Below are 115343 nucleotides of genomic sequence, written 5' to 3' on the forward strand. Positions count from 1 at the left end.
TCGTGTCCTATCTGATTTACCCTATGGGATTACGGTTGAATTTTGGGCGTTCCCAATCTATGGCTCGGTTACCCTTCCCATTTGAGCCTTATATCAGATTTCTGTTCGTTAGAACATCGACTTTGCTAATGGCTTCCTTCAGATTTGTAGTCACCTACAACACCCTTGCCAATCGCTAGTACTTCCTATCAACTCGGCGTACACAGGAACTTACATCCTGCTAGTATATCACCATGCCCGACATACCAAAAAAAAGGAAGCCATTGGCTCCCTTTTTATATATTATATGATTAACGAATTAATCTCTTCTTCTACGATCAGATGATCTTGAACCTTCAGGTTTACTTCTTCTATCTCTAGAATCATCACTTCTGAAACGAGATCTGTCACCGCTACCCGATCCTCCACGAGATCTACCAGCTCCAGATCCACCACGAGATCCACCTCCTGAATAACCACCGCGAGATCCGCCTCCTGAATAACCACCACGAGATCTGTCTCCACCGCGAGATCTATCACCGCCACCACGAGGTCTTCTCTCTTCAGTATCTGTAGTTTCTGGACGATCGCCTGAAACTTCAATACGAATTGCTCTTCCGCCTACTTCAGCGCCAGCAAATCCTTTGATAATTTCCTCAGTGAAAGCTTTATCAACATCGAAGAAAGAAAATACACCCTTAAGGTCAACTCTTCCAACGTTTTTACCTCGAACACCACATTGCTTATGAATCAAAGTCAATAGGCTAGGAACATCAACGCCGTCTTTTCTACCAATATTGATAAACAAACGATCCTCAGTACTAACCTCACCATCATTCTGACGAACGCGCTTCTGAGTAGAAGATCTCATATTGAGATCTTGAGCATCCTTATAGTAATCCCAGAATCTATTAAATTCTAATGAAACCATACGTTTTACTAACTCATCACGATCAAGATCTTTTAACTCTTCATGAATAGCTGGTAAAAATTGCTCAATTGCTTCTTCTTCAACATTTACTTCAATAACACGATGCATGAAATTTAAAAGTTGACGCTCACAAACTTCTGCTCCTCCAGGAATCTTCACCTGAGCAAATTCCATCTTTAAACGACGAGAAAGATCTTTTATTTTTCTCTCATCACGTGGGGTAACTAAAGCAATTGAAATTCCTTTTCTACCTGCACGAGCAGTACGCCCCGAACGGTGAGTATAATATTCTAACTCATCAGGAAGATTATAATGCAATACGTGTGTTAAATCGTCAACATCGATACCACGAGCAGCAACATCAGTCGCTACAAGTAATTGCAATGATTTGCTTTTGAAACTACGCATCACTCTATCGCGCTGCACCTGTGATAAATCACCATGTAAAGCATCGGCATTATATCCGTCTTTCATCAATAATTCAGCAACTTCTTGTGTTTCCTTACGAGTACGACAGAACACAATACCATAGATATCAGGATAGAAATCGACAATACGTTTTAACACATTGTAACGATCTCTATTGTTCATTAAATAATACTGATGCTCGATATTCTTATTGGTTGTATTCGCTGTACCAACTGTCACCTCAATAGGATCAGTCATATAGTTTTTAGAGATTCTACGAACCTCAGCAGACATCGTAGCAGAAAATAACCATGTTAGTTTGTTTTCAGATGTTGTTGATAAAATATCATCAATATCTTCCTTAAAACCCATGTTCAACATCTCATCAGCCTCATCTAAAATCACATACTCAACCTTAGAAAGGTTGATCGCTTTACGACGAATAAGGTCTAACAAACGTCCTGGAGTAGCAACAACTACATGTGCACCTCTTTTAATTTTTCTGATTTGATCGTCAATACTTGCACCACCATAAACATTAACAACGTTTAGGTTCAAAATCTTTTTAGAGAAGACTTTTAAGTCATCAGCAATCTGAATACCTAATTCTCTGGTTGGAGATAGGATCAAAGCTTGAGGGATATTTACATCCGGCTCGATTAGTTCTAACAATGGTAAACCAAAAGCAGCAGTTTTACCTGTTCCTGTTTGGGCCAGCCCAACAAAGTCGCTTCTTCCCTCTAATAATACTGGAATAGCTTTTGCCTGAATTTCTGTTGGTGTTACGAAGCCTAATTCTGTAATGGCTTCCAAAATTGGTCTGGATAGACCTAAGTTTTCAAATGAATTCATTCGAATAATTTAATTGTGACATGGCATGATGCCCCCTGTCACACTAAAATTTTCAATTCAAACAATGAATGAAACCCCTGACAAAAGAACGTCTACCAAATAATTTATGAAGCCGCAAAGGTAACCATTAATAACTTAAAACATCATTTTTTTGAATTTTAGTTCACTAAAGGCATGCAGCACCGACTAATGTACTCTTTTTTAAGAGAATATCTAAATTCAGATTTGATATTTAAACCTGATAAAGAAAGAACAATCGATTGAAGTCGATTTATAAATATATTAATGAAGGCAGAAAATTTATTTCACTAGCATGAAAACCACTTCTGACTTTATGATTGAGGGAAGAATAATATGTCTCAGTTCAAGACTTTTTAACCAAGGCTCAATCTCTTTTTCTTTTAAGCTATATAAGATTTCACGGAACTCATCAATTTGATCGTCGTTAAAGTCGTTCTCCTCGAAATTCCTATAAGCATCCAATTCTTCATCCTCATAATAGATGATTTCTTCAGACATCTTATTTAATAAATCTGTTTCACATACTTCGTGAGCCCCACAACATTCTTCAAGAGGTTCGCTAGCTGTTTCCTCTCCCCCATTTTTCTTAGGAAACAATAACTTGCCTATATAAGTTAGAAGCAAAGTCAAAACGGCTCCAGCCAATAGAACTAATAGTAATACATTCATGTTGCAAAACTAGATATTACATATCAATTAATCAAGATATACAGATCAGTTATTTTTAGTCTTCATGTAATTTTAGAATTAGTGTCATTTAAAACCTGAGCCCCGCTAACCAAAATAACAAAGTACACTATTGCTACAACAAACGTTTTCAATGAATTAAAACTTGATTTTTACTAAAAACAATACGTTCACTATTTGTTTTCCTCCATTTTTTCACCATATTTGTTTCACCAAAAGAGAAATTATGAACTCAGCATTGACCACATATATGGATCAAACGACAGGCACATCTATTATGATGCCATGCTCCTCGTGTGGAATAATGTGAAGCTTTTAAATACAAAATTTATAAACGAAGCCTGCAGATTATTCTGCAGGCTTTTTTTATACTCTTAAAACCCATTCAATATTATAATCATATGAGAATCTTAAAATTTGGAGGAAGTTCAGTTGCCCAAGCCGAAAGCCTCAAAAAAGTTCAGCAAATAGTTAGTGATATCTGCAGAAATGAACCTGCAATTATTGTGGTTTCAGCTCTGGGCGGTGTTACCGATTTACTTGCTAATTGTTTAAATCAGGCTTGTCTTCAAGACCAAACCTATAAGAGGAGCCTTGAAAAATTATATAACCGACACTTAAATCTATCACAAGAACTAAAGCTAGATACGATAACTCAAAGCTGGCTGAAAGAGAAATTTAAAGACCTTTCAAATCTATTAGAAGGTGTTTTTATTCTTCAAGATGTTCCCGAAAAGGTAAAATGCCGTGTACTCGGACTAGGAGAAGAACTTTCATCAGAACTTATTACTCATTATTTTCAAAAATCAGATCTGAATGCTAGACATTACGATTCAAGAGAATATATAAAAACAATAGACAATAAGGGGATACTTCTTAATAGAGAGGATAGTTACAGAAGAATAAATGCAATAAAAGATGAAATCAATCTGGCAATATTCCCAGGTTTCATTGCTTCAAACGAAAAAGGTGAGCCCACTTTATTGGGACGTGGAGGCTCTGACTATACAGCCTCTATTTTAGCTGCTGCTTTGGATGCAAAACAATTGGAAATATGGACTGATGTAAGTGGTATGTACACAGCTGATCCACGACTGGTTACTCAAGCTATTCCTATCGATCAAATGTCTTTTCAGGAAGCTATGGAATTGTCTCACTTTGGAGCCAAAGTGATGTACCCTCCTGCCCTGACCCCAGTTCTACAAAAGAAAATCGACATACTGATTAAAAACACATTTGAACCTGAAGCGCAAGGCACTTTAATAAGTTCTGAACCAAAAGCTGAACGAACTACAGTAAGGGGGCTTTCTTCAATCAATCACATCAACCTTATTACTCTTTCGGGAAGTGGAATGGTCGGAATAAGTGGTTTTGCAGCCCGCCTATTTGCTTGCTTAGCTAACCAGAAAATTAACGTTAGCCTCATCACTCAATCTTCATCGGAGCACAGTATGAGTGTTGCTGTTCATGAAGATGATTGTCCCAAAGCTTGTAATATAATCGAGGACGAATTTGCTGTAGAGATTGCCATGAATCATGTCGATAAACCAAAACTTGAACTTGATTTGTCGATAATCGCTGTTGTTGGTGAAGATATGGGTTATACACCAGGCATCTCAGGTAAAGTTTTTGGTATTCTTGGCAAAAATGGCTTGAATATTCGAGCCATGGCTCAAGGTGGGAATGAACTAAATATCACCTTTATGGTTCGCACTACTGATGTTAAAAAGGCACTAAATGTCATACACGAAAAATTCTTTCTTTCTACCTCAAAAAAGGTTAACCTTTATATAGCTGGTGTTGGAAACGTGGGTAGTAAACTATTGGAACACATCAAAAGTCAGCATAAACATTTAATTGAGGAGAAAGGGATTGACCTTATCATTAGAGCTGTAAGCAATAGTCGAAAAATGTTTTTTACTGAAGATGAAAAATTAATTGAAGATTGGCAAAAGAAGTTGAACGAAGAAGGTCAGACTGCTGATATCAAAAAGTTTATCAAGAACATCGAAGATTCAAATTTACGAAATTCAATTTTTGTAGATATAACTGCAAGTCAGGAAGTCAGCGAAGTGTACGATCAAATATTAGACTCGACGACTTCAATAGTTGCTTGTAACAAAATTGCGGCTTCATCAGAATACGCAAACTATAAACGATTAAAACAGGTTTCGAAGAAGAATAATGTCGATTTTAGATTTGAGAGTAATGTTGGTGCAGGTTTGCCAGTCATCAGTACTATCAATTATTTAAAAAATACAGGAGATCAAATCACAAGTATCGAAGCGGTGGTTTCAGGTAGCCTTAACTACATTATCAATAAATTTATTGAAGGATATGGTTTTGATGAAGCATTAAAGCTTGCGATATCTGAAGGTTTTACCGAACCAGATCCTAAACTTGATTTGAATGGTGTTGATGTTTTACGAAAGTTATTAATACTCGCTCGAGAATCAGGTTATACCTTAGAAGCCAATGATGTTGATCTAGAGGCTATGGTGCCAGAATATTGTTTAAAGTCGAAAACAACTGGTGAGCTAATTGAAAGACTCGTTAAAAAGAAAGAATTCTTTGAGAACTGGCGAAAACAAATGAATGAGCAAAACGTTCGTTTTAGATATATCGCTAGTTTTAAAGATGGGAAAGCAAGTGTTGGCATGAAGACAGTTGGTCCTGAACACCCATTCTATAATATAGATGGCAAAGACAGTATTGTATCTTTAAATACGCTTTGGTATAAAGATCAACCTATGATTATTAAAGGGGCTGGTGCCGGTGCTGAGGTTACTGCTTCAGGAATATTCGGTGATATCATTAGTATTTCTTCAAAATAAAACCCTAATAAGAGATCCCCCAAAGTCTCTACTTATATAAAAAAAATGAATAAGAGTATAAAAGTATTTGCACCAGGAAGTGTTTCAAATGTAGGATGTGGTTTCGATATCCTGGGATTTGCCATTGATGGAATTGGTGATGAAATGATTCTTAGAAAAAATGATTCGAATAAAATTCATATTAAGCCCATTGAAGGCTACGAGAATTTATCCACAGTTCCAACAAAAAATGTTGCTGGTGTAGCCATTCAAGCTTTATTAGATGATTTAGGTAGCCAACAAGGTTTCGATATTGAGATTAAAAAAAACATCAAACCTGGTAGTGGAATTGGGTCGAGTTCGGCAAGTGCTTCAGGAGCTGTTGTTGCGGTAAACGAATTGCTAGGAAAACCATACAGTCGAATGCAATTGGTTGATTTTGCCATGCAAGGTGAAGTGGCTGCATCAGGAGACGCGCATGCTGATAATGCAGCCCCAACTGTATTAGGCGGTTTTTGCATTGTTCGCGCCTACGATCCGCTTGATATCATTCAAATTGAATCTCCTATAAATTTATGGTGCGTTGTTATTCATCCTCAAATTGAAATTAAAACCAAAGAAGCTAGAGAATTACTATCAACTCAAGTTGACCTAAAGAAAGCAATCCGTCAGTGGGGAAATGTAGCAGGTCTAATCTCAGGTCTACACAGCTCAGACTACAATTTAATTGGTCGATCATTAGAAGATCATATTGTAGAAAAACAGCGCAAAGTTCTTATACCAGAGTTTGACAACTTAAAAAATGCTGTGATGAACGCAGGTGCATTAGGCTGTAGCATTTCTGGTTCAGGGCCATCTGTTTTTGCTTTATGTGAAGGTGAGAATAAAGCTAAAGATGTAAATTTAGCTATGAATGATGTGTTCTCTAAAACAAATATTCCATTCTATATTTACTCCTCTCAAGTTAGTAATAATGGTGTCAGAATTATAGAGGAGATCTAAAAAACAAACTATTAATCAGATTAACCACCCAATAAAATGAAATATTATAGTACTAAAAATAAAGATCTCAAGTTTAGCTTTAAAGATGCCGTAATAAAAGGGCTTGCTCCAGATGGAGGCTTGTTCTACCCTAAACATCTTCCTCAGCTTAATAAATCATTTATAGATAATCTCCATAATTTATCTTTAGCCGAAATTGGTTTTGAAGTGGCTAAACACTTTATGGGAGGCGATATTCCAACCAACAAACTCAAAGAGATTTGTGATGATTCACTTAACTTCCCTACTCCACTAGTTTCTTTTGAGCCCAGTGTCTACTCTATGGAGCTATTCCATGGCCCTAGCTGTGCTTTTAAAGATGTGGGAGCACGATTTATGTCGAGATGCCTTAGCCATTTTGCTCAAGAGAGTGACGAGAAGATAACTATCCTAGCTGCGACTTCAGGAGATACAGGTAGTGCTGTTGCAAACGGATTTCTAGGGATAGAAAACATTGAGGTTGTCATTCTATACCCATCTGGTAAAGTCAGTCAAATTCAAGAACAACAATTAACCACACTTGGCAATAATATTACAGCACTTGAAATTGATGGCAGTTTCGACGATTGCCAAGCTCTTGTAAAACAAGCATTTCAGGATAAAGACTTGAATAAGAAAATGAAATTAAGCTCAGCTAATTCCATTAATATAGCTCGCTTAATTCCTCAAAGCTTCTACTATTTCTATGCTTATGGACAACTTAAAAATCAGAATAAGAATCTAGTCATCTCAGTTCCAAGTGGTAACTATGGTAACCTAACTGCAGGTTTAATAGCAAAACAGATGGGCCTTCCCATAAAAAGATTTATCGCCTCAACCAATGTAAACAAGGTTGTGCCTGACTATTTAAATACAGGAAAATATGAAAGTAAAGCATCAATCCCTAGTATCTCAAACGCAATGGATGTAGGGGCACCAAGCAATTTTGATAGAATGATGACTCTATACCAAGAAAATCATCCGAAAATATGTGAAGATTTAAAAGGAGCTTCATTCAACGATGAACAAACCAAAGAGATTATGAGGAAAGTTTACAAAGACTTTGGGTATATTCTCGATCCTCATGGTGCAGTAGCCTATTTAGGCTTGCAAGAGGAACTCGACACCACAAATGAACTAGGTGTATTCATAGAAACAGCTCATCCCGCCAAGTTTATCGACATTGTTGAAGAAGTTATTGAAACGCAAATAGATATACCAAACTATCTTAAATCTTGTTTGACAAAAGAAAAAATCAGTATTCAGATGCCAAATGATTATCAGGATTTTAAGACTTTCTTAGAAAGTTAAAATCAAACAAAAGCTCCCTGATTAGGGAGCCTTTTTGTTCTATTTCGGAAAGACTATTTCTTTGAAATTGCTTTTTCGTATTCCTTTTTATAGAGATTCATTTGATTGGTCAAACGCTCAATTTCAGCATCGTTTTGTTTTTTAACCTTACGTAACCAAGTAATCTTTTCATTAATCACTTCCATCTCTTTATTAACTTTAGAAATTTGGTTGTCCTTTTGGGCAATCTTCTCCTCAAGCTTCGATTTCTCGCTAGCCACCTTTTTGCTTTCCCACTCTTTATCTTTTAAACTTGCACTCAAGTCCTTTGTCAAACGAGATGATTCAGCTTTCAAATCCTTAACCTGCTCATTCAGCTTACTGATAATCACTTCATTCTCAGCATTTCGTTCCTGAGCAAACTTATAGTTACCTAGAGTTTCATGCAACTTCAGCTTCAAACTAGTGGTATCGGAAGCTATAGAAAACAATTCTGTACTCAACTGATCAATCTCAACATTTTTTTGAGCATTGCTTTCAGCCATACTATTTTTCATCTCGTTATACTCAGCTAATGTTTGTTTCAGTTTCGAGTCTAAACTTGTATTCTCGTTTCCTAACTTACGAACCTGAGCATCACTTTTACGTTTAGCGTAATCAAGTTCTTCGTATTTACGTTTCGAAACCACACAGGATACAAGTATCAGTGGCATAATTGATAAAATCAGTATTTTCTTATTCATAATGTGAAATATTTTCAGAGCCTAGGATTCCTAATATTTGAATACTGCAATTTACAATTTATATGTATAAAATAACAAGTTAAATAAACTTAATAAAGATAAGCACAGAGATTTCTTTCGATAATTTACTCTTGCATATTTTATAAAATAACTAATTTAGCTTCTCGAATACTTTTGGCAAAATACTTGTAGAGCCTTATCCTTTAATTATTCAAAAGTTAATACTTCAGACTCATCCTTCGATTTAAACTATATGATTAAAAAATTCATTTTCGCACTATTCATCCTACCCCTTTTGTTTGGAACCATTCAAGCACAAGAAGAGCAACAAACTAAAACAATCCGAATCATTGGCCAACTCACCAATGCAGATAACCAGCAAGCCATTCCTTTTGCAAACATTGGTGTAATGGATACTTATATTGGAGCGGCCACTAATTTCGATGGCTACTTTGAACTAAAAGTTCCAGGGAAATATGCCGATAAAAGCTTTCAGATATCTGCCGTAGGATTCACTACTTATAATTCGAGCTTAAAAGATTGTAACGAGCTTGATACACTTCGTATTCAATTAAAACCGGTGAATTATAAAATAGCCGAGGTTGAAGTGACTGCTCAGTCATTGGTTTTAATCAAGATGCTAAAAAATGCCATCGATCATATCCCTGACAACTATTTACAAACCCCATTCAATTACGATATATACTACCGCTCTGAAAAATCAGAAAATCAAAAATTAGAGCGTAAACGTGAAGCTGCAATTCGTATTTACGATGATAAAGGCTACATTCGAGAGAATGCTTATCAAGTATTCAAAGAGCGCACCTATCGTTTTCTACAAGTAAGAAAAAACTTTGAAAACAATTCCTTAGCTGATGGGTCAACTTACTTAGATGAACTATTGGAAATGGATATTGTAAGAAGTCGTGGTAATATTCTGAATAAGAATCATCTTAATTTCTACGATCTAAGTTTGGAGCGTATAACGGAATATGAAAATGATTCAATTTGGGTCATTGCCTACAAAAGCAAAAGACCCATATTGAGTAATACTAGTGATTACTACGCAACCTCTTACTCTGGAAGAATCTATATCAAGCTAAAAGATTTTTCCGTCATCAAGAATGAGACACATGTCGTTGCAAGTAATTATTCTCCGCAGGGACGCAGTTTCTATGTAAATCCTGAGAGACAGGAGTGGAAACCTATTAAGATTGAATACGATTTCAGTTCTACTTATAAAGAACACTTTGGCTATTATTATTTAAGTTACGTCGACTACAAGCGTTATCATGAACTCGAAAACAAAACCAGTGGTGAAAAGAAAGAATTAAATATCAATGCAGAAATGTTGATTACAAAAATCATAACAACCAATCCTGAGGTTATTGAAAATCGTGCCTATTATGAGAACATGGACTATAATGAAAAGTTCTGGAATAATTATAATATCATTTTTGATGGTGCAGAATAGCATTTAAATTGATTTTAACTTAAGACATAATCCTGATCGATTTATAAAATGGATCAGGATTTTTTGTGTAAGCATTAAACATCTAATTTTATTTACCGATATTTATCTGTCAAAGAAAAATCATTAAAGATTTTAAGGAAACATGCAACATTTCAATTATCAACTCGTCATTAGATTAGAAAATAATTAATGAGCTCCAATTACCAAAACATACATCAGGATTTAATCAATGCTTGTTGCCAAGGCAATACCAAGGCACAATTTGAGATTTACAAATTATACTATAAAGCTATGTATAATTCATGTCTGCGTATTTTAAACCATACTCAGGAGGCGGAAGATGTTATGCAGGAAGCATTTTTGTCAGCATTCGATAAAATAAATTCATATAAAGGAGAGGTTAGTTTTGGAGCTTGGTTAAAAAGAATCGTAGTAAACAAAGCCTTAGATTATTTAAAGAAAAATAAGATTGATAGTCTTCCTCTTGATGAGAAAATAAATCAACTTAGCGAAGAGGAAGATCAAAATAAAACAATTGAAATTGAAAACAGTGTAGAGGATATAAAAAAAGCCATTGAGCAATTACCATCTGGCTACCGAATCGTTTTGAATCTTTATTTAATAGAAGCATACGATCACGAAGAGATAGGCGAAATATTAAACATATCAGCATCAACCTCACGATCACAGTACAACAGGGCAAAAAAGAAATTGATTCAGATATTACAAAATAGCATGAATAAGCCATTAAAAAGAAGAATCAAATGAACGATATAGAAAAAATAATTAAACAACACCAAGGTCGCTTTGATAGTGAAGAACCTCGAGACGATCATTTCGATCGGTTTAATCAAAAAATGCAATTACATCACCAAGCAAAAGCAAGATGGCAATGGAAAGATCTGATGAAAATTGCAGCTATGATTGCTATAGTGGCAATTGCAGGTTTGACAACTTATCAGCTTCGCGAGATAAAGTCACCACATTTAGGCTTAGGTCAACTTTCTCCTGAATATCAGGAGGTGGAAAACTATTTTAAAGCAAGTATTGACAAGCAACTCGACATCATCAGTCAATTGACGAAATCAACTGATATTCAAGAACAAAACACCATAAAAGAAGAGCTTGCAGATATGGATAAGCTATACAAGCAGCTCGAAGATGAGTTAAAATCCAATCCTAAAGACGAACGTATCATTCAAGCCATGATCGAACACTTTCAGGTCAAGAACAACATTTTAAATAGAATTGTACAACAACTATATCTGATAAGCCAACAGGACATTCCTCTTGCAGATATCCTCAGTATTTAGAAAATATAACTATAAAAATATATTAGCATGAAAACAAATAGATTGAAACTCACCACACTATTGCTATTTCTTTCGATAGGAATAAGTAGTCAGGTATTTGCTTCGGATGATTACATTAAATCATTCAATGGGAAATATGCTGTTAAAGATGGAGCTCTATTAACCATAGAAAATAAATATGGCGATATTGAAATCAAAAACTGGGAAGTTGATTCTGTCGTTATCAAAGCAACCATTACGGCTCATGCTTCAAGCGAAGCTAAAGCAGAAACATTATTCAAGGGTATTGAAATTAATATGGACCAGATTGGAAAAACCATTATGGCATTTACTGAAATGGAAAAATCCTTCAAAACAGGAAATAAATTCAGTATCGACTATGAAGTGTTTATGCCTGAGTACATGCAAATTTCTTTAAATAATAAGTTTGGAAATATCTACATCAACACAGTTAGAGCAAAAACAAATATCAATTTAAGTTATGGCAATTTACTTGCAGAAAAATTTCTCTATCCAAACGAGAAACCATTAAGCAGCATCAACCTTTCATATGCAAAGGCAACCATTACTGAATGTAATCGAACTAAATTGACTTTGAAGTACTCAAAAATGAATATTGGAACTAGCGAAACGCTTGTTGTTGTGAGTCGATTTTCTAAACTTCATTTAGATAATAACGTCTCTCTGATTGCAGATTCTAAATATGATGCAATAAACCTTACAAATACCGAATCGGTATTGGTTAGCCAAGGTCAATATTCTGATATCAAGATTGGAAATGTAAGTCGCAACCTTAATCTGACCCTAAGATATGGAAACTGTAAAGTTGATAATGTATCTTCAGATTTTGAAAATATTAGTATAGATAATCAATATGTACCTTGTCGCATATCAATTGCAGAAGGCACATCCTATATGCTAGATGCAGAAACTAAATATTGTGGTATTAGCTACCCAAGCGATTCTCAAGTTATAGAAAATATTAAAAATAATTCTGAAACTAAAATCAAGGTACTAGTGGGTCATACCGATTCTCCTAAAGCAAATGTTCACGTCATTAGTAAATATGGCAATGTGAGTCTTCAATAGACTTCTTCACATATACATAATCCCTCTTTCAGTTTTGAAAGAGGGATTATTTTTGTTCGAAACTTTAACGTTTTTCATAATTACAATAAAAAGTTCATTCTCACTTCAAACTTTCTTCTGATTATTAGTGTCAAACATCACTTTAATCGTATTTTTATCGAATAAATAATAACGAAACTTAATTATGACCATTTTTGAAAAAGTGAATGCATTGCGCTCACTGATGGAAGAAAAAGAAATCCACGCTTACATCATCACCAGTTCAGATCCTCATATGAGTGAATATGTTCCAGAATACTGGACTGCTCGTCAATGGATATCTGGCTTTACAGGGTCTGCAGGAACTGTAGTCGTTACTCGTAAAAAGGCAGGTTTATGGACAGATTCACGTTATTTTTTACAAGCTGAAAAAGAACTAGAAGGAAGTGGTATTACTCTTTTTAAAATGGGAATACCTGGTGTACCAAACCAATACCAATGGTTACTTTCCGAGCTAGAATCTGAAGCAAATATTGGCTTCGATGGAACTTGTTTTTCAATTGCTCAAAGCAAAGAATTAAAAAATAGTCTTGCCGATATATCTATTCATATAAATGAAGAAGGTGATTTGATAAATGAGATTTGGAGTAATAGACCTAGTCTACCTAATCACAAAATATTTGAACATCCTGTTGAATTTGCTGGCAAGTCTCGCAAAGAAAAGCTAGCTATCATTCGCAATGAAATGCATCAGCTTGATGCCAAGCATCACTTCGTAGGAAGTCTTGATGATATTGCCTGGATCTTTAATCTTAGAGGGCAGGATGTTGACTTCAACCCAGTTGCTATTGCTTACGCTTTAATCAACGAAGATTCATGCACTCTCTATCTGGATCAGTCAAAACTAGATGATGAACTTATTTTTAGCCTTAATAAAGATGGAATTCTTACTTCTGACTATAACCAAATCTGCAATGACTTAGAAGAGCTTCGAGGCTCTGAAAATGTACTTCTTGATAGTAACCGTAGTAATTTAAAAATATACCGTTCCATTACTGCCAATATTATAGAAAAAGAGAACCCATCTCAACTACTAAAAAGTCAGAAAAATCTGACTGAAATCAAAGGCATGAAGCAAGCAATGCTTCAAGATGGATTAGCTTTAACTCAATTTTTCTGTTGGCTTGAAGAAAACTTGGGCAAAACGATTATAACCGAATTCACCTTAATTGATAAACTAAGAGAATTCAGATCTCGACAAAAACATTTCATGGGTGAAAGTTTCGGTAGTATTGTTGCTTATAAGGCACATGGTGCTTCCCCACATTATTCTACAACAACTGAAACCGATTGTGAAATTAAAGCCGAAGGAATTCTGCTTATCGATTCTGGCGGACAATATATGAATGGTACCACAGATATTACACGTACCACGGCTCTTGGAGAACTAAGCCCAGAAGATAAAATGGATTTCACCTTGGTTCTAAAAGGTATGATTCAAATGACTTTGGCCGTTTTTCCTAAGGGAACTCGAGGTTGTAATATTGATATTTTGGCTCGTCAGGCACTTTGGATGTATGGTAAAAACTATGGACATGGAACCGGACACGGTGTTGGCTGTTTCTTAAACGTTCACGAAGGGCCACAAAGTATACGTCAGGAACTAAAAGATCAAGCCATTTTACCAGGAATGATAAGCTCAAACGAACCAGGTTTCTATAAGGAAGGTGCCTATGGTATACGTCATGAGAATTTAATTCTTTGCAAAGAGAAGCTTACTACCAAGTATGGTGAATTCTTGGAGTTCGATACATTAACTCTATTTCCATTTGATACAAAAGCTTTAGATATTAATCTACTAAGTGAAATCGAAAAGAGTTGGTTAAATCATTACCACCAAAAAGTATACGACAGCTTAGCTCCGCAACTAGATGAAAAACACAAAGCTTGGCTTAAAAATAAAACTCAAGCTATTTAAATTCTGACTATTTCAATACAAACAGAATTGTAATAAGTTAAAAAAACAAGGGCAGTTAGAATAGCGTATTCGCTACTAACTGCCCTCCTTTTTTATATATCAAAATGATTTTTAGATCACTTATCTTTCTTTTCTTCTGCCACAGGAATAAAACTCAGAGAAATAGAATTTACGCAATGACGCGTATTCTTTTCAGTGAAACCTTCATTCTTAAACACATGCCCCAAATGCCCCTTGCAATTAGCACAAACAATCTCTGTGCGTCTTCCATCAGCATCAGGTAAATGCAAAACAGCTCCCTCAATTTCATCATCGAAACTTGGCCAGCCACAATGTGAATCAAATTTATCACCCGATCGATACAAAGGCAGATTACACTGCTTGCATACATAAACACCTTCCTCTTTGTGATTAACGTATTCCCCCGTATGTGGATATTCTGTTCCCTTATTAAGTATCACTCGTTTTTCAAGCTCATTCAATTTATTATAGTTTCCCTTCTTCATCACCGTCTGTCCGTTTGTTATTACTGATACCATCAATAATAAAGATATAATTATTAGTCGTCTCATAGCCCTTATTTTAAATTGATCTAAAATAAAACAAGTTCATTAATTTTCAAAATATTAGAGGCTCTTTAAGAACTTCTTAACATCTGTTTATCATACTTTCACACAATTACGAGCACTTAAATAGCAGATGTAATAGTCGTAAAAACGAAACTTTTTGACGCTACTAGTTGTCTATTTGTAAAGTTTAATTTACATTTGAATTGAAATTAATGAAATATATAATCACAGACCTTATAATTTATGAAAACTTATTTACCTCACTACTTTAAAAGAATTGGAATTCTATTTGTATCTATTGCATTTATCTTATCGTGTATCTCCGGAGTAGATGACTTTAGAAAAGGTTTTATGAAAGGCTACACTGAACAACAAGGTCTAGATGAAGAATCAGCTAAAGTAGATCAGAGTATTACACCATATTTTACTAAAGAAGAATCTGATATGTATGCTAATATTAGTTTATTCTTCTCCATTACAGGTTTTTTCTTATATCTGTTCTCGAAAGAAAAAATCGATGATGAATTCATGCAACACCTTAGATTAAAATCGATGCTTCAAGCCTTTATCGTTTCCTGGATAATTTATGGCACAGCTAAAGTCTTTTCAAGTATAATTCCAATGGATGGGATTTACATTCTACAAATGCAACTAATTGTTTATGTTATCCTTTTCCAACGTAATAAGAACAAGGAGCTTTCAGAAGAAGAAGAAATAGCATTGAGAAATTAAACGATATGAAAAACTACATAAAAGTTGAACGTGCAAAAAAGGATGTTACGCAAGCAACTTTAGCTGAAAAAATTGGAGTTTCTCGTCAAACTATTAATGCTATAGAAAAAGGGAAATTTACCCCTTCAACTCTTTTGGCCTTAAAAATGGCTCGCTATTTTGAAACACCTGTTGGTGATATCTTTGAATTAGAAGAAGGAGAGTGATTCTCTCTCATTGGTCTTAAATAAAATAACTCAATAGCACTTTCCCGATACGGAAGGTGCTTTTATTTTTGTAAAGAGCTATACCTTTCTCCCATAAATACGTTGGCTACAAACTTCGCCATCTATATTGGCGATATCGGGTAAGCGTCCCCATAACTGAAAATCGAACTTCTCAAGAAGCTTTATACTTGCAGTATTAGGTTCCAATAGAATGGCAAACAGATTAATGAAACCTAGTTCAGGAGCCTTTTCAATTGCAAAATTCATCAATTGCTTAGCATATCCTTTTCGAAAATGTTTATCGTGAATATAATAGCTCACCTCAGCAGACATCTCAAGAGCTCGTCTACCCAAACGCCAAGCTGAAAATGAAAACCAAGCTACAACGACATCATTCTCTAATCCTACATAAACAGGATATTTATCTTCTGAATGTGTATCAAACCACTTTTCACGTTCTGATATGCTAATCGGATCAAGATCAGCAGTGCAGTATCGAGCTGCGACAGCTTGATTATAGATGGTATTGATTGATTTTAGATCGGTATGTTGGGCTAAGCGAATATTCATTATTGGGTTGTTGAGCTTTGAGTTAGGATTTAAAAATAAGAAATTCTCTATGAATAGATGGTATCAAGAAAGTTTTCAATTGTTAATCAAGCTTAATATTTAACAATCGAAGTAAATGTATGGTAAAATACAATTTCAGAACATTATATTTGATTCCAATATAATATAAAGCAATGATAGAATTCCATACATTTCAGTCTGAAATGATAAACAAATACATCCACAAAATTTATTCTTCAATTCAGAATGAAATCAGCTTAACTCATTACAATTGCTTACCATCAGTTTATCCAATTCTCACTTTTCTATTCCACTCTGAAGCAGAATTCGATACCAATAAGGTAACTATTAAACATTCTAAAAATGGAATACAATGCATTCTTATTCTCCCCTATTCTAAAACATTAAACATTTGTAATTCTAACCCATCAAAAGAGATTTCGATTGTATTCAAACCTTTCAGTATTCATAATTTCTCAGCTCATATTAGCTTAGAAACAAGAAGTAATGGTGTTGTAGATACTGATAAAATATGGCCTAGTGAGTTGTTAGCATTAAATAAAAAATTACTAGCTAGTGACATCAGCATTCGTAGACAAATAAATGAAATTATCTTATTTCTTGAAAAGCAATTTATTAGTCATAGCGGTATTAACAAGAAAGACTGCTCTCCTAAAGTTCTATTTGAATCCATAATGCAATTGCCTGAAAGAAGTCTTTACAGAAAATTTAAAAAATACAGTTTTTTAGCCCCTAAGCAGTTCGAAAAGATAATCCGAATTAGAAAAGCACTTAATCAGGCTAAGCAAAATGAAGAAACAAGTCTCACTCAAATAGCACATGAGCAAGACTATTTTGATCAAGCTCATTTTAATAAAGAATGTCAAAATATGGCAAGTATTTCACCTGGTAAAATCATCAAAAATATGTTAGATAGAGATTCTGATGCACTTTGGTATCAAGACTAAAACTCTGGCTGTTTTTTACAATTTTAAATCTCCCCATTTATCTTCTTTTGCAGACACACAAAACATACACATATGAAATACCTTTATAGTTGCCTTATCTTATTCTTATCCCTTTTTGCTAATGCTCAAAATATTGAAAATAAAGATACCATTAAATTGAACAGTATTTCGCCGGGCAATAATCAGTTTGATGACCTAAAACCGTTAAAAGAAATCATTGGGGATGCCCAGATAGTTCTACTTGGGGAACCCACACATGGTGAAGGAAATGTATTTGAAGCCAAAACACGCTTAGTCAAATTTCTAAATCAGGAAATGGACTTTAACGTTTTAGCTTTTGAAAGTAGCTTATATGATTTCCACAAAATATATGAAACTATAAGCGAAGGAGATAGCAAAGTAGATTGCCTAAAGCGATGTATTTATCCGATTTGGACAAAAGCAAATGAGTTTCAAGGCATGCTTAAATATCTAGTTAAACAGAATACAAAATTAGAAGTTACGGGCTTTGATTGTCAATTTATGAGTGAGTATTCTCAGGAAATGCTATTGGGTGATTTATTTATTCTCTCTGAAAAATTAAATTTTAAGCTGAATGAAAAAGAGTTACAGTTCTTGAACGAAACACTTAATTATTTAAGTGAAAGTTTTGATGTTCCAGACACTTATAATTTGAAACACTTAATTCGCTTAATTAATCGTTTTAAGCTAAAATTAAATCGTTTGGACACCCATAAAATCATCAATAAGCATCCCGTTCATTTATGGCAACAAGTCTTTTTCAATATAAAAGAAGTTGCAACAGATTACCATCAAAATCATCCATCACGTAAATCGAGAGAAGAATTTAAAGCCTCTGATAGTAATACACGAGATGCACTTATGGCTAACAACTTGCTATATTTCATCAAACACAATCCAAATAAAAAAATTATTTGTTGGGGAGCTAATACTCATTTTGCAAATCAGCTAAAAGCTTTGAATAATAAAGAGCTTAGCAGTTTTGTTCCAATGGGTCGTATCTTAAAAAAAGAACTAGGTGATAAGAATGTTTTTATAATAGGTAGTACTTGCGCAAGTGGAGAATATGCGAGTATTTCGGAGAAATCTAAAACAGTTCCAAATCCACCAAAAGAAAGTATCGAAAGAAGATTAATATCTGATTCAATTACAAACGCGATCATTACCTTAAATAAAGAAGATAGTCTGGTTTGTTCCGCACTTGATTATAGACCGCTTAAAGGTAAATGGGGTAAAGTATTCGATGCACTTTTGTTTATCAAGGAGACAAAGCGCTGCAATTTATATCAAGGAGACTTTAACTACGAAGAAGAACTCGAAGATTTAAATCAAGTGGTAGCAAAAACTTCTCAATCAAGAACATCAAGCTACAAATCAATTCGACAATCTGACATTTATAGAACAATTCTAGGGAAGATAATCATGCAGAAAAATGATGAGCCAATTCCGTATGTCAATATCGGTTTAAAAAATGATGCTATAGGTACTATTAGCAACATGAAGGGGGATTTCAAACTGAACATTACCAATAAAAACCTCCAGGATACCGTCTGCTTTTCATGCATTGGCTACAAGATTCAATATCATCCGATAAAAGAATTTTTGAATGCATCGAAGTCAGAAATAAAAATGGAAGCTCAGAACTATGACCTCAATGAAGTGACAATATCTGTAGAAAGACTCACGGCAAAAAAGATACTTAGAAAAACGATCAGGGCAATCGATAAAAACTACTCTCAGAAAGCCTATACACAAGATGTTTTGTTCCGTATAGAATCTGAACAAAAAAAATCAAGCTCTAAATATATCCTTGAATACATTAATCGCACTTTTGATAGTAATGGCTACAAACCAAGATGGTTATTTATGACAAGTGTAAAAGAAGATAGACAACGTCTTGCAACTCGAATTGCTAATTTAGATTCAACAGGTAGGTTCCAACATAAATTTAGACCCATCAAATTAAAATATATCGGTTTTCCTGCTTATCAAGATCTTATCAATTATAGAAAAAATTGTTTTCTAAACCCAATGAAATGGTTCAGATATGATTTTCAACTTTCCGATACACTTAAATACAATGGACAAACTGTATTCAGAATCGATTTTAAATGTAAATACCCATCCCATAGAAGTACCTTACAAATTAGAGCATCAAAATACTATGGTTACATGTTCATAAATATGGCTGATAATGCCATTGTCAAGATCGAGACCTATACGATAAATGATAAAAGTAAGATTCATAATGCAGTGAAATATAAGGCTTATGAATCGGAGAATATTTGGTTCGAACGAGATGTTGTGTTATACCGAAAGCAAGGCCATAATTATTTTATAGATTATGCCTATCATTACGATAATTGGCAAACAAAAAGTAGTAGTGAAAGATTTGGTTTTAAAGCAACACTATTAAAATCAAAGTCATTCAAAATCCCAAAGACATCTACGACTGTAAATGATGATTTTTGGTCAACGTATATGCAACATCATCGATACAGAAACAAATACCAGCATCAGAATATAAAAGAATTCAGTAAAAACTAAAAAAAACCTGACAGATTTACTTACGAAATGTAAATAAATCTGTCAGGTTTAATATTGTGTCTAAATATTCTTTTATCCTGGGAACTTAGGGAATTTCTGAAAATCGGGGTCACGTTTCTCTAGGAATGCATTCTTCCCTTCTTGAGCTTCTTCCATCAAGTAATACATCATGGTTGCATCGCCAGCAAACTCCATCATACCTCTTTGTCCATCAAGCTCGGCATTTAGGCCACGCTTAATCATACGAAGAGCCATTGGGCTACGCTTCATCATAATCTGACACCACTCAACAGTTGTATCCTCTAGGTCTTCAAGAGCAACAACTTTGTTTACCATGCCCATTTCTTCAGCTTCCTTAGCGGTATACTGCTGACATAAGAACCAAATTTCGCGCGCTTTTTTCTGACCAACGTGTCGAGCCAGGTATGAAGAACCAAAACCTGCATCGAAACTACCTACCTTAGGACCCGTTTGTCCGAACATAGCATTGTCCGAAGCAATGGTTAAGTCGCAAACCACGTGTAAAACGTGACCACCACCAATAGCGTAACCATTCACCATAGCAACAACTGGCTTGGGCATAGAACGAATCGCTTTGTGCAAGTCCAATACATTCAATCTTGGTACACCATGCTCATCAATATATCCACCAACTCCTTTTACATTTTGATCACCTCCCGAACAAAAAGCTTTGTCTCCAGTACCCGTGAATACAATTACGCCAATATCAGAACGCTCACGGCAAATTTCCATAGCATCAAGCATATCGAAATTCGTTTGAGGACGAAAAGCATTATAAACCTCTGGGCGGTTGATGGTAATTTTTGCAATTCCTTCGAAAAAATCAAATTTGATATCTTCGTATTCTTTTATAGTAGTCCAGTTTCTAGTTGTCATATTTCTTAGTTTTTCATCCACAAATTATAAATGCAAAAACAGCTTTAATGTCATGGATATTATAATGCTATTTATATCTCTCTTAAGTTTTTAAAGTAGTCTTTTAGTACTACATCATTCAGTTCTCTTGGAGTTTTTAACTCCAAAATACCAGCCCTTTCATCCGCCTTATAAAAATCTGACAAGGTCTGATCAAGGGTTTCCATACTATCGGCATAAAAATAATCTAAACCATATGTTTCGGCAAGCTTATCAGCACGATATTCTTGAGTCGTTTCAAAATATTCTTCCAATTCGGGAGCATCAGATGGCCCAGGAATAAAACGGAAGATACCACCACCTCCATTATTAATTAAAACAAGCTTCAGTCGATTATTCAGATATCTATTCCACAAGCCATTACTGTCGTAAAAAAAGCTAATATCACCTGTTATAAGCGTTGTGATTTTATTATTCACATGTGATGCTCCAACAGCGGTTGATGTACATCCATCGATACCTGAAGTGCCGCGATTTGAATTACAAAGAAGGTTTTGATTCATTTTAAACAACTGCGCATAGCGAACAACGGATGAGTTGGCCAATTGCAGATTGCCTCCCTCAGGAATAACTTTTAAAATCGATTCAAAAACCTTTAAATCTGACCATTCTGTTTTTTGCAGATAAGTATCATGAACTAAATCACAAGCTTGATCTCTAGCTTTCCAAACTTCAGCATATACACTTTCAGTTTCATTAAGATGAGCAATAAGATCCTCAAAAAAATGGTCCGGGGAAAGATCAATATGTGAACTTAGAGTTTGGAATGTATCAATAAAGGTATCTTCTTTTCCAATGAACCAATGCTTTTTATACGTATGATCTCTCAAGAATGATTTGATCTTTTTAGAAACCAATGGCCCTCCAAAATTGATGAGTAAATCGGGTTGAAAATTTGGAATTTCATCATCAGAGAAACTTGTAATCACCCTATCAATACAAGGTAAAAAAGCCTGATCTTGCAGATTTGAGATACTCTCAGTCAAGACTACAACCTGCTTATATTTAGCCAACTGACTTAAACATACATTTAGCTTTTCATTCTTTGGCAGTAGGCCAGCTAGAATCAAAATTTTCTTTGAAGCTTGCCATTCCTGACTCAGGATCTCTTTAGCTTCATTTGAAAGTGCATCTTTAGAAAGCAGCTTATTAATAATTCTTTCAGATTTATATTCATTAACCTTCTCACCATAAAGAGGTTCTCTAAATGGAACATTAATATGAACCGGACCCATTCTTCCAGAAATGGATTTAGATAAAGCCTCATTCATTATTCTATTAATACTCCATAAATCATCAGTACCCTTGTAAGCAATAGGTAAATGATAGCTTGCTTTTACAAAATTCTGTAAAACATTTACTTGATCTATAGCCTGACTATCATCCTGACCTATCCACTCTTGTGGGCGATCGGCTGAAATAACCACTAAAGGCAATCGTTGATAAAATGCTTCAGCTATTGCTGGTGCATAGTTTAATAAAGCTGTACCCGATGTGCAAACTAAACCGACTGGTTTTCCTGTTTGTTGAGCAATTCCCAAAGCAAAATAACCAGCACTTCGTTCATCAACTATTACAGGAGTTTCGATTCTTGTATCACGTGCGAAAGAGATCGTTAATGGGGCATTTCTCGATCCTGGAGAAATCACCACATGCGCCATTCCCTTTGCAACACAAATATTTATAATTTCATTAACACCTAATATATCTGATGTATTTTGAGTCATTCTTATTTTTTTTGATCTAAAATTCTATCATGAAAGCTTACAAGCCTTTATCACAGACAAGAGTGTTTGAGCTTTATGTTGGGTTTCTTCCCATTCCTTTTGAGGAATAGAATCAGCTGTGATTCCACCACCAACAAATAAAGATAATTGATTTTCTGTTATTTTCATGGTTCGTAAATTCACATATAAAGCAAAGTCTCCATTCGCTTCCAGTGGTCCCCAATAACCCGCATAATATTCCCTGTCGTGGGTTTCGACAGCTTTAATTAAATCTAGTGCCTTTAATTTAGGCAAGCCACAAACGGCAGGTGTTGGGTGTAAAGCTGTTATCATCTTAGCCTTATCCTCAAAACTCAGATTTCTCTCTATTTTAAACTCTGTTTTCAAATGAGCAACTTGTCCTGCCTTTACTGTAAATGGACCTTTCTTTTCGAATTTATCAATTGAGTTGTCTTTAAAAACAGTTTCAATATAATCACTTACGAAAGCTTGTTCTTCAATCTCCTTGGCTCCCCATTCAATATCTGACAAATTAGAGCTCGATACTGGCAAAGTTCCGGCTAGAGCAACTGTTTCTGTTTTATTATTTTCTGATTTTAGGAGTAACTCTGGGCTCGCCCCCATCCATGAACAAATTCCAGGAAGAGAAACAAAGGAAACAAATGCTTTTGGATAATACTGGCAAAGCTGAACAAACAAAGATGGGCTATCCAGACTTTTATCGTTCTTTTCAATCTGAATACGAGATAAAATAGCCTTTTTCAAACTCTTCCCTTTTAAAGTCTCTAGTATTTCATCTAATTGAGAGAAATAGTCTGACTCAGAGCTTTCAATACAAAGGCCATTTTCTTTAAAATCAAGCTCATTCTTAAATCGGTTCAAGTTTTGAATCTCTTCTTCATTAATGTTCTCAGAACTAAAACCAATATCCTCACGGATAAACCAAGAAGTGTATTTATCGTTTGAATCGAAGGGCGCCATCACAAAACCTTGTTTGCTTTGCAGATCAGTAACATTTTGGAAACTCATCAAATTCAAATCCTTCTGAATACCGATCTTAATAAAATCTGAATTTGGCAATCGGTAAGTAAAAAAAGGAAGATGATTGTTCAAACAATACTTGAGAATACTCTCTATCTTTTCCAAAACAAACGCATCTATCATAGCTGTTTCTTTAACACTACGTTAGTCAATCGACAAATTGAGATGAGCTTATCCTGTTCATTGCAGATATTAATTTCAACAATATGACTTGTTCTACCCTTATGTATAAATTTAGCCTTTGCCCTTAATGTTCCTTTTTTGACACTTCGAATATGATTGGCATTTATCTCCATCCCTTTCACTTCAAATCGATCCATATCGATATGAATAACTGAAAGAGCAGAGCCCACAGATTCTGCTAAAGCTAAAGTCGCTCCACCATGTAAAATACGCATGGGCTGATAATGCTTAGATGTCACTGGCATTTCTGCAACCAGATAATCTTCACCAATTTCGGTATATAAAATTCCTAAGTGTTCCATAAGTGTATCGGAACTGATCTTATTTAGGACTTGAAGTTTTTCTTCTGTGTTAATCATCTAACAAATATATAACAATAGATAGAGATGGAAAACTGGAATGCAGATTGATTTTAGGAAAGAATATACTATTGTTCGTTTTATCGATATGAATTGTCAGCTAAAAATTCACTTAGGAAACATCAATATAAAGGCATAAAAAAAGCCCAATTCACATTGAGCTTTAGAAAGAAAATTCTTATTAAGAGAATTAGTCCATTTTTACATTAACGGCATTCATTCCTTTTTTTCCTTCAACAACATCGAAAGAAACAACGTCTCCCTGGTCAATTTTGTCAATTAATCCTGTTACGTGTACAAAGATGTCTTCGTCTGTCTCATTGTTTTTAATGAAACCAAAACCTTTAGTTTCATTAAAGAATTTTACGGTACCTTGTGGCATACTTCAATTATTTAATATTAATAGCATTGTAAATTTACTTAATTTGATGAAAAATAATAATTATGAGTCGATTATTTTAAAAAAAAATATCTCTTTTATTTAAAAACTATTGCTAATTATATGTTTTCTAGCACTAGTCCCAATTTTCATTTAAACCTAATTCCTCAATCAATCTTATTTCTCTTTGCCAAGCCCACTCGTTCCAGCATCGAAAACATATTTCCAATTATTATTTTCATCTTTTTTCCAAATAGAAACATAAGAGCCTCTAAAGGTTGAATCAGGAGTTATGTACTTATAAAAACCATAAGTATATGCCAGATCTCTTGATGCAGCAACATCAACATACTCGGGTTCCCAGATCAATGTATTTCCGGCAACTTCTGTTTTCAGAAATAGGGCCTTTATATTTTCCTTACCCTTAACAGGATATGAGTTATCACGTAACATGACAGCCTTGTCTGAGGCGTACTTATAAAATGAAGCGGCCATTCCATGCTCTTGCGAATAAGCTGAAAAAGATCGGTCAGTTTCCAGAACCGTCTTACATTCTTCAATTAATGATGTTGATTTTCCGCATGACAATAGGACTAACAATAATATTGACGCGAATGAGATCTGAATTAAATTTTTATTTGGCATAGCTTTCATTATTTTAGACATCTAAAATAATAAAACTTATTACCATATAGAATTATTTTTTTTTAACCATCACATAATAGTCACTCAATGCACATCAATAAACTATCACAGGAAATTGAAATGTTTGGTATAGATAAAAAGCAAATCTATAAAAATGGTCAATTTGAATCTCTAATTGTTGCTGTTAAAAAAGGCATGATTGTTCCCGCTCAGCCAGCTCCTGCCGATGCTGGTTTATATCTGATTTCAGGAAAGATCGAATTTGAAATTGCTGGGAAAATAACACTTGTTGAAGCTGACGACTTTTTTTCTTTCTCAGCAGAGGAATTACATGCCTTAAAGGCTCTTGAAGATTCCAAGTTCATCATATCGAGAAACCTTTTTGAATAATGAAGCAAAATAAAGAGAGGCTGTCAATTTAATTGACAGCCTCTCTTTATTCTTTTAGAACTTATTCTATTCTTCGCCTGAAGTTTCTTCTTTCTCAGCTTCAACTTCATTCAACATATCGTTTTCCTGAAGAATATTATACCACTGAAAGATTTTCTTCATATCAGAAACATAAACACGATCTTCATCATAATTAGGTAGAATTTCCTTCATATAAGCTTTCAGCTCATTACCCGAAGATTTGTGGCTGATCGATTGTCCACCATTCTCTTTTTCCTTGATATTCTTAATTACTTCTTGTAACTGAACATCTCCTTCTTCTGTAAAAATTGCGATATCCTCTAAAGCTGAAATTTTTGAAGTCGCATGTGCAGGCATACGTTTCTTATCGATTAAAGACTCAACGATAAAACCACTTTTTGAGTTTGAAACTAATTTAAACAGACCAGTCTGTCCTGATATAGCTAATATTCCTTTCAACATATTGTCATTTTTTTAGTTGGAAGCACAAAAATAAAATTCCGGTTGATTAAAAAAAATTAATTACGAGTATATTTTAATCCTCAACCCTTATATTATGCAAATGCTCTCTCTTTTTTTATTTTTTCGTAAGCCTCGCTTACTTTTTGAAATTTCTCTTTTGCCGCTTTCTGTACATCTTCACCCAAATAACTCACTTTATCAGGATGATATTTAACCGCCATTTTTCGGTAAGCTTTCTTAATTTCATCATCACTCGCTGTTTTTTCAATTTCCAGAACTTGATAAGCCCATCCATTTTCCTGAATAAACATGGATTTAATAGAATTATAATCGGCTGATTTTACTCCCATATGGTAATAAATTCGTTCAATCATTTTCAGCTCTGAATCGTCAATCGATCCATCAGCTTGAGCTATACCAAATAGGAAATGCAACAGTTGTAATCGTGACGAATAATCAAGTTGCTGACTTATTTGCATACAAACCTGTTCTACAGGAATATCTCGATTCAAAATATCACGCAATAGAGTCAATGCCTCTCCTGTTTTCTCTGTTCCGAAACTCTTAACCAAATATGCTTTTACGTAATCCAGTTCCGATTTTAGAACCTTACCATCAGCTTTCATTACAGCAGCAACAAGGACCAATAAACTCATCAAAAAATCACCTTGAGTTGTTGCTGAACGTCCTGTGGCTTTTATATCAACTGAATCGAAGGCTGATCCTACGAAATAACCTAATACACCACCTATTGGACCTAAAAAAGCCCAACCAAGCCCACCAACGATCCATTTCCCAAATTTTGCCATTATAATATTTGATTTGAAAGATTAAAACGAATTAAGAAGAGTTCTCCTTACACTATTCGCGAGAAACAAAGAAACAAAAAGAAGTCGGAAATCTTTGCTCATTGTTTGTGGAAATATTCTGAGCTTAACAAAGTTTAACGACAAATTAGGTCGAATTAATACTTATACAGAGTCCTATTAAAGCTCTAAAAGCTGATTATGAATTGCTATTATTTGAGGTATGACAAGCTCCGAATTATTATATATTACAAAATCAGATTTAACGATCCTTTCTTGCTCTGACATCTGTTTACTCATTCTCTCCAAAACAGATTCTTTTGTACAAGAATCCCGTTCTACAACCCTGTCAATTCGAATTGATTCATCAGCAGTAACCGTAATAATCTTGTCAAAGTTTTTATAAAGTCCTGTGTCAAATATAATTGCTGATTCTTGAATAACGTAAGGTGCTTCTGTTTGTTTCAGCACCCATTCTTGAAAGTGTAATCGAACTTGGGGGTGAACTATCGCATTTACTTTTTTCAAAGCCTCATTATTACTGAAAATAACTTCAGCTAACTTAACACGATTAAGATCTCCCGATTTTAGGTACACTGATTCTCCAAAAGCCTCGATTAAACTCGATCGTATCAAATCATCGGTTTGCATTAATTTCTTCGCTTCTATATCTGAAGTATAAACAGGTATGCCTAATTGTCTGAAAAAATCAGCAACTAGAGATTTCCCACTCCCTATTCCTCCAGTTAAACCGATGCTTAATGGCTTACTCATCAATCTTAAAATTTAATTTATGAATCAATTAAGAAATAAACTCATCTTACTCATTTCCCGAACTTCTTTTCTCAATCAGATACACAACCTCTTTGGGATAAAAACTTACATTGGAAACATTCAAAGGTGAACTTTTATGATTGACGCTTACTTTATTGGTTGTACGATCAATCGTACCATAATCAATCTCAAGCTCAAACTGCTCAGCTGCAATGGTTTCATAATCCTTTAATCCGACCAAATATGACATTTTAATCTCATGAGGGAACAAGCGTAAAAATACCGAATCAGGTAAGTTAATCACTTTTAGACTTACTTGTTTTTGAGCCTCAGTGAATCGCTCTACAGGCAACTGAACTTCAACTTTTTTCTGAACAAATTCAAGCCCCTCGATCTTTTGGAAACCAAGTTTCTTCTTTTTTGTTTCATTTAATTTCTTAAGCTCCAGAATTTCAGTTTCAATTTGCTTCACACTATCAATTATGGAATGAGCGCCAATAACCCAAATACTATCGGGTTTTAGAATAACATCTCCTCCTAAACGAAATTGAGGCTCAAATTTTAATTTAGAATTGAAGTGAACCGGTATTTTCTTCTCTACCAAAGGAGAAAACTGAAAATTGATGGTATCAGGTGAAATGCGAGTCACACTAATAGCTGATGATAGCTGAGCAGCCACTTGACTTGTCATTCTATCGGTGGAAAACAAAAAGTTATTCTCTCCCTCCTTTTCCATTTTATTATTTGTGTACTCATTTACAGGAAAATTGAGTGATTGAAAAAAACTAAGTTTATATCGCAACAAATCGAAACCATAAGCCCGAACCGTTAACTTCAACTTGGAGGGTAACTCATTACTCAAAATCTTTTTCGATGGAAAGTCACTATAAGTAACCGGATAATTCACAGTCGTTGTATACTCCTTACTTAAGGCATTTAAAAACCAAAAGATAGTTGCCAGAACCACAAAAAACATATAAGTTACCAACTTCTTATTGGCTTTTATATTTTCCTTATCAAATACACCTTTTATTTTATGAAAATCGGACAAAGTCAAAATACTATAATTTAATAGGTTAATCCATTACACAAACCCGTTTAAGATGTTTATGTTATGCTAATTATTCAAGCATGAATTTAAGCAAAAAAAGCTATTACTCTACAAAGTAATAGCTTTTTGGGTAACAAAAATACAATCATTGTATTTTGTAATATAATCAACAGTGAATAATCACTATCCCTTTCATTATTATTTCTGAGCAACGTCACTCATGTCCTTGATAACAGCAACCTTGTCAATTTTCAAACGAGACTGTCCTTCAACTTCCATAATAAGTGTTGTTTCATGCAACTCAATTATCTTACCGTAGATTCCCCCTGTCGTTACAATTTTATCTCCTTTTTTCAACTCATCACGGAATTTCTTTAACTCCTTCTGACGTTTCATCTGTGGACGAATCATAAAGAAATAAAAAACCACAACGATTAAAATTAAAGGAAGAAAAGACATTAATGGACTTTGTCCTTCCTGAGGTTGTGTCATTAACACAATGTTTAATAAATTAAGCATTTGATATAAATATTAAATTATAAATTAAATTATCGATTGAATGCTACTTAATGGTAGCCGTTATTTTAAGCTCTTTAACTTTTCGTTTTGTATTGGCGAATATAGTCAAAACCTTATATTGTTTGCCATGTCGTCCCTTAGAATTAAATTCAACTGTGATTTTAGATTCTTCACCAACTTTTATAGGCTTCTTATTCCATTTTACAGCCGTACAACCGCAAGAACTTTCAATAGATTTGATTATTAAATTTGCATTTCCAGTATTTCGGAAATAGAATTCGCAAACAATAATCTCCCCTTCTGAAATTATTCCAAATTTATGGATTTCTTTAGAAAAGTCAAATTTTGGATAAGGCTTCTCTTCCTTAACATTTCCATCATTCTTCTGAATCTCGCTTTTATTAGTACTTTCGGCCTGTACCGATTGTTTACAGGATACTAATGGTAGCAATACAATTATAAGAAAAACGATACATCTACATTGAAAAAACATCACTCTATTTTTAAAACATGCGCAATTAAATCAAAATTCAGTCACAAAAATAGTGATTTGTATTTTTTTAACGAAAAACTTAAATCAACTAGCTTGAGACAGGTGTTCATTAAGAATATTCACACCTAAACCTATCAAAATCACCCCACCTATTAATGTAAATTTCATTTTAACCTTTGTTCCAAGATGACAACCGATAAAAACCCCAATCAATGACAAAACAAATGAGACAATACCTATAGTATAAATGGGCAGTGTGATGGACATATTGAGAAATGCAAAATTAACTCCAACAACCAAAGCATCGATACTTGTTGCCAAAGCCAAACCCATCACAACCAGTCTTTTTTGAGGATCAAAACAGCAATGTTCATCTTCGCATTTCAGATCATCATAAATCATCTTCCCTCCTAATCCTAATAACAATAAAAAGGCGATCCAATGATCAAAACTAACTATATAATGTTTAAAACTGACACCAATCATCCAACCTACAATTGGCATTAAAGCCTGAAAAAGCCCCATATAAAAAGCAATCCGAATAAAATGCTTAGGACTAAACTCCTTTAAGATAAGTCCTGCTGTAATAGAAATGGCAAAACTATCCATTGCTAAACTAACTGCAATTAAAATAATCTCTAAAAAACTCATATTAGTAGAATAAACAGAATGCCAAGACAAGTGTCTGAATATTATTTTTTTTTACTGAAACAACAGCCTGTACAAAAGTCTTAGTAAAACTTAAACACAGGCCAAACAAACTTCCTTGTACTCTGGGAACAAAAAAAGGGAAGTTGAACAAACAACTCCCCTAGTATATTATGACTTTACGGTTTTCGATTCTTCAATCAAACCTCTTCCAATTTTATTAATTTTCCCTTCTTTTTGAAGATCTTTTATCATTTTATCTAACAATCCATTAATGAATGTGCTCGAATTACTAGTACTATAAAACTTAGCTATTTCAAGGTACTCATTAAAACTCGCCTTAACTGGTATACTCTTGAATTCCTGTATCTCAGCAAGCGCCATTTCCATTATCAGGATATCCATAAAAGCGATACGTTCCAAATCCCAGTTCTTCGTATTCTTCTTAATTAAGCTTGAATTTTCTTCATGCTTCAAAATAGTCTTACGGAATAAAACTCGCACAAACTCCTCATCATCAGCATCCTTAAATAATGGAAGTAATGAAACATGCTCGTTATCGTTAGCTTTAAATTGCTTGATAGTACGGACAACCATGCTTAAAATGAACTCAATTTCATCATTCCAATAGATGCTTTTATCTTCCATTAAAGCATAAAAATCTTCATCTTTAGCTATAATGTTCATAAAAATCTTTTCAACCAACTTTTTGTCTGCTGCAAAATCATTGGTTTCAGCATTCATATAATTGCTATAAAGATCTGATTCGGTAATAGTCTTGTATAAACCTCTTACAAAACCATCCTGATCGTCCCAGGAAATTGTGTTTCTTTGCACGTAAGTATTTAACTGAACATTTTCAGCCAGTTGCTTCAATACTTTATTCTCAATAAAACGGGTGTTGGGATGAATATCTACAGGTGTAGGAACCAATTTGTTGCGACCAGCTTCAATTTTCTTTTCAGCTATAAATGCAACATCTACAAGTAGTAGAAGTAAATAATGATATAAATCGTAAGCTTTTCCAATACTGAAAAACAACTCTTTTTCGGCTTTTGCTAATGAACGATCATCATTCTTGTAATAAGCGTAAAGCATTTGTAACACTTTTACACGCAGCAATCTTCTACTAATCATACTTTTAAAGAACTTTGTTTATTACTCTGATCCAGTGAATAAAATAGACAGCAAAATTACAAAAAACGAATCGCCTTTTGCAACACACTCATATTTCTTCAACGAATCTCACTTTTTAAACTCGCTGCAAATGTAGCTATTTTTTTTAATCGGCCAAAGCTACTCCCCCCTCTTTTAGGTGGATCGATGGAAAATTTCATTCGACCTGATTGATTGAGAGATAGAAAAAGCAACAATAACATCTACAACAGTAAAATTCTAGTTTCAACCAAATTGCAACAAAAACGATTCTTACCACCACTATAAACAATTAAAAGACACAAATAAAATTAAGTACTCAAATAAAGTTCTACACCTCAACTATTAAACAAAACTATATTCAAATGTTCAGAATTATTTCCTCACAAAAGTCGAGTAAATACATATTTTTTTTTATTTTTGAGATATCAATAAACAAACAATTTCATAAATTCATTCTGAAATGGAAGGTTACGGTAAAAAAGAAGAATTCGTAAAGAAGAATCGTGAAGATATTTATTCTAATGCGGTTAGAGCTGGGAAGAGAACTTATTTCTTTGATGCAAAAGCGACTAGAAACGAGGATTACTACCTTACAATTACTGAGAGTAAAAAACGATACGATAAAGAAGGAAATTACACTTTCGAAAAGCATAAAATATTCCTTTACAAGGAAGATTTTGAGAAATTCTCTGAAGGTTTAATGGAAGCTATTGAGATTCTTAAAGAAGCCAATGACACTCTGGGTGAAAATACCATAGAAACTATGGACGAAATTGAAAACTCCTCTGATATAATTCAAGGACTAGGGGTTGAGTCTTTTTCTCAAGTAGAATTTGAAGATCTTACTGAATAAATCATCCATTTTCACAAAATATCCAAGAGCTATCGATTAAACTTCGAATAGCTCTTTTTTTTTCAAACACATTCTCCATTTTTACTAACAAAATTGACAATAAGATATTAATCTGCATCTTTCTAAAAAAAGGATAAGCAAATCTGTTATAAAACCTAGAAAACAGGAACACAATACCTAGATGTTGTGATTGTTTTTAACTTCATTTTCATCTAGATTTGTACTAAATTAAAATAGACTTATTATTTGAACCCATTGGTTCCAGAACAATTGGATCTAGCTTAATATCAAAAACCGATCAAATTAGACATCGGTATAAGTATTTTTAGTGGATGAAAACACATTCACACATAACATTATTGATACGCACCAACATATGAAGCTTTCTGAATTAACCGATAATCAAGAAGGTATTATAATAAAAGTACAAGGATACGGCGCATTTCGTAAAAGAATTACCGAAATGGGTTTTATCAAAGGAAAAAAAGTTACCGTTATTAAAAATGCACCACTTAAAGATCCTGTAGAATACCAAATTATGGGTTATCAGGTGTCTTTACGAAGAAGTGAAGCTGCATTAATTGAAGTAATCACTAAGGAAGAAGCTGTTGATCTTAAAATAAGTAACTTTGAGGGAATCCTAGATGATGACAAACTAAAATCATCAGCACAAGAAAAAGGGAAAAATATTCATGTTGCCCTTGTAGGAAACCCCAATGCCGGAAAAACAACACTCTTTAATTTTGCATCAGGTTCAAAAGAACATGTCGGGAATTACTCCGGAGTTACTGTTGATTCAAAACTCGCAAAGGTTCAGCAAAGCAATTATAAATTTGATGTTGTCGACTTACCAGGTACATATTCACTAACGGCCTACACGTCTGAAGAGCTTTACGTTCGTCAATATATCACAGAAGAGTTTCCTGATGTTGTTATAAATGTTGTTGATGCTTCGAATTTAGAACGAAATCTATATCTAACCACCCAGCTGATCGACATGGACGTTAAAGTTATTTTAGCTTTAAACATGTACGACGAATTGGAGAAAAATGGTGCTCGATTTAACTACCAAAAATTGGGGAAGATGTTAGGTATTCCTATCATTCCAACTGTTAGTTCAAAAGGTAAGGGTATTAAGGAACTATTCGATAAGGCTATTGATGTATACGAAGGTAAAGACCCTATCGTTCGTCATATTCACATAAATTATGGAGCTGTTATTGAAAAATCGATTTCTAAACTACAAGAACACATTAGGATTGATCGTAATTTAACAACCATTGCTTCGCCACGATTTTTAGCCATAAAACTACTCGAAGGCGATGATAAAGCTTTAGAATATATTGAATCTTGTTCTACGGCCAAAGATATTAAAGATACGCTGAAGCAAGAGGTTAAACTAATTGAATCGACCTATAACGAGGTTTGCGAAACTGTAATTACCGATGCCAAATACGGTTTCATCGATGGTGCTCTAAAAGAAACCTATACTGAGAATCCAATTAAGCGAAGAAGAAAAACAGCTATTATTGATACTTTTCTAACACATAAGCTTTTTGGATTTCCTCTATTCTTCTTTTTCATGTTTATGACTTTCTATGCCACATTCAATTTGGGACAATACCCAATGGATTGGATAGATGCCGGCATTGGTTACCTAAGCGAGTTTATTCAGACAATAATGCCTGATGGTCCCCTAAAAGATTTAATTGTAGATGGAATTATTGGTGGAGTTGGTGGAGTTATCGTTTTCCTTCCTAATATCCTAATCCTATTCTTCTTTATATCTTTCATGGAAGATACTGGATATATGGCCCGTACGGCTTTTATCATGGATAAATTGATGCACAAAATTGGTTTACATGGGAAATCATTCATCCCCTTAGTTATGGGATTTGGCTGTAATGTACCAGCATTAATGGCTACAAGAACCTTAGAAAATAGAAACGACAGGATTCTAACCATGCTGATCACCCCATTTATGTCCTGTTCTGCACGCTTACCTGTTTATATCCTTATAATTGGAACTTTCTTTCCCAATAATTCAACTTTAGTTCTCTTTGGTATTTATATATTAGGTATCGTGTTGGCAGTCATTTTTGCTAAAGTATTTAAGGCGAGCTTCTTTAAAAGCAAGGAAGCACCATTTGTAATGGAATTACCACCCTATCGAATTCCAACACTTAAATCGACACTGGTACACATGTGGTCGAAAGGTAGTGAATACCTAAAAAAAATGGGAGGCATCATTCTGGTCGCATCAGTTATTATATGGGCTTTGGGTTATTTCCCTCTCGATGTTAATTACTCAAAAGATTACGAAAAACTATTAGCTAAAAACGAAGCACAACTCCATACAGCTCTAGATGCCACTAATTCAATTGAACAAGTTAAACTTCGTGAGGATTACAAGATTGTATCAGCATCTATAATGAACGAAAAGCTTGAAGAAAAGCAAGAATTATCCTACATCGGGCAGATTGGGAATTTTATTGCTCCTGTTTTTCAACCTCTGGGTTTTGATTGGAAAATGACTGTAAGTATCTTAACAGGAATAGCTGCAAAGGAAGTTGTTGTCAGTACAATGGGAGTGCTATATCAAAATGGAGAAGGTAGTGATGAAAATAGCGAAGGGTTAAGAAATAATCTACGGGAACAAAAATTCACCGGCTCGTTCCGAACTGGGGAAAAAGTATTTGATAATGCTTCTGCCTTGGCTTTCTTAATTTTTATTCTCATTTATTTCCCTTGTATTGCAGTAGTAGCAACCATTACAAGGGAATCTAATTGGAAGTGGTCCGCTTTTGTGGTAACTTACACAACCGCATTAGCATGGGTTGTATCCTTCATTGGCTACCAAATTGTTAATCTTTTATAATCAAGCTATGGATTTTCAACTTTTTACAACATATTTAATCATTTTGGTAGCTGTAACCTACTCTCTTTATCATTTCTATAAAGTGATAAAACCAAGAAAGAAAACGTCTTTATGTGGTGGTTGCGCATCCTGTGACATCAAAAAAGAATTGATGAAAAATAAGATTAAATTCGATGGTTTAAAAATGGATGATCGTTAACAAAACCAAGCTTAAAAAAAGCTCTCTTCGAATAAAGGACATTCGATTCAAACAAAAATATAGAACAAAAAAAATGGCTCTTAGTAAAAACTAAGAGCCATTTTTATATTATTGAATGCTTCTATGAAATTAGGCTCCCAAAGTTGCAACCATTACAGCTTTAATAGTATGTAAACGGTTCTCAGCTTCGTCGAATACGATAGATGCTGGAGATTCGAATACATCTTCAGTAACTTCAACTCCGTCAAGACCAAACTTCTGGAAAACTTCTTCGCCAACCTTAGTCTCTCTGTTGTGGTAAGCAGGAAGACAGTGCATGAATTTACACTTATCATTTCCTGTAGCAGCCATTAAATCAGCATTGATTTGGTAAGGCTTCAAAATACCGATACGCTGAGCCCATACTTCATCAGGCTCACCCATTGATACCCAAACGTCAGTATAAAGGAAATCACATCCTTTAACACCAGCCTTAGCATCATCAGTAATTGTAATAGTAGCGCCAGTTTCCTTTGCAATCTCCATACATTGAGCTACCAATTCTTCTTCTGGCTGAAGGTTGTTAGGACCTACGATTCTTACGTCCATACCCATTTTAGCAGCACCTACCATTAATGAGTTAGCCATATTGTTACGAGCATCACCTAAGTAAGCAAAAGAAATTTTGTTCAAAGGCTTATCGCTATGCTCAGTCATCGTTAAGAAGTCAGCTAAAATTTGAGTTGGGTGAAACTCATCAGTTAAACCGTTCCACACGGGTACACCAGCGAATTTCCCTAATTCTTCAACAATAGCTTGTCCGTATCCACGGTACTCAATACCATCATACATACGCCCCAATACACGAGCTGTATCAGCCATTGATTCCTTAACACCAATTTGAGAACCTGAAGGTCCTAAATAAGTTACGTGAGCTCCCTGATCGTAAGCAGCAGTTTCGAATGCACAACGAGTACGAGTCGAAGATTTTTCAAATATCAAAGCGATATTCTTACCCTTCATCGTTTGTACTTCAGTTCCAGCATATTTTGCTCTTTTTAAATCTCTTGAAAGATCTAACATGTACTGAATTTCTTTTGGAGTGAAATCCAATAACTTCAAAAAGTTTCTGTTTCTTAAATTAAAACTCATGGTATATATTTTTTATGATTACGATCACAAAAGTAATTATAATCTGATATTAATAATCTTTATTTAGGCAATATGATTGACGTCTTTGGGATCATATTCCATTGTAATCTTTGTCCCGTAAGATTTATCTTCTAGCTTGGTCGCTTCAGTAATTACTGATTTACCACCGCCATTTTCGATAAAGCTCAAACAAGCACGAATCTTAGGAGCCATAGACCCTTCAGCAAAAGTTCCATCTTCCAAGTAACCCAATGTATCTGCGTGATTCAAAAACTCTAATTTTTCCTCGTTTGGTCCTTTAAAATCTTTGTAAACGAAAGAAACATCAGTTAGAATATAGAATTCATCAGCCTTAACGCGAGCACCAATTAGAGCCGAAGCTAAATCTTTATCAATAACAGCTTCAACTGGGCAAAGGTTACCGCTCTCATCTTCTGAAACTGGTACACCACCACCACCAACTGTGATTACAATATTTCCCTGACGCGCTAGATTTTCAATTACTTTCTCATTTATTACACGGATTGGCTTTGGCGAAGGAACAACACGTCTCCATCCTCCATCAGCTTTAACTTCCTCTTTAAAGATCCATCCTTTATCCGCGATTAATTCATCAGCTTCTTCTCTAGAGTAGATTCTGCCCACTCGCTTAATAGGATCAGCAAAAGCAGGATCGTTTTTATCAACGACAACCTGAGTAACCAAAGTCACAACATCTTTTTCGATGCCATTTGCTTTTAATACATTACGCAAGTTTCTTTCAATCATATAACCAATGCCGCCTTGTGAGTCAGCAACATCAATATCTAAAGGCATCTGAGGAATATTGTATAGTTGTTCTCCCGCATCATTTCTCATCAATATGTTCCCTACTTGTGGGCCATTACCATGAGCAATAATTACATCATATCCTTCCTTAACCAGAAAAATAAGATTTTCAAGAGTATCTATCGTGTTTTGATTTTGTTCTTCAACAGTACCTTTTTGATTCCCTCTTAACAAGGCATTTCCACCTAATGCTACAACTGCTAATTTATTCATTATAGGTTTTTATTTATGTTGTTTGAATAATTGAGCTACAAATCTAGAAATTTTATCAAGATTTCAATGGATTTTAATTTATTTTCAAAACTTTTCTACTAGCTGTTATTCAGCATCTTAAACGTTTAAATTTTTACTGTAAAATATAAACAGGGTTAAAAAATTGAAATTCAATACACAGACTTTTTAAAAGAATACACTCGTTTGCATTTACAATAAACTTTTACTGTTATGTTCACACCAACGTTTTTTATGCAATCAGCATATATTTTTCATATATTTTAAAATTATGAACAGAAGAAAACGCATTTTTTTTTACTTTTTCAACAATAATAAATAAAATTAGACTCAAAAAAAAAAAGAGTAACATCAAAATTAAAGCTAATATATTGATAGCTTATTTATAAATATTCATTTAAAAATAAGAATGTGTTTCACAAAGTTATTAGCTACTTTCACAACGAAATAAGATAAATTCATGTAAGAACCAGGCTTCACGCTTGATTAATAGTCTCTTTTATCTATTTTAGTAGTCTACAATACACCTATATGAAACAGACAACACTTATACTGATCATCTTACACCTTTTCGTATCATGTTCTAACAAGTCGGATGAAAAGAAAACTCACTCTGAAGGCGTTATTACTTATAAGGTAAGCTATGAGACTAATGAGGATGCAAATCCAATTGTTGCACTCCTTCCAACTGTGGTTGAATATAAATTCAAAAACAATGATATCTCAGTTTTATCCGAGGGATACTTAGGATTTTTCAGCACAAAATTTATTTCAAAAATTGGCGAACCTAACAGTTCCATTCTTTTTAAGATTCTCAATAATAAAATGAACTATGAATTCTCTAGTAATGAGATCCCTTTCATATATAACCACAAACTTGCAACTAAAATAAAATACTTAAAAACAGATAAAGTAATTGCAGGATATAAATGCAAATTGGCTAGAGTATATATTCAAGAGTTACCCGAGCCAATAGATGTATATTATACTCAAGATATCTGTTTGGAGAATCCCAACAGAAATACTCCTTTCAACAAAATTGATGGTGTTCTACTTGAATTTGAGACCACAATGAATAAAATAAAAGCCAAGTTTTCGGCTCAGAATGTTTGTCTAACTCCTGTTAATACCCAAGAATTTGCCATCCCTGCTGACTACGTTAAATCTGATATAAAAACAATTCTTAAATATGTATTAAGTTTTAATTAAGTAATTAATACATCTACATTTTTAAAAGTAGGAACTACTGCTTTGAAAGCAGAATAGTTGGTTCAAAACTTTCTTACACCTATTGTGTTTGGTAATAAGCTTACACACATACAATATTTCTTAACAAAATTCGTTCTCTTTAGTTTCTAATTACATAGAATGAGTAATGAATTTCTCTGTCTTCAATCATGTGGAATTACGGCCTATTTTTATTACTTTCACATCAGATTATAAGCAGGAAAAACATACTCAATGGCAAAAAAAAGAAACACAAAAACAAAAAAGAAGTGGTTTACAACACCTTCTTTTTTATTAGATGAACGTATTCGATTTATTCTAGGAATCAGTTCTAGTTTATTTACCATATATCTAGGTTTAGCATTTGTATCCTTCTTCTTTACGGGAGGTGCCGACCAATCCAAATTGGACATTCAATTACTCGAACTTCTTTTTAACTCAGGTATTCGAGTAGAAAACTGGACTGGTAAAACAGGTGCTTTTCTTTCGAATTTATTAATAAACAAAGGATTTGGAATAGCAGCATGTTCTATACTCTACATACTTACTGTTTTGTCAATTCGTTTGTTCGGAATAAAAATTCAATCCCTCAAGAAAAGTATTCTTTATACCTTATTATTCAGTATATGGGGCTCAGTATTACTTGCCTTCTTATTTGTTGACTCAACTAGCACCAGCTTCCTCTATTTAGGTGGGACTCATGGCTATTTTATTAGTGAATGGTTAATTTCACTGATTGGAAATGTAGGAACTCTTTTCATCATCATCATCTGTTTCTTTAGTTTGATAGCCTTTGGTTTTAAAAATGCAGTAACCCATATGAAAAAGCCTTTCAAAAGAAAAGCTAAACCAGAAGTTAACGAATTGGAACTCGATGAAGATGAAGACGATGATGCGTTTGAAAATGAAACGGATTTTCAAGATGAATTTATTAGAGATTCTATTCAAATTGAAGAATCAAATAATAAACAGTTTGAAGTTGAGCTCGAAGAAGAATTTATTTCAGAGCTTGAAGAGGAAGATCAAGATGACGAACTTGCAATTAATCAAAGTAGTGAAATCGAGCTTGACGTTGAATCAGATTTAGAAACTATCCCAAGCACTAATAAACAAGATAATGATGACATTGATGTTGAATTAACTATTGAAGCTGTTCGCGTTAAAGAGGAAAGTGTCTCAATCAATCATGCTCCTATGGATGATTTTGACCCTACATTAGATTTATCTAACTACAATTATCCAGGACTTGATCTTTTGGAAGATCACCATATAAACAATTCAGAAGTTAGTAAAGAAGAACTTGAAAGTAATAAAATTAAAATTGTTGACACGCTTCGCAATTATAAAATTGAAATTACACAGATAAAAGCGACAATCGGTCCAACTGTTACGCTATACGAAATTGTGCCTGCTCCTGGTGTTCGAATCTCTAAAATCAAAAATCTTGAAGATGATATTGCACTAAGTTTAGCTGCATTAGGAATTCGTATTATCGCACCAATTCCTGGACGAGGAACCATTGGTATCGAAGTACCCAACCGTACACCTGAAATTGTTTCAATGAAGAGCATTATTGCGTCAAAGAAATTTCAGGAATCAAAATATGCGCTTCCAGTTGCATTGGGTAAAACCATCTCAAACGAAACTTATACCCTCGACCTAGCTAAAATGCCTCACCTTTTGGTTGCTGGTGCTACCGGACAAGGTAAATCTGTTGGTCTAAATGCAATCATTACTTCATTGCTTTACAAAAAGCATCCTTCGCAACTTAAGTTTGTACTGATCGATCCCAAGAAGGTTGAATTGAATATTTATTCAACTATTGAGAAGCATTTTCTTGCCAAACTACCCGAGGAGGAAGAGGCTATTATCACCGATATTCATAAAGTCATTGCGACTCTTAATTCGCTTTGTGTTGAAATGGATTCCCGTTACGATCTGCTTAAAAAAGCACATGCTCGAAACATTATCGAATACAATACCAAATTTGTAAAACGTAAACTTAATCCTGAAAACGGACACCGTTACCTGCCATATATCGTTGTAATTATCGATGAGTTTGCCGATTTAATTATGACAGCTGGTAAGGAAGTTGAAACCCCGATTGCTCGTATTGCCCAGCTGGCTCGTGCCATTGGTATTCATATGATTATTGCGACACAACGACCATCAACCAATATTATTACTGGTGTGATTAAAGCCAATTTCCCAGCTCGAATTGCCTTTAAAGTCGCATCGATGATTGACTCCCGAACGATTCTAGACAGCCCTGGAGCCAACCAGTTAATTGGGCGTGGTGACATGCTAATCTCTCTGGGAAGTGAATTGATTCGTGTACAATGTGCCTTTGTTGATACTCCAGAAGTAGAAGCGCTCACTACCTATATTCAAAAACAACAAGCTTACCCCTCGGCATTAATGCTTCCCGAATACGTTTCAGAAAGTAACGAGAATCTGGCAGAAATTGACTTGCAAAAACGTGATGCTCTTTTTGAAGAAGCAGCCCGATTGGTTGTTGGTTCTCAACAGGGATCGACGTCTGCCATTCAACGTCGTTTTTCTATTGGTTACAACAGAGCCGGTCGCATTGTCGATCAACTTGAGGCAGCGGGTATTGTTGGACCTTTCGAAGGAAGTAAGGCCCGTCAGGTTTTAATCTCTGATGATTATTCATTGGAGAAATTATTATCTCAGGTCTTAGCTTAACTGGCACAATAATTGAATAACCAAAACTATCAAAAAGACATTTTCAATCTCTCAAAAAATAAATTTTTTAAAAATATGACAAAGTATATTTCACTAATAATTATCACACTATTAAGTTTGAATGTTTCTGCTCAGAAGAATAAGGCAAAAACAATTTTAGATCAAGTATCTGCAATCAATAAAGAATACAGCAGCATAAAGGCTGAGTTTACTTTCAATATGGATAATGCTGAAGAAGATGTTCATGAAAGTTCAGCAGGAAACATAATTCTCAAAGGGAATAAATATCGCTTATACTTGATGGATGTTTATACTTATTTTGATGGTAAAACCATTTACCAGCATTTGGTGGATGCGGAGGAAGTAAATATTAAGATGCAAGATAAAGAGGATGAAGAAAGTGGTTTAAACCCAACTCAAATATTCACTTTATACGAAACGGGCTTCAAATTTAGCTATATAGAAGAACAAACAACTTCTGCAGGCTCTTTTCACGTTATCGATCTATTCCCTTTAGATGAAGAAAGACCATTTTCCAGAATCAGACTTCATATTGATACAAAGACTTTAGAAATGAAATCTCTGGTTTCAATTGGAAAAGACGGCAATAATATCACCATTAAAATCAAAGACTTTCAACCCAACATCGACTTCAAAGATTCTGATTTTGTATTCGATCAAGCAGCACATCCCAATGTTGAAGTTATAGATATGAGATAAAACATCGCTTAGACAAGCATTTAAAACTGCCCTATTCAATTTGAATGGGGCAGTTTTAGTTCAAACAAATATTATTTATAAAAAAGAAGTAATCTTGACAAAGCTATTTAACAGCCAAGCTACAAAAATCATTATCTTCGGGGAGAAATAACACACAACTATGCGAAACCTACTCATTTTACTCTTTCTTACACTCTTACTTGCCAAGCCAAATGGAAAAGTGCAAGCACAAGAAACCACAGATAACATTCAGATTAGCATACTTACTTGTTCTCCTGGACTAGAGCTCTATTCACTTTTTGGGCATTCTGCTATTCGCGTACAGGATTCTTCCAGAAAATTAGATCTCGTTTTCAACTATGGTATTTTTGATTTTAATACGCCAAATTTTTATCCTAAATTCGTTAGAGGAAAATTAAAATACAATCTCGGGATCAATTCTTTTGAGGATTTTAAAGCGTCTTACAAAAGAAGTAAGCAGTCTGTTGTTGAACAAGAATTAAACTTAAGCTCTGATTCAAAACAAAAACTTATAAAAGCACTTTGGGAAAACTATCATCCTAAGAACCGTTACTACACTTACGATTTCCTATTCAAGAATTGCTCTAGCATGATTCGCGATATTATTCAAAAAGAGGTCGCAGGCCAACTTGAATATAAAGATTCAAATATAACAAATGAACAAACTTATCGGGAACTACTTAGTTTGTATATGACAGAAACACCTTGGATCTATACAGGTATAAATCTGGCATTAGGTTTATCTTGTGATGCTGAGGCTAGCCATTATCAAAAAATGTTTTTACCCGACATGCTAAAAATCGGTTTCGATCAGGCTGTCATTGCGCAAAACTCCCAAACCAGCAAGCTTGTTCGTCAAGAAAATACCGTTCTTAGTGAAAGAGCGATCCAAACACCTACTCCATGGTATAAACACCCCTTGTTTATTTTTGGAATTATTGCTTTAATTGGACTACTACTCACATTAAGTTCTATCAAAAATAAAAAGCGATTCGTACTACTCGATGTGCTTGTATTTGGTGTCACCTCTTTATTTGGCTTTGTCATTCTGTTTCTTTGGTTTTTAACCGATCATCAGGCCATGGGACCTAACTTTAATATTCTTTGGGCATTACCTATTCATCTGCCATTAATACATGTTCTTTTTAAGAAAAACAGACCTGCTTGGGTAAAAAGTTACTTCAAATATCATTCAATATTTTTGCTTTTAGTGATAGCCATCTGGCCTATTATGCCACAAGAATTGCCGTATACAATTTTACCTTTTGTGGTTTTGATTCTTATTCGATCAATTTTTAATGCAAGGCGTTCCTAATCATTAATTGTCTTTTTTTTCTAATGACAGATTTAAGTATATACAGCCAAGAATTCACAATCGGTTCTTTCGATACTGATTGGCATGGTAATGCAAAACTCACAAGTCTTTGTAATTACCTGCAGGAAGTTGCGGGGAATCATGTTGATCTGATTGGACAAGGCCTAGAGGATTTAAATCAAAAGAATCATGCATGGGTCCTTTCGCGTATGAAAATTAAAATCATACGTCCCGCGAAGTGGAAAGAAACCATTCGAATCGAAACTTTCCCAACTGGACTAAAAAGTCTTTTCGGAGCGCGAGACTTTCGTATTTTCGACGCAGATGATCAGATTATTGCTCTAGCGAGTTCTTACTGGTTGGTTGTCGATCTAAAGACACATCGACCACTTCGTCCTCACGATGTTGTAAAGAATATGCCTATTGGTAATTACACTGAAGTTTTCGAAGAGGAACTCGATAAATTACCTCCCCTATCTCAGGAAGCTGAACTTATCGAGGAAATGAAAATTCACTATTCTGATATTGATATCAATCGTCATGTAAACAATGTGAAATATTTAAAATGGTTAATAGACGCATTCCCTCATGAACAATTAACTGAGAAACCTATTTCTGAATTGGAAATTAACTTTCTGCATGAATTAAAACTGGGTGAATACATTCAGATTTATCAGGAGTTGGATGATGATAACCACATGAACTGCAAGATTAAAAGCAGTACAACTGGCAAAGAAAACTGTCGAGCTCGAATTCTATTCAACCATATTAACTATTAAGTTTTTTTTTAACAAAAAAGCCATCCTCTAATTACTAAGTCACAACATGGATCAATTAATTTACAGCTTCGAGATTGCACTCAAACATTTATGCCGAGTTTCGGCAATTCATCAAATACTTTTTCTGATCATTATTGGAGCTTTCTTTAGTTTCAAAGATTGGAAAACCTATCTTCTAATTCTTTTGGCTCTTTGCTCTGGATCTTTGGTGGGATTATCCCTAGCTATATTCAAAGCCGTTAGCCTTACAAAAACAACAATACATCTGCTCGCAATTATATGCCTGGTAATTGTTTCTTTAAATGCTATTTTCAGTAATCGAATTTCGACTCTTCACTACAATATTTTTGTTCTGATTGGTATTATGCAAGGTTTCATACTTAGTTTGCATTACAAAGCAGCACTGGGGACTAGTGTCAAATTCATGGCATATTTGGGCTACAACTTAGGGAGTTCCACTGGATTTCTGATTGTCAGCTTTTTAAGCCTACTTATTTGTACACTGATGCTAACTTTTTTCAAAACCGATAAACACAAAATCTCCTTGGTTTTGGCTGGCTTAGGTTTGGGGGTTGCGCTGATGATGTATTTTTAAACTTAAACTATTGACTTGTATTTCAGAATTAGCTTAGCAGATTAATTTACCGTCTATTTCGGATTACAAATCCTTATACACCTTACCTGTGGATTTCAAATCCACAGAAGCTGAGTTGTGGGCCCTCATCCTCACATTAACAAATTACCCCATCATCTTTTCAACATTCAATATCATCTTCCGCAGCATATTAAAACCAGCCAGAGAAGCCATTCTAATATTACGCCCACGTTCTTTTGAGAAAACAAATTTCTCAGAAATGACTTTGTCTGCTGTTGCTATGGCAATCCAAACAGTTCCCACAGGCTTTTCTTCTGTTCCTCCGTCGGGTCCGGCAATACCTGATGTAGCAATGGCATAATCCGTTCCGATAGCCTTACAAGCCCCTGTAGCCATCTGTTCAACGACTTGCTGGCTTACTGCACCAAACTCTTCCAAACTATTCGTATTCACACCTAATACACTTGCTTTTACCTCATTGGAATAAGCCACAACTGAGCCTTTAAAATAAGCTGAACTGCCGGCCATTGAAGTAAGCATATGTGCCATATTTCCGCCGGTACAAGATTCTGCGGTAGAAACAGTTTTCTTTTTATCTAAAAGGAGATTGGCAATCACCTGCTCGATTTTCTCATCATCAAAAGCAAATATGCGTTCTCCCAAAATAGCTTTCAGCCCTTTAAGTTGATTCTCAACAATGGCCTTCAATTCAGACTCATCATCACCCAACAAACTCATACGTAGGCGAACAACGCCTGGAGACGGCAAGTAGGCCAACTTAACTACAGATGGAAGCTTAGCTTCCCAATCTTGTAATATCTCAGCCAAAACAGATTCGCCCAAGCCTTGAACCATAACCGTTTGGTGCAACACATAAGGACAATCAAACTCTTCACTTAAAATGGGTAATAGCCTAGATTGCATGATATTCTTCATCTCAAAAGGAACACCCGGCATGGAAATAACATGCTTATTATCTCTGGAAAACCACATACAAGGTGCCGTACCAAAATCGTTAGGTATAATTCTAGCCCCTTCGGGAACAAGAGCTTGTTCACGATTAAAGGCATTCATTCCAATTTTGTATCGTGCTAAACGCTCTTCAATCTTTGCATAAAGTCCCTCATCCTGTACTAGTTCACAAGCAAAATAATCACTCAAGGTCTTTTTAGTAATATCGTCGTTGGTTGGACCAAGTCCACCCGTCATCAACACCAAATCAACACGCGATATGGCCTCTTCAATTGAAGAAACGATGGCATCCTTAGTATCAGAAATGCTGGTGATTCGATTCACTGAAATTCCAATGGCATTCAACTCCTTAGACATCCATGCCGAATTGGTATCAACAATTTGTCCAATCAATATTTCGTCACCAATGGTTATAATTTCTGCTTGCATTATTTTTAAAATAAAATTTTCGGTTATCGATTTTCGATCTCCCCTTTATCCTTTATCTAAACTCTGTCAGGACAAGCTTCGCTTGACTCTAACAGGTTTTATTAATCCTTCATGGCATTTAAGCGCTGCAACAAAGTTGGATGTGAATAATAGAAAAACACGTAAGCAGGGTGTGGTGTTAAGTTACTCAAGGAGCTCACCGATAATTTCTTCAATCCATCTGCTAAAGCTTTTGAATTGTAGTTTTCGGTAGCATAGGCATCAGCCTCATATTCATTCTTTCTGGATAGAACATTCATTCCTAAACCTAAGAAAGTCGATATAGGAGAATATAAAATACCAAAGGCAATCAAACCTAAATGAAAACTATGATTAGTCGTGCCCAAAGCTTCTGACAAACTTGCATTTCCGATTAATAATGAGAAAATATAAAACATAACGCCCGTTTGTAAAAGCCCCAAAATGATTGAACTCAGCGTGTGTTTCTTTTTATAGTGACCGATTTCATGAGCCAAGACGGCTACAATTTCCTCAGTTGATAGTTCTTCTATCAATGTATCGAATAAAACGATTCTTTTGCGCGAACCTAAGCCTGAAAAATAAGCATTTCCCTTCGATGAACGTTTCGAACCATCCATCACATAAATATTGTCGAGTTTAAAACCGACTTTTTCAGCAAGACTACTTATAGCTGTATTCAACTCCCCCTCTTCCAAGCGAGTTTGCTTGTTGAAAAGTGGAACAACTAATGAAGAATAGAACATACTCATAAATACCATAAAGAAAGCAATCAAAGCCCAAGCCATCCACCAGAAATTAGTGGTTGTCATCGTGTAAATCCAGATGATGAGTGCCAGAATTCCTCCGCCTAAAATGGCTGTTAGTAAACCACCTTTGAGTTTATCAGCTAAGAATGTTTTTAATGTACTTCGGTTAAAGCCGAATTTTTCTTCGATCACAAAAGTCGAGTAGTATGAAAAGGGGAAACTAATCAGGCTTGAACCCACCATGATGAAAGCAAAAAAGCCTAAAGCAACTGTTATTGGATTTGACAAATAAAGACGTACAAAATCATCAACCCAAGCGAAACCGCCAGCGACTATCATCAAAATAGTGACAATAAAACTCAGAACTGAAGAAAAGAGACCTATGCGATGTTTATCCTTCTCATAGGCTTGTGATTTCGCATACTTTTCGTTATCGTATATTCCTTCAAGAGCTTTAGGAATTACGGCTGTCCAGTTCTTTCTATTTAAAATATCGAGTATCCGTTCCAGTATAAAGTCCAGACTTAATATGACCAAAATGAGTGTAAGAATTAATTCAGTAGACATGGATGATGTGATGATATGTTGATGTGTTAATTTAATGATGTGACTTGCATTGAGCGGAGTCAAATTGTGATGTGAAATAAAAAGAGAAGTTGTCTTTTACACTTTAACCTTTCAAGCTACTCACCTTCACCAAAGAATCGTTTAATTTTCTTTCCGTTATCCCAACGGGAGTTCAAAACTAATGCATAAGCTTCTATTTCTTTGTATTCACCAGATCTATTTTTCATCTTTTGGTAAAAATAGATGGATTTGCGTATCCAGCCCATTGCGTTTTTCAAGTCCCCTCTCATTTCATGAACGACAGCTAAATTATAGGCAGCACGCCCAGCTAACTTCAAATCATTCTCACTGATCAAACTTTTCCAGATATTTATGGCACTATCAAACTCATTCTTATTCATAAAATAAAGAGCCGCAGATAAACGTTTGTCACCCGAAACAAAATAATCACGACTAACATCGACCCATCTAGGAGAAATTAAATCGACATAAGTCCTACCCAGTTCATAGGACGCATCATTCAACATTTGCTCCCTGCTTGGTAATTTTTCAGACACTAATTTATTAAAACTCGCATCTGAAGTTTCCATAAATAAACTATCAACTAATAATCTTTCGTCATAAAACTTCTTGTATAAGGGATCGTATATGCGCCATCTGCCATAATAATTCACCTCAGTAAAAGCCCAATAAGCATCTCCTTCAACAATATCATGTTTATTAAAAGCTTTGATATCTTCTAAAACAACCAATACATCTGATTGACTTGCGATGCAAATACTATCAACGGTTTCCCAACTTAAAGGCGCAAAATGGCGAGTTGTGTCTGGCATTATTTTTTTAGGAAGACGAATAAAAGGAATAGAATCTTGTGACCAGAATTCAGATAAGTTCTCAACAAAACCTTGATAACAATTCAATGACATATTCTGAGTATGATCAATTGTATCTTTTATTGACACACTAGTAACAGAATAATAATGCATGACTGAATCGGATGGGAAATACTGATTCCGATCAACAAAGGCGATACGACTCACATCGGAAGGTAGAACTACCTGAGGTGCTTCCAAAGCCTGAAACTGAACTTGAGATATTGTTTTGCAAGCAGGTAATGATAGCATGAGTGATAAAACACCTAGACATACAAACCTTAATAAGGATATTGTAAATTTCATAAATTAATTATTTAGGACAGTTGGGGTTAAAATAGCATCAGGAACTAGACATATAATTAGATCCCGAGCCAATACTTTCTCAAAAACCATTCCAAAACCAGCACTATTATAACAAAACATAAAATCCAGATAAAATTAAGTACAGAACTGAAATTATTTTCAACTGAAATTCGAGACTTCACCTTATTATTGATCAAAAGACTATCAGACAATTGTAACATCTGATATAATGTAAAATGCATACCACTAGTCAGTTCTGACAAGTCTTTTAATAGAACAGGATTAGCTTTCAATTCCTTCGCTTCCAATTTTTCAGAACTAACCACAAAAGCTCCGTTTTGAACGAGTTCCTGATCAAAAGCTTTTGTTTTTACTTCAAACTGGTAATTACCCGAAGGCAGATTATTCAATTCTAACTTATAAACGTTTCCTAGTCTTTCGAACTGATAAGCAAATTCCTCCCCTTTTTCATTCTTCAATAAAAACTTAATGTCAGCAATATTCGTTGCTTGGTAGCTTTTATTATAAAGCTGGGCTTCTATTTGAATTTCATCCGTTTCCTTATATACTTTATCGTACTGAATATTTAACTGATTCTTTTTCACTCTCAGAGCAAGATATTGAACCATCTGATTAATTAAACCATTAAAACACTCGTGAGAGTTGTTCTTTTTATAATCATTCAATTTCCATCGCCAAATTCCCTCTCCCAATATATAGCACTGTTTTTGTTCATCGTTTTGAGAAAATACGAATAAAGGAATATCAGTTGAAATTCCTTTTATTAGTTGATTTCCCATGACATTTATTTCCTGGCTGAACTGATATTTTGCCATTGGTGATAGTAGTGGTGGGAAATTTTGTATGGTTTCTTTATTATCCTGACTTATTTCAAAGAGTGAAAAATTTGAATCAAATTCGATTCTGGAATTTTGAAAAACTTCATTTTCTCGAACAACATTCAGCCCTAAATCTAAACGGTTTAAACGATTGATTTCTGTTCCTCCACCCAGAATCATCATGAATGGTAAGTTCGAAAGCTTAAGCTGATCAAAAAAACGAGTTGCATTATTTTTCAGTGATGGCAACTGATATAGGATCATCAGATTAAAATCCGAAAAATCAATTTGCTGTTTCGAAACGTCAATCAAGCTGATAGAAAAGTTAGCCTTTTCGTGTAAAGCCGACTGCAGTGCTGCAATATCTGGATGATAAGAATCGTAACATATCGCTATTTTGCGTTGACTATCTAAAACATCAATAATCAGTTTTCGTGTATTGTTCTTAAGATTTGCCTCTCCTTTTAAAGGCTGAATATACAGTTCGTAAGTCTGCAAACCCGTTCGACTTGGTGAGATAAAAAAGTCTTTTTCCACAAAGAAATCATCAGCCGAAATTCTTAGCGTATCTCGATACAGAATTTCAGAACCTGAGCGAACTAGAATTTTAATCTTTTCTCCTGAACAAAAATCAGTTTTTAAAGCAAGACGAACTGGAGTATTCGATTTTAGGAAGGCCAACTTATTACTTCTTAATGAGAGTATAGATATATCTTTTTGATCCGCCTCATCGCCCAAAGCAATTGTATGCACTGGGCATTTAACTTCTTGTACCGAGAAACGAGGATCATTCCCCTTATTATATAAGCCATCACCAGCCAAAACGACTTGCGTTTGATTATTGGCTTGAATATTGTTTTTGAGATATGAAAATAAGGACGCGTAATCACTTGATTGATCTGCAAAATCAAAATCCTCAACAAGTTTAACATCCTGCCCGAAGCTTAGTTTTTGAATCTCATATTTACTCTCGAGTTTCTTTAACACAGCATCTACTTCTTGAGAATACTTATTTTTATAATAGCTAGAATCCTGACTCGACAATAATGATTGAGAATTATCCTGAGCCCAAATCAATAAGGGTTTCTGAATGCGTTCCTGACTATATTTAACACGTGGGTTTAATAAAAAAAATAAAAGGGCAATATAAACCAAGGCACGCAAACTGGCCAAAATCAATATTCTGATAGAAGACAAATCGTTCTTTAAAGCGTTTTTATAATAATACTGGGCATACACCAATGCGACTGCCAACAAAACGATAGGCAATAACCACCACAAGGAATGCTCAGTTAGAATGGAGATGTTCAAAAGAATATTTTTTAAGTTTCAACAAATTTAATAAACTCTGCGATCTATTGGATTATTATAAGATCTAAAAAGGCAATTTCCTCATCATAATTCATTAGAACATTTAAATAGACAGAAAAAGGCTTAACTATTTTCAAAAAAGCAAGTCCCTGTCTCAAGCTTCCCCACATAATTTGGCGTATCTTTGCAGATTCAAATTGATGCTCAAGTATAATTTAAAATCAAAATAATGTCATTTACATCTTTAGGTTTATCTCCTTTCATATTAAAAGCTTTGGCTATTGAGAATTACTCACAGCCCTACCCCATTCAAAAGGAAGCTATTCCTGCTATTCTGAGCAATAAGGATGTTTTAGGTATTGCAAAAACAGGATCGGGTAAAACAGCGAGTTACGTCCTACCTATCCTAAACAACTTGAGCAATAAACCGCTTAAAAACAGACATGTTAAAGTTCTCGTTCTAGTTCCTACACGTGAGCTTGCCGTTCAGGTCCAAGAAGTATTTAGCACATTTACGATGGCTTTACCTGAAAGAGTAAAAACACTAGCTATTTTTGGTGGAGTTTCTATCAACACACAAATGATCGCTCTACAGGGGGTTAGCATTCTAGTTGCCACACCTGGTCGATTAATCGAATTGGAAGAATCGAACGCTGTTCATCTTTCTGATATTGATACTTTGGTTCTTGATGAAGCAGACAAGATGCTTAACATGGGCTTTAAGGACGAGATGGATCGTATTTTCGCTCTTCTACCAAAAAAGCGTCAGAATCTATTGTTCTCAGCGACTTTAAGCCAAGATGTTGATAATATCAAGCAAGTCTTGTTACGTCATCCTGAAGTGATCCAAATTGAATCAAAGGAAGAAGATCTAGAACTGATTAACCAGGTGGCCTATTTAGTTACTGATGATAAAAAAGGGCCACTATTGCGCTATTTGATCAAAAAAAATAATCTAAAACAAGTCTTGGTTTTTGCATCCTCTGCCTTTAGAGCCGATGCGCTTGCCAATAAACTTTGCCGAAATAATGTACATGCGGTTGCCATTCACAGTAGAAAAAGTCAAAATTCCCGTACGGAGAGTTTAAGACGATTCAAAGCAGGAAATATTCGTGTATTGGTTACAACCGACCTTTTGGCTCGTGGTATCGATATTGAATTCCTTCCTTATGTGGTCAACTACGAATTACCACGATCGCCCAAAGATTACGTGCACCGTATTGGTAGAACCGGTCGTGCAGAATCACCAGGTGAAGCCATTTCTTTTATCTCTCCTGATGAAGAGCATCACTTTAAGGTGATTCAGAATAAAATGAAAAAAGAAGTGACCATGATTGATAGTTCTGAATTTGATATGCATGGCTATTAATTCGTGAAAGACATCTATAAAAATGCCCAATTCAATTTTGAACTGGGCATTTTTGTATCTCATTCATTTCTACCCTATTGCTGCCCCACGATGAGCTTCGCAGATCTCCACTTCGTTTCGGTACTATCATGTGGTTTATATTTTTAATAAGTGAACGCGATATAATCGCGCACCAGCGAGAGTATCATTCTTACTTACAATTCTATTTTTGAAATATGCATTTCATTTCCTTCTGCCTAAATTACCTTACAGTTACATGAATGCATTTTGTTTGTCTTTCAAGAAGAACGTAACATTTACCCTCATCCTGAAGTTTAATTAATTCACGCAGTAATATATTTCGAAGGCGGTAGGTATAAACTGGTGTACTATTACCTCTCTCAAAATAACGTGTTTGGACAATATCAAAGGTTCGTCCATAATAATGCGATGAACTATTTGGCGTAGCGTTTACATTGCTTTTGCGTAGCGATTTTTGATCTTCAAGAGTCCGTAATATGGATGAAATTGAAAACCGGTATTTTTTAAGACCTAATTCTTCTAGTTGATTGCAAAACCTTTCCCCAAGTAAATTTAAAAATTCTTCTGCCGATTCTTGTAAGTAAGGCAGTGAATTGCTTAAACGGGGTATTTCATAGTATTCGTTATCGGTAATCTCAACAAGTTCATGACGGTCACAAAACGCTTCAGCACTTTCTTTATCATCCTTTCTTGAATCCAAAGGCTCTTTTAAGCCCTTTGTTCGGGCGACCTCAAGATGATAATCATTATTATAGCGGCGCAATGCTCCCTTTTCAGCTTTTGTAAGTACAGAAACAGAGAACTTGTTTATGTTTTTGCCTTTGGGTGTAGGGTTTAGAACTCTAATTATTAAAAATACACTAACTGCAAATAATACAGCTGCCATTAGAATTTTACGAATACTATACCTTTTTTTTCTTTTATCCATGTCAAAATTTTACTCGCACAAAGGTAAAAAAAAGGCGTTCTCAACAAATTGGGAAGTAAGAAATCTTATTTATCCCCATCTAGATTTTTAAATTTCGACTACCCCTATATACCCTAATATGGGATTAACAAGCACTAGTCATAAGCCCCTTTAGGGGTTTGGGGTGATTATTGGAAATAGGTTGGGATAATAAAGGCTATTCCAACTCCATCTTACGTTTAACACAAGCTTGTTTTATATCACGAATAACTTGATCTATATCAGCTTCAAGCTCATCATTATTAAAACGAATAACTTCAATTCCCCAATGATTAATTTCTGCCTCACGTCCAATATCATATTCCCTTTGATCAGCATTTAAATGGATACCACCATCAATTTCAATAACTAATTTTAACGAATGACAGTAAAAATCTGCAATGAAAATATCAATTGGATGCTGAGCTCTAAATCGTAAACCTAGCATCTGCTTATTTCTTATTAACTCCTAAAGCTTTAATTCTGAAAGAGTCATGCTATTACGTAAACATTTTGCTTTTTCAAAAATATGTGGCTTCGCATTATAAAACATCGATACCTGATCACTTAAACTCATACCTCCATATTTAAAATTTATGTTTATACCCCTAAGTCCCCTAAAGGGGATCTGAAAAAAAGCTAAGCCATTTAAGCCCCTTCAGGGGTTTGGGGTAACAATATCAGAAGGAATAACGAGATCCGCACAACACAATCCATACTCTATCCGTCTGATACATCAATCCACAATTAACAAGCTTCATCAATTCCTTTACAAAATTATTCATATCTCTTGATAAATAATACCGAATTAGCCGAACAGTGCTCTTATTCCTTATTTCTGAATAATCTTTTTTTATTTTTAACGTAGTGAGACTTATTGAAAGTGTTACCACAATATCTGACTTAAACTGAACAGGAATATTATTCTCTAAATCCCTCAAGATGCTCTTTTGGACACACTCTAAATCTTGTTGGGCAATTTTTTGTCTTAGTTGCCAAGAGTTGTCACATTTTTGTTTTTCAGTTAGCTCTACAGGTTTTGTCTTTATAATTATATTCTTGTCCATATTGTAATATTTTAACTTCACTTGCTTAACACCTTTTAAATATTATTAACCTTAAGAAGGCTACATGCATATATTTATAATTTAACAAATCAATATACATCATAATAATTTAATTACTATTGTTAACTTTGGTTTAAATCCAAACAAAACAATAAATTATGCTAGAAGCCTTCTTAATCAGCTTAACTGCAAATCTTATAACAAATGCTGGACAAACAGCTTTCAACAAAGTTTTTAAAAAAGATAACTTCTACGATAAAATTCAAAATGCTTTCAATCTAGCATGTGATAATTGGGCTAAGAATTCAGATACTAGGGATCGAAAGAAAATCTTCTCAAAGAAAAATTTTGAACTTCTCATAGAATGTTCCACAAATCCTAATCTGATAGAAAAGTTAGATGATGAAACAACTGAACTTATTGAATTATTTAAATTAGAATTGCAAAAAGATCTCGCATTATGGAATTACGTTGATGCTAAAATGCAAGAACAGCAAACAATTAGGCTTATAGGTTTAGAAAAACATATTGAGAAATTAATTACTGATTTTAGTAAAAGTCTAGAAGGAACACCCATCAGAAATAAAGCACTAGAAGATGTTTTAGTACCATATGATAAAATTTTCAGCCACCAATTAGACACGAATAACCAGAATCTACCATTACAGTTCCACCGAAATTATCTTGGTAGAGAAAATGAAATACAAGATTTAGACTATTTTATCAAATATTCTGATGAAAACACCATTGCTATTATAGCAGATGGTGGATATGGCAAAACTCGATTTTGTATTGAGTATTTCAAACAATATATTGATACAGATGAAGATTTTGAAGCATTAGTTCTTAATGCCAACGCATTTAAGTGCGTTAACTTTGCAGATCAATTACGATCTGACAAGACAATTGTTGTTCTATTTGATGATGCTCATAAACATCCACATATATTAGATGATTTAATAACATTATCAAACACCATTGAAAACCTAAAGCTTATCTTGACCATTAGGAAGGCTTCATTTCAGGATACATTACACAAACTTTCAACACACAATCAATCGTTCGAAGAAATTAAACTCAAACAACTACCCCCAAAAGAAACTAAAAGTTTATTTAGGGATACAATTAGAGCACATGAAAGTCAAATCCTTAGATATGCTGAGCTATCTAAAGGTATTCCAATAGTTATTCTTGCACTATGCCAAAATATAGTGAATGGTAAAAATAACTCTATCCTATCTGAAGAAGAATTCTTTTCTCAATTTGTATTAGGAATTAAAAGGGACGTTATCAATGATATTCATGGTAAATCATATTTAGAAGAAGAAAAAATTAATAAGACAATCGAACTAATTAGCTTCTTTTCTCCCATATTGAACATTGAGGAAGAAATTAATAGAATTGCAGAATTAAATGAAATTAGCCTTGATGACACAATTCAAATTATTGATCATCTAAATGATATTGAATTCATAAGAAAGACAAACGAAATATCAATTACTCCAGACCCATACAGTGATGCTATTTTTACAAATTCAGCCAATAGACTTACAACCATCCTTAAACAAGATATTACGCCATTTACAGAACGGTTTATACGAAATCTTGTTGAGGTTGAAAATTCGTCAAAGCTTAAATGTAATGTCAGTGAAGTTCTAAATAAATTCATCACATCATTTAATGAACCTGATAGTGACATTAATACGCTCAATAGAAAGCTTGAAACTTTAAGAGCATTTGCTTACAAAAAACCCAAAGAGTGTTACTTAGCCTTAAAGTATATAATTAACAGTCATAAATCAGATGAATCATTCTGGCTTACCAAAGAAGACAATTTATGGAATTCATACTCTTTAAAGAAGACTCATGAACTTATCGTTGAGATCTTATCCGTGATAGCAATCAACATACAAAAGGAGCAAGATTTTAATAATCTTTATCAACTGATATGGATTTATGGCGAATGCACGCAAGAACTAACCGCTTTTAGCAAAATTTTTCGTTACCGAGAATATGATTTCGATGAATTCGGTTACCATCCTAGCACTATTTGTGCGAGACAATCTTTTCTAATAGATAAGCTTAATAATTATACCCAAGAAGATATTAGCGATGAAGTCATATCAGATCATATATATAATTGTTGTAAGACTTTACTTGTGCTTGAATTCGATATAGAATCAATATATGATAAGCATACAGGAAAAATATCTATTGGACAACGTCCAGTAACACAAAATGAAATAACCGAAAACATACGCCTAAGAGCTTTCGATCTTCTTTTTAATATTTATTCAATTCATCGTAAGGATAAGGTTTCACGAAAATACCTTGAATCAATTGTTCGTACCTTATTCTATTGTAAAGTGGTAGAAAATAAAAAGTATACCTACAATCAGGATAAAGAGATCGACTTAGTTTATGAATTCCTATTTAAACTTCTAAAAGACAGTCCTCATATTTACGAGAGAATAACACTTATTCGTCAAATAAAACTTTTCGAAAGAAGAGAAATACAAGAAAAATATCAAGGCATCAATAAAGAACTACTCGAACTAGTCGAGCATGTTGATACTGCTAAAGAAAGTCTAAACCTTCTCTTGCACCATGAATTCTTTACTGTAAAAAATAATATTGATCAACTTTTCCAAGGAGTACTAGAATTGTATGATCCGAATTGGGAGACTCTATTCATAGATTTAATTGAAATTAAATCGAACATGCTTAATGATGATTACTCTAATTTTCATGAGATATTAAGTCATTTAATTAAAATATATCCCAAAAAAGCAATTTCATTATTAGACTTAGTTATAGAACAATACCCAAAAGAAGTAAATTACTATTCCACTTTAATTAGGGCAACTAATGATCAAGATTATTTCTATTCAACAATTCAAAAAATATGGGAAAATGAAGAAGTAAATTCCAAAAGAACTGTCGTTTGGATGCTTACCTATGGTAGGAATCAAGACACAACACTGTATCAAGAAACAGATTTAGAATTCTTCGAAGAAGTAATCAAAACTAAAAATAAGGAAGTTTTCTGGGCACTTGAAAACACACTTCCACAATATCTGTTTTTAAGTTCTACAAAAACGCTAGCTCTTATCACTGAAATACTAAAGGTTGAAGAACTGGGTAGAATGAAAGGAGCATTACTCCAATCATTATTTGATGAAAAAGAACTCGTTGAAAAACACAAAGATGAAGTTAAAGATTTCATCTTTAATGAAACTATTAAAATTCCTTTAGATACTACTTTTTTTGAATCAGCTTTAAGCTTTCTTGATTTGAATTTTGGTTTTGAAACTCTATTTAAATATTTACAAGAAAAATTTGAAGATTCCATTAAACAACAAGATTACCTTGATATATCACTTACCAGACATTACAATTATCCTCATAAAAAAACGGAAGATGTTGAGCGAAATTTTTTAACCGCCATAGAATGGTATACTGAGCTAAATAAAAAAAACAGTTACCACCTTGAACTTGTGGAATATCTTAGACCAATTAACATTGATGTAAATAACTTTAGTCCGTTATTAACTGAATTAATCAACAAATATGAAGACCTCAATAAATTACTTGACTTATTCGATGCATTAAATACCTACGAGAATAGGAGTGAAGAATTTGTTGCAATGATTATCACAATCGCTAACAAAATGAGTGAAAAATTTACTCTCACAGAGAAAAATTTGATCCAACTATTTAGCAGTGAATTCATTTATAATATGGGTAGCAAATGTGGAACAGGATACGCACCCTTTCCACAAGATATTGCGCACAGAGATTTAATTAAAAAGCTATTAGAAAGCTGCGATATTGATAGTAAAGTTAGTGGTATTCTAAACGGATCTTTAATACATGTGCAAAAAGAAATTGACAGATTTAAAGATAAAGGAGATAAGAGATGGTAAAAACACAACTTCCATAATCAACAGCACTAAGGCTCTTAAATTTATATTTTAATAAAAAAACAAAGGGCCATTTTTCAGTTTAATTTGCCCGTCGTAAAACTTTTAATGCCCTTCTAAAAATTTTCAATGAGCTCCTTGAAACTTTTACGTCAGAAAAATAGGGGTAAAAAGAGCCAATTTAGTCCTCCAAAGTGATCAGATTGTTTCCCAACGTGTCACTTGAGAAATTCAATTCGCTCCGTAAAACTCTCAAGTAGCTTGGCAAAACTTTCCAGGAAATTGAATTTTGCTTAAAAACACTTACAAGGCTATTTTTTACTTCACTCCAATATTTTAATCCAACCTTCAATAAAATCAGACTTTCCATTAAGAACACCTCATGCATAAAACCTAACAATACAATTTTACTGGACAGAACGTTATTTTACAACAAAAATACCACAGAACAAGCAAACTCTTAATAAACAGAAAGATAAGCCATATCTATTTTGAGCAAAAAAAAAAAAGCTCAAACAAGGCCGTTTTTAATTTAACAGAACGCTTTCTCAAAACTTTCAAGTAAAAATCAAGCTCAATAAACACCAATATTCAGACTAACAGCCCATTAAAAATAGCTTGCAAAACACCAGTAGATTCGGCACATTAAGCATTTTCCTTAAAAAAAAGTTCATTTTTTTTATCATTTTTAAAAATATTCCTTCTTAACTTCAATATACAGTATAAAAATTTATTACTCATTTAAACTTTATATTATGCCTACTGTCATTATAAAAAAAGAGTTTCCGGATACCAAAGAAGCAGACTTCAGTAGAAAACGTGACAATTTCCTTGAAAAAGCGCCCCAGTATGTCGAAGCGGGTATCTTAGCCAGGTAAGAAACTGAAGCTCTCATTCAGGCCTTAAGCGAAGATAAGCTACGTTTGGATAAAAAGAATGACGACAAAAAGATCGCTCATGATTCTAACGTGGTTTTTCACGAAGAGCATCCTTCTCTGGTTAAGCAATTGCGCACTTACAAGCACATGTCGGACAGTAACACATTAATCACACCAGAGATCAGACAGGAATTGGAGCTGTATAATGAAGAAAAAAGCGAAACAACCAACGGAAAGAAGCCTGATTTAAAAGGCCGTGAGGTTGGTGGACAGGCACAAGTTGCATATACTAAAAAACCTATGCATGGCATTTTGCTGTATGCCAGAATCAACGGTAGCGAATTCGATTTTGAAACCACAGTTAAAGATTCAAAATTTACCGACACTCGTCCTCGCAAGAACCCCAAAGAAGTCGAAATCAGAGAATACTATGCTTACTACATTTACGATGGAAAGAAAGTGGGCAAACAATCGAAAATTATTCAGGTTTTGCTGCCTCCTATTGAATAAAGAAGACAAATGCTGACAACTTGCATAAGCAAGGTTTGTTCAGGCTCATCTAAAAAAAAATCTCCTTAACCAATTACTTTGGCTAAGGAGATTTTTTCATTTATATCTGTTCAACAGCTTGAACACGGATTCCTTTACATAAAACCACCGCCACCTTGGGTTTCGCGACTATCTCTTTGTTTTCTTCTCTTAGCCTTATTTTTTCCGCTACCAAATCGGTACGAAAAGCCCAGGTAGGCTGTTCTACTTTCCCAATGGAACTCACCTACCTGATTATACGGTACTTCCGAGTCGAACTTATACTTCATGCCTTCAAAAATATCATTCACTCTAAAGGTAAGTGTTCCTTTTCCTTTTAAAACGCTATAACTTGCTCCCGTGTTGATCATCCACATAGGATCTACCTCAGACTGAAGGTCTTTCCCACCCCCTCTGTACATGGCAAACAATTGAAATTTTAATTTTTTAGTGGCTGTAAAACTATTGGATACTCTCACGTTGAACGAATTATTAGTAACCTCAAGATTCTCACCATTCGCAACACCCGTTTCTTTTTGAACATACAAATCAGAGCTAGCATTCATCGACCACCATTTGAAGAATCGATAATTGGCCGATAACTCTAAACCATAACGATCGTTACTTTCTGTATTATAATATGACATCTCCATCTTTTCAATATCCAAAGGATCTATATTTAAAACTCTCGAGATATTGTCATTTACACGTCTATAAAATGTCCCTAGAGTTACAGAACCTTTAGCCAAACCTTTTGTGTAATTGAATTCAAATGAATTCGTAAACTGAGGCTTCAAGCTAGGATTACCAAATGAACTAATCAGAGGTGTACTCCATTCTCTTATCGGGTTAACCTGCTGGATTGAAGGTCGGTCTACTCTACGGCTGAAACTCAATTGAAACTGATGTTTTTCGCTGGGTGTAAAAGTGAAAAAAGCCGAGGGATAAACAGTAAACTTACTATCGTTATACTTAGCCCTTTCATCTCCTTTAATAAACTCACCATCTACTTCATATTGCTCAATACGTGCACCCAATTGCATTGAAAACTCATCTATTTTGTGATTTAAATTCACATATCCAGAATAGATACTTCTGTCGTATGTAAATGCCGAATTAGGTTTCTGTTCAGTCACATACCAATCGCCATCGGGGAACATGTTTCCCATATTGTCATATACAAAATCGTGCTGATTTGTTGCTCTTGAATTCTCTGTATCATTCAATCTAAACTCCAATCCAAATTCCAACTTTGTATTTTCCGACAAAGGATTTGTATAATCCAGATTTAGAAGTGTATTCTTGTAATCATTATTGATATCATCTATATAATTCGAGGTCAAATCAATCGGATTAAGCAATTCAGTATAAGTTGCATCTTCAGGAGAATTACTTTGACTATAAGTTGCTTCGAACTCCAGGTTGTGTCCTTCTTTTTCAAAGTCGATTTTATAGTTCAAATTATAAGTTCCACTAGAATTTTCTGTTTCAGATTTCATCAAACTATGATAATCCAAATCTGTTCCTCTTAAAATCTTTGTAGTACCATCAAATACACCATCGCGAAAATTCTGAGTGGTATAAAATGAAAGTGTATTCTTTTTATTCAAATAGATATCGGCTCCTACTTTTAATAACTGAGAGTTATTATCGCTATTAAATTCAAAATTCTGAATAATTTCTCCATTTTCATTCTCCAGATATCGGGTCACTTCACCGTAGTTATTTCTTTTCCCTCCATTGGCACCAAAATTCATAAAGAAATTTACCGCACCTGTTTTGTAATTCATATCTAAAGAGCCATTTCCACGTGTATTAACGCCACGAGTTACACCCAGGTTTACGTTTCCATTAAAGCCAATATTGGCATTTTTATTCAATACAATATTAATGATACCACTCATACCCTCAGGATTATATTTTGCCGAAGGATTCGTAATTAACTCAACACTTTTAATTGAAGTCGATGGAATTTGTTGTAACAATTGGGCTGCACTAATATTTGTTGGTTTACCATCGACTAATATTCTCACATTTTCGTTACCTCGTAAGCTCACTGTTCCCGTTTGACTATCAACACTTACAGATTGAACATTGTTTAATACCTCCGAAGCAGTGGCACCAGCAGCAGTTAGGTCTTTACCTACATTGATAACTTTTCTGTCAATCTTCTGAGTTACTGTAGACAATTCGGCTCTAACAACGACCTCCCCTAAAACTTCAGTGTTTTCTTCGAGCTCAACAGTTCCAAGTTTATGAGTAGAGTTTTTAGATGTAAAATCCACTTCCCTGACATAAGGTTTGTAACCAATATATTGAATTTCAATAGTATTTTTCCCTTCAGTAATTTTCTTTATACTAAACTCCCCTTTATCATCAGTAATTCCACCTGTTAGTATCTGATGGTTTGCATCTCTAATTACTATATTTACATAGGGCAAAGCTTGTTTTGTATTGATATCGATGATCACACCAGAAATGGCACCCAGCTTATTACTTGTATTTTTAGGTGTTTCAGCATGATTAATAAAACTATACAACATTAAAATGGTTACAAATAGAATTCTTCTCATAATTATTTTTATTAGGTCGGTTTTGATTTATAACTATAGGACTACACCATAGATTTTTTAGTTACAAGATAGGTTTAGAATTAACGTTTCTTAACAGCCACGATTGAAACAGAGTTCAATGCTTTATGGCAAGAGACTTCTTTCAAAACCAATACATCATCACCACACAAATCATATCTTGTGCCAAAAAACGTATCACACACAAAATCAATACAAAACAATTATAAAGACTCATTTTAATGTTCGATTTCGAACACTTCATGTACGCTTTTGGATCCTAGAAAGTACTCTTATAATTCAATGGCCTCCCGAAAAACCTGACCAAGTCTTTTCCGCTAGTCAGTGTTTATATTTTCCTATTAAATTAAGGCTTTCAGGTGCAAGCACTCTGACAGGTTATGCCTAAAAAAGCAAGCCAGTTCAAAATATGAACTGGCTTGTTTTTACATCTATTATAGCTATGAAGCTACAATTATCTTATAAGTTCTATAAAGTCTTCCTCTGATATGGTTTTAATTCCAAACTTCTCAACCTTCTCCAATTTACTTGGTCCTACTTTCTCTCCAGCCAAAAATAAATCGGTTTTCTTAGAAATTGAACTGGTATTCTTTCCACCATTCTGCTCAATCATAGCCTTAAGTTCATCTCTCGAATGTAAACTAAAACTACCGGATATCACTATAGATAAACCTTCGAGCTTATTGGTTTGATTTGCCAATTCCTCCTGGCCCAATTCAAATTGCAAACCATGAGCAATCAATTCGTTTACCAGATTATTTTGAGCTTCATCTTCGAAGAATAGAATAATGCTTTTCGCAATCTTATCTCCAATTTCATCAATTCCCACTAATTCTTCAAGGCTGGCTTCTCTCAATCGCTGAATAGATGTTAAGGTTTTAGCCAATTTCTTAGCCACCGTTTGTCCTACATGGCGGATTCCCAATGCGAACAAGACTTTTTCGAAAGGAACTTGCAATGATTCTTGAATACTAGTCAGAATACGATCAGCGGATTTTTCGCCCATACGATCGAGAGGAAGTAAATCCTCTTTCTTCAAATTATACAGATCAGAAATATTTTTCACCAGACCATTCTGATACAGAAGTTCGATAGTTTCCTCACCCAATCCATCAATATTCATGGCCTTACGACCAATAAAGTGCTCAATCCGCCCTGTTATTTGGGGTGGACAAGACACTGAGTTGGGACAATAATGATTGGCTTCCCCTTCGAGACGAACCAATTTGGTTTCACAAACCGGACAATTCTCAATAAACTCGATCTTCTCAGCATTTCCATCTCGCTGATCCACATCAACACCTACAATTTTTGGAATAATCTCGCCACCTTTTTCAACATACACCGAATCGTTAAGATGTAAATCGAGATTTGCGATAATGTCTGAGTTATGCAGTGAAGCTCGCTTAACAACAGTACCCGCTAACTGAACAGCATCTAAATTGGCAACTGGGGTAATCGAACCGGTACGACCAACTTGGTAAGTCACAGAATTCAATCGAGTAGCCACTCGCTCTGCTTTAAACTTATAGGATATGGCCCATCGGGGTGATTTAGCCGTGTAACCCAGTTCTTGCTGTTGATCCAGAGAATTCACCTTAATCACAATACCATCGATAGGTACAGGAAGCTCTTCTCGCTTGGTGTCCCAATATTTGATAAACTCGAGTACCTCATCAATAGAATTACAGAGCTTACTATCATCAGATATCTTAAAACCCCAAGATCTGGCTAGCTCCAAATTTCTAAAATGATCGCGGGCAGGTAATTGCTTCCCCAATAAATAATAGAGGTAACAATCTAACTGACGCTTGGCTACAACAGACGAATTTTGCATTTTCAAACTCCCCGAAGCCGCATTTCTCGGATTGGCAAAAGGACTTTCACCTTGCTCTTCACGCTCAATATTTAGCTGATTGAAAACATGAAATGGCATCATGATTTCCCCTCGAATCTCAAACTCATTAGGGTAATCATTGCCTTGCAAGCTTAAAGGAATCGCTTTAATGGTTTTCACATTAGTGGTCACATCATCGCCCTGAACCCCATCGCCACGAGTTAAGGCTTGCATCAATTTTCCATTCTTATATTTTAAACTGATAGATGTACCATCATACTTCAATTCACAAACGTATTGAATTTGCTCTTCGGTCAATTTTTTGATCCGGGTTTCAAAATCACGAACATCTTCTTCAGAATAGGTATTACCCAAAGAAAGCATGGGGTACTCATGTGCAACTTGCTTAAATTCTAAATTGATATCACTTCCAACGCGTTGACTTGGAGAATTCTCATCGGCATATTCAGGAAATTTCTTTTCTAAAGTCATCAGGTCATTCATCAGCATATCAAAATCAAAATCGCTGATAGTTGGCTGTGAAAGAATGTAATAGTTATGGTTGTGTTTATGGAGTTGCTCTCGCAGTTCGGTTATACGTTGCAAAGCTTCAGTCTTATTCATAGTTCAGTTGAAAATTTATAATCTAGAGCATAAAAATAGTAATAGATCTTAAGAATACGATGACTATATACTTCCAAATTTAATCAAATAATTAGAACACATCCGACTTTCATATTTATCAATTATTGACAAAATATAAATCAAAATATTATCTTTCGTAAAATCAAGGCTGAAGCCTTTTTCTAGTCTATTTTACCGACAATAATAAGCATCTAACCGATTAGTCATCGTATCATAAATCTATCTAAAGTATATTAGCAGTAGAAAAACTAAAATAATCGCATTATGAATAAAGATAGAAGACCTTTAGTTGTTGGATTAACACTCATTATCATTGGAATCGTGATCCTACTAAGTAATATTGATTTCTTACCAAGAAACATTCACCACTATATTTTCCGTTGGGAAAGTTTTCTAATTTTAATTGGTCTTTTAATGATCATTGTTAGAGGTCGAATCTTTGGAGGGGTCGCAGTTCTTGCTATTGGCGCTTATTTTTTAGCCGATGATCTTTTTATCCTTTCTGATGACTGGCAAATCTGGTTTTGGCCTGGTATATTAATTCTAATGGGAATTAGTTATATCTTAAAACCTGACGAGTGCCATTCTATCTGTGACGATAAGAAAAGAGATAAAAGTCATCATTAATCAAGTATTTACAAATTCAAAGTATACTGTTATGAATAGAGATTTTAGAGATAGTCCTGATCAGAAAAATCCAAAAGGAAGAAACAATTCAATTTTTGGAATCTTATTAATTTTATTTGGTGGAGCCTTAATCCTTAATAATCTTGACTTCTTCCCTAGACACCTCGAGAAACTTATCTTCTCTTGGCCAATGCTTCTTGTTACTTTAGGCGCTCTATTTGCTTTTGCTAAAAATGACAGAACTACAGGTTTCACATTGATGCTAATTGGTGGTGTCTTTATGCTTCCCCGACTATTCGATTGGCACTTTAATCTGTATCAATTTTTCTGGCCAGTTCTTTTGATTGTATTAGGAATCATTGTGATTCGAAAACGCAATTCCTGCCCTTCTAGCAGCTGTGGTAGATCTGAGATGTCTACGGATTATATTAACGAACTGAATATATTTGGTGGTGGCGAACGTATCGTAAACTCTAAAAACTTTAAAGGTGGTAATATTACCTGCATGTTTGGCGGAGGTGAAGTTGATTTAAGTTACGCTCAACTAGCTGAAGGCACACATACTATTGAGTTATTTGCCATGTTTGGTGGTTCTGTTATTATTGTTCCTCCAGATTGGGATGTAAAAGTTGACATTTCAGCTGTTCTGGGTGGCGTATCGGATAAACGAGTACCAACACCAAACTACATTGTAGAACCTAAGAAAGAGTTAATAATTAAAGGCTTCGTTGCCCTTGGTGGTTGTGAAATTAAGTCCACTAAATACGCTGCTAAAAAATAATTTTTCATACTGATTTAAAAACTATGGAGCATCCTATTCTCTCCCATCGTTTTGGCTTACTCATTTACCTTGGGTTTTGGTTTTCTTTTACATGCGCTCTATTTGCTATTGATTGGTATTTCCAGGCTAATTTTTTTCAGAATGCACTGATATCATCCTTAAGTATATCCTTGCCTCTTCTGATTATAGCACCTTCAATTTGGTATATTGTAAGACATATTGATGTTGACAAGATTGGCCGAATGGCTGCAGCCTTACATCACATTACAGTAGCCATTATCATGGTTGCGATCTGGTTATCATTAACCTATCTGATTTTTTCATTTTTTGATAAGGCCCCAATTGCCAATAATGATAAGCCTGAAATCATCATGCCTTATTATTGGTTGGCATTTATGGCATTCGCCATATACGATTACATCGTTATGGTTTATTATGTCTTTATCTATTATCGGAGTTTTAAATCGAAGATTGAGAATGAGGCTGATCTAAAAAACCTAATTAAAGAGGCAGAAATTAATGCTCTAAAATCACAAATCAACCCACATTTTTTATTCAACAGCTTAAATTCAGTTAGTTCATTAACTCTCGTTCGACCCGAACAATCGAGAGATATGTTAGTCAAGTTATCTACCTTCCTAAGGTATTCGCTCGATCAAGATTTGAAAGAACTAAACATGCTTTCCAATGAGATGGAAAACAGTCGCTTGTATCTGGAAATTGAAAAGGTGAGATTTGGTGATCGCTTGATTTTAGATTTTGAAATTGATGAATCGATTAAAGATTTAAAAATTCCAAACCTAATACTGCAACCCATTTATGAAAATGCAATCAAACATGGAGTGCATGAAAGTCTCGAACCTGTTGTGATTAAAACAAAAGCTGAGATTAGAAATAATAATCTAATCATTCAAATCTCAAACAACTTTGATAAGGATGCCATCACACCTAAAGGAAAAGGGATTGGCTTAAAAAATATTATGGAGCGACTAAATCTCATTTATGGAAGAACAGATTTATTGGCCATTACCCGAACTGAATCTAACTTTGTTGTCAATATGGAATTCCCACAAAACAACTAAGTTCAAGATCAGTATATATTAAGAATATCGAAAACAACATGTCATTTGAGTTTTAAAACCTCAAACTATCCGACCAATGGAAAAGATTAGAACAATTATTATCGACGACGAATCATTAGCACGAGATTTAGTAAAAACCTATTTATCTAATATCGATGAAGTTGAAATTTTAGGTGAATACTCAGACGGATTTCAGGGTTTAAAAGCCATTAACGATTTACAACCAGATTTAATTTTTCTTGATGTTCAGATGCCAAAATTAACAGGTTTTGAACTCTTAGAACTATTGGACAAACCCTACAATATTGTTTTCACAACGGCCTATAATGAATATGCTATTAAAGCATTTGAACACAATGCCGTTGACTATCTCTTAAAACCATTTTCTCAGGAACGCTTTGCTGACGCCATATCAAAAGCAATTTACAGATTAGAAAATCAAGCAGAAAAGTCCAATATCATTGAAAAACTGAAAGAGCACGAAAATAAAAACAAGGAAGAACTCAATAGAATTGTCGTAAAATCAAGGAACAAGATTGATATTATTCCCGTTGATGACATCCGATATTTTGAAGCTCAGGATGATTATGTCATGATCTACACTAAAAATGGTCATCACCTGAAACAAAAAACGATGAAGTATTTTGAGACACATCTCAATCCCAAAGAATTCTGTCGTATACACCGTTCGTACTTAATCCGAATTGAAGAAATATCAAAACTAGAACCTTACGAAAAAGATAGTTGGATGCTGATTCTTAAATCAGGTGAAAAACTCAAGGTGAGTAAAAATGGCTACAAACTTTTAAAACAACAATTGGGTTTCTAGCCTATCGATATTTCTGACATAGAGGGCGCATCATGTCCTCTAGTCCATTTAATTTTATTTCATAAACAACACCAAGCATCTGACCTAGCTTCCCATCAGGAAAACCTTTTTGATGGTACCAAACCACATAGCGTTCTGGCAAGTCTAATATATACCAGCCCTTATATTTACCGTAAGGCATACGCATCTGAATTATCTTAATGAGCTCATCGCCATTAGAAAATATATTTGGAGTATCTGTCATCATCTAGTATCGTATATCGTATTTATTCTGCAAAACCACCACCAATTAACTTATTACCGATATAAAAAGCAACGGGTTGTCCAGGTGCTATTGCCCAAGCGGGATATTCGAGTCCAACATTAAGGCTATTCTCATCTACAATAGTCAGCTTAGAGTAGCCTTCTGGATTTAAGCCCAAACCTCTAACTACAGTTGTAATTTCAGAACTATTTATATCATCTTCATTATTCAAATAATAGCCACTCACTCCAAATTCGGTCTTATTTAGTTGTTCGCGTTTCTCAAGAACAAGGGTGTTGCTATCAGCGTCGATTCGACTCACCATTAAACCTGTTTTTTCTTTGAGCTCCAGTCCTCGTTTCTGACCAATCGTATAAAAAGGATAACCTTCGTGCCAGCCCAATTCTTTACCATCAACATTTACAATCTTCCCCTTGCCCACTTTCGCATCGACATCCGGAATTTCCTGTTTTAAGAAATCTCTATAGTCCATCCCATCAAGAAAACAGATGCCCATGCTTTCCTTCTTAGACGCCACTTTTTTATGGCCAAAACCTGTCGCCATCTCACGCACTTCTGGTTTTGTAAAAGCACCTAAAGGTGTTAATGTTCTTGATAAGATTTCTTGATTTAAGTTCCATAAAAAATAGGATTGATCTTTAGCTGGATCATCCCCTTTGTGAATATAAAAAGTACCTTCTTCCTCAAGTATCTGAATATAATGCCCTGTTGCAATATAATTCGCTCCCAGCTGATCAGCTTTGTATAAAAGTAAGCGCCATTTTAAATTCGGATTGCAATGTATACAAGGACTTGGCGTACGTCCATTCAGATATTCCTGAAGAAATTGACCGATGACCACATCTTTAAACTCAGCCCGCGCATCAATCACATGATGCTCAATGGATAGTTTCTTTGCTAATTGCTGAGCATCAACTATAAAATGAGGCAGTTCATGATTATCTGAACCCTCATTAGGTGAATTCCAAAACCATAAAGAAACTCCAATCACCTCAAACCCCTTTTGTTGAAGCAACATAGCCGTCACTGAAGAATCAGTTCCACCACTCATACCCAACACCACCTTATTCTTATCTCTACAAGTTATCGTCATCTCTCTATAATTTCTTAACAGTCTACAAAACTAAAAAAAAAGCAAGAAGCATCTGTTCGAATAAACATTTATTCAAGAAATCTTCCAGAATAGGATAGTCATCGAAAAAACGTAAGTATTAATTTCCATTTTTATACATTTGTCGTTCTAACATAAATATGAATAAAAACAATCAAATATGAACTTAAACAAAACGAGCCAAACCGTTCTTGGTTTAGGCTTAGCTCTCAGCATCCTATCAGGCTGTACCCAGGAGAAGCAATTAGGTCAGGATATTCTAAAGAAAGAGGATATGAACCTGACTGTGAAACCAGGTGTCGACTTTTTCGAATATGCTAATGGAACCTGGATGAAGAATACGCCAATTCCTGCAGATAAAAGTCGTTATGGGGCCTTCGATATTCTAGCAGAGACTGCCAACGAGGCGGTTCACAACCTTCTTGAGGAAGCAGCAAAGACTGAAAATGCAGTTGAAGGAAGTAATTTAAAGAAAATTCAGGATTTCTATGCGACTGCAATGGATGTTGAGAAAATCAACACGATTGGACTAAAACCATTACAACCTGAGTTTGATAAAATTGCTGCCGTTCAGAATGCTAGTGATTTACGTAACGAGTTGATTCATCTTCACAAAATGGGCATCAGTGCTCTATTTGGCTCTGGTGTTGATCAAGATATGAAGAACACGACAGTAAACAGAATGTATCTATCCGAAGATGGTCTTTCTCTTTCTGATCGTGATTATTATACTGCAGACAATGAAACCAGTGCAAATATCAGAGTAGAGTTTGTGAAGCACATGGCAAAGATGTTTGAATTGATTGGTGAAGATGCTGCTGTTGCTAAGAACAATGCAGAATCAATCATGAGATTTGAAACTCGTATGGCAGAAAAGTTCAATACACGTTTAGAGAACAGAAATTATCCTGCCATGTATAATCCTAAAACTGTTGAAGTTTTAATGAGTGAGTATCCTAACTTCGATTGGGCAACTTACTTCAAAGAAATGGGTGCAGATATTAAGGAATATGTGATTACAACTCATCCTCGATACATGAAGGAATTGAACCTGATGTTGAAAGATGAGAAAATGGATGACATCAAATTGTACTTAAAATGGAAAGTTTTAGACGAGTCTGCAGGTAAAGTGTCAACAGAACTTGAAAAAGAACAGTTTGCTTTCTACGGAACGATTTTAACAGGAGCTACTGAACAACAACCACGCTGGAGACGTATGTCAAATGCTACGGGTTCTGTTTTGGGCGAAGCTGTTGGTCAGTTATACGTAGAAAAATATTTCCCACCTGAAGCTAAAGTTCGAATGGATGAGTTGGTGAACAACTTAAAAATCGTTTTACGTGGAAGACTTGAGAAATTAGAATGGATGAGCGCAGAAACCCGAAAAGAGGCAATAGCAAAACTTGATGCATTTGGTGTGAAAATTGGTTATCCTGAAAAGTGGGAAGATTATTCAAAGCTAGAAGTAGGTACAGATTCTTATATTCAAAATACTTGGAGAGCTTCTCGTTTTGGTGTTGCTAAGAACATCGCCAAATTAGGTCAGCCTGTTGACACAGAGAAATGGGGTATGACACCACAAACGGTAAACGCTTACTACCACCCATTATTGAATGAGGTTGTATTCCCAGCTGCTATTCTTCAGCCACCATTTTTCTATATGAATGGTGACGATGCGGTTAACTATGGTGCAATTGGTGTGGTTATTGGTCACGAAATGACTCACGGTTTTGATGATTCTGGACGTCGTTTCGATAAAGATGGCAACATGAGAGATTGGTGGACTGCTGAAGACACCGAGAAATTCAATGCAAGAGCTCAGAAGTTGGTTGATCAGTTTAATGGCTTCCAGGCTTTCGATGATTTAAACGTTGATGGTAAATTAACTATAGGCGAAAATATTGCTGATTATGGTGGTTTAACTGTTGCTTTGGAAGCTTATAAAATGAGTTTAAATAATGAAAAACCTGCAGATATTGATGGTTTCAACAATATGCAGCGTTTCTTCCTTGCTTACTCAAAAGTTTGGAGAGGTAATGTGAGAGACACATATCTTAGAAAATTAATCAAAGAAGATGTTCACTCACCTGGTCGTTACCGTGTAAACGGAGGCTTATTCAACATTCCTGAATTTTACACCGCTTTCGAAATTGACGAAACAGATCCTTTGTATCGTACCGAAGATCAGAGAGCTAAGATTTGGTAATAATTTAATAGAATCACACATGATGTGATCCATATACAAAGCGGTGAGTCTTCTCACCGCTTTTTTTATGCCTCTTGTAAATAAGGTAAACTCCTCAACAAATTAATTTATAGCCAAACTAACCTACCTGTAACATTTTTATTTAGAACAAGTTGAAAGTTCAAATCTTAAATTAAACTAAATTCTCTTAGCTAATGTGAATCTCATGATTGTTTTATAAACTTTGTTTCTTATTTTTGTTAATGTTCTTACAAAACACCAAAACCCTGAAAAATAATTAGTTAATGAGATATTTCATCCAAAAATTTATCATTCTTTTACTCCTTTCTGGATCTATTTTCGATGCTCAATCACAAACAATCGAGGTCGTTCGTTCAAACGAAAAAGTCGTTGTTGCAGGTAAATTTTACTATCTGCACATTGTGCGTGAGAAACAAACCATGTTTTCTATATGTAAGGCTTATGGCGTTGACATTAAAGAAGTCATGAGAATTAACCGAAAGAAAACACACAGCATAGATTTAAATGAGATTCTAAGAATTCCTTTCGAACAATCTGCAATTGTCAATAGTTCTGTTAATATTCAAGAAAAAGAAGCATCTGACTATTTCTACCATGTCATTCAAAAAGGGAATACGCTTTATTCATTATCGAAAAAATTCAATCAGAGCATTGATAATATTAAAGTAAATAATCCGGAGATTGGAGAAAATGGTAAACTTACAGTAGGAACAGTCCTTAAAATTCAAAAACAGACTTATCCTCAACAAGAGGATAAGAAAAAAAACACCTATAAGGTTAAAGCTAATGATTCTGAAGCTGATATACTTGACAAATTCAATATCAAACGTAAAACATTCCGCAAATTAAACCCGCATGTTAAATCGTTCAGGAATATTACAGCAGGAACAATTGTGAATCTTCCAAAAAATGTAAAACAAATTATTCCAGTTGAAGAACTTACTGAAGAAACCATTGAAAATTTGGAACAGAAAACTGATTACAATCAAATTTTCAAGGATTATTCAAGAGATACAACTGTACAATCAAAAATTAATATTGCTCTGTTTCTTCCTCTTTATGCAGCTTTAAATGATTCTCTTAATTGGGAAATTACTTATCAGGATACGCTTAAAGTCATGACACGAAAGCAGCCTGAGACAGTTTACCCTAAATCACGAGATTTTATTCGTCTTTACCAAGGTGTATTATTGGCTGTTGAAGATCTAAAAAAGCAGGGATTAGAAATCAACTTACATGTATTTGATACAGAGAAAAAACAATCAACTGTTCGTAAAACTTTAGAAAAGCTAGCCCCTCTTAAAATAGATATAATTTTAGGACCTGTTTACTCCAATACCTTTGAGATTGTAGCAGAATATGCTCAAGCACATCAGATTCCCATTGTCTCGCCTCTATCCTCAAAGAATGATCAGCTACACAATAATCCTTTTGTTTTTCAAATTAATACCTCTGTTCAATCCTTATGCGATAATATATTTAATCACCTAATGTCTGACAAGGAGAATAAGAATATCGTGATTGTTCACAGTAAAAACTATAAAGAATTAGAAGAATACAAACTAGTCTCAGATATCGAACAACAATTGTTTGAGAATGGAACCTATTGGCAATATTCTAATTTAAATTACAGTAAAATTTCATTCGAAGATTATGGTAACCTTGGTTTAGAATACCTTTTGAGCAAAACTCTTGAGAATATTATTGTGATTCCATCATCCAACCCTGCGGTTGTTGAGAGCTTTTTAACCAATTTAAAAATTCTTAGTAAAGAATATCCTATTCAACTCATTGGCTTCCCATCATGGCAACGCTATAGTAGTATGGATCCAAGCAATCTGTTTGAATTGAATACACTTATTCTTTCGCCTTATTTTATCGATTATGAATCAGAAAAAGTAGGCCATTTCGTTGACCGATTTAGATATGAATTCAATTGTGAACCGAACGATTATACATTTAGAGCTTATGATCTTACGCTTTATTTCTCAACAGCAATAAAACGTTATGGAACCCGATTCTTCGATCATCTAAGTGAAATTAGAGATATTGATTTACTTCAATCGAATTACGCTATCGAAAGCGTAAATGCTTGGGGAGGGTTTGAAAACAGAGGTCTTAAAATGATTAATTATTCTACAGATTTCATAATCAAATCACAAAATTTTAAGCCAACAATTAAAATGCATCAAGTTATCGATATACCCAAAGAAATAATAAATCAATAATTCGATCCTAAAATATTGATATAAGAAAGGCTACCTAAACAGTAGCCTTTTTTGTTTTTATTGTGGGTAATTCAGATTCTCATCTGTGAGATTACTTAAAACTTCCTTGTGGAATTTCTTTGCTTCAATTCTGGCTCCTTCAAGATCGTGGCTCTTATAGTTACCACATTCAATTTTATCAGCCCCTGGAATTTTATCATCATAGTCAGACATGAACTGAAACATTTCCTGAATGACATCAACAACATCCTCCGAGATTAGGTCGCCATGAAAAATCATATAAAAACCAGTACGACATCCCATCGGACCAAAATAAACCGTTTTCTTTGCCCAATTATCGTGATTTCTCAAGAAGGTTGCGCACAAATGCTCCATTGTATGCATCGCTTCAATTTCCATCGCAGGTTCCTGATTAGGTCGTTTCGTTCTAATATCAAAACTAGTCAAAACTTCACTTCCTACATGATCCTTTCGAGAAACATAAATGCCTCTTTTCAATCTGTCATGATCAACTGCAAAACTGTCTATCTTTTTCATATCATTCACTTTAATTGCAGCCAGAAAAGCCAGTAATTGCAACAGTTTTTAATTTGATAAAAATTAGGATTTTGCTAATTCATGAATCATTTCCATCACCATATTACCCGAATTCACAGCTGCCGTCTCTACAAACTCCTCATACTGAACAGCATTCTCTTGTCCTGCAATATCCGAAATAGAACGGATAACTACAAATGGAACTTCAAAACGATGACAAGCCTGGGCAATCGCAGCCCCTTCCATTTCAACAGCATCAGCCTCAGGAATCAAATCTTTAATTCTCTTGGTTGCCTCAGGATTATTCATAAACTGGTCACCAGTAACAATAGTACCACACTTAGTTGTCAAATCAGTTAATTTGTGAATTGACTTATCTGCTAGTTCTATCAATTTTGAATCTGCAATAAAACTAGGTGGCATACCAGGAACTTGGCCATGCTTATAACCAAAAACAGTACAGTCAAAATCGTGGTGAATAGCTTCTTTTGAGATCACGATATCCCCCACTTTCAAATCAGAAATAAAACCACCAGCACAACCCGTATTAATTACAAAATCCGGGGCAAAATTGTCAATTAAAACCGCAGCTCCAATTCCTGCATTCACTTTTCCAATACCTGATTGCAACAACACAATATTTACGCCATGAATCTGTCCCTTATAAAAAGTAAAACCAGCTTTACTGATTTCTTCTCTGTTTTTCAACTCATCACGAAGTCTGGTCACTTCAATTTCCATTGCTCCTATTATGCCTATAATCATTTTCTTCTTTTATTTATCGTCTGTATTAAAGTTTTGCAAAATTAACAAAGGAAACCGAATTCTTAAATTCATGATCAAAAAATTATATCTTTTCAATTCATCTTAGCATTACATGCGAAACTTTGATTATCATCAACAATAATCGTACTTTAAAGCTCAGTTTTAACTCGTAAAGAAATAACAGTCATGCTTCCTAATTCCATTTATAAATATTTAATCGACCTAAGAAAAAACAACAATCGAGATTGGTTTCATGCTAACAAGGCTCAATATAATCAGGCAAAGAAAGATTTTGAACTGTTTGTTGAATTAAGTATTCAGCAAATTAAACACATAGATCCTTCTGTTACAGGCAATAATGCCAAGGATTGTGTTTTTCGAATTTTCCGAGATGTTCGATTCTCAAACGATAAACGTCCATATAAAACTAACTTTGGCGCATTTATAGCACGTGGTGGTCGCAAGTCGAGATACGGAGGTTATTATATTCATATTGAACCAGAACAATGTTTTCTTGGAGGTGGATGTTATATGCCCGAAGCAAAAATACTAAAAGCAATTCGAGAAGAAATTTATCATCATCCTGAAGAATTTAAATCAATAGTTGAGAATTCTCAATTCGTTAATCATTATCCAGAATTATATGGTGAGAAACTAAAAACGGCACCTCGGGGCTACCCAAAAGATTTTGAGCATATTCAACTCTTAAACTACAAGCACTATGCCGTTAGCAAAGCTATTTCGGATGATATTGTGACTTCTGACAAATTTCCCCTTGCCATTCACGAAGCTTTTGAAATACTACATCCTCTCAATCAATTTTTAAATGATATTATAGAAGATTTATAGATTTTGTAGAAAAGCTATTTGGAATTAGTATCGATAAATAGGATATTCGCAGTATCAAATCAAAATTGAATTATGAGTCAAAAAGGGAATCGACTTAGCGGAGAAGAATTACACGAGCTGGGCATTAAGTGGGTGTACAAACACATAAAAGATGAATATGAAATTCTTTCTGTGAATATCGAATTTGAGAAGAATCCTCAGATTCTGGCGCGTAAGGATGAAGACCTGTATTTTATTGTTGTTAAAACAAGCACCTACCCCGATTTAGGATCATTAAGCCCTGGTGCGGCTGAAGAAATCATCAAACATGCCGATAAGCACAATGCAAAAATATTATTCGCGAATGTTGGTGTGGCCAATGCCGATGCTAAAGATGATTCAGGTATGGCATTTCCTGAAAAAGGAGGTCAATATTACATCAATTATAAGGGTTTAAGTATAGAGCCTAATATACTCATGCAGCCCTAAAATATTTTGCCATGCAAGATGATATTCAGAAGAAAAGACACGAATACAAGCTAAAACAGCTCAATGAACAAGATGTTGATCAAAACCCATTTATTCAATTTAATGCTTGGTTCAAAATGGCCATGGAAGCTAATTTACCTGATGCCAATGCAATGACATTAGCAACCGTCAATTCTGAAGGGAAACCTACTGCTAGAATCCTTTTGCTCAAAGATTACACTGATGATGGTTATTGTTTTTTCACAAACTACACAAGTAGAAAAGGCGAAGATTTAAAACAAAATCCATATGGAGCAATCGTATTCTTTTGGCCTCAATTGGAAAAGCAGATTAGGATTGAAGGTCGAATTGAAAAATTGAAATCCGAATATTCTGACCAATATTTCATGGCTCGTCCCATGGGAAGCCGACGTGCAGCAGCAGTATCTCCGCAGTCTTCAATACTAAATAATAGAACTGAGTTAGAACAAGCAATTGAAGAACACATAATTAAATATGGCGAAGCATTTGAGCGACCTGAATTCTGGGGTGGTTACAAATTGATACCTGAAAAATTTGAGTTTTGGCAAGGCCGGGAAAATCGATTGAATGATAGAATTGAATATATCCTAAAAGAACACCATTGGATTTCTCACCGCTTAGCGCCTTGATTTACAATCTAACTAAAAAAAAGCCTTTTAATTAAGGCTTTTTTTCATTCTACCTAGCTTAAAAAATCACTATATTGTGCCTGACTTTCACTCAAATAGGACTTCTATTGAGTTTAGAATCTAACACTTTTTATTTATTAAAATAAAGATTACCTAACTAAATATGAGCATTTTCAAAAATACAGCTGAAAAAATTGCACGAAGGATCTTAAACAATCTGTTAAATAAACATGCCAGACGTGTAGAATTTCACAATATGGAGAGTGCAAATCATATTGGAATTTTATTTGATACAAATCAAATAGAAAACAATTGTATCGTTAGTGACTTTTATAGGGATTTAAAGAACCAAGGCTATAAAATAAATGTTGCAGGTTGGTATACAGGAACCGATATTCCTAAAAAACCTTTAAACACCTTGGATTTCACTTACTTTTCTGAATTAGACAGTAATTGGAAAGGCATTCCTCATACATATGAAATATCAGAATTCTTTAAACAGAAATTTGATATCCTATTTGTTTTAACTCAGTCAGAAGAATTACCGATACAGTATATAATATCTCTATCACCTGCAGCCTTTAAAGTCGGTGCAAAAGCGAAAAATGCCGATTACTTAGACTTTATGATTGAATTAAAAAAGAATGCGTCAATAAAAGAACTTATTCAAGACAGTATCAGTTACCTATCAGAAATCAAGAAAAACTAAAATATAATGTCACATCAATTTTCAGGAACGGGAGTCGCGATTATTACTCCTTTTCATACAGACGGGAGCATCGATTTTAACTCTCTTACTAAGCTGGTCGATTTCCAGCTTAACAATGGTATTAACTATCTTGTTGTTATGGGAACAACAGGTGAAGCAGCAACTCTTAATAAAGATGAGAAAAAAGCTGTTATCGATCACATCATCAAAATCAACAATAAAAGAGTTCCTCTTGTAATTGGGATTGGTGGGAATAACACGAATGAAGTTGTAGCTGGAATCAAAAGCTTCCACGCATATAACGAAATTGCAGGTATATTGTCTGTTGCTCCCTATTATAACAAACCGAGTCAGGAAGGTCTTTATCAGCACTATAAGATGATTGCTGAAGCAAGTCCTGTTCCTGTAATTTTGTATAATGTTCCTGGTCGATCAGCTGTTAATATTTCCGCTGAAACTACTTTAAGATTAGCTAACGATTTTGAAAATGTTGTTGCTGTAAAAGAAGCTTCTGGAAATATGGAGCAAATTATGGAAATCATTAAAAATAAACCAACCGACTTTGCTGTGATTTCAGGAGACGATGCCCTGACTTTTCCTTTGATTTGTTTAGGTGCTGAAGGTGTTATTTCAGTTGTCGCGAATGCCTACCCCAAAGATTTTAGCGATATGGTTAATGCGGCACTTATATCGGAGATTGCCAAAGCAAAAGCATTACACTTTAAACTTTTTGAAATCATTCAAAATTTATTTACTGAAGGTAATCCTGCAGGCATAAAAGCCATTCTACATATTAACAAATTGATTGAAAACAACTTTAGACTACCTATGACTGGTGTTAGTATAAATCATTACTCAAAACTTGAAGAATTAGTTAATCAGACCAGGTAAGTGTGGCACGCAAATTGATACATATCATAAAGATTACTTTTAGTAATATATTTAAATACTCAACGAATGTGAGTATATTTAAAATAACAATCTAATTAGAGTAAATTAAAACACACATTATGAATCATTCATTGCGTTTATTAGTTCTTGCCTTGGCATTAATGGCTAGTGCATCTTGTTCACGTCAAATTACAAGAGTATCTCCTGATCAGCAAATCGATTTAAGCGGTCGTTGGAATGATACAGATTCTCAACTAGCTGCACAGGCTTTGACACAGCAAGTTTTAAGCCAAAATTGGATTGAAGATTTCCAACAGGAATTCAACCGAAAGCCAGTTGTAATTGTAGGCTTGATATATAACAAAAGTTCTGAGCATATCGAAGCTGACACCTATATCAAAGATATTGAGAAATCAATTCTTAATGATGCACGTGTTCGTTTAGTTCAAGCGGGTTCAAAGCGCGAAGATCTTCGTCAGGAAAGAGCTGATCAGCAAGATTTCGCATCGAAAGCGACAATCAAAAAATGGGGACAAGAGTTAGGTGCTGACTTTATTCTTCAAGGTGATATCAATTCTATTATTGATAGTCACAAGAAAGAAAAGGTTCGTTATTATCAATTGAATCTTGAATTGACAAACATTCAAACTAGTGAACTAGTGTGGATGGGTGATAAAAAGATCAAGAAATACGTAAACCGATAATCTGAGGTTTAACAATCAGTTGAATTGATATTATTTTCAAAAATATAAATACATCATCTGATTTTCTATATTAAAACCTTGCAAGGCAAAATGTCTTGCAAGAGTTTTAACTTCTTGACTGAAAAGCCAAGTCAAACACTCAACCTTTCTTTTAGTATGACATTCTCTATACAAAAGCGATTTCGATTAGTATTCCTTTTACTTGCATCACTTTTACTTTCAAACTGTGCGACTTATTACCAACAAAATGAAGCTTTCAATAAAAGTTTTGAAAGTGGTGATATGAAAATGGCAAACAAGCATTTGGATGCCAATAAAAAGCTACAAGCTAATCGCAATAGAGTTCTTTACCTAGTAAATAAAGGCGCCCTTGCTTGGATGCAACAAGATTATACCTTAGCCAACACCTATTTTAACGAAGCGGATTTATTTATTGAAGACCAAAGAAAAAACTGGGGTTCTGAAGCCCTAGCAATTGTTTCAAATCCTAGTGTTAAGCCATACAAACCTGAAGATTTTGAAAATGTACTTATCAACTATTATAAGGCCATTGGCTATCTTCAACTAGGTAAAAATCAAGAAGCTCTTGTCGAATGTCGTCGAGTTAACGAAAAGCTATATGCACTAAACGACAAGTACCCCCGAAATCATAAAAACAGGTATAGCGACGATGCCTTTGCTCATAACCTAATGGGAATGATTTACGATGCATCAAAAGACTACAACAATGCTTTTATTGCCTATCGAAATGCCTACGACATCTACAAAAGTAATTATTCAGAAAACTTTGGGACAGTCAGTCCTGAACAATTAAAAAAAGACATTTTAAGAACTGCCAAACGTATCGGCTTTGAACAAGAATACAATTTCTATAGTAAGGAATTTGGCATGACTTTCGAAAGCTATTCAAAAGATGAAGGCGAGATTGTTTTCATTTGGATGAATGGCTTAGGTCCCGTTAAAGATGAGTGGAGTATCAATTTTGCTGCAAACAGAGGTGCTGGAGGCATTTTAACCCTTGCCAATAATGAAGAAGGAGTCAGCTTTCCTTTCAACACTAACAATTTTAGTAGTAAAGAGAATGCGGCCTTCAGTAATCTTGACTTCATAAGAATCGCATTTCCAAAATACCGAGAACGTGTACCCTTATTCAATCAGGCTTTAATTGAAGTCGATGGTTTAGGTCAATATAATTTAGAAAAAGCAGAAGACGTTAACGCCATTGCATTTAAATGTCTTAAAGATCGTATGGTTCGTGAATTGGCAAATTCAATTCTTCGACTTGCTACAAAAAAGGCACTAGAAGAATATACACGTAGTAAAGACGAAACCTTGGGTACTTTACTCAGTATTGCCAATGCCTTAACAGAAAAAGCAGATACACGTAACTGGCAAACTCTTCCACATGGTATCTACTACGCACGAATTAAGCTAGCAGCTGGAAACCATAAACTCCTATTAAATCTGAAAAGTGAAATAAATGGAGAGCATCAGCAAGAGTTTCATTTTAATGTAAAAACTGGGGAAACTCAATTTTTCACCTTCCAAAATCTAGAAACAAGATAGATGACAAGAATAGTATTTCCTAAATGTGCTTTTTGAAGGATAATATATTTCATTGCTCAACGTTTAAAATCCAATATGAAATCGACCTTACCAAAAAATACAATTCACTATTGTCCTAAATGTGGCAGTAGTGAATTTTCGTTTAAAGAAGATCAATCTTTTTTATGTGACCAATGCCAATTTCATTTATACATTAACTCTGCGGCTGCAGTTGCCGCTATAATACTAAACGATAAAGGTGAAATACTCTTTACTAAACGTGCGGTCGAACCACATAAAGGCATGCTTGATTTGCCTGGTGGCTTTGTAGATATTATGGAAAGTGCTGAAAATGCACTTTATAGAGAAATAAAAGAAGAATTGAACCTTGACATTGAATCATTTCAATATTTTATGTCCTCTCCTAACGAATATATTTTTGAAGGATTATCTGTTTTCACACTTGATTTAGCTTATATTTGCAAACTTAATTCATTTAACCATATACACGCAAAAGACGATATTTCGGCTTACGAATTTATTGCACCAAACCTGATCCCCTACAACCAGATTGGTGGTGAGTCGATAAAAAAAATTACAAAAGCTTTTGCAAAAAACTTAATTAATGAACTTTAAAAAGATTACCACTAACACAATCCTTTGTGCATTATTATTCGTTTCATTTTCTTCCTTTTCCCAGAAAAAAGAATTGAGATATGAAGTAGGGACTTCTGCTGCTATATCAAGCAAATCAGACCTACCATTTTGGCTTGTAGCAAACCAAAATGGTATCGCTCCAAAAAAGAATGGAGAGAGAATATATTTTGGATTGAACAAGGATTACACCAAAGAAAAAGGTCTGGATTGGACGGCAGGTGTCGATGCCGCCTTTAGCAGTACTTATTCTGAATACGCACTTATCAATCAATATTTCCTAGGCTTAAAAAAAAATAAGATTCAGTTATTTGTTGGTGCAAAAAATCAGGAGGTTGAATTGGATGGCCTATCCTTTACAAACGGAAATTTAATTATGTCGGGCAATGCTCGTCCTTATCCAAAAATAGAAATTGGCTCAACAGATTACCTTCATGTTCCTTTCACAAAGGGATGGATTGGAGTAAAAGCTGTACTATCTAACGGTTGGTTAATTGATGATAGGTATGTCAATCATGTTAACTTACATCACAAAAACTTTTTCCTCCGTTTTGGTAAAAAGAAAGGTTTATCTCTTGAAGTAGGTATTGATCATTATGCACAATGGGCAGGAACCTCTCCTATTTATGGAAAGTTAGAAGGTGACTTGAAAGCCTTTGCTAAAGTTTTCATTGCTAAAAATGGTGATCTATTAACAACTAGCGATGGAAACACTAGTAATAATGAATCTGATAACTCCTTAGGAAATCATGTAGGGCAAAATCAAGCTAAACTAAATTACAATTCTGAAAAATTCAACCTAACGTTTTTCATGAAAAACATGTTTGAAGACAAAAGTGGTGAGGTTCGAAAAATATATAATGTCAGAGATATCTATTACGGCCTACACCTTAAACTTCATAAAACAAAAATTATAAACGCTTTCCTTTTAGAATATTACTCTAGCTTACATCAAGGCAGTGAGGAAGTAACACCTTCATTAAGCGTTATTGGTTATGACAGTTACTTCAACAATGGTATTTATCGATCTGGATGGTCAAATTTTCAAAAAGGATTTGGTATTCCATTAATTTCTCCAACAACTATTGGGGCCGACAATAACATTAGCTTTGCCAATACTACAGTTAAAGCCTTTAATTTTGGTTTCTCAGGACAATACAATAGCTTTAAATACTTATTTAAAGCAACCATGTATAAAAACTATGGTCAGGTTTACCCTGTTGTCGAAGATCGTAGTAAGCCTGTTGATGAATGGGTCTTTTTAAGAAAATATACAGTTGACCCACAAGAATATCAGAAACACTTTTTATTGGAGCTATCAATTCCTCAAAATAAAATTCCTTTCAATATCCAAGCAAGTATTGCTTATGATTCAGGCGATATCTACAAAAACAACTTAGGGGTTATGCTTAAACTTTCTCGATCGGGTTTTATTTCTGATTTCTTGAAAAAATAGAAAACACATCGCGTTTAAATTATTAGTAAATTTACGAATTCAATTAAAATTTTAAAGCCTGGTATCTTCACATTATGCGCATAGATATTAATCCAAAATATAAACATTTACAAAGCTTTCTGGAGAATCTTCCTGAAAATTTCAATGTCCTTGGATCATCCCTATACAAGGGACGAAATGAAATTAAAACAATTGAAATAGATGGTATCATACTCAATGTGAAATCGTTTAAGGTTCCTCACTTAGTTAATAAGATTGCTTACACTTATATTCGAAAATCAAAAGCCGAAAAATCCTTTAAATATGGACTAAAGCTTCAAGACTTAGGTATAAACACCCCAGAACCAGTCGCAAGTATCGTTTGCTACAAAAATGGTTTAATATGTCATAGCTATTATATTTCCTTACAATTTGAATATGACTATACTATTAGAGAGTTAATTATAGGGAAAATACCTTTCAACACAACTTTGCTAGAAGATTTTACTCAGTTCACTTTTGATAATCACCAAAAGGGTGTTTTGCATCAGGATTATTCTCCAGGTAATATCCTAATAAAGCAATTAGATGAGGAAACACTGTTTTCAATGGTAGATATTAATAGATTGAAATTTAAACAACTCAGTTTAGTGGATAAACTGAAAAATTTCTCACAGTTATGGGCCGATGAGGAATTCCTTAAGATTATTGCAAGGAAATATGCTCAATTAAGCCAAATGGATAGTGATTACGTTGAAAAACAAATCATTAATTTCGATCAAATTCACAAAGCTAAAAAACTGAGAAAGAAAAAAATTAAGAGCTTGTTTAAAAAGAATTAGAATGAAAAATACAGTAAAACTTTCAGGTGTTGTTATCACACTAAACGAAGAAGAAAATATTGGTAGATGCATAGAATCGTTACAAAAAGTAACAGACGATATTGTTATTGTCGATTCTTTTTCAACAGATAAAACAGAAGAAATTTGTCATAACTACGGTGTACGTTTCTTGAAACACAAATATGAAGGTGGAATTGCTCAGGTTGGCTGGGCTGTGAAACAGGCTAAGTATGATCATATCCTGTTACTAGATGCCGACGAAGAGTTATCTAAGGAATTGGAAGAATCCATTAATGAAGTTAAGTCAAACTGGACTCATGGAGGTTATTCACTAAGATTTAGAACACTTTTCTGTGGAAAATGGTTAGTACATTCATGGCGCCACCGAGTGCTTCGTTTATTTGACAGAACAGAGGTCGATGTAGCAGGAAGAGAGCCACACTATAACTTTGCGCCTCAAAAAGGCATTAAAGTTGTCAAACTAAAGGGGGATGTAAAGCATCATGCCTATTATCAAATTGACGAATTTATTGCCAAAAGAAATACATATTCAACTCGATCTGCAGTAGCCTCCTATCAGCAAGGTAAGAAAGCGCCTTTATACAAGTTACTTATCAATCCATTTTGGAACTTCTTTCGCAACTACATTCTTTTAGCTGGTTTTTTAGATGGAATTCATGGATTGACTGTTTGTACACTCAATTCACAGTATATTTTCATGAAATATGCCAAGTTGAGAAATTTTTATTTTTTAGATAAACAAAAGCAAGACTAGTTATGTCATAATCAGTGCATAGCATTGACATGTAACCAGCTCATTAAAAAAATAAGCCAGATCAATATGAAGACAGTCCTCTTTTGTAAAAGACCCTATTCATTTAGCATTTTGCGTCCTATTCATAACGAGTCGATTCGTTTGGGAGATGATGTTATGTGGTATATCGATCCAGAGATCGTTGACCGTTTTCCTTTTAAAGAGGATAGCCATTACACCACTTCTTTACAGGAAATTTATGATTTTAAAAGTGATGCCATCTTTGTCCCAGGTAATGTGGTACCTCATTACTTAAGAGGGGTTAAAACTCAGATTTTTCATGGTTTAGCTGGAGAAAAGAAAGGTCATTTCAGAATTCGAAACTATTTTGACCTCTATCTAACTCAGGGACCTTATTTTACAAATCGTTTTAATGAATTGGCTAGTAAGCATGGTGATTTTGATGTAATGGAAACGGGTTGGTCTAAGCTAGACGACCTATTTCTTCAAAAAGAAAATTTCAATACAGAAAAAACAAATCTATTAGAGAAACATGAAGCGAAGGAGATTATTCTATACGCACCAACCTTTTCTCCCAGCTTAACATCTGCAGAAGTCTTATCTGACGAAATAATAGCTCTTTCTAAAAATAAGGACTACCTCATTATGGTTAAATTTCATGATCTCATGAATGAGAAAGTGAAAGCCTTATATCATGAAATAGCTAGATCAATTGAAAATATAGTCATCCTAGATGATCCTAATATCAGTAAGTATTTAATTCTATCTGACTTGATGATAAGTGACACCTCTTCTGTTGTCTATGAATTCTTACTTTTAGACAAGCCAGTTATCACATTTAAGTCATCATCTGATAATATAAAATGGACAAACATAGAGACTCCTGATATTTTGTGTGAAACAGTTGGCGCAGTTATGAATTCAGATATCAACCAGGAAGAAAGAAAGTGGATTATAAATAACTATCATCCTCTAAGAGATGGTAAGTCAGCCCAAAGAATGATAGAAGCAGTAAAACAATGGCTGAGTCATAATTCGGTTCCAGAAAAAAGAAAGCTATCATTTCTTCGTAAGTGGAAGGTGAATAAAAAATATGGCAAGGTTAAAAAATGATTAAGCTTTAATTCAGATATTAGTATTCTGGATACAAACAGAAAAAGTAGAAAACCAAATTATATAAACATGAAACGTATACTTGTTACTGGAGGTGCTGGATTCATTGGTTCACACCTATGTGATCGTCTTATAAAAGAAGGCAATGATGTGATTTGTCTCGACAATTATTTCACTGGTAGCAAGCGTAATATTGAGCACCTCCTATCACACCCGTACTTCGAGTTGGTTCGTCATGATGTGATTCAGCCCTATTTTGCAGAGGTCGATCAGATTTATAATTTGGCTTGTCCTGCATCCCCAATTCATTACCAATACAATCCTATAAAAACAACCAAAACCTCGGTTATGGGGGCTATCAATATGCTTGGTTTAGCCAAACGTATTAAGGCTCGTGTCCTACAAGCATCAACAAGTGAGGTTTATGGCGATCCTGAAATTCATCCACAAACAGAAGATTATTGGGGAAATGTGAATCCCATTGGCATCCGTTCATGTTACGACGAAGGAAAGCGCTGCGCAGAAACTTTGTTTATGGATTATCACAAGCAAAACCAGGTGGATATTAAAATCATGCGTATTTTTAATACCTATGGTCCAAATATGCACCCAAATGATGGACGGGTAGTTTCTAATTTCATCATGCAGGCTTTAAAAGATAAAGATATTACCATTTATGGTGATGGTTCACAAAGCAGAAGTTTCCAATATGTTGACGACTTGGTAGAAGGTGCGATTAGAATGATGAATTCACCCAAAGATTTCATTGGACCTGTTAATATTGGGAATCCTAATGAATTTACCATACTTGAATTGGCTCAAAAAGTGATCGAACTGACTCAATCAAAATCAAAAATCATCCATCAGGAATTACCTATGGACGACCCTTTGCAACGTCAACCAGATATCAGTCTCGCTAAAGAAAAACTGAATAATTGGGAGCCAAAAATCCAACTAGAGGAAGGCTTAACTAAGACTATTAGCTATTTTAGTAAACTAATCAAATCGGAATATTAATATCATTTTTTGTTTGTGTTCAAACAAAAAATAACATTCTTTCATATGTCAACAACCAATATTTTTGCAGTCTTTTATACAGAACAAATTTATTATCTACCACAATTTATTCCGGTAGCGAATGAATTAAAAAAAAGAAATTTTAAATATCTCTTCATTATAAAAGAGAGTGTCAAACGTGATATTTTCAATCAGAATGAAGACATTATAAAGATCTGTGAGAAAGAAAACATTCCTTTTCAAATTGGTACTTCTGGAATGGAAAATGTTGATATTGAATATCTGATAAGTGGCAACACGATACCCTCAATTGATATTTCTTATAAAAAATCGGTTTTCATAGCACATGGAATAGGGACAAAAACTGGCAATTTCTCTGAAGATAAAAACCTTTATGATATTCGATTTGTAGAAGGGGAATTTCGATTAAACAAACTCAAAGAATTATATCCTCAAAGTTCAACCTTATTAGATAATGTAGGATTCTCAAAACTAGATACCGTACTGGCCTACACCGACCAAGACATAATTGATCTAAAAAAACAGTATGCCTTAGATCCTCAGAAAAAGACCATTTTATACGCTCCAACTTTCTACCCCAGTTCCATAGAGAAAATGAGCGATAAGTTTCCAGAGGAATTCTCTGAGTATAATATTATTGTAAAAGCACACCACTTTACTTATTTACGAAAGAGATATAAAGCTCAGCGAAAAAAACTGAATAAATGGAAGCAATACAACAACGTGTATTTTGCTGAATTTGAAGACTATAACATTTCTCCATTTTATGCCATATCAGATATTCTGATCTCTGACGAATCCTCAGTCGTTTTTGAATTTGCTGCATTAAACAAGCCAGTGATCTTAAACAGATTCATTAAACTACGCTTAAGTTATCGTTTATTTGGAAAATACAAATTGAAAAAGAGAATGGAAAGCTCTATGGATCAATTTCGAAATATAGGTGAAAATGTCAACAAATATAAGCATCTTAAAAAAGTGGTTGACACAGAAATACAAAATCCTGAAAAACACAAAACCCGACGATCAGAATGCACGCACCAAATTATTGGCCCTGTTGATGGAAAAGTATCAGTCCGTATGGTTGATGTCTTAGAAAAAGAAGTAAACAAACAGGCATAAAATTTCTAACTAAATAATCAACACCAAGATTGTTTCAAAAACAATTTTGGTATTGCATCTATATACAAATTAATTAATATGAAGAATATTTGTGTTCTATTAGCTGGAGGAAATGGGAATCGTTTAGGAGGAGATCTACCAAAACAATTTATCAAAATAGCTGGTAAAACAATTATTGAGCACAGTATTGATATTTTTGAAAAATCAGAGCAAATCCACGAGATAGTAATAGTTATCAATCCCATGTATGTTCAACAAATCGAAAATATTGTAATCAAAAATCAATATAAAAAGGTTAAAAAAATTCTTCAGGGAGGAAAAGAAAGATCTGACTCTAGCTTGGCTGCAATTCATGCCTATGAACATGAACCAAATTCAGATCATTTTAATCTTATTTTTCACGATGCAGTAAGACCTTTCGTAAGTTTATCTATTATAGAAAATGTCGTATCGGCAATGAAAAAATATAATGCGGTTGATGTCGCTATACCTGCTACAGATACAATCATTGAAGTAGATAAGAATGACTTTATTGTAAATGTGCCAAAGCGTTCAAGTCTACGACAAGGTCAAACACCTCAAGCCTTCAAATTGTCAACGATTCGTGATGCTTATAAGTTAGCTGCAAATGATTCTGCCTTTACAACAACTGATGATTGTGGCGTGGTATTAAAATATTTACCACAAGAAAAAGTTTTTGTAGTAGAAGGTTCACAAAGTAATATCAAAGTAACTTATGAACTAGATCTCTTTATTGCAGATAAACTGTTCCAATTGAAGCACCTGGATTTTAATTCCCGAGAATTATTAGAAAATCAAAAGGAAACTTTAAAATCTAAAGTTATTGTAGTTTTTGGAGGTAGCTATGGCATTGGAAAAGACATTGTAAATATTTTCAATAAGATTGGAGCAAAAGTTTACTCCTTTAGTCGTACACACAACAATGTTAATGTTAAAGATAAAACTGCAGTAAATAAAGCTCTTGAATCTGTTTATAAAGAAAATAAAAAAATTGATTACGTTATAAATACCGCTGCAATTCTGAATAAGGAGCCATTAATGAACCTTGATACTGAAAGTATACAAGAAATAACTCAGGTTAACTATATAGGCATGATAAACGTGGCTACAGAAAGTTTTAAATACCTCAAGGAAACAAAAGGACAACTTCTTTTATTTACCTCAAGTTCATACACCAGAGGCCGTTCTTCATACAGTTTATATTCCTCTACAAAAGCAGCTGTTGTTAATTTTACACAAGCCATTGCCGAAGAATGGAAAGACTTTGGCATTAAAATAAACTGTATTAATCCAGAACGAACACAGACTCCAATGAGAATCAAAAACTTTGGTATCGAGCCGGAAGATAGTTTATTAAAATCAAGAGAAGTGGCTAAAGTATCTATTAGAACCTTATTAAGCGATTTCACAGGACAAATTATATATGTCAGAAAATAAGGATCTTACCATTCCAAGCTAATTCCATCTATAATCCAGAGGAACTTCATCCTTGAGAGCTGGACCAAAATCAATCCCCAGCTCTCTTAGTAAGGGGTATTTAGCTTTAACTTTTTTGTGAAATTCATCGAATTTTAATCTTTCACCTTTGCTCCACATTTGTTCCGATAAGGAAAATATCCTTGGGAAAACACGTCGGTCAATCAAATTCTCCTTCACAGACCAATCGGTCCACATACAACAACCCATACCTAAAACTAAATCATGAGGATCACTTAGGTCACTTGGATTTTGTTCGTAAGTGGTTTTCAGATCATAAGAGCCCTTCTTTTTGTACCTAAACCATGGTTTTATAGGATAGTTTAGATAGGTCCCATAATTAGTGTTACAAATGACCTGATGACCTCTTTTAACTGCTTGTTTTAATGCCTTATCCTTATAACTATTCCAATTCCACCATTGTATAACGACATTGTCTGGTAGCTCCATACCCTTTCGATGTAGAATATCACCCCAGAAAATCACTTTTCGTCCCTTCGTTTTCAAGTAATTTGCCAAGCGAGAAGAGAAATAGAGTTGAAGGTCATGGGTATTATTTAACTTTTCTTGCTTTATTCTTAATTGACAATCTGGGCATTTATCCCAATTATCTTTGGGTGCTTCATCACCACCTAAATGAATATATTCAGAAGGAAATAGCTCACAAACCTCATCAAGAATATCCTGAAGGAACTGATAAGTATCCTCCTTGCCACCGCAAAAAAGAGTTGATGAGAAACTCATTATATTTGCTGGAACTTCATTAAAACAAGACATCTCTGGATAAGCAGTCAAGGCTGCTTCAGAATGACCTGGCACATCAATTTCAGGGACTATCGTTATATGCAGTTTACTGGCAAATGCTACAATATCTTTTATTTCTTCTTGAGTATAATACCCCTGTTGCTCTTTCCCCTTAGCAACCTTTGAGCCAATTTTTGCTAATCTGGGATATTTCTTAATTTCAATCCTCCACCCTTGACCTTCAGTTAGATGCCAATGAAAAACATTCATTTTTAACATGGCCAGATGCTCCAGGTACTTTTTGATAAATTGAGGTTTTTGATATTGTCTGCCAGAGTCAAGCATAAAACTTCTCCAGTCATATTTAGGTTGATCCATCACCTCTAAACATTGAATTTTATAGTTGTTTAGTGTAAATGGAGCACCAGCCTGAACTTCTACTGGTAACAATTGAAGTAAAGTTTGAACACCATAAAAAAGGCCTTTTTCACTTATTGAACTGATATTGATCTGGGATTGAGAGACTCTTAACCAATACCCTTCCTCTCCCAAATGGTTATAAGTAATACTCTTAGCAAGGACAATATCTCCAGTATCTGATTCAACAAGTTTTATAAGAAAATATTTGTCTAATCTATCAGACAGATATTGAGCTGTTTCTATACAATCCTTTTCATAGGCCAGAACAATTTCCTTAGAAAATATAAAACTCGTCTTAAAAAGCTCTACTTCCATCGGTGTAGGTAAGATTTTTTGACCACAAACAACCTGATATAGAATAAGAAAAAACAGTGTGAACATTTTAGATTTCATAGGTGAGTTGCATTATTAGATCAATAAAACAATTCAAGAAATAAGCATAGATTTAACTACTTTATCATTTCTACTTCCCTTTAAGATACGAACAAATACTTATCAGTTCAAAGAAATCTTGATTACGATTGGTTCCTATTAAGCCTTATTGCAAAAAAATGAAAGCCTAAAAAAGGGGAATAATTCCCCCTTTCATATTAATACCAGATCTGGTTAATTACTATTTTCTTCTAATTTGGATTGACCCAAAAGTTATTGGCATCGGTTAGAAAATACATATCTCGAGATTTCCATTCTACTTTTTGGTTTAAGGCTCTATCATCAGGTTTGTATTCTGAAGGATAAAGCTCTACATATGTTTTTCTTAATTCAGAAGATTCATAAGATGATCTACTATCCAATGGTGTTGAAAATCGATACAAATTCTTAGTCATATATTCATAAAGATAGCGCTGCTCCCCACCATAATAAGCCTGATCATTCCAATGAAGTTTCTTATAAACCTTCATTGTTCTTTTATGAATTAAATTATCTCTAACCTCCTGAATACTGAGTGGTGTATTATTCTCATCCATCACATAAGCTTCAAAAGATGCATCCATCCAAAGCCATTTGTTATATTGATTTGAATAAACCACATTTATCACATGACAATCACTAAAACGTTCGCCCTTTGGCATACAGGTTACAAATCGTGACTTAAAGCCCATTGCAAGGTAAACCTCATTTAGAATTGTTGACATCATCCTACAATTCACACCTCTCTTCTCTTTTTCACAAATTGAAATCAAGGCTTCGGCTGATTTTTTTCCCGAGTAATTCGAATTTCCATCATGTCTTACAGTATGGTTAACCCAAGACATTAGCTTTACAATTTTCGAGAATTCATCCCCTTCACCTGCTACTGAATCAAGCTTATATTTCAATCTCAAGTCTGAAAGTTCATCTGCATTCTGATAGGTGAATTTAGGTGGGGTCATTTTTACTTTCGAATAGCTTGAAGTTTGTAGAAAAAGCTTGTGATCGCCAACCAGTCTGAATAGCTTCAAGAGTTCTTTAAATTTGGCTTCATCTCTAATATTATCCAAATCACTATCCTTAAGGATATGATAGTAGTTCTTATTACCATGCTGGTAATTCAATTCTAAAAATTCCAGAGCCTTCTCTTTATTGTCTATCAAAGAATAGGCACAAGTGAGGTTATACGACACACTCTGTGCAATCCACTCTTTCCTTCTTTTCTCAGATTCATCAAGCTTTGTGAATGCCTCATAAACCGGCAACATAGATTCTATAGCTTTAGTGTAGTTCTTAGCTGACCAGGCTTCCTTTCTAAGCATCTCGCTTTCCTGGTAAAGTTTATTAACATCAAGATCTTGTCCTTTTGTAAGGTTAATCAGGCTAAAAAGGCAAAGGATTAACAAAATGTGTTTTCTCATTGTTTGGGGTATTATTTAATATTGGGTTATTTAGTTTATTGTTCTTTTATCCACTCATAAACAGGATCTACGCCCTTCATATAGTCTTCAAAACTTGTTTCGACACGCACATCTGGGACGATGGTGTTGATATCCTCATCCGTTTCTTTAAAGTACTTTGTAGAATAGGTCACATTTAGTTTAGAATGCGGTAGGTCGAATGATCTAATTTCTCCAAAATGATTTGGCTTTCCACTGGTTTCTTCTCCTATTAAAATCACTTCTGTCTGATTTTTAAAATCCATAGCGTTGATGATAGCCGAAGAGAATGTCTTTCTTCCTATCACAACGTAAAGTTTACCTTTTGAGTTGATCTTTTTAATAAGGGCAAGCTTTTCACAAACTCGGTTCCCTGAGCAGAGCTACCTCCACCATTAAAGCGCATATCGAAAACAAATTGCTTAATAGGCTTCTCTTTTATCGTTTGAAATATTTTGTTCTCAAACTCAGTAAACGATGGGAACTTCTTAGCCGTTTTGCGATGACCAAATTTATTCATCAGCTCACGACTCGCACATTTATTATACTGAATATAATAGATACTATCCTTTTCAATATATTTCTGGATAAAGACCTCGCGCTGATGTTGCAAACAATAAGGCTTGGTATTAGGCATCAATGCTTGCTGGTTCTCCTTCGTTATTCTTTCTAACTGAATTGTAGATTTCAAATAAGAAGCATTATCATCCTCTAATCCGAGTTCATAAACACCATTATTTGCAAATCCAAAAAATTCCAACAAAGCTCCATTATTCAAAAGCTTTGGTACAAACATCTTCGACATTGCGCTATTGTCAACTGAAAACAACGTTTCCAGACTATCACAAATTTGACCAATAGGAAAATCGTTTATACTTGTTAATTTCTTCCCTAATATTAATGTGTTCTTTAGAGATGTAGCTAGAATATATATGCCATTCTTAAACCAATATAACTCTAATGGCAAGCTCTTTTCTTGATCAAATAGCTTAGAGAATTCAACATGAGTATGTGAATCACCAAAACTAGCTATCACCTGCTGTATAGATAAGATAATTTCAAAATCATTTAGCTGATTAATTTTTGAAATTACCTTATTTAAATCTGTCTCGAATTCCTTTTGGTTTCGAACAGTAAAAAGGTCTTTATGATTTTTAGGTAGCTCTTCTTTTAAAAACTCAATATCTGCTTTCCAATCAATCTCGCTTTTTTGAGAAAAAACTAAGCTTGATACAAGCACTAATAGGATGGTAATGTATTTCTTCATTTAAATGTATAATATAAATTTATCCTTAATCAGGATTTAAAACAGAATAGTAAACACAATGATTAAGCAAGCCATCATCATCATGAAAACAAAGACATCTCGCTGCGACTTTTTATAATGATCAGCCACCAATAAGCCACTTAATAAAAGTAAGCTATCATCAGTAGTTGAATTGATATAACCTTTGCTTGAGGACTTAGAATAGTCAATAAGTTCGCCTTCAGTTCCTATCAATTGCCAAGAGTTTTGGAAAAGGCTATCGAAATTAAAATGCAGCACTCTCTTATCAACAGATAAGATAGCTCTTGATCGCCATTCGTCGTAGCTTATTACTGCCAAGCTCTTATAAGTTAATCCATCGTAAACAATCGTGTTTTTCTTTATAAAACCCGATGACTTAAAACAATAGACCTTCCCTTTTATCTCTCCATTTGCAGATTGTGATAGAGAATCCCTTTTGAGATAGCCACACAACTTTTGTTCTTTAAAGAGCGTATAAGCGCTAGAGAAAGTGCCCTTCTCCCAACTTAGTTCCGTATTCATAGGCTTATTTTTTCTTTACTCTAAATATTTCTCTCACCAAATTGAAGAGACCAATGACAAAGAAAAAAGCAGCAACAAATGAGACCAATTCCTCATCTAACTCAATTGGACTATCAGCCATTGAAAAATATAAGAGGAATGATGTTAGTAGTAATAAAAATGATATGAATATTGACTTTCCTTTTGTCATGATTTCAGTTTTATTGAATGAAATATCTCACTATTTTAATCTAGATATTCACGCTATTCATCTCAGCAATTTCGTCTAACTGCTTGGATAAAGCTATGGCTTCGTTGATCACCTCATCTGGATAATTATTTATTTGAAGGATTCTGATGGCATTTCGATTCTTCAATCGTCCTTCTTTTAGTTTATAATCAAAGTCAATCTGTCTATTAGTAATTATCTCGCTGAAATGATACAGTTCATAGTCATCCTCAAGCATATCGGTTAGCTCAATATCGTGGGTCGATACAAATACGATATTCTTATTTTTCGAAAGCGATGAAAGAACGGCTTTCCCTGCTGAAATTCGCTCAACCGTATTAGTGCCTTTAAAAATCTCGTCAAGGAGAAATAGGTTTGGTGTTACACTTTCACTATAATCAATCATCTCCTTTATCGTCAAAACCTCCTCGAAATAATAACTCTTATCATTCATTAAATCGTCGCTAATACGGATTGCTGAATAGATTCGAGCTCTTGGCATACACATACATTTCGCAAAACATGTGTTCATGGTTAATCCCGTTATCAAGTTTAGCCCCATGGTTCGGATAAAAGATGTTTTCCCCGACATATTTGAACCCGTCAATAAGATGGATTTATCTTTTACCGCAATACTGTTGGTCACACAGCCATCTATTAAAGGGTGATAGATATCTGTGCCCGATATGTCAGTTTCGTTGTTGTTTATCGTAGGGATACAATAGGACTCCAAGCCATGACGTAAGGACGCAATCGAAATTAATGAATCAATATATCCAACAAAAGAGAAGACTTCTTCTATCTCCTCACGCTTGGTATTGAGGCGCTTTAAAACACCAAATAACAATAAGGGTTCCAGAAGGAAAGTTGTTTTTAATAGTTCGAGAATTGCCCAAAATGCTGCTTCGAAGTCGCCTTGTATTTTTGCTTCGAGCTGAAAAAAAGACATTCTACTCCGTACCTGATTAATCACTTGAATGGCATCATTCAATTCTGGATTTATTTCTTTAAAACTATCCTCATTGTGCAGTTGATTTGCAATATGATTCAAGCTTAGCAGTTGAGGGATAGAATCCACGTACTGATAGAGGTTTCTCTTATTCCAATAATGAATGCCGAGATTAACAATAAAAACAGGAGTCAAAAGAAGAAAGAGTTCGGGTCTGAATGGAAGCAATAGAATAGTTAGCAAACTTGTAAAAGACAAGAGGGGAACTGCAAAAAACCATTTAGGTGCTTTTAAGTGTTCTTCCTGAAATATGGAGGGTAAGTAATAAACATTGTCCTTTTGAAGCTTTTCAAGAAGCATCTGAGTTTTCACCCTAAAATCGATATCATCAGTCAGCTCACCAATCAATTTTTCGTTTAAGTCAGTAGTCATTGAATCTGATGGCATGCAGCGCAGAGTCTGATACAAATACTGCTGCCCTACTTTAGAAGAGGTTCTATCGACAAACATGAATAGTTCTTCAAAATCTAAATCGTTGCAGGTTTTATCAGACAAAACATGAAAGGATTTTGCATTATTCTTATTCTTAAAGTACTTCGAGATCATCTCAAAACAGAAAGATTCATCTTTCTCTTTTCCAAAGGATACTTTTAGTCTTTCAATGTCTTTTTTCTTTCGCTTAAAAATCATGTTTACTAAACCCTTTTATGATTAAGGTAATAGCCTGATATATGAGGCTTGCCCATCTGATTTATGTCTAAATATCTTATTGTTAATGATCAAATTTAACAATTACAGGAAGTAAACAGTATTTATAAAACATGTAAAATTAAATATGCAAGCAAAATAGAAAGACTCTACATAACAAATATTTCTACTCTATTTCAAAAGAAGTCCCGAAAACATGAGGAAGGAAGAAAAGTTAATCAATTTGTTTCCACACTAGGATATTAGGCACCTTCAAAAGTCTAAGACAAAAAAATCCGATCCACTTGCGTGAATCGGATTTTTCAATTAGATATTGTAAGATGGCTTATTTCAAACCTCTCTTCTTCAATAAAGGCTCGATACTTGGCTCAGCACCTCTAAAGCGCTTGTAAAGTACCATTGGATCTTCTGTTCCACCTTTAGACAATACATTGTCGCGGAATGCTTTTGCAGTAGCCTGGTCAAATAAAGATGTCTCGTTAAAAGCCTCGAAAGCATCAGAATCAAGTACACCAGCCCAAATGTAAGCATAGTAACCTGCAGAGTAACCTACAGGACTAGAAAAAATATGGTTGAAATAAGTAGAACGGTATCTTGAATAGATCTCTGGAATCAATCCCATTCCCTCAAGGTAGTTCTTCTCAAAAGTCATTACATCTTCAGTTAATGGCTCAGTTAAAGTATGGTAGTTCATATCAAGCAACGAAGCAGCAAGATACTCAACAGTACCAAAACCTTGGTTGAATTTACCGGCAGCTTGAATCTTCTTAACCAACTCAGCAGGAATCACCTCACCTGTTTTGTAATGCTTCGCATAAAGTGCTAACATTTCTGGCTCGAAACACCAGTTTTCCATCACCTGAGATGGTAATTCAACAAAGTCACGTGATACTGAAGTACCTGACAATTGATTGTAACGACACTTAGAGAAAAATCCGTGAAGTGCGTGACCAAACTCGTGGAATAAAGTCTCAACCTCATCAGGACTAATCAAAGCTGGTCCGTCGCCTACTGGCTTGGTGAAGTTACAGATATTCATGATAATTGGCGTAATCTCTTTGTCAGTACCTAAGCCTGATTGCTTACGGAATGAATCCATCCAAGCACCACCACGCTTCGAAGCACGAGGGTGGTAATCCAAGTAGAAAATACCGATATGTGTTCCATCAGCTTCCTGTAGCTCCCAAGTTTGACACTCTTCGTGGAATTTAGCAATATCTTTACGCTCAACAAACTTGACACCCCAAAGCTTTGTAGCCAAAGCAAAAGCTCCATCACGTACATTGTTTATCTCAAAGTAAGGACGTAATTCTTCTTCATCCAAAGCATACTTGGCTTTCTTCACTTTGTCAGAATAGTACCACCAGTCCCAAGAAGCCAACTTAAATTTGCCACCTTCTTTGTTAATCATTTTCTGTAATTCAACTGCTTCTTTCTTTGCGTTTGGCAATGCAGCATCCCAAAGCTTGTTCAAAAGCTCAAGAGCTTTCTCTGGAGTCTTAGCCATGTTCTTATCAAGAACGTAAGCCGCGTGGTTTTTAAATCCGAACAACTTAGCTCTCTCGATTCTTAGGTTGGCAATCTCCTGAGCATTCTTCTTGTTATCAAACTCGTTGTTGTTGTTACCACGGTTTACGTATCCCATATACAATTTCTCTCTCAAGTCACGCTTGTCAGAGTATTGTAAGAAAGGAAGCATAGATGGCTTATCTAAACCAAACATCCATTTGCCTTCTTTACCAGCAGCAGTTGCTTTTTCAGCAGCAGCACCAATAACAGACTCAGGCAAACCAGCAAGGTCTTCTTTATTGTCGATTACCAACTCGAAACCATTAGTTTCAGCCAATACATTATCGCCAAATGCCATCGTTAGTAAAGCTAATTTACCATCAATCTCACGAAGTTTTGCTTTCTTGTCTGCATCAAGATTAGCACCACTACGTACAAATCCTTCGTACATTTTCTCTAACAAAGTATTCTGCTCAACAGAAAGCTTCAAATCATCTTTCTTATCGTAAACCGTTTTAATTCTCTTGAATAGGTTTTCGTTAAGGCTAATATCAGCACTATGCTTAGTCTCTAAAGGTGATAATTCCTTAGCCAGTTTTGCAATGGAATCGTTGTTGTTAAATCCTTTTTGTGCATAAAAGACATTGCTCACCTTAGACAATAATTCGCCTGTTTTTTCGAAAGCTTCAATTGTGTTTGCAAAAGTAGGCTCCTTAGTGCTGTTAGCAATAGCCAAAACTTCAGCTTGCTCTTGCTTCATTCCCTCAAGGAAAGCTGGCTTGTAGTGTTCAAATTTAATTTTATCAAACGGTGCTGTTTGATATGGTGTGTTGTACTCAGCGAAAAACGGGTTCCCGTTAGCCTCAGTTTTTTCACACTTGTCGCAATTGCATGAGCTTAGTAAAACACTCGCTGCAAATAATGAAAGAAATGTTCTTTTCACCTTGTGTTTGTTTTATGTTAGTAATGGTTCTTTTCTAGTTGGCTAAAATACTAAAAAGGCTATATTAAACCATGGCAAAGCCCAATTACTAAACATGTTTATACAGCATAATGATCTGATCGTATTTTTTACGAGATTAACGTCTCAATCATCTACAAATACATTTTGGTAATTCTATCCTACATCCACTTCTTATTTGAGTTCTCAATTTTATAAAGTATTTGATCTTTCATGAGTAAAGCCTCGTCATAATTGATATAGTCAATTCTTACAGCAGAACCAGCCATTCCAAGAATAAGACTCCCTGTTCCATTTCTTCTCTGAAAAAAGGTCCGTTTTAGATGCACCGTCTGGATCTTATAAACTTCAATAATACTATAATCCTTAGCAATCATTCCTGAGTGTACCTGAAGGAAATCATGACTCATATGGTAGCTTCTTCTCTGATAAATTTGATAGGCTATACCTGCTGCTATAAATGGAACAAGAATCTCTAGGTACCACACCCAATCAAACTCAAAGCCCAAAGCTATAATCGGGATACTCATAAGCAAACAAGAGAATCTAAAATAACGGTAGAGAAAAATTTTATGTGGTTTTAAATCTATTGTCGATTGGGCAAAAGGATCCTCATAGATCTTGTTGCAAAGCTCATTAAATTTTTGATCATCACAACCCGGAATCGAAACCTTATCTTTATCCTTACTCACCTCAACACTATTGGCCTGAACCAATTGTATATCAGAGATACTCAACCATTTCTGTATCGGATTTATTGAACGTTTAAGTCTTTGAATCTTAGAAAAAGGGATGGTGATATTCTTACGTTTCAGTAATCCAGATTGCAAACTAAAAGCATTGCCAAAAGATTTCATATTGAAATCGTAATAACGTAAAAAGACCTCTGCCATTGAAATAATCAAGCTAACAAGAAGAACAAAGATAATCAAGCCTGCTATAGCTAAGCTACTTGAATGTTGTAGGAAACTTTCCGTTTTATCAGCAGCAAGATTAACTTCGCTCTCAAATAAATCTTTAAGCTGATAGTAGATATTATTTCCGAAAGCTAAAATAATCAGTAAGCCTCTTAAATGGTTTTTTGCAATACTGATACGTAATAAATCTTTAAAAGATAATTGAAGAACGGTTTTCTTTTCGTCAAGACTCTCAACATTAGCTTGGGTTTCTTCAGAATTAGAACGGTCCTCTTTATAGCTAGCGAGCTGCTCTTTCAAAGCTTCAGCAATTTCCCTGCTTATGGCATAAATAGACACTTCTTTCTTTTTAGACCCAGCAGAATCAACTTCTAACTGTACTACACCTAATACTTGCTGAATAAGGTTTTGTCTTAAATTTATCGAAACAATTTTCTCAAAAGGTATGGCAATAACCACACGTTTTAAATAACCTTTACGTAGCACAAACTCCTTGTCTTTAATTAAAAAGTAGAAGTTATACCAAGTCAAAATTGAATGTGCGATTATGACTATTACCAGAAACGAAAAACCAATAAGCCACTTAGGTTCCATCATTTTCGATGCATTCCCCTTAAACACATAAAGTAAGAGTAAGGGCCAAAATATCCTAATGACTTTCTGCACACTCATAAACAAGAAAAAGAGCATCCCTATAACCGATTGACGTTGTTCAGTGTCAAATGAGTGTTTATGCATCTTGAGTCACCTTTGATGTAATTACTTGTTTAATATCTTCTGCCATTTCCAGTGAGATCCCTTTTAAAGATAAGTCGTGTGCCGAATTCCCAGCCGTATAAATCTTCAAAACAGCAATATTCAAAGCTTTTGATATAAATCCTTGTCTGATTTCTACGTGTTGAATTCTGTTAAAGGGAACACTAATGACTTTATGCGTTAAATAACCCGTTCTATAATGTAAATCCCTTTGTCGAATGGCGTATCCCTTATTAGGAAACCCAAGTTGAATAAATGAAAACTTTATCAACGATAAAAGCAGCCATGCAATTAAAGCCGCACCAAACCACATAAAATCAATATCGTCAAACTTAAAATATGCAACCGTAAGTAAAACAATTAATAAAGCAAAGAAAATTGCCCATTGTATATTTATTACACGTTTATATCTGGGTAATAGATTCGTGAATTCTATTGTCTCACTTTTAGGTAGATCTGCGATCCAAATTTGATTATTCTCTTCTTGCATGATTTTCTCTAGTATTTTATAAGCGAATCAAAATCAGCTCAATTTATGATGACTTGTTTGAATCCGAAAGGTATTATTTTTTTCATTAAATACGGAGCTCATATTAGCCGATCATAATAAAGAGAATAAATGATCGAATAAAGTCAAGCTAATTTCAAATAACATATTTCATAAGAGATAATAAGACCAAATTATAAACACCTGCGAGACGCAAAATTGCTATATTTGTGTCTACTATTACCATTTTTTTTTAACCACAACTGGATCTCATCCAGACTATACAACGATTACCCCTATGAATACATTTGGAAGAATTTTCAAAATCAGCATATTCGGAGAATCTCACGGCAAAGGTGTCGGTATAACTATTGATGGCTGTCCATCGGGCATTGCCCTCACCGAAGAAGATTTATTACCTGATTTGAGTCGACGTAAGTCAGGCGCTAAAGGCACAACACCTCGTATCGAAAAAGATTTACCAAGCATTCTAAGTGGAACCTTTAAAGGTAAAACGACAGGTGCTCCTATCATTATTCTATTTCATAATACGAATACACAATCGAAAGATTATAGCAATTTGCTTGATACACCTCGTCCAGGTCACGCCGATTTCGTGGCTCAACACAAGTTTGGTAGAAATAATGATTACACAGGAGGTGGACATTTCTCTGGACGTATCACCCTAGGTTTAGTTGTAGCAGGCACGGTTGCCAAAAAGATTCTTGGAGATGTCAATATCGAAGCGAACTTGACTGAGATTGGTGGTTCAACTAATTTCGATACCGCTTTGGATAAAGCGATAAAAAACCATGACTCTATTGGTGGTATTGTGGAGTGTAAGGCAAGTAACCTGCCTATCGGGTTAGGAGAACCATTCTTCGATTCTGTTGAGTCGATGATTTCACACTTAATTTTTGCGATTCCTGCTACCAAAGGAATCGAGTTCGGTTCAGGTTTCGAAGCGGCTAAAATGACTGGATCGGAGCATAACGACAACATTCTTTCTTCTGATGGAAAGACTGAAACCAATCATGCTGCCGGAATCAATGGTGGCATTACCAATGGAAACGAGATTGTATTTAGAGTAGCCATCAAACCAACTTCATCAATTGGTGTGAGTCAGAAAACCATGAATATTTCAACTTCTGAAATGGAAGATCTCTTAATTGAAGGACGACACGATGCATGCATTGCCCTTCGAGTACCAGTGATTGTTGAAGCTGTCACTGCAATTGCTTTAGCGGATCTCAAAATGCTTGATAAAGCCAGACGATAAGCATAAAAATTTTAGACACAGATAAAATAAGATTCTATATGATCTATCTACTAAAATCCTAAATCATCATTTTAATCTGCGTCAAGAATTAAAAAGAGGATATCAAACTAAATTGATATCCTCTTTTATCATATTATTAAAATCTCAAATTTGAGATCAAAATTTATTTAGTTCATGCAACACTGCTTGAATTTTTTGCCTGATCCACATATACAAGGATCATTTCGTCCAACTTTCTTATCACTGTGAATTGGTGCTTCTGATTGAGAGAAGATAGCTTCCATTTGTTGGTAATGGTTTTTCCACTCCACATCGCGCATTTCACAAAAAGCAAGGCCTTTTTCGAATTCAGTCACTCGTCCTTCCATTACATCAATATAAAACTGTAACTCTATGGCTGTGTGTTTGCCTTCAAATTTAGGTAACATTCTCTTAAACTTTTCCAGGGTACCTTCGTGTTGAATATCACCAAGAATTCTGATATAATGATCCAACCATTGAAAGTTATCCAAATCCAGAATAGCGAATATGCGGTCGAATTGTTCATCAGTTGCATAATACAAAGCCTCGAAACTAAAAATATAAGGTGTTTTGCTTTCCTTATCGATATTTCCCTCTATATATTCCAACACCTTATTCACAAACTCAGTCGGATACTGCTTCGCCATCTTTCCCACCAAATAAACAGCTTGCTCATTCATCAAATCCCAATCCTCTTCTACACTGAATAGGTTCAATAAATCATCAGCATAATCCAGATGCAAGTGTTTTTCTGCCACAACAGCGTACCAAAGTGGTGCGGGTAGCATAATCCTCAATTCATCAGAATAATATACTTTTCCATTATAGGCATTCTCAAAAGCATATTTCAATTTCTTTATAAGTCCTTCAGTCGAATCTAAATTTCTAAGATGATCGATAGCCTCATAAGGTATGCCTTGCGCCTTGGTATCGATTGTATTATAAGCTTGTTCGGTAGATCTAATCATAATTTGATATTTGCCACAAAGATATATTTTTTGAAGCTAAAATAGATCATTAAACCTTTGAATAAAGGAAATAATCATCTCTCTTTTTTAAGGTCAAAGCCTACTATTTCTAATGGTTCTATGATTAATTTCTTTCGTTTTTGAGTTTGCTTCTTTATATTTACGCTCCCCTAACACAAAAAGAAAAAATGACAAGAATTTTATATTACCTAATAATAAAACCGCTTTCACTACTTCCTCTTGGAATCTTGTATCTAATATCGGATCTCTTATTTTTAGTCTGTTATTATTTATTATCCTATAGAAAGCCCATCGTATTATCGAATATAAACGCTTCTTTCCCAGAAAAAAGCGAGGCAGAAATAAAGCAAATCACTAAGACTTTTTATCACTTCTTCTGCGATTTTATAGTTGAGAGTCTTAAATGTTTTAGCATTAGCGAAAAGCAAGCTCTAGAGCGCTGCAAGATTCTAAATCCAGAGATTCTGGATGAGTTTTATAAAAAAAATAAAAGTATTGTTATGGCCTCTGGTCATTATAATAACTGGGAAATGGCAGCAGCCTGCTTAAACCTGACTCTCAAGCATCAAGCTGCAGCCCTTTACAAACCACTAAGCAACAAGTTTTTCAACAAAAAATTCTTAGAATCCAGATCAAAATTTGGTATAGAATTGATTCCTAAGCAAGAAGGGAAAAACTATTTTCAGAATAATGCTAATCGGAATTTGATTGTTGGTTTTGGTTGCGATCAATGTCCTAAAAAATCGAATAAAAATCTGTTTTGGACAAAGTTTTTAAATCAAGATACAGCCATCATGTTTGGCACTGAAAAATATGCCGTTGAGTTTGACTACGCCGTTATATTTATGAATATGACAAGAACCAAGCGTGGCTATTATGAGATTGAATTTGAAATCATAGAAGAAAATCCACGTTCAACAGCTTATGGTGAAATCAGTAAGAAACACACGCAGCTTCTTGAAAAACAGATCAAGCGAGATCCTGCCTACTGGTTATGGACACATAAGCGTTGGAAACTCAAAAGAGATCCGAGCGAAATACTTCATTAAAAAACAGAAAGGCTATTAGAATACTGAATTCTAATAGCCTTTTTATTATTCATTTTTATAGAACTAAGCCGGTAGCTTATAAAAGATCTTATTCACCATCTTCCAATTTCCTTCAAACTTATAAAGCGATATATAATCGATATACGTTAACTTCTCACCTACATAAAATTCGATTTTTGCCACAGCGGCAGTTCCTGTAATGTCTATCGACAAAAATTGTATTGAGATTGGATTCTCTTTCCTTGGCAACTTCCCTTCTTTCAATTTCATCTCAGTCTTCTCCTTCCATTGAGCAATAGGGAGCTCCCACATTTTATCGCCCTCACCTATTCCCAAAAGAACAAAACCAGGATGAATGCCTTGATCAATTTTAGCAAGATTACCTTCATTTTGTAAACCTTCTACATAAGAGGTTTGTATCACATTTTTGATAGCTTGTTTTTCGACTTCTATATCTTGAGCGAATGCCATATTGATAACTAGAAGCATTACGAATAGTGTTGTAATTTTTTTCATTGATCAGTTTTTAGCGTAATAAAGATCTAATATACAACATTGTTAAATAAAATCCATCAGAGAAAAAAAAAGACTACCTCTTTCGAGATAGTCTTTCCTAAATATATATTTGAGCTTTATTAAAGCGCAGTAACAATTCGTTGAGTATCCTTAGCAATAACTAATTCTTCATTAGTTGTTACAATCATACACTTCACTTTTGAATCTTCAGTAGAAATGATCGCATCTTTTCCACGAAGACCTTTATTCTTTTCGAAATCGAAATCTAATCCGAAGTAACCGAAATTACCAGCAATCTTCTCACGAGAAACAGCATCGTTCTCACCAATACCACCAGTGAAAAGAACTAAATCAACACCACCCATTGAAGCTGTATAAGAACCTACAAAACGCTTCACACGGTATGCGAACATATCCAAAGCCAATTGAGCTCTCTCGTTTCCTTCTGCAGCAGCATCTTCAAGGTCTCTCATATCAGATGAGATACCAGAAATACCAGCTAATCCAGATTCCTTATTAATCAAGTTATTAGTTTCCTGGATAGATAAATCTTTCTTCTCAGCGATATATAATAAAGCACCAAGGTCAAGATTACCAGTACGAGTTCCCATTAAAAGACCTTCGTTTGGAGTGAATCCCATTGAAGTCTCGATAGACTTACCACCGTCGATAGCACAAACAGAAGCACCATTACCCAAGTGACAAGAAACGATTTTCTTATCTTCGATATTCCATCCTAAGATTTCACATGCTTTGTTTGCTACAAATTTGTGAGATGTTCCGTGGAAACCGTATTTACGAACTTTCAAAGTCTCATAGCAATCGTATGGTAAACCATACATGAAAGCTTCTTTTGGAAGTGTTTGGTGGAAAGAAGTGTCAAATACAGCAACCTGTGGCAAACCTGGCAATAACTTCTCAATAGCTAAGATACCTTCTAGGTTAGCAGGATTATGAAGTGGAGCCAATTCGCAACATGCTTTTATATTTGCTTTTGCTTCTTCAGTAATAAAAGCAGAATCCTGGAAATATTCACCACCGTGAGCCACACGATGACCCGCAGCGTTAATTTCCTTAATGTCAGAGATTACACCATGATCAGCATCAACTAAAGCAGCAAGCACTAGGTTAATACCAACAGAATGGTTAGGAATATCTTGAACAGTTTTGAACTTATCTTTTCCCTCAGGCTTGTGAGTTAACACACCATTTTCAAGACCGATACGCTCAACTAGACCAGAAGCTAAAAGAGTTGCTTCCTCGCCCATGTTCAAAATTTGATACTTCAATGAAGAACTTCCGCAATTTAAAACTAATACGTTCATTAGAATTTGTTTATTATTTGTTTTGATTAAGTTTCTTTTTCTGATTTCTCAGATTACATCCCTGCAGCTTGATTTGCAGTAATAGCTACCAAGTTAACGATATCACTAACTGAACAACCTCTAGAAAGGTCGTTGATTGGAGCAGCCATACCTTGTAATACTGGACCAACAGCTTCAGCACCAGCTAAACGTTGTACCAACTTATAAGCAATATTTCCAACCTCAAGAGTAGGGAATACTAATACATTTGCTCTACCTGCAACTTCAGAATTTGGAGCCTTACTAGCACCAATTGCCTCAACAATAGCAGCATCAGCCTGCATCTCACCATCAATTAAGAATTCTGGAGCCATCTCTTTAGCTAAACGAGTTGCTTCAACCACCTTGTCAACCATTTCGTGCTTTGCTGATCCCATAGTAGAGAAACTCAACATAGCTACACGAGGTTCCATATTAGCAATAGCTTTTGTTGTTCTAGCAGTAGCTACAGCTATTTCAGCTAATTCGCTTGCAGTAGGATTTGGATGAACAGCACAGTCAGCAACAACCAACATACCATTATCCCCAAAAGTTTTATCTTTTAAGATCAAGATAAAAGCACCTGAAACAACCGAACAACCAGGCATTGTTTTCACAATCTGAAAAGCTGGACGTAACACGTCTCCTGTAGAATTCAATGCTCCCGCAACTTCACCGTCAGCATCACCTGCTTTAATCATTAAGGTAGCCAAATACAGAGGATCTTTAACAAGCCCCATCGCTTGTTCCATAGTCATCCCTTTCTTCTTACGAAGTTCAAACAAAATCTCAGCATAAGCTTCCATCTTATCATGATTTTCAGGATCGATGATAATCGCTTTAGAGATATTCTCTAAATTCAATCTGTCAGCTTCTGATTTGATTGTTTCTGGGTTTCCAATCAAAATAATCTGTGCAATTTTTTCATTCAAAAGGATGTCTGCAGCTTGCAATGTTCTTTCCTCGGTTCCTTCAGGAAGAACAATTTTCTTGTTATGCAGCTTTGCATTCTCCTTAATCTTTTGCAATAAATCCATTGTGAGTCAGTAATTTATGTGTTTTTGTAATCTCGACATTGCGAAATTAGATATAAATGAGCAAAATGCATTTCTAATACGTCCATTTTAACACATTTTAATCTGTATTAATATTGATTCTCGATAAGAAGAAATTTTAATACCTTAGTGTGGGATTTAGCTAGAATATCTATATCGTTAAATATTAATTCAGCTATCGTACAAAGCTACCCCCATCAAAACATTCGCATCCTTTAAAATTGAAATATATTCATGCAAACATCAGATAAATTCCAAGTCTTTTCAGAATCTTTCGAAGGTGAATTTCATAGAGATCAGAGTACTCGTTTATTCTATGCAACCGATGCTTCTGCCTATAAAGTTTTACCACTTGCTGTAGCCTATCCTAAAAATGATTCCGATATCAAGAAACTGATACAATTTGCAAACAGGGAGAAGCTTTCACTAATTCCAAGAGCTGCCGGAACGTCTTTGGCTGGTCAGGTGGTTGGAGATGGCATTGTAGTTGATATTTCTCGACATTTCACAAAAATTATTGAGTTAAGTATAGAAGAAAAGTGGGTTCGCGTTCAACCAGGCGTTATTCTCGACGAGCTTAACCTTTACTTAAAAGAATTCAATTTATTTTTTGGCCCAGAAACCTCCACTGCTTCCCGGTGTATGATGGGTGGCATGCTTGGCAATAACTCTTGCGGATCTCACTCCTTAATATATGGAAGTACACGTGACCATACTCTGGAAGTTAAAACCCTACTGAGCGATGGCTCTCAAGTTCGTTTTTCGGCATTAAGCGATACGGAGTTTCATGAGAAATGCAGAAGCAAGCAACTTAAACCAAGTCTGGAAACAAAGATCTATCAACATATACGTGAAAGTCTGGAAAAGCCAGAGATACAAAATGCTATTCGTCAGGAATTCCCTGACACAAAAAACCACAGACGAAATACAGGTTATGCTCTGGATTTACTTCTGGACACAACGCTATTTGATTCGCCATACAAAATATTCAATTTTTGCAATCTCCTTGCTGGTTCAGAAGGAACTCTGGCTTTCACAACGGAGATTAAGCTCAGCTTGGTGCCTACTCCACCCAAAGAACAAGCCCTGATTTGCGCGCACTATTCTTCGCTTGAAGATGCTATGCAAGGCAATTTAATTGCATTAAAATACAAACCAGGTGCTGTTGAGTTAATGGATGATACCATTTTGAAACTTTCCGAAGGAAATAGTCTGCAAGCTCAAAATCGATTCTTTATAAAGGATCAACCTGGAGCCATACTCATCATTGAATTTGCTCGTGAAACTCAAGATGAGATCAATGAAATTGCAAGAGCCATGGAGGCTGAGTTCAAACAAAATCAATTAGGTTATCACTACCCTATTGTAACAGGCACTGATAACATTAAGCGTGTCTGGGACCTTAGAAAATCGGCTTTGGGTGTTCTTTCAAACCTTCAGGGCGATGCCAAACCTGTTTCTGTAATCGAAGATACATCCGTCTTACCAGAGGTTTTACCCGATTATATCGCAGAATTTAAAGGTCTATTAGAAAAGCACGACCTTTCATGTGTTTTCCATGCCCATATTGGTTCTGGTGAAATTCATCTGAGACCCATCCTTGACCTGAAAAAAGATATTGACAGAGACAAATTTCACAGCATTGCATTAGAAACAGCCAAACTTGTTAAAAAATACAAAGGCTCGCTTAGTGGTGAGCACGGTGATGGTCGCCTTCGTGGTGAGTTTATTCCTCTTATGGTTGGTGATACCATCTATAATCTTTTCAAAGAAATAAAGGCTGTTTGGGATCCCAATAACATTTTCAATCCGAATAAGATTGTGAATACACCCAAAATGAATACCCACTTGCGTTACCATAACAATCAGGAAACAAAAGAGTTGAAAACCTACTTCGATTTTTCAGCTGATAGTGGAATTATTCGAGCTACAGAGCGTTGTAACGGTTCAGGTGACTGCAGAAATACACACCTAACGGGTAAAGCTATGTGTCCGAGTTATCAAGCTAGCCTGGATGAAAAGAATACGACTCGTGCCAGAGCCAATCTATTAAGAGAATTCTTATCGTATTCTGAAGCTAAAAACCCATTTAACAGCAAAGAACTATACGAAGTCTTGGATTTGTGCCTCTCCTGCAAGGCTTGCAAATCAGAATGTCCCTCGAATGTGGATATGGCCAAACTGAAGGCTGAGTTTTTACAGCACTACTACCAATCCAATGGTGTGCCACTGAGAACTCGTCTAATTGCGAACATTACTAAGATTAACCAGATGGGAAGCTTGGCACCTGGTCTTTATAACTATTTCAATCAACACCCAAAACTTGGAAGTCTTATAAAAAAGCAATTGGGCTTTGCCGAAGAAAGAAGCATTCCCAAACTACATCAGACGACATTGAGAAAATGGTATAAAAAGAAAGGAAAAAGGATAAAGGATAAAGGGAAAAAGGTGTACTTCTTTGCTGATGAGTTTACTAATTTCAATGATACAGATACGGGGATAAAAGCGATTCAATTGCTGAAAAAGTTGGGCTACGAGGTTATTATTCCCAAACATCTGGAAAGCGGTAGAACCTATCTTTCTAAAGGTTTGGTAAAGCAAGCACAGTCAATTGCCAATAAAAACATCAAACTCTTAAAGGATATCGTCGGCAAAAAAACGCCTCTAGTCGGTATTGAACCTTCAGCCCTTTTAACTTTTAGAGATGAATACAAAGATTTAGCAAATAAGGATTTGAAAACATCCGCCGTTGAACTTTCAAAGAATTGCCTAATGATTGAGGAATTTCTTTGGCAAGAAATGCAAGCAGGTCGAATAAAAAAAGAACAGTTTACTAATGAAACTAAAGAAGTCCGTTTCCACGGACACTGCTACCAAAAATCATTGGCCTCTACCCTGCCTGTAAAGGAAATTCTTTCATTCCCTAAGAACTATTCGGCTAGCGAAATTGATTCGGGTTGTTGTGGCATGGCGGGTTCATTTGGTTTCGAAGCTGAACACTATCAGATCAGTATGCAAATAGCCGAACTCAAACTCTTACCAGCTGTTCGAGATGCTAAACCAACAACCCTTTTAGCTGCCTCAGGCACATCATGCCGTCATCAAATAAAGGATGGTAGTCAAAGAGAAGCTCTACATCCTGTAGAAGTTCTGTTTGATGCCTTAGTTTGAGAGTACGTTAATGTATTGATTTGGTAATATGAGGATTTGTTAATTGGTAAAAGAATTGATTTGATAGATACCGATACTCGTCGGTATTTATAAATAAATATATCTTCATCAGCGTGCTATTTATCATTTCTTCTGTGCAGCTTATCGGAATTATCTTGTAGTTTTGGCTTGTTAAAAGTTTCTTTAACATATGAAACTTTTAAAACGATAAACTATGAGAATAAGATTAACACTTTTACTGCTCCACCTGTTTTTATACAGCACAAATTCATTCTGTCAATCAGAAAAAACTGATTCTAAAGGTGAACAAAGCTATTGGAATTTCATACGTGCAAAAATTTTACCTCCCAATGCATACGCATATCGATATGAGAAAGATATCAAAGTCCAATTAGCAGGAAATTTCACTCATCTAGATTCCTTATCTATTAAAAATAACATTAAAGAAATACAACAGTTAGTAAAGACAGCAAATATTGAACTAGTAGACTCTTTAGGAAACTTAACCTTAACGCTTGATAAAACAAAGGATCATACCACAACTCGAGTACATAACTTTTACGGATTAAGTGTTAATGGGAAAATCCGTTCTCAGGAATATATTTTTTCCTTGGATTCTCTAATGAATCAGGAAAAAAGGAACAAATATTTTCAATATTACATTGTCAGATCTTTATCAAAGACACGATATAATTCCAGTGAAGAATTAAATATTTCATCATGTATTTTTCATGAAGATGATCCCAACCTCACGAACTTTAATGAGTTAGATAAATTTTTAATTAGCAGGCTCTATTCCGGTAATTTCTATGATCAGTTCAAAACAAACTTCAATGGCTCAACTAGAGACTATTACGACTACCGATTTGGTGATAAAATCAGATTCATCACTAAGATTTTAGGTATTATATTAGGCTTCTGTGCTATCTTATTATTATTAAAATATCGTATCATTACAACAGAAGCTAATCAATTAGTTGTATATCTAAAACAAGGATTTATAAGTGTTAATTGCATTATTTTTTTCTACTTAGTTTCGCAAAGTTTTGCTCAATTTGAATATATTTCTGCAGTTAAAATATTTAAAATCTGGTTTGCTACAGAAATAGTTCTTATAATCCTGTTAACAGGGCTTTTTTATCTGGAGAAGAGGAGTATTTCAGGTAAAACTCTAACGAAACTAATACTAAATGTGCTCTCAACAACACTTGCTGTTTATATCTTTTTTATAAGTCATGAATATATCATCAGCTTAACAAGTAAGTATAAAAGTCATTGGTCTTGGGATATCAGACTTGAACAAATTACAGCCTTAGTTCTTTTTGTATGCATAAGACTAGTTTTCAACTTTGTTAGCTTTAAAAATATTCAGGAAATAAACTTACGAGACATCGAATTATCACAGCTTAAACTATTAAAAAGTAAAGCTGAACTGCAAGCTTTACACTCAAGAATCAATCCTCATTTTTTATACAACTCCTTAAACTCCATTGCAGCATTAGCTCATATCGATCCTTCAAAAACAGAACAAATGGCACTGGCCTTATCCGATTTTTTCCGATATGCCATCAACCACAAAGATCAAGATATGATTGAGGTTTCGAAAGAAGTTGAAATATCAGAAACCTACTTACAAATTGAGAAGGTACGCTTTGGTAATGATTTAGATTACTCTATTGAGATTGACGACTTGGCAGAAAAATCATTAATTCCACGATTCCTGATTCAACCTTTAATCGAAAATGCGGTGAAACATGGTGTTTCCGTCATTCAGGGAAAGGGCATCATCAAGTTAGAAATTACAAAGAAGGCAGATCATTTATTTGTAAAAGTATTTGATAATGGTCCAGACTTCCCGGACATGCCAATATCAGGATATGGCTTACAAAGTCTGTATGAAAAACTGGAACTCCTCTATGGTGAATCAGCTAAGATCTCCTGGGAGAATCAGCCTAATAAAAACATCTGTATCAGACTTCCATTCACTCCTAAATCAGTCTAAAATGACATCAATATACAAAACACTACTTATTGACGATGAAACACTAGCCAGAGAGCGTTTAAAAAAGATGCTATTGCCTTATGCCGATAAACTTGAAATAATTGGAGAGGCTCGTAATGGAAATCAAGCCATTGAAATGATCGAAAATCTGAAACCCGATGTCATTTTTCTGGACATTCAAATGCCTGGCAAGTCAGGCTTTGAAGTTCTGCAGGAAATCGATCAGCAGACCATTGTCATTTTTTGTACCGCTCATGATGAATATGCTTTGCAAGCTTTCGAAACAAGCAGTATCGATTATCTTCTGAAACCTGTAAAAGAGGATAGACTTGAGAAAGCAATTAACAAACTGCATCTATTTAAAACAGAAAATAGGCAAAGTAATCTCGAAATGTTTCTTTCACAACAAGTCAAACAAATTGCAAAGAAAAAATTAAGCTCCATACCCGTTAAAATTGCTGATCGTGTTGTTTTTGTAAGCTTAGATGAGATTTCACATTTTACTGCCGAAGATAAATATGTCAACATACACACAGCTGGAGGGAAAGAATATGTAATTGATCACAGCTTAAATTACCTTTCGGAAAAGCTAGATGATAAATTTGTAAGAATACAACGATCGTGTATTATAAACTTATCTTATATCAAAGAAATTAAAAGATATATGGGAGGACGTTTTGTTCTGAAACTAAACAATCAAAAAGCGTCCAAAATAATCAGTGGAAGAAACTATCAAGAGCAGATTAAAAATTTAATGCTTTTCTAAACCATATATTCTTCAAGAAAAAGATCCCTGCTTCAATAGAAACAGGGATCTTTTATATATCGTATTTTCAGACTGCCACTAATTGAAGAATTTCAAGTCTAATATTTCATTCATACTATTGATCTCAAATAACTTATCGTGCTGTACAGGTTCGGCTAGCTTCTCATGTTCCCAAGTAAACTCATAAGGAACATGTACGCCATAACCACCAATATTTAGAACAGGTACAATATCCGATTTCATCGAATTTCCCACCATCAAAAAATTCGCCGCTTTAATCTGTCTGCTGTCAATGATTTGCTGATAAGCCGCATCATCTTTTTCACTGACAACAATCACATCAGAGAAGTAATTGGCTAATCCCGATTTTTTCATTTTTCTATTCTGATCCAACAGATCACCTTTGGTAATGGTAATCAAATCATGATCCTGAGATAATTGTTCAAGAACATGCTGCACATGAATCATAGGCTGTACAGGCTCAGTTAACATCTTAGCTCCAAGAGCCAAAATCTTTGCAACCAATTCACCAGGCACTTCTCTAAAAGACAAGCTCAATGCTGCCTCTATCATCGAAAGGGTATATGATTTAACGCCATATCCATATAACTTCAAATTCTTTATTTCCGTAGAATGTAAGCGTTCCAACACCGCCTCTTTACACCCATAATCACTTAGTATTTGAGCATATTCATTCTGGGTCTGATAAAAGTAATTCTCATTCCCCCACAATGTGTCATCTGCATCAAATGCAATTAAATCAATCATCTCTTACTTTCTATTATTCTATATAATTGAATATTTGAAGCGATTATCAAAGAATTTAGTTCAAATATTTTTTGCAAAAGTAGACCAATTCTCCAATAATAAAAGCATCTCCTGATGATTAGCTAAAATATAGAGGTTTTCTAGATAAAGAATAGACTCAAATACGACCTCTTTATTATGAACGAATAAATTCATACAATAAAAAAAACATTCAAAACCCTTTCATAACGAGAATATTCTCACTACGTTTGTAATGAGAATATTCTCACTACAAACAATAAGTGCCTTATGCCCAGAAGAACGAGACTAAGAAAAGTAGTAGCCCCGCCAGAGTTTAAAGGCTACAAACCATACGGGACATATAAAAATTCGAAAGAATACGTCGAATTACTTTACGAAGAATATGAAGCCATTAAGCTAAGCGACTATGACTTAATGAATCATAAGGAGGCATCAGAACTCATGGGTATTTCGAGGCCAACATTTGCAAGAATATACGAAAGTGCCAGACGAAAAATAGCCAAAGCATTTGTTGAGACAAAAGAGATCAGAACCGTATTTGGTAACACTCAGATGGATGATAGTTGGTTTATATGCAATGCTTGTCAGGCAAGGTTTACCATACCCAAAACCTTAAAGCAAAACATCTGTCCCATGTGTTCTTCGGATCAAATTGAATCATTAAACAATCAAAAATAGAACTCATGAGCAAAACAGTAATTACATCTTTAGGAAATGAATTGACTTCTCAATTCGATAAGCGCTTTGGTAGAGCCGAGTGGTTTTGTGTATTCGACAGTGAGACTAAAGGGAGCTCTTTCATCAAAAATGACTTTGCAGACTCAAATCAAGGAGCTGGAACAAAAGCTGCTGAATTGATGGTTGAACTAAAGGCTGACAAGATTATCTCAGGAGACTTTGGTCCTAAAGCTAAAGAGTTATTAGAAAAATTAAACATACAAATGGTCGTTATTCAAGACTCAACAAGTATTCAAAATATTGTTGAGCGCATTAGTATTTAATCATCTTAATAAAGGAGGTTATTATGCCACGATTAGACAGAACCGGGCCAGAAGGTAAAGGTTCACAAACTGGTAGAGGATTTGGAAAATGTCATTCCAAACAGGAAGAGATTGACCAACAAGCCCAAAATGAAAATCAAAACAGACTTGCACCAAACAATACAGC

The 115343-nt window shown here is 34.7% G+C and carries 104 protein-coding genes (1 of these 104 running past the window's edge); 55 read left to right on the forward strand and 49 right to left on the reverse strand.

Translation table 11 applies throughout. The features are described 5' to 3' along the window. Positions 1 to 298: 298 nt before the first annotated feature. Together DWB61_RS08385 and DWB61_RS08390 are read right to left on the reverse strand one after the other, a co-directional pair. The gene (locus DWB61_RS08385) at positions 299 to 2170 is read right to left on the reverse strand and encodes a DEAD/DEAH box helicase (protein WP_125030455.1); all 1872 of its coding nucleotides are present in this window, start codon (positions 2168 to 2170) and stop codon (positions 299 to 301) included. Positions 2171 to 2470: 300 nt separating this feature from the next. After that, positions 2471 to 2860: a hypothetical protein gene (locus tag DWB61_RS08390; RefSeq protein ID WP_125030456.1), complete on the reverse strand. Its 390-nt coding sequence runs from the start codon at positions 2858 to 2860 to the stop codon at positions 2471 to 2473. Between the two features lie 419 nt (positions 2861 to 3279). Between DWB61_RS08390 and thrA the strand changes: the two genes are divergently transcribed. The 3 genes from thrA to thrC are packed head-to-tail and all read left to right on the forward strand — an operon-like array spanning position 3280 to position 8022. Continuing rightward, entirely contained in the window at positions 3280 to 5712 is a 2433-nt protein-coding gene (gene thrA / locus DWB61_RS08395) for a bifunctional aspartate kinase/homoserine dehydrogenase I (RefSeq protein WP_125030457.1), read from the forward strand. Between the two features lie 45 nt (positions 5713 to 5757). Next, the gene (locus tag DWB61_RS08400) at positions 5758 to 6693 is read left to right on the forward strand and encodes a homoserine kinase (RefSeq protein WP_125030458.1); all 936 of its coding nucleotides are present in this window, start codon (positions 5758 to 5760) and stop codon (positions 6691 to 6693) included. A 36-nt stretch (positions 6694 to 6729) separates the two neighbouring features. Then, positions 6730 to 8022, forward strand: coding sequence for a threonine synthase (gene thrC, locus DWB61_RS08405; RefSeq protein ID WP_125030459.1), 1293 nt, complete (start codon positions 6730 to 6732; stop codon positions 8020 to 8022). 53 nt (positions 8023 to 8075) lie between these two features. On the opposite strand, the gene DWB61_RS08410 is transcribed toward thrC, so the two are convergent. Then, positions 8076 to 8744 carry a hypothetical protein gene (locus tag DWB61_RS08410; RefSeq protein ID WP_125030460.1) on the reverse strand — a complete coding sequence of 223 codons (669 nt, stop codon included), beginning with the start codon at positions 8742 to 8744 and terminating at the stop codon, positions 8076 to 8078. Positions 8745 to 8997: 253 nt separating this feature from the next. Between DWB61_RS08410 and DWB61_RS08415 the strand changes: the two genes are divergently transcribed. The 5 genes from DWB61_RS08415 to DWB61_RS08435 all read left to right on the forward strand — a co-directional run bounded on the left by DWB61_RS08415 (position 8998) and on the right by DWB61_RS08435 (position 14577). Next, positions 8998 to 10218: a carboxypeptidase-like regulatory domain-containing protein gene (locus DWB61_RS08415; protein ID WP_125030461.1), complete on the forward strand. Its 1221-nt coding sequence runs from the start codon at positions 8998 to 9000 to the stop codon at positions 10216 to 10218. A gap of 189 nt (positions 10219 to 10407) precedes the next feature. Further along, positions 10408 to 10986 (forward strand): RNA polymerase sigma factor, encoded by a 579-nt coding sequence (locus tag DWB61_RS08420; protein ID WP_125030462.1) that lies wholly within the window; start codon positions 10408 to 10410, stop codon positions 10984 to 10986. Then, positions 10983 to 11531 carry a hypothetical protein gene (locus DWB61_RS08425; RefSeq protein WP_125030463.1) on the forward strand — a complete coding sequence of 183 codons (549 nt, stop codon included), beginning with the start codon at positions 10983 to 10985 and terminating at the stop codon, positions 11529 to 11531. The genes DWB61_RS08420 and DWB61_RS08425 overlap by 4 nt, the downstream gene beginning before the upstream one ends. A gap of 27 nt (positions 11532 to 11558) precedes the next feature. Next, positions 11559 to 12620, forward strand: coding sequence for a hypothetical protein (locus DWB61_RS08430; RefSeq protein WP_125030464.1), 1062 nt, complete (start codon positions 11559 to 11561; stop codon positions 12618 to 12620). A 184-nt stretch (positions 12621 to 12804) separates the two neighbouring features. Further along, positions 12805 to 14577 carry an aminopeptidase P family protein gene (locus DWB61_RS08435; RefSeq protein WP_125030465.1) on the forward strand — a complete coding sequence of 591 codons (1773 nt, stop codon included), beginning with the start codon at positions 12805 to 12807 and terminating at the stop codon, positions 14575 to 14577. 116 nt (positions 14578 to 14693) lie between these two features. On the opposite strand, the gene DWB61_RS08440 is transcribed toward DWB61_RS08435, so the two are convergent. Continuing rightward, positions 14694 to 15149 carry a methionine-R-sulfoxide reductase gene (locus DWB61_RS08440; protein ID WP_125030466.1) on the reverse strand — a complete coding sequence of 152 codons (456 nt, stop codon included), beginning with the start codon at positions 15147 to 15149 and terminating at the stop codon, positions 14694 to 14696. 240 nt (positions 15150 to 15389) lie between these two features. Here DWB61_RS08440 and DWB61_RS08445 point away from each other — a divergent pair, with 240 nt between their 5' ends. Then, on the forward strand, positions 15390 to 15878 hold the full coding sequence (locus DWB61_RS08445) for a hypothetical protein (RefSeq protein WP_125030467.1): 489 nt from the start codon (positions 15390 to 15392) through the stop codon (positions 15876 to 15878). A gap of 5 nt (positions 15879 to 15883) precedes the next feature. Continuing rightward, complete coding sequence (locus DWB61_RS08450) at positions 15884 to 16084, forward strand: helix-turn-helix transcriptional regulator (RefSeq protein ID WP_125030468.1); 201 nt, start codon at positions 15884 to 15886, stop codon at positions 16082 to 16084. Between the two features lie 78 nt (positions 16085 to 16162). Here the strand turns inward: DWB61_RS08450 and DWB61_RS08455 are convergent, their stop codons facing one another. Next, positions 16163 to 16654, reverse strand: a complete 492-nt coding sequence (locus DWB61_RS08455; protein WP_125030469.1) for a GNAT family N-acetyltransferase — start codon at positions 16652 to 16654, stop codon at positions 16163 to 16165. 173 nt (positions 16655 to 16827) lie between these two features. On the opposite strand from DWB61_RS08455, the gene DWB61_RS08460 reads away from it, so the two are divergent. Both DWB61_RS08460 and DWB61_RS08465 read left to right on the forward strand, forming a co-directional pair. Further along, the gene (locus DWB61_RS08460) at positions 16828 to 17622 is read left to right on the forward strand and encodes a helix-turn-helix domain-containing protein (protein ID WP_125030470.1); all 795 of its coding nucleotides are present in this window, start codon (positions 16828 to 16830) and stop codon (positions 17620 to 17622) included. 72 nt (positions 17623 to 17694) lie between these two features. Beyond that, the gene (locus tag DWB61_RS08465) at positions 17695 to 20190 is read left to right on the forward strand and encodes an erythromycin esterase family protein (protein ID WP_125030471.1); all 2496 of its coding nucleotides are present in this window, start codon (positions 17695 to 17697) and stop codon (positions 20188 to 20190) included. A 72-nt stretch (positions 20191 to 20262) separates the two neighbouring features. Here the strand turns inward: DWB61_RS08465 and menB are convergent, their stop codons facing one another. The 6 genes from menB to DWB61_RS08495 all read right to left on the reverse strand — a co-directional run bounded on the left by menB (position 20263) and on the right by DWB61_RS08495 (position 25481). After that, the gene (gene menB, locus DWB61_RS08470; protein ID WP_125030472.1) at positions 20263 to 21087 is read right to left on the reverse strand and encodes a 1,4-dihydroxy-2-naphthoyl-CoA synthase; all 825 of its coding nucleotides are present in this window, start codon (positions 21085 to 21087) and stop codon (positions 20263 to 20265) included. Between the two features lie 71 nt (positions 21088 to 21158). After that, complete coding sequence (menD, locus tag DWB61_RS08475) at positions 21159 to 22853, reverse strand: 2-succinyl-5-enolpyruvyl-6-hydroxy-3-cyclohexene-1-carboxylic-acid synthase (protein WP_125030473.1); 1695 nt, start codon at positions 22851 to 22853, stop codon at positions 21159 to 21161. Positions 22854 to 22880: 27 nt separating this feature from the next. Further along, positions 22881 to 24017 carry an isochorismate synthase gene (locus DWB61_RS08480; protein WP_125030474.1) on the reverse strand — a complete coding sequence of 379 codons (1137 nt, stop codon included), beginning with the start codon at positions 24015 to 24017 and terminating at the stop codon, positions 22881 to 22883. Next, positions 24014 to 24436: a PaaI family thioesterase gene (locus DWB61_RS08485; RefSeq protein WP_125030475.1), complete on the reverse strand. Its 423-nt coding sequence runs from the start codon at positions 24434 to 24436 to the stop codon at positions 24014 to 24016. Before DWB61_RS08485 ends, DWB61_RS08480 begins: the two co-directional genes overlap by 4 nt. Before the next feature lie 190 nt (positions 24437 to 24626). Beyond that, positions 24627 to 24818: a cold-shock protein gene (locus DWB61_RS08490; RefSeq protein ID WP_125030476.1), complete on the reverse strand. Its 192-nt coding sequence runs from the start codon at positions 24816 to 24818 to the stop codon at positions 24627 to 24629. Positions 24819 to 24992: 174 nt separating this feature from the next. After that, positions 24993 to 25481, reverse strand: a complete 489-nt coding sequence (locus DWB61_RS08495; protein WP_125030477.1) for a YybH family protein — start codon at positions 25479 to 25481, stop codon at positions 24993 to 24995. 66 nt (positions 25482 to 25547) lie between these two features. Here DWB61_RS08495 and DWB61_RS08500 point away from each other — a divergent pair, with 66 nt between their 5' ends. Continuing rightward, the gene (locus DWB61_RS08500; protein ID WP_125030478.1) at positions 25548 to 25850 is read left to right on the forward strand and encodes a cupin domain-containing protein; all 303 of its coding nucleotides are present in this window, start codon (positions 25548 to 25550) and stop codon (positions 25848 to 25850) included. Positions 25851 to 25916: 66 nt separating this feature from the next. Here DWB61_RS08500 and DWB61_RS08505 read toward each other — a convergent pair whose 3' ends face one another. The 8 genes from DWB61_RS08505 to DWB61_RS08540 form a co-directional block, all read right to left on the reverse strand. Next, positions 25917 to 26333 carry a DUF5606 family protein gene (locus DWB61_RS08505; protein WP_125030479.1) on the reverse strand — a complete coding sequence of 139 codons (417 nt, stop codon included), beginning with the start codon at positions 26331 to 26333 and terminating at the stop codon, positions 25917 to 25919. Between the two features lie 92 nt (positions 26334 to 26425). After that, entirely contained in the window at positions 26426 to 27142 is a 717-nt protein-coding gene (locus DWB61_RS08510; protein WP_125030480.1) for a TerB family tellurite resistance protein, read from the reverse strand. A gap of 177 nt (positions 27143 to 27319) precedes the next feature. Further along, positions 27320 to 27913: a dephospho-CoA kinase gene (gene coaE, locus DWB61_RS08515; protein ID WP_125030481.1), complete on the reverse strand. Its 594-nt coding sequence runs from the start codon at positions 27911 to 27913 to the stop codon at positions 27320 to 27322. A 46-nt stretch (positions 27914 to 27959) separates the two neighbouring features. Beyond that, on the reverse strand, positions 27960 to 28964 hold the full coding sequence (locus DWB61_RS08520) for a YbbR-like domain-containing protein (protein ID WP_125030482.1): 1005 nt from the start codon (positions 28962 to 28964) through the stop codon (positions 27960 to 27962). A gap of 198 nt (positions 28965 to 29162) precedes the next feature. Beyond that, positions 29163 to 29456 carry a preprotein translocase subunit YajC gene (gene yajC, locus DWB61_RS08525; RefSeq protein WP_125030483.1) on the reverse strand — a complete coding sequence of 98 codons (294 nt, stop codon included), beginning with the start codon at positions 29454 to 29456 and terminating at the stop codon, positions 29163 to 29165. Positions 29457 to 29526: 70 nt separating this feature from the next. Further along, a complete protein-coding gene (locus tag DWB61_RS08530; protein WP_125030484.1) occupies positions 29527 to 29976 on the reverse strand; it encodes a DUF1573 domain-containing protein in 450 nt (149 codons plus the stop codon). Positions 29977 to 30060: 84 nt separating this feature from the next. Further along, complete coding sequence (locus DWB61_RS08535; protein WP_125030485.1) at positions 30061 to 30627, reverse strand: manganese efflux pump MntP; 567 nt, start codon at positions 30625 to 30627, stop codon at positions 30061 to 30063. Between the two features lie 168 nt (positions 30628 to 30795). Further along, the gene (locus tag DWB61_RS08540; RefSeq protein ID WP_125030486.1) at positions 30796 to 31761 is read right to left on the reverse strand and encodes a transcription antitermination protein NusB; all 966 of its coding nucleotides are present in this window, start codon (positions 31759 to 31761) and stop codon (positions 30796 to 30798) included. A 481-nt stretch (positions 31762 to 32242) separates the two neighbouring features. Between DWB61_RS08540 and DWB61_RS08545 the strand changes: the two genes are divergently transcribed. From DWB61_RS08545 to DWB61_RS08555, 3 genes are all read left to right on the forward strand, one after another. Further along, the gene (locus DWB61_RS08545) at positions 32243 to 32635 is read left to right on the forward strand and encodes a DUF3276 family protein (RefSeq protein WP_125030487.1); all 393 of its coding nucleotides are present in this window, start codon (positions 32243 to 32245) and stop codon (positions 32633 to 32635) included. Between the two features lie 376 nt (positions 32636 to 33011). Next, entirely contained in the window at positions 33012 to 35513 is a 2502-nt protein-coding gene (gene feoB, locus DWB61_RS08550) for a ferrous iron transport protein B (protein ID WP_125030488.1), read from the forward strand. A gap of 7 nt (positions 35514 to 35520) precedes the next feature. Continuing rightward, complete coding sequence (locus tag DWB61_RS08555) at positions 35521 to 35712, forward strand: FeoB-associated Cys-rich membrane protein (RefSeq protein ID WP_125030489.1); 192 nt, start codon at positions 35521 to 35523, stop codon at positions 35710 to 35712. Positions 35713 to 35841: 129 nt separating this feature from the next. Here the strand turns inward: DWB61_RS08555 and DWB61_RS08560 are convergent, their stop codons facing one another. After that, the gene (locus DWB61_RS08560; RefSeq protein WP_125030490.1) at positions 35842 to 36843 is read right to left on the reverse strand and encodes an ornithine carbamoyltransferase; all 1002 of its coding nucleotides are present in this window, start codon (positions 36841 to 36843) and stop codon (positions 35842 to 35844) included. Between the two features lie 63 nt (positions 36844 to 36906). After that, positions 36907 to 37884: a carbamate kinase gene (gene arcC / locus DWB61_RS08565; protein ID WP_125030491.1), complete on the reverse strand. Its 978-nt coding sequence runs from the start codon at positions 37882 to 37884 to the stop codon at positions 36907 to 36909. A 549-nt stretch (positions 37885 to 38433) separates the two neighbouring features. Between arcC and DWB61_RS08570 the strand changes: the two genes are divergently transcribed. The 6 genes from DWB61_RS08570 (at position 38434) to DWB61_RS08595 (ending at position 45265) form a co-directional block, all read left to right on the forward strand. Continuing rightward, positions 38434 to 39111 (forward strand): hypothetical protein, encoded by a 678-nt coding sequence (locus DWB61_RS08570; RefSeq protein WP_125030492.1) that lies wholly within the window; start codon positions 38434 to 38436, stop codon positions 39109 to 39111. Between the two features lie 252 nt (positions 39112 to 39363). Then, positions 39364 to 41835: an FtsK/SpoIIIE family DNA translocase gene (locus tag DWB61_RS08575; protein ID WP_125030493.1), complete on the forward strand. Its 2472-nt coding sequence runs from the start codon at positions 39364 to 39366 to the stop codon at positions 41833 to 41835. Positions 41836 to 41910: 75 nt separating this feature from the next. Further along, entirely contained in the window at positions 41911 to 42555 is a 645-nt protein-coding gene (locus DWB61_RS08580) for a LolA family protein (protein ID WP_125030494.1), read from the forward strand. 160 nt (positions 42556 to 42715) lie between these two features. Beyond that, positions 42716 to 43891 (forward strand): lipoprotein N-acyltransferase Lnb domain-containing protein, encoded by a 1176-nt coding sequence (locus tag DWB61_RS08585; protein ID WP_125030495.1) that lies wholly within the window; start codon positions 42716 to 42718, stop codon positions 43889 to 43891. A gap of 23 nt (positions 43892 to 43914) precedes the next feature. Beyond that, the gene (locus tag DWB61_RS08590; RefSeq protein WP_125030496.1) at positions 43915 to 44670 is read left to right on the forward strand and encodes an acyl-[acyl-carrier-protein] thioesterase; all 756 of its coding nucleotides are present in this window, start codon (positions 43915 to 43917) and stop codon (positions 44668 to 44670) included. Positions 44671 to 44716: 46 nt separating this feature from the next. After that, positions 44717 to 45265: a hypothetical protein gene (locus DWB61_RS08595; RefSeq protein WP_125030497.1), complete on the forward strand. Its 549-nt coding sequence runs from the start codon at positions 44717 to 44719 to the stop codon at positions 45263 to 45265. Between the two features lie 144 nt (positions 45266 to 45409). Here DWB61_RS08595 and DWB61_RS08600 read toward each other — a convergent pair whose 3' ends face one another. The 4 genes from DWB61_RS08600 to DWB61_RS08615 form a co-directional block, all read right to left on the reverse strand. After that, positions 45410 to 46666 carry a competence/damage-inducible protein A gene (locus DWB61_RS08600; RefSeq protein ID WP_125030498.1) on the reverse strand — a complete coding sequence of 419 codons (1257 nt, stop codon included), beginning with the start codon at positions 46664 to 46666 and terminating at the stop codon, positions 45410 to 45412. 101 nt (positions 46667 to 46767) lie between these two features. After that, positions 46768 to 48000 (reverse strand): M48 family metallopeptidase, encoded by a 1233-nt coding sequence (locus DWB61_RS08605; RefSeq protein ID WP_125030499.1) that lies wholly within the window; start codon positions 47998 to 48000, stop codon positions 46768 to 46770. Between the two features lie 116 nt (positions 48001 to 48116). Then, positions 48117 to 49178, reverse strand: coding sequence for a DUF6340 family protein (locus tag DWB61_RS08610; RefSeq protein ID WP_125030500.1), 1062 nt, complete (start codon positions 49176 to 49178; stop codon positions 48117 to 48119). 56 nt (positions 49179 to 49234) lie between these two features. Then, positions 49235 to 51328, reverse strand: a complete 2094-nt coding sequence (locus DWB61_RS08615; protein WP_125030501.1) for a hypothetical protein — start codon at positions 51326 to 51328, stop codon at positions 49235 to 49237. A gap of 229 nt (positions 51329 to 51557) precedes the next feature. Here DWB61_RS08615 and DWB61_RS08620 point away from each other — a divergent pair, with 229 nt between their 5' ends. Further along, positions 51558 to 52697, forward strand: coding sequence for a DEAD/DEAH box helicase (locus DWB61_RS08620; protein ID WP_125030502.1), 1140 nt, complete (start codon positions 51558 to 51560; stop codon positions 52695 to 52697). Positions 52698 to 52938: 241 nt separating this feature from the next. Here DWB61_RS08620 and DWB61_RS08625 read toward each other — a convergent pair whose 3' ends face one another. From DWB61_RS08625 to DWB61_RS08635, 3 genes are all read right to left on the reverse strand, one after another. Continuing rightward, entirely contained in the window at positions 52939 to 53646 is a 708-nt protein-coding gene (locus DWB61_RS08625) for a DUF5715 family protein (protein WP_125030503.1), read from the reverse strand. 196 nt (positions 53647 to 53842) lie between these two features. Continuing rightward, positions 53843 to 54127: an endonuclease domain-containing protein gene (locus tag DWB61_RS08630; RefSeq protein ID WP_262701893.1), complete on the reverse strand. Its 285-nt coding sequence runs from the start codon at positions 54125 to 54127 to the stop codon at positions 53843 to 53845. Positions 54128 to 54344: 217 nt separating this feature from the next. After that, the gene (locus DWB61_RS08635) at positions 54345 to 54731 is read right to left on the reverse strand and encodes a hypothetical protein (RefSeq protein ID WP_125030504.1); all 387 of its coding nucleotides are present in this window, start codon (positions 54729 to 54731) and stop codon (positions 54345 to 54347) included. A gap of 158 nt (positions 54732 to 54889) precedes the next feature. Here DWB61_RS08635 and DWB61_RS08640 point away from each other — a divergent pair, with 158 nt between their 5' ends. The 3 genes from DWB61_RS08640 (at position 54890) to DWB61_RS08645 (ending at position 60042) form a co-directional block, all read left to right on the forward strand. After that, positions 54890 to 58657, forward strand: coding sequence for a hypothetical protein (locus tag DWB61_RS08640; protein WP_125030505.1), 3768 nt, complete (start codon positions 54890 to 54892; stop codon positions 58655 to 58657). A gap of 752 nt (positions 58658 to 59409) precedes the next feature. Then, positions 59410 to 59532 carry a hypothetical protein gene (locus tag DWB61_RS17890; RefSeq protein WP_262701836.1) on the forward strand — a complete coding sequence of 41 codons (123 nt, stop codon included), beginning with the start codon at positions 59410 to 59412 and terminating at the stop codon, positions 59530 to 59532. A 45-nt stretch (positions 59533 to 59577) separates the two neighbouring features. Beyond that, positions 59578 to 60042 carry a hypothetical protein gene (locus DWB61_RS08645; RefSeq protein WP_125030506.1) on the forward strand — a complete coding sequence of 155 codons (465 nt, stop codon included), beginning with the start codon at positions 59578 to 59580 and terminating at the stop codon, positions 60040 to 60042. Between the two features lie 134 nt (positions 60043 to 60176). Here the strand turns inward: DWB61_RS08645 and DWB61_RS08650 are convergent, their stop codons facing one another. Together DWB61_RS08650 and ligA are read right to left on the reverse strand one after the other, a co-directional pair. Further along, a complete protein-coding gene (locus tag DWB61_RS08650; RefSeq protein WP_125030507.1) occupies positions 60177 to 62633 on the reverse strand; it encodes a TonB-dependent receptor in 2457 nt (818 codons plus the stop codon). A gap of 472 nt (positions 62634 to 63105) precedes the next feature. After that, complete coding sequence (ligA, locus tag DWB61_RS08655; protein ID WP_125030508.1) at positions 63106 to 65112, reverse strand: NAD-dependent DNA ligase LigA; 2007 nt, start codon at positions 65110 to 65112, stop codon at positions 63106 to 63108. A gap of 285 nt (positions 65113 to 65397) precedes the next feature. Here ligA and DWB61_RS08660 point away from each other — a divergent pair, with 285 nt between their 5' ends. The 4 genes from DWB61_RS08660 (at position 65398) to DWB61_RS08675 (ending at position 68452) form a co-directional block, all read left to right on the forward strand. Next, positions 65398 to 65760: a LiaF transmembrane domain-containing protein gene (locus DWB61_RS08660; RefSeq protein ID WP_125030509.1), complete on the forward strand. Its 363-nt coding sequence runs from the start codon at positions 65398 to 65400 to the stop codon at positions 65758 to 65760. A 31-nt stretch (positions 65761 to 65791) separates the two neighbouring features. Then, positions 65792 to 66541 (forward strand): LiaF transmembrane domain-containing protein, encoded by a 750-nt coding sequence (locus DWB61_RS08665; RefSeq protein ID WP_125030510.1) that lies wholly within the window; start codon positions 65792 to 65794, stop codon positions 66539 to 66541. A 23-nt stretch (positions 66542 to 66564) separates the two neighbouring features. Next, a complete protein-coding gene (locus tag DWB61_RS08670) occupies positions 66565 to 67623 on the forward strand; it encodes a sensor histidine kinase (RefSeq protein ID WP_125030511.1) in 1059 nt (352 codons plus the stop codon). 76 nt (positions 67624 to 67699) lie between these two features. Beyond that, positions 67700 to 68452 carry a LytR/AlgR family response regulator transcription factor gene (locus DWB61_RS08675; RefSeq protein ID WP_125030512.1) on the forward strand — a complete coding sequence of 251 codons (753 nt, stop codon included), beginning with the start codon at positions 67700 to 67702 and terminating at the stop codon, positions 68450 to 68452. Between the two features lies 1 nt (position 68453). On the opposite strand, the gene DWB61_RS08680 is transcribed toward DWB61_RS08675, so the two are convergent. Both DWB61_RS08680 and mnmA read right to left on the reverse strand, forming a co-directional pair. Further along, entirely contained in the window at positions 68454 to 68699 is a 246-nt protein-coding gene (locus tag DWB61_RS08680) for a DUF3820 family protein (RefSeq protein ID WP_225423368.1), read from the reverse strand. Between the two features lie 19 nt (positions 68700 to 68718). Beyond that, positions 68719 to 69810 (reverse strand): tRNA 2-thiouridine(34) synthase MnmA, encoded by a 1092-nt coding sequence (gene mnmA, locus DWB61_RS08685; RefSeq protein WP_125030513.1) that lies wholly within the window; start codon positions 69808 to 69810, stop codon positions 68719 to 68721. A gap of 178 nt (positions 69811 to 69988) precedes the next feature. On the opposite strand from mnmA, the gene DWB61_RS08690 reads away from it, so the two are divergent. Together DWB61_RS08690 and DWB61_RS08695 are read left to right on the forward strand one after the other, a co-directional pair. Further along, positions 69989 to 72034, forward strand: coding sequence for a M13 family metallopeptidase (locus tag DWB61_RS08690; RefSeq protein ID WP_125030514.1), 2046 nt, complete (start codon positions 69989 to 69991; stop codon positions 72032 to 72034). A gap of 284 nt (positions 72035 to 72318) precedes the next feature. Further along, positions 72319 to 74283, forward strand: coding sequence for a PBP1 and LysM peptidoglycan-binding domain-containing protein (locus DWB61_RS08695; protein WP_125030515.1), 1965 nt, complete (start codon positions 72319 to 72321; stop codon positions 74281 to 74283). Between the two features lie 57 nt (positions 74284 to 74340). On the opposite strand, the gene DWB61_RS08700 is transcribed toward DWB61_RS08695, so the two are convergent. After that, a complete protein-coding gene (locus tag DWB61_RS08700; RefSeq protein WP_125030516.1) occupies positions 74341 to 74820 on the reverse strand; it encodes an S-ribosylhomocysteine lyase in 480 nt (159 codons plus the stop codon). A 63-nt stretch (positions 74821 to 74883) separates the two neighbouring features. Beyond that, complete coding sequence (locus DWB61_RS08705) at positions 74884 to 75585, reverse strand: 5'-methylthioadenosine/adenosylhomocysteine nucleosidase (protein ID WP_125030517.1); 702 nt, start codon at positions 75583 to 75585, stop codon at positions 74884 to 74886. A 186-nt stretch (positions 75586 to 75771) separates the two neighbouring features. Here DWB61_RS08705 and DWB61_RS08710 point away from each other — a divergent pair, with 186 nt between their 5' ends. The 15 genes from DWB61_RS08710 to ispD all read left to right on the forward strand — a co-directional run bounded on the left by DWB61_RS08710 (position 75772) and on the right by ispD (position 89838). Beyond that, complete coding sequence (locus DWB61_RS08710) at positions 75772 to 76434, forward strand: DUF2461 domain-containing protein (protein ID WP_125030518.1); 663 nt, start codon at positions 75772 to 75774, stop codon at positions 76432 to 76434. A gap of 72 nt (positions 76435 to 76506) precedes the next feature. Beyond that, complete coding sequence (locus tag DWB61_RS08715) at positions 76507 to 76902, forward strand: hypothetical protein (protein WP_125030519.1); 396 nt, start codon at positions 76507 to 76509, stop codon at positions 76900 to 76902. 11 nt (positions 76903 to 76913) lie between these two features. After that, positions 76914 to 77552 (forward strand): pyridoxamine 5'-phosphate oxidase, encoded by a 639-nt coding sequence (gene pdxH, locus DWB61_RS08720; protein ID WP_125030520.1) that lies wholly within the window; start codon positions 76914 to 76916, stop codon positions 77550 to 77552. A gap of 163 nt (positions 77553 to 77715) precedes the next feature. Continuing rightward, positions 77716 to 78261, forward strand: a complete 546-nt coding sequence (locus DWB61_RS08725; RefSeq protein WP_125030521.1) for a DUF6913 domain-containing protein — start codon at positions 77716 to 77718, stop codon at positions 78259 to 78261. 6 nt (positions 78262 to 78267) lie between these two features. Next, positions 78268 to 79152, forward strand: a complete 885-nt coding sequence (gene dapA, locus DWB61_RS08730; protein WP_125030522.1) for a 4-hydroxy-tetrahydrodipicolinate synthase — start codon at positions 78268 to 78270, stop codon at positions 79150 to 79152. Positions 79153 to 79271: 119 nt separating this feature from the next. Continuing rightward, positions 79272 to 79856 carry a penicillin-binding protein activator LpoB gene (locus tag DWB61_RS08735; protein WP_125030523.1) on the forward strand — a complete coding sequence of 195 codons (585 nt, stop codon included), beginning with the start codon at positions 79272 to 79274 and terminating at the stop codon, positions 79854 to 79856. A 156-nt stretch (positions 79857 to 80012) separates the two neighbouring features. Next, complete coding sequence (locus DWB61_RS08740; RefSeq protein WP_125030524.1) at positions 80013 to 81422, forward strand: COG3014 family protein; 1410 nt, start codon at positions 80013 to 80015, stop codon at positions 81420 to 81422. A gap of 75 nt (positions 81423 to 81497) precedes the next feature. Continuing rightward, entirely contained in the window at positions 81498 to 82037 is a 540-nt protein-coding gene (locus DWB61_RS08745; RefSeq protein ID WP_125030525.1) for an NUDIX hydrolase, read from the forward strand. Next, positions 82027 to 83511: a capsule assembly Wzi family protein gene (locus DWB61_RS08750; RefSeq protein ID WP_125030526.1), complete on the forward strand. Its 1485-nt coding sequence runs from the start codon at positions 82027 to 82029 to the stop codon at positions 83509 to 83511. Before DWB61_RS08745 ends, DWB61_RS08750 begins: the two co-directional genes overlap by 11 nt. 74 nt (positions 83512 to 83585) lie before the next feature. Then, a complete protein-coding gene (locus DWB61_RS08755) occupies positions 83586 to 84332 on the forward strand; it encodes a hypothetical protein (RefSeq protein ID WP_125030527.1) in 747 nt (248 codons plus the stop codon). Between the two features lies 1 nt (position 84333). Continuing rightward, positions 84334 to 85107: a glycosyltransferase family 2 protein gene (locus tag DWB61_RS08760; RefSeq protein WP_125030528.1), complete on the forward strand. Its 774-nt coding sequence runs from the start codon at positions 84334 to 84336 to the stop codon at positions 85105 to 85107. Positions 85108 to 85173: 66 nt separating this feature from the next. After that, positions 85174 to 86220, forward strand: a complete 1047-nt coding sequence (locus DWB61_RS08765) for a CDP-glycerol glycerophosphotransferase family protein (protein ID WP_125030529.1) — start codon at positions 85174 to 85176, stop codon at positions 86218 to 86220. A 69-nt stretch (positions 86221 to 86289) separates the two neighbouring features. Then, positions 86290 to 87237 carry a UDP-glucuronic acid decarboxylase family protein gene (locus tag DWB61_RS08770; RefSeq protein ID WP_125030530.1) on the forward strand — a complete coding sequence of 316 codons (948 nt, stop codon included), beginning with the start codon at positions 86290 to 86292 and terminating at the stop codon, positions 87235 to 87237. Between the two features lie 45 nt (positions 87238 to 87282). Next, positions 87283 to 88380: a CDP-glycerol glycerophosphotransferase family protein gene (locus tag DWB61_RS08775; RefSeq protein ID WP_125030531.1), complete on the forward strand. Its 1098-nt coding sequence runs from the start codon at positions 87283 to 87285 to the stop codon at positions 88378 to 88380. A gap of 78 nt (positions 88381 to 88458) precedes the next feature. After that, positions 88459 to 89838 (forward strand): 2-C-methyl-D-erythritol 4-phosphate cytidylyltransferase, encoded by a 1380-nt coding sequence (gene ispD / locus DWB61_RS08780; protein WP_125030532.1) that lies wholly within the window; start codon positions 88459 to 88461, stop codon positions 89836 to 89838. A gap of 18 nt (positions 89839 to 89856) precedes the next feature. On the opposite strand, the gene DWB61_RS08785 is transcribed toward ispD, so the two are convergent. From DWB61_RS08785 to DWB61_RS08830, 10 genes are all read right to left on the reverse strand, one after another. After that, the gene (locus tag DWB61_RS08785; RefSeq protein ID WP_125030533.1) at positions 89857 to 91434 is read right to left on the reverse strand and encodes a beta-N-acetylhexosaminidase; all 1578 of its coding nucleotides are present in this window, start codon (positions 91432 to 91434) and stop codon (positions 89857 to 89859) included. A gap of 230 nt (positions 91435 to 91664) precedes the next feature. Then, on the reverse strand, positions 91665 to 92873 hold the full coding sequence (locus tag DWB61_RS08790; RefSeq protein ID WP_125030534.1) for a transglutaminase-like domain-containing protein: 1209 nt from the start codon (positions 92871 to 92873) through the stop codon (positions 91665 to 91667). Between the two features lie 35 nt (positions 92874 to 92908). Next, positions 92909 to 93199, reverse strand: a complete 291-nt coding sequence (locus DWB61_RS08795) for a S41 family peptidase (RefSeq protein ID WP_156190205.1) — start codon at positions 93197 to 93199, stop codon at positions 92909 to 92911. Further along, positions 93196 to 94158 (reverse strand): hypothetical protein, encoded by a 963-nt coding sequence (locus DWB61_RS08800; RefSeq protein ID WP_125030536.1) that lies wholly within the window; start codon positions 94156 to 94158, stop codon positions 93196 to 93198. Before DWB61_RS08800 ends, DWB61_RS08795 begins: the two co-directional genes overlap by 4 nt. A gap of 36 nt (positions 94159 to 94194) precedes the next feature. After that, positions 94195 to 94701: a hypothetical protein gene (locus tag DWB61_RS08805; protein ID WP_125030537.1), complete on the reverse strand. Its 507-nt coding sequence runs from the start codon at positions 94699 to 94701 to the stop codon at positions 94195 to 94197. A 4-nt stretch (positions 94702 to 94705) separates the two neighbouring features. Continuing rightward, positions 94706 to 94891 (reverse strand): hypothetical protein, encoded by a 186-nt coding sequence (locus DWB61_RS08810; RefSeq protein ID WP_125030538.1) that lies wholly within the window; start codon positions 94889 to 94891, stop codon positions 94706 to 94708. 40 nt (positions 94892 to 94931) lie between these two features. Further along, positions 94932 to 96548: a MutS-related protein gene (locus DWB61_RS08815; RefSeq protein ID WP_125030539.1), complete on the reverse strand. Its 1617-nt coding sequence runs from the start codon at positions 96546 to 96548 to the stop codon at positions 94932 to 94934. Between the two features lie 343 nt (positions 96549 to 96891). Then, entirely contained in the window at positions 96892 to 99018 is a 2127-nt protein-coding gene (locus DWB61_RS08820) for a M3 family metallopeptidase (RefSeq protein WP_125030540.1), read from the reverse strand. Between the two features lie 179 nt (positions 99019 to 99197). Further along, a complete protein-coding gene (locus tag DWB61_RS08825; RefSeq protein ID WP_125030541.1) occupies positions 99198 to 100691 on the reverse strand; it encodes a PH domain-containing protein in 1494 nt (497 codons plus the stop codon). Further along, positions 100684 to 101199, reverse strand: a complete 516-nt coding sequence (locus DWB61_RS08830) for a PH domain-containing protein (protein WP_125030542.1) — start codon at positions 101197 to 101199, stop codon at positions 100684 to 100686. Before DWB61_RS08830 ends, DWB61_RS08825 begins: the two co-directional genes overlap by 8 nt. 295 nt (positions 101200 to 101494) lie before the next feature. Between DWB61_RS08830 and DWB61_RS08835 the strand changes: the two genes are divergently transcribed. Next, positions 101495 to 102475 carry a chorismate synthase gene (locus DWB61_RS08835; protein ID WP_125030543.1) on the forward strand — a complete coding sequence of 327 codons (981 nt, stop codon included), beginning with the start codon at positions 101495 to 101497 and terminating at the stop codon, positions 102473 to 102475. A gap of 167 nt (positions 102476 to 102642) precedes the next feature. Here the strand turns inward: DWB61_RS08835 and DWB61_RS17940 are convergent, their stop codons facing one another. Continuing rightward, positions 102643 to 103464, reverse strand: a complete 822-nt coding sequence (locus tag DWB61_RS17940; protein ID WP_269521816.1) for an SEC-C metal-binding domain-containing protein — start codon at positions 103462 to 103464, stop codon at positions 102643 to 102645. Positions 103465 to 103652: 188 nt separating this feature from the next. Here DWB61_RS17940 and DWB61_RS08845 point away from each other — a divergent pair, with 188 nt between their 5' ends. Then, entirely contained in the window at positions 103653 to 104534 is an 882-nt protein-coding gene (locus DWB61_RS08845) for a lysophospholipid acyltransferase family protein (protein ID WP_125030544.1), read from the forward strand. A gap of 63 nt (positions 104535 to 104597) precedes the next feature. On the opposite strand, the gene DWB61_RS08850 is transcribed toward DWB61_RS08845, so the two are convergent. The 3 genes from DWB61_RS08850 to pta form a co-directional block, all read right to left on the reverse strand. After that, positions 104598 to 105050, reverse strand: a complete 453-nt coding sequence (locus DWB61_RS08850) for a nuclear transport factor 2 family protein (RefSeq protein ID WP_125030545.1) — start codon at positions 105048 to 105050, stop codon at positions 104598 to 104600. 119 nt (positions 105051 to 105169) lie between these two features. Next, positions 105170 to 106375: an acetate/propionate family kinase gene (locus DWB61_RS08855; protein WP_125030546.1), complete on the reverse strand. Its 1206-nt coding sequence runs from the start codon at positions 106373 to 106375 to the stop codon at positions 105170 to 105172. Positions 106376 to 106428: 53 nt separating this feature from the next. Beyond that, positions 106429 to 107430 (reverse strand): phosphate acetyltransferase, encoded by a 1002-nt coding sequence (pta, locus tag DWB61_RS08860; protein ID WP_125030547.1) that lies wholly within the window; start codon positions 107428 to 107430, stop codon positions 106429 to 106431. A gap of 252 nt (positions 107431 to 107682) precedes the next feature. On the opposite strand from pta, the gene DWB61_RS08865 reads away from it, so the two are divergent. The 3 genes from DWB61_RS08865 (at position 107683) to DWB61_RS08875 (ending at position 113387) form a co-directional block, all read left to right on the forward strand. Next, positions 107683 to 110619, forward strand: a complete 2937-nt coding sequence (locus DWB61_RS08865; protein ID WP_125030548.1) for an FAD-binding and (Fe-S)-binding domain-containing protein — start codon at positions 107683 to 107685, stop codon at positions 110617 to 110619. A 214-nt stretch (positions 110620 to 110833) separates the two neighbouring features. Further along, a complete protein-coding gene (locus DWB61_RS08870; protein ID WP_125030549.1) occupies positions 110834 to 112621 on the forward strand; it encodes a sensor histidine kinase in 1788 nt (595 codons plus the stop codon). Between the two features lies 1 nt (position 112622). Further along, on the forward strand, positions 112623 to 113387 hold the full coding sequence (locus tag DWB61_RS08875; RefSeq protein ID WP_158614385.1) for a LytR/AlgR family response regulator transcription factor: 765 nt from the start codon (positions 112623 to 112625) through the stop codon (positions 113385 to 113387). Between the two features lie 78 nt (positions 113388 to 113465). Here DWB61_RS08875 and DWB61_RS08880 read toward each other — a convergent pair whose 3' ends face one another. Further along, complete coding sequence (locus tag DWB61_RS08880) at positions 113466 to 114155, reverse strand: HAD family hydrolase (RefSeq protein ID WP_125030551.1); 690 nt, start codon at positions 114153 to 114155, stop codon at positions 113466 to 113468. A 288-nt stretch (positions 114156 to 114443) separates the two neighbouring features. Between DWB61_RS08880 and DWB61_RS08885 the strand changes: the two genes are divergently transcribed. The 3 genes in view from DWB61_RS08885 to DWB61_RS08895 are tightly spaced (at most 23 nt apart) and all read left to right on the forward strand, a layout consistent with a single transcriptional unit that may run on beyond the window. After that, positions 114444 to 114854: a DUF134 domain-containing protein gene (locus DWB61_RS08885; RefSeq protein ID WP_125030552.1), complete on the forward strand. Its 411-nt coding sequence runs from the start codon at positions 114444 to 114446 to the stop codon at positions 114852 to 114854. A gap of 5 nt (positions 114855 to 114859) precedes the next feature. After that, on the forward strand, positions 114860 to 115177 hold the full coding sequence (locus tag DWB61_RS08890; RefSeq protein ID WP_125030553.1) for a NifB/NifX family molybdenum-iron cluster-binding protein: 318 nt from the start codon (positions 114860 to 114862) through the stop codon (positions 115175 to 115177). A gap of 23 nt (positions 115178 to 115200) precedes the next feature. Continuing rightward, positions 115201 to 115343: the 5' portion of a DUF5320 domain-containing protein gene (locus tag DWB61_RS08895; RefSeq protein ID WP_125030554.1), read on the forward strand. Its footprint extends 46 nt past the window's final position; the window shows 143 of its 189 coding nt (coding positions 1-143); it begins with the start codon at positions 115201 to 115203; its stop codon lies off the right edge, out of view.

Source organism: Ancylomarina euxina (genome assembly GCF_003863355.1).
In the GTDB taxonomy this organism is placed as follows: domain Bacteria; phylum Bacteroidota; class Bacteroidia; order Bacteroidales; family Marinifilaceae; genus Ancylomarina; species Ancylomarina euxinus.

What these genes read in the sequence shown, in the direction of transcription:
- DWB61_RS08385 (WP_125030455.1), bottom strand. Translation starts at nt 2,170, where the DNA reads ATGAATTCATTTGAAAACTTAGGTCTATCCAGACCAATTTTGGAAGCC.
- DWB61_RS08390 (WP_125030456.1), bottom strand. Translation starts at nt 2,860, where the DNA reads ATGAATGTATTACTATTAGTTCTATTGGCTGGAGCCGTTTTGACTTTG.
- thrA (WP_125030457.1), top strand. Translation starts at nt 3,280, where the DNA reads ATGAGAATCTTAAAATTTGGAGGAAGTTCAGTTGCCCAAGCCGAAAGC.
- DWB61_RS08400 (WP_125030458.1), top strand. Translation starts at nt 5,758, where the DNA reads ATGAATAAGAGTATAAAAGTATTTGCACCAGGAAGTGTTTCAAATGTA.
- thrC (WP_125030459.1), top strand. Translation starts at nt 6,730, where the DNA reads ATGAAATATTATAGTACTAAAAATAAAGATCTCAAGTTTAGCTTTAAA.
- DWB61_RS08410 (WP_125030460.1), bottom strand. Translation starts at nt 8,744, where the DNA reads ATGAATAAGAAAATACTGATTTTATCAATTATGCCACTGATACTTGTA.
- DWB61_RS08415 (WP_125030461.1), top strand. Translation starts at nt 8,998, where the DNA reads ATGATTAAAAAATTCATTTTCGCACTATTCATCCTACCCCTTTTGTTT.
- DWB61_RS08420 (WP_125030462.1), top strand. Translation starts at nt 10,408, where the DNA reads ATGAGCTCCAATTACCAAAACATACATCAGGATTTAATCAATGCTTGT.
- DWB61_RS08425 (WP_125030463.1), top strand. Translation starts at nt 10,983, where the DNA reads ATGAACGATATAGAAAAAATAATTAAACAACACCAAGGTCGCTTTGAT.
- DWB61_RS08430 (WP_125030464.1), top strand. Translation starts at nt 11,559, where the DNA reads ATGAAAACAAATAGATTGAAACTCACCACACTATTGCTATTTCTTTCG.
- DWB61_RS08435 (WP_125030465.1), top strand. Translation starts at nt 12,805, where the DNA reads ATGACCATTTTTGAAAAAGTGAATGCATTGCGCTCACTGATGGAAGAA.
- DWB61_RS08440 (WP_125030466.1), bottom strand. Translation starts at nt 15,149, where the DNA reads ATGAGACGACTAATAATTATATCTTTATTATTGATGGTATCAGTAATA.
- DWB61_RS08445 (WP_125030467.1), top strand. Translation starts at nt 15,390, where the DNA reads ATGAAAACTTATTTACCTCACTACTTTAAAAGAATTGGAATTCTATTT.
- DWB61_RS08450 (WP_125030468.1), top strand. Translation starts at nt 15,884, where the DNA reads ATGAAAAACTACATAAAAGTTGAACGTGCAAAAAAGGATGTTACGCAA.
- DWB61_RS08455 (WP_125030469.1), bottom strand. Translation starts at nt 16,654, where the DNA reads ATGAATATTCGCTTAGCCCAACATACCGATCTAAAATCAATCAATACC.
- DWB61_RS08460 (WP_125030470.1), top strand. Translation starts at nt 16,828, where the DNA reads ATGATAGAATTCCATACATTTCAGTCTGAAATGATAAACAAATACATC.
- DWB61_RS08465 (WP_125030471.1), top strand. Translation starts at nt 17,695, where the DNA reads ATGAAATACCTTTATAGTTGCCTTATCTTATTCTTATCCCTTTTTGCT.
- menB (WP_125030472.1), bottom strand. Translation starts at nt 21,087, where the DNA reads ATGACAACTAGAAACTGGACTACTATAAAAGAATACGAAGATATCAAA.
- menD (WP_125030473.1), bottom strand. Translation starts at nt 22,853, where the DNA reads ATGACTCAAAATACATCAGATATATTAGGTGTTAATGAAATTATAAAT.
- DWB61_RS08480 (WP_125030474.1), bottom strand. Translation starts at nt 24,017, where the DNA reads ATGATAGATGCGTTTGTTTTGGAAAAGATAGAGAGTATTCTCAAGTAT.
- DWB61_RS08485 (WP_125030475.1), bottom strand. Translation starts at nt 24,436, where the DNA reads ATGATTAACACAGAAGAAAAACTTCAAGTCCTAAATAAGATCAGTTCC.
- DWB61_RS08490 (WP_125030476.1), bottom strand. Translation starts at nt 24,818, where the DNA reads ATGCCACAAGGTACCGTAAAATTCTTTAATGAAACTAAAGGTTTTGGT.
- DWB61_RS08495 (WP_125030477.1), bottom strand. Translation starts at nt 25,481, where the DNA reads ATGTCTAAAATAATGAAAGCTATGCCAAATAAAAATTTAATTCAGATC.
- DWB61_RS08500 (WP_125030478.1), top strand. Translation starts at nt 25,548, where the DNA reads ATGCACATCAATAAACTATCACAGGAAATTGAAATGTTTGGTATAGAT.
- DWB61_RS08505 (WP_125030479.1), bottom strand. Translation starts at nt 26,333, where the DNA reads ATGTTGAAAGGAATATTAGCTATATCAGGACAGACTGGTCTGTTTAAA.
- DWB61_RS08510 (WP_125030480.1), bottom strand. Translation starts at nt 27,142, where the DNA reads ATGGCAAAATTTGGGAAATGGATCGTTGGTGGGCTTGGTTGGGCTTTT.
- coaE (WP_125030481.1), bottom strand. Translation starts at nt 27,913, where the DNA reads ATGAGTAAGCCATTAAGCATCGGTTTAACTGGAGGAATAGGGAGTGGG.
- yajC (WP_125030483.1), bottom strand. Translation starts at nt 29,456, where the DNA reads ATGACACAACCTCAGGAAGGACAAAGTCCATTAATGTCTTTTCTTCCT.
- DWB61_RS08530 (WP_125030484.1), bottom strand. Translation starts at nt 29,976, where the DNA reads ATGTTTTTTCAATGTAGATGTATCGTTTTTCTTATAATTGTATTGCTA.
- DWB61_RS08535 (WP_125030485.1), bottom strand. Translation starts at nt 30,627, where the DNA reads ATGAGTTTTTTAGAGATTATTTTAATTGCAGTTAGTTTAGCAATGGAT.
- DWB61_RS08540 (WP_125030486.1), bottom strand. Translation starts at nt 31,761, where the DNA reads ATGATTAGTAGAAGATTGCTGCGTGTAAAAGTGTTACAAATGCTTTAC.
- DWB61_RS08545 (WP_125030487.1), top strand. Translation starts at nt 32,243, where the DNA reads ATGGAAGGTTACGGTAAAAAAGAAGAATTCGTAAAGAAGAATCGTGAA.
- feoB (WP_125030488.1), top strand. Translation starts at nt 33,012, where the DNA reads ATGAAGCTTTCTGAATTAACCGATAATCAAGAAGGTATTATAATAAAA.
- DWB61_RS08555 (WP_125030489.1), top strand. Translation starts at nt 35,521, where the DNA reads ATGGATTTTCAACTTTTTACAACATATTTAATCATTTTGGTAGCTGTA.
- DWB61_RS08560 (WP_125030490.1), bottom strand. Translation starts at nt 36,843, where the DNA reads ATGAGTTTTAATTTAAGAAACAGAAACTTTTTGAAGTTATTGGATTTC.
- arcC (WP_125030491.1), bottom strand. Translation starts at nt 37,884, where the DNA reads ATGAATAAATTAGCAGTTGTAGCATTAGGTGGAAATGCCTTGTTAAGA.
- DWB61_RS08570 (WP_125030492.1), top strand. Translation starts at nt 38,434, where the DNA reads ATGAAACAGACAACACTTATACTGATCATCTTACACCTTTTCGTATCA.
- DWB61_RS08575 (WP_125030493.1), top strand. Translation starts at nt 39,364, where the DNA reads ATGGCAAAAAAAAGAAACACAAAAACAAAAAAGAAGTGGTTTACAACA.
- DWB61_RS08580 (WP_125030494.1), top strand. Translation starts at nt 41,911, where the DNA reads ATGACAAAGTATATTTCACTAATAATTATCACACTATTAAGTTTGAAT.
- DWB61_RS08585 (WP_125030495.1), top strand. Translation starts at nt 42,716, where the DNA reads ATGCGAAACCTACTCATTTTACTCTTTCTTACACTCTTACTTGCCAAG.
- DWB61_RS08590 (WP_125030496.1), top strand. Translation starts at nt 43,915, where the DNA reads ATGACAGATTTAAGTATATACAGCCAAGAATTCACAATCGGTTCTTTC.
- DWB61_RS08595 (WP_125030497.1), top strand. Translation starts at nt 44,717, where the DNA reads ATGGATCAATTAATTTACAGCTTCGAGATTGCACTCAAACATTTATGC.
- DWB61_RS08600 (WP_125030498.1), bottom strand. Translation starts at nt 46,666, where the DNA reads ATGCAAGCAGAAATTATAACCATTGGTGACGAAATATTGATTGGACAA.
- DWB61_RS08605 (WP_125030499.1), bottom strand. Translation starts at nt 48,000, where the DNA reads ATGTCTACTGAATTAATTCTTACACTCATTTTGGTCATATTAAGTCTG.
- DWB61_RS08610 (WP_125030500.1), bottom strand. Translation starts at nt 49,178, where the DNA reads ATGAAATTTACAATATCCTTATTAAGGTTTGTATGTCTAGGTGTTTTA.
- DWB61_RS08620 (WP_125030502.1), top strand. Translation starts at nt 51,558, where the DNA reads ATGTCATTTACATCTTTAGGTTTATCTCCTTTCATATTAAAAGCTTTG.
- DWB61_RS08625 (WP_125030503.1), bottom strand. Translation starts at nt 53,646, where the DNA reads ATGGATAAAAGAAAAAAAAGGTATAGTATTCGTAAAATTCTAATGGCA.
- DWB61_RS08635 (WP_125030504.1), bottom strand. Translation starts at nt 54,731, where the DNA reads ATGGACAAGAATATAATTATAAAGACAAAACCTGTAGAGCTAACTGAA.
- DWB61_RS08640 (WP_125030505.1), top strand. Translation starts at nt 54,890, where the DNA reads ATGCTAGAAGCCTTCTTAATCAGCTTAACTGCAAATCTTATAACAAAT.
- DWB61_RS17890 (WP_262701836.1), top strand. Translation starts at nt 59,410, where the DNA reads ATGCCTACTGTCATTATAAAAAAAGAGTTTCCGGATACCAAAGAAGCA.
- DWB61_RS08650 (WP_125030507.1), bottom strand. Translation starts at nt 62,633, where the DNA reads ATGAGAAGAATTCTATTTGTAACCATTTTAATGTTGTATAGTTTTATT.
- ligA (WP_125030508.1), bottom strand. Translation starts at nt 65,112, where the DNA reads ATGAATAAGACTGAAGCTTTGCAACGTATAACCGAACTGCGAGAGCAA.
- DWB61_RS08660 (WP_125030509.1), top strand. Translation starts at nt 65,398, where the DNA reads ATGAATAAAGATAGAAGACCTTTAGTTGTTGGATTAACACTCATTATC.
- DWB61_RS08665 (WP_125030510.1), top strand. Translation starts at nt 65,792, where the DNA reads ATGAATAGAGATTTTAGAGATAGTCCTGATCAGAAAAATCCAAAAGGA.
- DWB61_RS08670 (WP_125030511.1), top strand. Translation starts at nt 66,565, where the DNA reads ATGGAGCATCCTATTCTCTCCCATCGTTTTGGCTTACTCATTTACCTT.
- DWB61_RS08675 (WP_125030512.1), top strand. Translation starts at nt 67,700, where the DNA reads ATGGAAAAGATTAGAACAATTATTATCGACGACGAATCATTAGCACGA.
- DWB61_RS08680 (WP_225423368.1), bottom strand. Translation starts at nt 68,699, where the DNA reads ATGATGACAGATACTCCAAATATATTTTCTAATGGCGATGAGCTCATT.
- mnmA (WP_125030513.1), bottom strand. Translation starts at nt 69,810, where the DNA reads ATGACGATAACTTGTAGAGATAAGAATAAGGTGGTGTTGGGTATGAGT.
- DWB61_RS08690 (WP_125030514.1), top strand. Translation starts at nt 69,989, where the DNA reads ATGAACTTAAACAAAACGAGCCAAACCGTTCTTGGTTTAGGCTTAGCT.
- DWB61_RS08695 (WP_125030515.1), top strand. Translation starts at nt 72,319, where the DNA reads ATGAGATATTTCATCCAAAAATTTATCATTCTTTTACTCCTTTCTGGA.
- DWB61_RS08700 (WP_125030516.1), bottom strand. Translation starts at nt 74,820, where the DNA reads ATGAAAAAGATAGACAGTTTTGCAGTTGATCATGACAGATTGAAAAGA.
- DWB61_RS08705 (WP_125030517.1), bottom strand. Translation starts at nt 75,585, where the DNA reads ATGATTATAGGCATAATAGGAGCAATGGAAATTGAAGTGACCAGACTT.
- DWB61_RS08710 (WP_125030518.1), top strand. Translation starts at nt 75,772, where the DNA reads ATGCTTCCTAATTCCATTTATAAATATTTAATCGACCTAAGAAAAAAC.
- DWB61_RS08715 (WP_125030519.1), top strand. Translation starts at nt 76,507, where the DNA reads ATGAGTCAAAAAGGGAATCGACTTAGCGGAGAAGAATTACACGAGCTG.
- pdxH (WP_125030520.1), top strand. Translation starts at nt 76,914, where the DNA reads ATGCAAGATGATATTCAGAAGAAAAGACACGAATACAAGCTAAAACAG.
- DWB61_RS08725 (WP_125030521.1), top strand. Translation starts at nt 77,716, where the DNA reads ATGAGCATTTTCAAAAATACAGCTGAAAAAATTGCACGAAGGATCTTA.
- dapA (WP_125030522.1), top strand. Translation starts at nt 78,268, where the DNA reads ATGTCACATCAATTTTCAGGAACGGGAGTCGCGATTATTACTCCTTTT.
- DWB61_RS08735 (WP_125030523.1), top strand. Translation starts at nt 79,272, where the DNA reads ATGAATCATTCATTGCGTTTATTAGTTCTTGCCTTGGCATTAATGGCT.
- DWB61_RS08740 (WP_125030524.1), top strand. Translation starts at nt 80,013, where the DNA reads ATGACATTCTCTATACAAAAGCGATTTCGATTAGTATTCCTTTTACTT.
- DWB61_RS08745 (WP_125030525.1), top strand. Translation starts at nt 81,498, where the DNA reads ATGAAATCGACCTTACCAAAAAATACAATTCACTATTGTCCTAAATGT.
- DWB61_RS08750 (WP_125030526.1), top strand. Translation starts at nt 82,027, where the DNA reads ATGAACTTTAAAAAGATTACCACTAACACAATCCTTTGTGCATTATTA.
- DWB61_RS08755 (WP_125030527.1), top strand. Translation starts at nt 83,586, where the DNA reads ATGCGCATAGATATTAATCCAAAATATAAACATTTACAAAGCTTTCTG.
- DWB61_RS08760 (WP_125030528.1), top strand. Translation starts at nt 84,334, where the DNA reads ATGAAAAATACAGTAAAACTTTCAGGTGTTGTTATCACACTAAACGAA.
- DWB61_RS08765 (WP_125030529.1), top strand. Translation starts at nt 85,174, where the DNA reads ATGAAGACAGTCCTCTTTTGTAAAAGACCCTATTCATTTAGCATTTTG.
- DWB61_RS08770 (WP_125030530.1), top strand. Translation starts at nt 86,290, where the DNA reads ATGAAACGTATACTTGTTACTGGAGGTGCTGGATTCATTGGTTCACAC.
- DWB61_RS08775 (WP_125030531.1), top strand. Translation starts at nt 87,283, where the DNA reads ATGTCAACAACCAATATTTTTGCAGTCTTTTATACAGAACAAATTTAT.
- ispD (WP_125030532.1), top strand. Translation starts at nt 88,459, where the DNA reads ATGAAGAATATTTGTGTTCTATTAGCTGGAGGAAATGGGAATCGTTTA.
- DWB61_RS08785 (WP_125030533.1), bottom strand. Translation starts at nt 91,434, where the DNA reads ATGAAATCTAAAATGTTCACACTGTTTTTTCTTATTCTATATCAGGTT.
- DWB61_RS08790 (WP_125030534.1), bottom strand. Translation starts at nt 92,873, where the DNA reads ATGAGAAAACACATTTTGTTAATCCTTTGCCTTTTTAGCCTGATTAAC.
- DWB61_RS08800 (WP_125030536.1), bottom strand. Translation starts at nt 94,158, where the DNA reads ATGAAGAAATACATTACCATCCTATTAGTGCTTGTATCAAGCTTAGTT.
- DWB61_RS08805 (WP_125030537.1), bottom strand. Translation starts at nt 94,701, where the DNA reads ATGAATACGGAACTAAGTTGGGAGAAGGGCACTTTCTCTAGCGCTTAT.
- DWB61_RS08810 (WP_125030538.1), bottom strand. Translation starts at nt 94,891, where the DNA reads ATGACAAAAGGAAAGTCAATATTCATATCATTTTTATTACTACTAACA.
- DWB61_RS08815 (WP_125030539.1), bottom strand. Translation starts at nt 96,548, where the DNA reads ATGATTTTTAAGCGAAAGAAAAAAGACATTGAAAGACTAAAAGTATCC.
- DWB61_RS08825 (WP_125030541.1), bottom strand. Translation starts at nt 100,691, where the DNA reads ATGCATAAACACTCATTTGACACTGAACAACGTCAATCGGTTATAGGG.
- DWB61_RS08830 (WP_125030542.1), bottom strand. Translation starts at nt 101,199, where the DNA reads ATGCAAGAAGAGAATAATCAAATTTGGATCGCAGATCTACCTAAAAGT.
- DWB61_RS08835 (WP_125030543.1), top strand. Translation starts at nt 101,495, where the DNA reads ATGAATACATTTGGAAGAATTTTCAAAATCAGCATATTCGGAGAATCT.
- DWB61_RS17940 (WP_269521816.1), bottom strand. Translation starts at nt 103,464, where the DNA reads ATGATTAGATCTACCGAACAAGCTTATAATACAATCGATACCAAGGCG.
- DWB61_RS08845 (WP_125030544.1), top strand. Translation starts at nt 103,653, where the DNA reads ATGACAAGAATTTTATATTACCTAATAATAAAACCGCTTTCACTACTT.
- DWB61_RS08850 (WP_125030545.1), bottom strand. Translation starts at nt 105,050, where the DNA reads ATGAAAAAAATTACAACACTATTCGTAATGCTTCTAGTTATCAATATG.
- DWB61_RS08855 (WP_125030546.1), bottom strand. Translation starts at nt 106,375, where the DNA reads ATGAACGTATTAGTTTTAAATTGCGGAAGTTCTTCATTGAAGTATCAA.
- pta (WP_125030547.1), bottom strand. Translation starts at nt 107,430, where the DNA reads ATGGATTTATTGCAAAAGATTAAGGAGAATGCAAAGCTGCATAACAAG.
- DWB61_RS08865 (WP_125030548.1), top strand. Translation starts at nt 107,683, where the DNA reads ATGCAAACATCAGATAAATTCCAAGTCTTTTCAGAATCTTTCGAAGGT.
- DWB61_RS08870 (WP_125030549.1), top strand. Translation starts at nt 110,834, where the DNA reads ATGAGAATAAGATTAACACTTTTACTGCTCCACCTGTTTTTATACAGC.
- DWB61_RS08875 (WP_158614385.1), top strand. Translation starts at nt 112,623, where the DNA reads ATGACATCAATATACAAAACACTACTTATTGACGATGAAACACTAGCC.
- DWB61_RS08880 (WP_125030551.1), bottom strand. Translation starts at nt 114,155, where the DNA reads ATGATTGATTTAATTGCATTTGATGCAGATGACACATTGTGGGGGAAT.
- DWB61_RS08885 (WP_125030552.1), top strand. Translation starts at nt 114,444, where the DNA reads ATGCCCAGAAGAACGAGACTAAGAAAAGTAGTAGCCCCGCCAGAGTTT.
- DWB61_RS08890 (WP_125030553.1), top strand. Translation starts at nt 114,860, where the DNA reads ATGAGCAAAACAGTAATTACATCTTTAGGAAATGAATTGACTTCTCAA.